The 115,343-nt window shown below is 62.8% G+C and carries 107 protein-coding genes (2 of these 107 running past the window's edge); 85 read left to right on the plus strand and 22 right to left on the minus strand.

What is annotated here, in order from left to right; genetic code table 11:
• The 5 genes from KUF59_RS12945 to KUF59_RS12965 form a co-directional block, all read left to right on the plus strand.
• Positions 1-213, plus strand: partial view of a TIGR02391 family protein gene (locus KUF59_RS12945; protein WP_258769539.1) — the 3' end only. Its footprint begins 705 nt before the window's first position; only the last 213 of its 918 coding nucleotides appear in the window; its start codon lies off the left edge, out of view; the stop codon is at positions 211-213.
• Positions 214-586: 373 nt separating this feature from the next.
• The gene (locus tag KUF59_RS12950; RefSeq protein ID WP_258769541.1) at positions 587-709 is read left to right on the plus strand and encodes a hypothetical protein; all 123 of its coding nucleotides are present in this window, start codon (positions 587-589) and stop codon (positions 707-709) included.
• A gap of 228 nt (positions 710-937) precedes the next feature.
• A complete protein-coding gene (locus KUF59_RS12955; protein WP_258769543.1) occupies positions 938-1,153 on the plus strand; it encodes a hypothetical protein in 216 nt (71 codons plus the stop codon).
• Positions 1,154-1,244: 91 nt separating this feature from the next.
• Positions 1,245-1,511 carry a hypothetical protein gene (locus KUF59_RS12960; protein WP_258769544.1) on the plus strand — a complete coding sequence of 89 codons (267 nt, stop codon included), beginning with the start codon at positions 1,245-1,247 and terminating at the stop codon, positions 1,509-1,511.
• Between the two features lie 47 nt (positions 1,512-1,558).
• Entirely contained in the window at positions 1,559-1,744 is a 186-nt protein-coding gene (locus KUF59_RS12965; protein ID WP_258769545.1) for a hypothetical protein, read from the plus strand.
• A 122-nt stretch (positions 1,745-1,866) separates the two neighbouring features.
• On the opposite strand, the gene KUF59_RS12970 is transcribed toward KUF59_RS12965, so the two are convergent.
• Both KUF59_RS12970 and KUF59_RS12975 read right to left on the minus strand, forming a co-directional pair.
• Positions 1,867-3,321 (minus strand): Arm DNA-binding domain-containing protein, encoded by a 1,455-nt coding sequence (locus KUF59_RS12970; RefSeq protein ID WP_258769546.1) that lies wholly within the window; start codon positions 3,319-3,321, stop codon positions 1,867-1,869.
• 351 nt (positions 3,322-3,672) lie between these two features.
• Positions 3,673-4,755 carry a LacI family DNA-binding transcriptional regulator gene (locus KUF59_RS12975; RefSeq protein WP_249140194.1) on the minus strand — a complete coding sequence of 361 codons (1,083 nt, stop codon included), beginning with the start codon at positions 4,753-4,755 and terminating at the stop codon, positions 3,673-3,675.
• Positions 4,756-4,918: 163 nt separating this feature from the next.
• Here KUF59_RS12975 and KUF59_RS12980 point away from each other — a divergent pair, with 163 nt between their 5' ends.
• The 8 genes from KUF59_RS12980 (at position 4,919) to KUF59_RS13015 (ending at position 13,354) form a co-directional block, all read left to right on the plus strand.
• The gene (locus tag KUF59_RS12980) at positions 4,919-6,160 is read left to right on the plus strand and encodes an ABC transporter substrate-binding protein (protein ID WP_212457055.1); all 1,242 of its coding nucleotides are present in this window, start codon (positions 4,919-4,921) and stop codon (positions 6,158-6,160) included.
• A 75-nt stretch (positions 6,161-6,235) separates the two neighbouring features.
• Positions 6,236-7,114: a carbohydrate ABC transporter permease gene (locus tag KUF59_RS12985; RefSeq protein ID WP_212457054.1), complete on the plus strand. Its 879-nt coding sequence runs from the start codon at positions 6,236-6,238 to the stop codon at positions 7,112-7,114.
• A gap of 5 nt (positions 7,115-7,119) precedes the next feature.
• On the plus strand, positions 7,120-8,004 hold the full coding sequence (locus tag KUF59_RS12990) for a carbohydrate ABC transporter permease (RefSeq protein ID WP_212457427.1): 885 nt from the start codon (positions 7,120-7,122) through the stop codon (positions 8,002-8,004).
• A gap of 6 nt (positions 8,005-8,010) precedes the next feature.
• Positions 8,011-9,096, plus strand: coding sequence for an ABC transporter ATP-binding protein (locus KUF59_RS12995; RefSeq protein ID WP_212457053.1), 1,086 nt, complete (start codon positions 8,011-8,013; stop codon positions 9,094-9,096).
• A gap of 26 nt (positions 9,097-9,122) precedes the next feature.
• Positions 9,123-9,884: a sugar phosphate isomerase/epimerase family protein gene (locus KUF59_RS13000; RefSeq protein ID WP_212457052.1), complete on the plus strand. Its 762-nt coding sequence runs from the start codon at positions 9,123-9,125 to the stop codon at positions 9,882-9,884.
• A gap of 13 nt (positions 9,885-9,897) precedes the next feature.
• A complete protein-coding gene (locus tag KUF59_RS13005) occupies positions 9,898-11,058 on the plus strand; it encodes a Gfo/Idh/MocA family protein (RefSeq protein WP_212457051.1) in 1,161 nt (386 codons plus the stop codon).
• A gap of 50 nt (positions 11,059-11,108) precedes the next feature.
• Positions 11,109-12,164 carry a sugar phosphate isomerase/epimerase family protein gene (locus tag KUF59_RS13010; RefSeq protein ID WP_212457050.1) on the plus strand — a complete coding sequence of 352 codons (1,056 nt, stop codon included), beginning with the start codon at positions 11,109-11,111 and terminating at the stop codon, positions 12,162-12,164.
• A gap of 14 nt (positions 12,165-12,178) precedes the next feature.
• Positions 12,179-13,354 (plus strand): Gfo/Idh/MocA family protein, encoded by a 1,176-nt coding sequence (locus KUF59_RS13015; protein WP_212457049.1) that lies wholly within the window; start codon positions 12,179-12,181, stop codon positions 13,352-13,354.
• A 189-nt stretch (positions 13,355-13,543) separates the two neighbouring features.
• On the opposite strand, the gene KUF59_RS13020 is transcribed toward KUF59_RS13015, so the two are convergent.
• The gene (locus tag KUF59_RS13020) at positions 13,544-14,674 is read right to left on the minus strand and encodes a Gfo/Idh/MocA family protein (RefSeq protein WP_212457048.1); all 1,131 of its coding nucleotides are present in this window, start codon (positions 14,672-14,674) and stop codon (positions 13,544-13,546) included.
• A 169-nt stretch (positions 14,675-14,843) separates the two neighbouring features.
• Between KUF59_RS13020 and iolD the strand changes: the two genes are divergently transcribed.
• From iolD to KUF59_RS13040, 4 genes are all read left to right on the plus strand, one after another.
• Positions 14,844-16,715: a 3D-(3,5/4)-trihydroxycyclohexane-1,2-dione acylhydrolase (decyclizing) gene (iolD, locus tag KUF59_RS13025; RefSeq protein WP_212457047.1), complete on the plus strand. Its 1,872-nt coding sequence runs from the start codon at positions 14,844-14,846 to the stop codon at positions 16,713-16,715.
• Between the two features lie 6 nt (positions 16,716-16,721).
• Complete coding sequence (iolE, locus tag KUF59_RS13030; protein WP_212457046.1) at positions 16,722-17,621, plus strand: myo-inosose-2 dehydratase; 900 nt, start codon at positions 16,722-16,724, stop codon at positions 17,619-17,621.
• A 25-nt stretch (positions 17,622-17,646) separates the two neighbouring features.
• On the plus strand, positions 17,647-18,621 hold the full coding sequence (locus tag KUF59_RS13035) for a Gfo/Idh/MocA family protein (protein ID WP_212457045.1): 975 nt from the start codon (positions 17,647-17,649) through the stop codon (positions 18,619-18,621).
• 77 nt (positions 18,622-18,698) lie between these two features.
• The gene (locus KUF59_RS13040; RefSeq protein WP_212457044.1) at positions 18,699-19,772 is read left to right on the plus strand and encodes a Gfo/Idh/MocA family protein; all 1,074 of its coding nucleotides are present in this window, start codon (positions 18,699-18,701) and stop codon (positions 19,770-19,772) included.
• Between the two features lie 42 nt (positions 19,773-19,814).
• Here the strand turns inward: KUF59_RS13040 and KUF59_RS13045 are convergent, their stop codons facing one another.
• Positions 19,815-20,687, minus strand: coding sequence for a MurR/RpiR family transcriptional regulator (locus tag KUF59_RS13045; RefSeq protein ID WP_212457043.1), 873 nt, complete (start codon positions 20,685-20,687; stop codon positions 19,815-19,817).
• Positions 20,688-20,989: 302 nt separating this feature from the next.
• On the opposite strand from KUF59_RS13045, the gene iolG reads away from it, so the two are divergent.
• The 5 genes from iolG (at position 20,990) to KUF59_RS13070 (ending at position 26,026) form a co-directional block, all read left to right on the plus strand.
• The gene (iolG, locus tag KUF59_RS13050) at positions 20,990-21,994 is read left to right on the plus strand and encodes an inositol 2-dehydrogenase (RefSeq protein ID WP_212457042.1); all 1,005 of its coding nucleotides are present in this window, start codon (positions 20,990-20,992) and stop codon (positions 21,992-21,994) included.
• 77 nt (positions 21,995-22,071) lie between these two features.
• Positions 22,072-22,881, plus strand: coding sequence for an SDR family oxidoreductase (locus KUF59_RS13055; protein WP_212457041.1), 810 nt, complete (start codon positions 22,072-22,074; stop codon positions 22,879-22,881).
• A 251-nt stretch (positions 22,882-23,132) separates the two neighbouring features.
• Positions 23,133-23,873, plus strand: a complete 741-nt coding sequence (locus KUF59_RS13060) for an ATP-binding cassette domain-containing protein (RefSeq protein ID WP_212457040.1) — start codon at positions 23,133-23,135, stop codon at positions 23,871-23,873.
• Entirely contained in the window at positions 23,863-24,966 is a 1,104-nt protein-coding gene (locus KUF59_RS13065; RefSeq protein WP_258769547.1) for an ABC transporter permease, read from the plus strand. The genes KUF59_RS13060 and KUF59_RS13065 overlap by 11 nt, the downstream gene beginning before the upstream one ends.
• A gap of 55 nt (positions 24,967-25,021) precedes the next feature.
• Complete coding sequence (locus tag KUF59_RS13070) at positions 25,022-26,026, plus strand: substrate-binding domain-containing protein (RefSeq protein ID WP_212457039.1); 1,005 nt, start codon at positions 25,022-25,024, stop codon at positions 26,024-26,026.
• Positions 26,027-26,631: 605 nt separating this feature from the next.
• On the opposite strand, the gene acnA is transcribed toward KUF59_RS13070, so the two are convergent.
• The 3 genes from acnA to KUF59_RS13085 all read right to left on the minus strand — a co-directional run bounded on the left by acnA (position 26,632) and on the right by KUF59_RS13085 (position 31,604).
• Positions 26,632-29,259, minus strand: coding sequence for an aconitate hydratase AcnA (gene acnA / locus KUF59_RS13075; RefSeq protein WP_258770010.1), 2,628 nt, complete (start codon positions 29,257-29,259; stop codon positions 26,632-26,634).
• An 18-nt stretch (positions 29,260-29,277) separates the two neighbouring features.
• Positions 29,278-30,597 (minus strand): MFS transporter, encoded by a 1,320-nt coding sequence (locus tag KUF59_RS13080; RefSeq protein WP_212457038.1) that lies wholly within the window; start codon positions 30,595-30,597, stop codon positions 29,278-29,280.
• Positions 30,598-30,719: 122 nt separating this feature from the next.
• On the minus strand, positions 30,720-31,604 hold the full coding sequence (locus KUF59_RS13085) for a GntR family transcriptional regulator (RefSeq protein ID WP_258769548.1): 885 nt from the start codon (positions 31,602-31,604) through the stop codon (positions 30,720-30,722).
• Positions 31,605-31,908: 304 nt separating this feature from the next.
• Here KUF59_RS13085 and KUF59_RS13090 point away from each other — a divergent pair, with 304 nt between their 5' ends.
• The 12 genes from KUF59_RS13090 to KUF59_RS13145 all read left to right on the plus strand — a co-directional run bounded on the left by KUF59_RS13090 (position 31,909) and on the right by KUF59_RS13145 (position 45,776).
• Positions 31,909-32,985 (plus strand): lactonase family protein, encoded by a 1,077-nt coding sequence (locus KUF59_RS13090; protein WP_249140158.1) that lies wholly within the window; start codon positions 31,909-31,911, stop codon positions 32,983-32,985.
• Between the two features lie 407 nt (positions 32,986-33,392).
• Positions 33,393-34,577 (plus strand): ABC transporter substrate-binding protein, encoded by a 1,185-nt coding sequence (locus KUF59_RS13095; protein ID WP_212457036.1) that lies wholly within the window; start codon positions 33,393-33,395, stop codon positions 34,575-34,577.
• A gap of 12 nt (positions 34,578-34,589) precedes the next feature.
• Positions 34,590-35,462, plus strand: a complete 873-nt coding sequence (locus KUF59_RS13100; protein ID WP_212457035.1) for a branched-chain amino acid ABC transporter permease — start codon at positions 34,590-34,592, stop codon at positions 35,460-35,462.
• A gap of 43 nt (positions 35,463-35,505) precedes the next feature.
• Positions 35,506-36,492, plus strand: coding sequence for a branched-chain amino acid ABC transporter permease (locus KUF59_RS13105; RefSeq protein WP_212457423.1), 987 nt, complete (start codon positions 35,506-35,508; stop codon positions 36,490-36,492).
• Positions 36,489-37,259, plus strand: a complete 771-nt coding sequence (locus KUF59_RS13110) for an ABC transporter ATP-binding protein (protein ID WP_212457034.1) — start codon at positions 36,489-36,491, stop codon at positions 37,257-37,259. Before KUF59_RS13105 ends, KUF59_RS13110 begins: the two co-directional genes overlap by 4 nt.
• Positions 37,252-37,992 (plus strand): branched-chain amino acid ABC transporter ATP-binding protein, encoded by a 741-nt coding sequence (locus KUF59_RS13115; protein WP_212457033.1) that lies wholly within the window; start codon positions 37,252-37,254, stop codon positions 37,990-37,992. The genes KUF59_RS13110 and KUF59_RS13115 overlap by 8 nt, the downstream gene beginning before the upstream one ends.
• Positions 37,993-38,047: 55 nt before the next feature.
• Positions 38,048-39,256: an aspartate transaminase gene (locus tag KUF59_RS13120; protein WP_212457032.1), complete on the plus strand. Its 1,209-nt coding sequence runs from the start codon at positions 38,048-38,050 to the stop codon at positions 39,254-39,256.
• A gap of 114 nt (positions 39,257-39,370) precedes the next feature.
• On the plus strand, positions 39,371-40,309 hold the full coding sequence (gene nac / locus KUF59_RS13125) for a nitrogen assimilation transcriptional regulator NAC (protein WP_212457422.1): 939 nt from the start codon (positions 39,371-39,373) through the stop codon (positions 40,307-40,309).
• A 163-nt stretch (positions 40,310-40,472) separates the two neighbouring features.
• A complete protein-coding gene (locus KUF59_RS13130) occupies positions 40,473-42,539 on the plus strand; it encodes a hydantoinase/oxoprolinase family protein (RefSeq protein ID WP_212457031.1) in 2,067 nt (688 codons plus the stop codon).
• A gap of 13 nt (positions 42,540-42,552) precedes the next feature.
• Positions 42,553-44,235: a hydantoinase B/oxoprolinase family protein gene (locus tag KUF59_RS13135; protein ID WP_212457030.1), complete on the plus strand. Its 1,683-nt coding sequence runs from the start codon at positions 42,553-42,555 to the stop codon at positions 44,233-44,235.
• Positions 44,236-44,242: 7 nt separating this feature from the next.
• Complete coding sequence (locus tag KUF59_RS13140) at positions 44,243-45,046, plus strand: SDR family NAD(P)-dependent oxidoreductase (RefSeq protein WP_212457029.1); 804 nt, start codon at positions 44,243-44,245, stop codon at positions 45,044-45,046.
• A gap of 28 nt (positions 45,047-45,074) precedes the next feature.
• Positions 45,075-45,776 carry an HpcH/HpaI aldolase family protein gene (locus tag KUF59_RS13145; protein ID WP_212457028.1) on the plus strand — a complete coding sequence of 234 codons (702 nt, stop codon included), beginning with the start codon at positions 45,075-45,077 and terminating at the stop codon, positions 45,774-45,776.
• Between the two features lie 133 nt (positions 45,777-45,909).
• Here the strand turns inward: KUF59_RS13145 and KUF59_RS13150 are convergent, their stop codons facing one another.
• A complete protein-coding gene (locus KUF59_RS13150) occupies positions 45,910-46,602 on the minus strand; it encodes an SDR family NAD(P)-dependent oxidoreductase (protein WP_212457027.1) in 693 nt (230 codons plus the stop codon).
• A 236-nt stretch (positions 46,603-46,838) separates the two neighbouring features.
• Here KUF59_RS13150 and KUF59_RS13155 point away from each other — a divergent pair, with 236 nt between their 5' ends.
• From KUF59_RS13155 to KUF59_RS13195, 9 genes are all read left to right on the plus strand, one after another.
• Positions 46,839-47,642, plus strand: a complete 804-nt coding sequence (locus KUF59_RS13155) for an SDR family oxidoreductase (protein ID WP_212457026.1) — start codon at positions 46,839-46,841, stop codon at positions 47,640-47,642.
• Complete coding sequence (locus KUF59_RS13160; protein WP_212457025.1) at positions 47,635-48,837, plus strand: pyridoxal phosphate-dependent aminotransferase; 1,203 nt, start codon at positions 47,635-47,637, stop codon at positions 48,835-48,837. Before KUF59_RS13155 ends, KUF59_RS13160 begins: the two co-directional genes overlap by 8 nt.
• 221 nt (positions 48,838-49,058) lie before the next feature.
• Positions 49,059-49,991, plus strand: coding sequence for an ABC transporter permease (locus KUF59_RS13165; protein WP_212457024.1), 933 nt, complete (start codon positions 49,059-49,061; stop codon positions 49,989-49,991).
• Positions 49,991-50,794 (plus strand): ABC transporter permease, encoded by an 804-nt coding sequence (locus KUF59_RS13170; protein ID WP_212457023.1) that lies wholly within the window; start codon positions 49,991-49,993, stop codon positions 50,792-50,794. Before KUF59_RS13165 ends, KUF59_RS13170 begins: the two co-directional genes overlap by 1 nt.
• A 28-nt stretch (positions 50,795-50,822) precedes the next feature.
• Positions 50,823-51,887 (plus strand): extracellular solute-binding protein, encoded by a 1,065-nt coding sequence (locus KUF59_RS13175; protein ID WP_249140157.1) that lies wholly within the window; start codon positions 50,823-50,825, stop codon positions 51,885-51,887.
• Positions 51,888-51,897: 10 nt separating this feature from the next.
• Complete coding sequence (locus KUF59_RS13180) at positions 51,898-52,992, plus strand: ABC transporter ATP-binding protein (protein ID WP_212457021.1); 1,095 nt, start codon at positions 51,898-51,900, stop codon at positions 52,990-52,992.
• Positions 52,993-53,127: 135 nt separating this feature from the next.
• A complete protein-coding gene (pxpB, locus tag KUF59_RS13185) occupies positions 53,128-53,829 on the plus strand; it encodes a 5-oxoprolinase subunit PxpB (protein WP_212457020.1) in 702 nt (233 codons plus the stop codon).
• Positions 53,826-54,803 (plus strand): 5-oxoprolinase subunit C family protein, encoded by a 978-nt coding sequence (locus KUF59_RS13190; protein WP_212457019.1) that lies wholly within the window; start codon positions 53,826-53,828, stop codon positions 54,801-54,803. The genes pxpB (KUF59_RS13185) and KUF59_RS13190 overlap by 4 nt, the downstream gene beginning before the upstream one ends.
• Positions 54,804-54,838: 35 nt before the next feature.
• Complete coding sequence (locus KUF59_RS13195; RefSeq protein ID WP_212457018.1) at positions 54,839-55,606, plus strand: LamB/YcsF family protein; 768 nt, start codon at positions 54,839-54,841, stop codon at positions 55,604-55,606.
• On the opposite strand, the gene KUF59_RS13200 is transcribed toward KUF59_RS13195, so the two are convergent.
• From KUF59_RS13200 to KUF59_RS13225, 6 genes are read right to left on the minus strand one after another with little or no spacing between them, the layout of a single operon-like run.
• A complete protein-coding gene (locus KUF59_RS13200) occupies positions 55,599-56,033 on the minus strand; it encodes an acetyl-CoA carboxylase biotin carboxyl carrier protein (protein WP_212457017.1) in 435 nt (144 codons plus the stop codon). The two genes, KUF59_RS13195 and KUF59_RS13200, sit on opposite strands and share 8 nt — an antisense overlap.
• The gene (locus KUF59_RS13205) at positions 56,024-57,001 is read right to left on the minus strand and encodes a 5-oxoprolinase subunit C family protein (RefSeq protein WP_212457016.1); all 978 of its coding nucleotides are present in this window, start codon (positions 56,999-57,001) and stop codon (positions 56,024-56,026) included. Before KUF59_RS13205 ends, KUF59_RS13200 begins: the two co-directional genes overlap by 10 nt.
• Positions 56,998-57,660 (minus strand): 5-oxoprolinase subunit PxpB, encoded by a 663-nt coding sequence (pxpB, locus tag KUF59_RS13210; RefSeq protein ID WP_212457015.1) that lies wholly within the window; start codon positions 57,658-57,660, stop codon positions 56,998-57,000. The genes KUF59_RS13205 and pxpB (KUF59_RS13210) overlap by 4 nt, the downstream gene beginning before the upstream one ends.
• The gene (accC, locus tag KUF59_RS13215; RefSeq protein WP_212457014.1) at positions 57,657-59,012 is read right to left on the minus strand and encodes an acetyl-CoA carboxylase biotin carboxylase subunit; all 1,356 of its coding nucleotides are present in this window, start codon (positions 59,010-59,012) and stop codon (positions 57,657-57,659) included. Before accC ends, pxpB (KUF59_RS13210) begins: the two co-directional genes overlap by 4 nt.
• Positions 59,012-59,482 (minus strand): acetyl-CoA carboxylase biotin carboxyl carrier protein, encoded by a 471-nt coding sequence (accB, locus tag KUF59_RS13220; protein ID WP_212457013.1) that lies wholly within the window; start codon positions 59,480-59,482, stop codon positions 59,012-59,014. Before accB ends, accC begins: the two co-directional genes overlap by 1 nt.
• Before the next feature lie 47 nt (positions 59,483-59,529).
• Positions 59,530-60,288, minus strand: coding sequence for an SDR family oxidoreductase (locus KUF59_RS13225; RefSeq protein ID WP_212457012.1), 759 nt, complete (start codon positions 60,286-60,288; stop codon positions 59,530-59,532).
• Between the two features lie 220 nt (positions 60,289-60,508).
• Here KUF59_RS13225 and KUF59_RS13230 point away from each other — a divergent pair, with 220 nt between their 5' ends.
• The 17 genes from KUF59_RS13230 to KUF59_RS13310 all read left to right on the plus strand — a co-directional run bounded on the left by KUF59_RS13230 (position 60,509) and on the right by KUF59_RS13310 (position 76,297).
• Positions 60,509-61,447 carry a LysR substrate-binding domain-containing protein gene (locus KUF59_RS13230; RefSeq protein ID WP_212457011.1) on the plus strand — a complete coding sequence of 313 codons (939 nt, stop codon included), beginning with the start codon at positions 60,509-60,511 and terminating at the stop codon, positions 61,445-61,447.
• 97 nt (positions 61,448-61,544) lie between these two features.
• Complete coding sequence (locus tag KUF59_RS13235; protein ID WP_212457010.1) at positions 61,545-62,216, plus strand: 4-carboxy-4-hydroxy-2-oxoadipate aldolase/oxaloacetate decarboxylase; 672 nt, start codon at positions 61,545-61,547, stop codon at positions 62,214-62,216.
• Between the two features lie 39 nt (positions 62,217-62,255).
• On the plus strand, positions 62,256-63,242 hold the full coding sequence (locus tag KUF59_RS13240) for a peptidyl-alpha-hydroxyglycine alpha-amidating lyase family protein (protein WP_258769549.1): 987 nt from the start codon (positions 62,256-62,258) through the stop codon (positions 63,240-63,242).
• A gap of 643 nt (positions 63,243-63,885) precedes the next feature.
• Positions 63,886-64,188 carry a hypothetical protein gene (locus KUF59_RS13245; RefSeq protein ID WP_309500975.1) on the plus strand — a complete coding sequence of 101 codons (303 nt, stop codon included), beginning with the start codon at positions 63,886-63,888 and terminating at the stop codon, positions 64,186-64,188.
• Positions 64,189-64,293: 105 nt separating this feature from the next.
• Positions 64,294-64,800, plus strand: a complete 507-nt coding sequence (locus KUF59_RS13250; protein WP_212461604.1) for an A24 family peptidase — start codon at positions 64,294-64,296, stop codon at positions 64,798-64,800.
• Between the two features lies 1 nt (position 64,801).
• Positions 64,802-65,761, plus strand: a complete 960-nt coding sequence (gene cpaB, locus KUF59_RS13255; RefSeq protein ID WP_212461605.1) for a Flp pilus assembly protein CpaB — start codon at positions 64,802-64,804, stop codon at positions 65,759-65,761.
• On the plus strand, positions 65,761-66,963 hold the full coding sequence (locus KUF59_RS13260) for a CpaE/TadZ family protein (RefSeq protein WP_212461606.1): 1,203 nt from the start codon (positions 65,761-65,763) through the stop codon (positions 66,961-66,963). Before cpaB ends, KUF59_RS13260 begins: the two co-directional genes overlap by 1 nt.
• Positions 66,960-68,336, plus strand: a complete 1,377-nt coding sequence (locus KUF59_RS13265; protein ID WP_212461607.1) for a TadA family conjugal transfer-associated ATPase — start codon at positions 66,960-66,962, stop codon at positions 68,334-68,336. Before KUF59_RS13260 ends, KUF59_RS13265 begins: the two co-directional genes overlap by 4 nt.
• Positions 68,333-69,265: a type II secretion system F family protein gene (locus tag KUF59_RS13270; RefSeq protein ID WP_212461608.1), complete on the plus strand. Its 933-nt coding sequence runs from the start codon at positions 68,333-68,335 to the stop codon at positions 69,263-69,265. The genes KUF59_RS13265 and KUF59_RS13270 overlap by 4 nt, the downstream gene beginning before the upstream one ends.
• Entirely contained in the window at positions 69,262-70,170 is a 909-nt protein-coding gene (locus KUF59_RS13275) for a type II secretion system F family protein (RefSeq protein ID WP_212461609.1), read from the plus strand. The genes KUF59_RS13270 and KUF59_RS13275 overlap by 4 nt, the downstream gene beginning before the upstream one ends.
• 2 nt (positions 70,171-70,172) lie before the next feature.
• A complete protein-coding gene (locus KUF59_RS13280) occupies positions 70,173-70,820 on the plus strand; it encodes a methyltransferase family protein (RefSeq protein ID WP_212461610.1) in 648 nt (215 codons plus the stop codon).
• A 24-nt stretch (positions 70,821-70,844) separates the two neighbouring features.
• On the plus strand, positions 70,845-71,363 hold the full coding sequence (locus tag KUF59_RS13285) for a hypothetical protein (RefSeq protein WP_258769551.1): 519 nt from the start codon (positions 70,845-70,847) through the stop codon (positions 71,361-71,363).
• Between the two features lie 9 nt (positions 71,364-71,372).
• On the plus strand, positions 71,373-72,710 hold the full coding sequence (locus KUF59_RS13290) for a pilus assembly protein TadG-related protein (RefSeq protein ID WP_212461612.1): 1,338 nt from the start codon (positions 71,373-71,375) through the stop codon (positions 72,708-72,710).
• The gene (locus KUF59_RS13295; protein ID WP_212461613.1) at positions 72,707-73,126 is read left to right on the plus strand and encodes a TadE/TadG family type IV pilus assembly protein; all 420 of its coding nucleotides are present in this window, start codon (positions 72,707-72,709) and stop codon (positions 73,124-73,126) included. Before KUF59_RS13290 ends, KUF59_RS13295 begins: the two co-directional genes overlap by 4 nt.
• A gap of 465 nt (positions 73,127-73,591) precedes the next feature.
• Complete coding sequence (locus tag KUF59_RS13300; protein ID WP_212461614.1) at positions 73,592-75,268, plus strand: type II and III secretion system protein family protein; 1,677 nt, start codon at positions 73,592-73,594, stop codon at positions 75,266-75,268.
• An 11-nt stretch (positions 75,269-75,279) separates the two neighbouring features.
• Entirely contained in the window at positions 75,280-75,681 is a 402-nt protein-coding gene (locus KUF59_RS13305) for a hypothetical protein (protein WP_212461615.1), read from the plus strand.
• 79 nt (positions 75,682-75,760) lie between these two features.
• Complete coding sequence (locus tag KUF59_RS13310; RefSeq protein WP_249140700.1) at positions 75,761-76,297, plus strand: tetratricopeptide repeat protein; 537 nt, start codon at positions 75,761-75,763, stop codon at positions 76,295-76,297.
• A gap of 28 nt (positions 76,298-76,325) precedes the next feature.
• On the opposite strand, the gene KUF59_RS13315 is transcribed toward KUF59_RS13310, so the two are convergent.
• Complete coding sequence (locus KUF59_RS13315) at positions 76,326-77,312, minus strand: hypothetical protein (protein WP_212461616.1); 987 nt, start codon at positions 77,310-77,312, stop codon at positions 76,326-76,328.
• Positions 77,313-78,024: 712 nt separating this feature from the next.
• Here KUF59_RS13315 and KUF59_RS13320 point away from each other — a divergent pair.
• Positions 78,025-79,038, plus strand: coding sequence for a helix-turn-helix transcriptional regulator (locus KUF59_RS13320; RefSeq protein ID WP_212461617.1), 1,014 nt, complete (start codon positions 78,025-78,027; stop codon positions 79,036-79,038).
• Positions 79,039-79,303: 265 nt separating this feature from the next.
• Positions 79,304-79,606 carry a hypothetical protein gene (locus tag KUF59_RS13325; RefSeq protein ID WP_212461618.1) on the plus strand — a complete coding sequence of 101 codons (303 nt, stop codon included), beginning with the start codon at positions 79,304-79,306 and terminating at the stop codon, positions 79,604-79,606.
• Between the two features lie 51 nt (positions 79,607-79,657).
• Here KUF59_RS13325 and KUF59_RS13330 read toward each other — a convergent pair whose 3' ends face one another.
• Positions 79,658-80,650 carry a helix-turn-helix transcriptional regulator gene (locus KUF59_RS13330; protein WP_249140701.1) on the minus strand — a complete coding sequence of 331 codons (993 nt, stop codon included), beginning with the start codon at positions 80,648-80,650 and terminating at the stop codon, positions 79,658-79,660.
• A 456-nt stretch (positions 80,651-81,106) separates the two neighbouring features.
• Here KUF59_RS13330 and KUF59_RS13335 point away from each other — a divergent pair, with 456 nt between their 5' ends.
• Positions 81,107-82,453: a globin-coupled sensor protein gene (locus tag KUF59_RS13335; RefSeq protein WP_212461620.1), complete on the plus strand. Its 1,347-nt coding sequence runs from the start codon at positions 81,107-81,109 to the stop codon at positions 82,451-82,453.
• Positions 82,454-82,502: 49 nt separating this feature from the next.
• Here the strand turns inward: KUF59_RS13335 and KUF59_RS13340 are convergent, their stop codons facing one another.
• On the minus strand, positions 82,503-83,516 hold the full coding sequence (locus tag KUF59_RS13340) for a helix-turn-helix transcriptional regulator (RefSeq protein ID WP_249140702.1): 1,014 nt from the start codon (positions 83,514-83,516) through the stop codon (positions 82,503-82,505).
• Positions 83,517-83,709: 193 nt separating this feature from the next.
• Positions 83,710-84,432, minus strand: coding sequence for a ParA family protein (locus tag KUF59_RS13345; protein WP_212461746.1), 723 nt, complete (start codon positions 84,430-84,432; stop codon positions 83,710-83,712).
• Positions 84,433-85,008: 576 nt separating this feature from the next.
• On the opposite strand from KUF59_RS13345, the gene KUF59_RS13350 reads away from it, so the two are divergent.
• The 8 genes from KUF59_RS13350 to KUF59_RS13385 all read left to right on the plus strand — a co-directional run bounded on the left by KUF59_RS13350 (position 85,009) and on the right by KUF59_RS13385 (position 93,002).
• Complete coding sequence (locus KUF59_RS13350) at positions 85,009-85,278, plus strand: STAS domain-containing protein (protein ID WP_249140703.1); 270 nt, start codon at positions 85,009-85,011, stop codon at positions 85,276-85,278.
• Positions 85,275-85,643 carry a response regulator gene (locus tag KUF59_RS13355; RefSeq protein WP_212461622.1) on the plus strand — a complete coding sequence of 123 codons (369 nt, stop codon included), beginning with the start codon at positions 85,275-85,277 and terminating at the stop codon, positions 85,641-85,643. The genes KUF59_RS13350 and KUF59_RS13355 overlap by 4 nt, the downstream gene beginning before the upstream one ends.
• Positions 85,640-87,649: a chemotaxis protein CheA gene (locus KUF59_RS13360; RefSeq protein WP_258769552.1), complete on the plus strand. Its 2,010-nt coding sequence runs from the start codon at positions 85,640-85,642 to the stop codon at positions 87,647-87,649. Before KUF59_RS13355 ends, KUF59_RS13360 begins: the two co-directional genes overlap by 4 nt.
• A complete protein-coding gene (locus KUF59_RS13365) occupies positions 87,646-88,146 on the plus strand; it encodes a chemotaxis protein CheW (protein WP_249140704.1) in 501 nt (166 codons plus the stop codon). Before KUF59_RS13360 ends, KUF59_RS13365 begins: the two co-directional genes overlap by 4 nt.
• A 2-nt stretch (positions 88,147-88,148) precedes the next feature.
• Entirely contained in the window at positions 88,149-90,275 is a 2,127-nt protein-coding gene (locus tag KUF59_RS13370; RefSeq protein ID WP_212461624.1) for a HAMP domain-containing methyl-accepting chemotaxis protein, read from the plus strand.
• Positions 90,276-90,414: 139 nt separating this feature from the next.
• On the plus strand, positions 90,415-90,882 hold the full coding sequence (locus tag KUF59_RS13375) for a chemotaxis protein CheW (protein WP_212404950.1): 468 nt from the start codon (positions 90,415-90,417) through the stop codon (positions 90,880-90,882).
• Positions 90,883-90,976: 94 nt separating this feature from the next.
• Positions 90,977-91,861 (plus strand): CheR family methyltransferase, encoded by an 885-nt coding sequence (locus KUF59_RS13380; RefSeq protein WP_212461625.1) that lies wholly within the window; start codon positions 90,977-90,979, stop codon positions 91,859-91,861.
• Positions 91,862-91,868: 7 nt separating this feature from the next.
• Entirely contained in the window at positions 91,869-93,002 is a 1,134-nt protein-coding gene (locus KUF59_RS13385) for a protein-glutamate methylesterase/protein-glutamine glutaminase (RefSeq protein ID WP_212461626.1), read from the plus strand.
• On the opposite strand, the gene KUF59_RS13390 is transcribed toward KUF59_RS13385, so the two are convergent.
• Positions 92,969-93,391 carry a hypothetical protein gene (locus KUF59_RS13390; protein ID WP_212461627.1) on the minus strand — a complete coding sequence of 141 codons (423 nt, stop codon included), beginning with the start codon at positions 93,389-93,391 and terminating at the stop codon, positions 92,969-92,971. The genes KUF59_RS13385 and KUF59_RS13390 overlap by 34 nt on opposite strands.
• Between KUF59_RS13390 and KUF59_RS13395 the strand changes: the two genes are divergently transcribed.
• From KUF59_RS13395 to KUF59_RS13405, 3 genes are all read left to right on the plus strand, one after another.
• Positions 93,359-94,798: a hypothetical protein gene (locus KUF59_RS13395; protein ID WP_212461628.1), complete on the plus strand. Its 1,440-nt coding sequence runs from the start codon at positions 93,359-93,361 to the stop codon at positions 94,796-94,798. The two genes, KUF59_RS13390 and KUF59_RS13395, sit on opposite strands and share 33 nt — an antisense overlap.
• 33 nt (positions 94,799-94,831) lie before the next feature.
• The gene (locus tag KUF59_RS13400) at positions 94,832-96,178 is read left to right on the plus strand and encodes a globin-coupled sensor protein (protein WP_212461629.1); all 1,347 of its coding nucleotides are present in this window, start codon (positions 94,832-94,834) and stop codon (positions 96,176-96,178) included.
• Between the two features lie 81 nt (positions 96,179-96,259).
• Positions 96,260-99,211 (plus strand): EAL domain-containing protein, encoded by a 2,952-nt coding sequence (locus KUF59_RS13405; protein ID WP_258769554.1) that lies wholly within the window; start codon positions 96,260-96,262, stop codon positions 99,209-99,211.
• Between the two features lie 159 nt (positions 99,212-99,370).
• Here KUF59_RS13405 and KUF59_RS13410 read toward each other — a convergent pair whose 3' ends face one another.
• From KUF59_RS13410 to KUF59_RS13420, 3 genes are read right to left on the minus strand one after another with little or no spacing between them, the layout of a single operon-like run.
• Positions 99,371-100,402: a class II aldolase/adducin family protein gene (locus KUF59_RS13410; protein WP_212461631.1), complete on the minus strand. Its 1,032-nt coding sequence runs from the start codon at positions 100,400-100,402 to the stop codon at positions 99,371-99,373.
• Between the two features lie 10 nt (positions 100,403-100,412).
• Positions 100,413-101,276: a TIGR01459 family HAD-type hydrolase gene (locus tag KUF59_RS13415; RefSeq protein ID WP_212461632.1), complete on the minus strand. Its 864-nt coding sequence runs from the start codon at positions 101,274-101,276 to the stop codon at positions 100,413-100,415.
• The gene (locus KUF59_RS13420) at positions 101,273-102,553 is read right to left on the minus strand and encodes an FGGY-family carbohydrate kinase (RefSeq protein ID WP_212461633.1); all 1,281 of its coding nucleotides are present in this window, start codon (positions 102,551-102,553) and stop codon (positions 101,273-101,275) included. Before KUF59_RS13420 ends, KUF59_RS13415 begins: the two co-directional genes overlap by 4 nt.
• 162 nt (positions 102,554-102,715) lie before the next feature.
• Here KUF59_RS13420 and KUF59_RS13425 point away from each other — a divergent pair, with 162 nt between their 5' ends.
• The 11 genes from KUF59_RS13425 to KUF59_RS13475 all read left to right on the plus strand — a co-directional run.
• Positions 102,716-103,747 (plus strand): sugar-binding transcriptional regulator, encoded by a 1,032-nt coding sequence (locus KUF59_RS13425; protein WP_212461634.1) that lies wholly within the window; start codon positions 102,716-102,718, stop codon positions 103,745-103,747.
• A 23-nt stretch (positions 103,748-103,770) separates the two neighbouring features.
• Entirely contained in the window at positions 103,771-105,210 is a 1,440-nt protein-coding gene (locus KUF59_RS13430; RefSeq protein WP_212461635.1) for an extracellular solute-binding protein, read from the plus strand.
• A 140-nt stretch (positions 105,211-105,350) separates the two neighbouring features.
• Complete coding sequence (locus KUF59_RS13435) at positions 105,351-106,277, plus strand: carbohydrate ABC transporter permease (protein ID WP_212461748.1); 927 nt, start codon at positions 105,351-105,353, stop codon at positions 106,275-106,277.
• A 16-nt stretch (positions 106,278-106,293) separates the two neighbouring features.
• Positions 106,294-107,151 carry a carbohydrate ABC transporter permease gene (locus tag KUF59_RS13440; RefSeq protein ID WP_212461636.1) on the plus strand — a complete coding sequence of 286 codons (858 nt, stop codon included), beginning with the start codon at positions 106,294-106,296 and terminating at the stop codon, positions 107,149-107,151.
• A 4-nt stretch (positions 107,152-107,155) separates the two neighbouring features.
• A complete protein-coding gene (locus KUF59_RS13445) occupies positions 107,156-108,262 on the plus strand; it encodes an ABC transporter ATP-binding protein (protein ID WP_212461637.1) in 1,107 nt (368 codons plus the stop codon).
• A gap of 22 nt (positions 108,263-108,284) precedes the next feature.
• Entirely contained in the window at positions 108,285-109,394 is a 1,110-nt protein-coding gene (locus KUF59_RS13450; protein ID WP_212461638.1) for an ABC transporter ATP-binding protein, read from the plus strand.
• A 2-nt stretch (positions 109,395-109,396) separates the two neighbouring features.
• On the plus strand, positions 109,397-110,977 hold the full coding sequence (locus KUF59_RS13455; protein ID WP_212461639.1) for an FGGY-family carbohydrate kinase: 1,581 nt from the start codon (positions 109,397-109,399) through the stop codon (positions 110,975-110,977).
• Entirely contained in the window at positions 110,970-112,010 is a 1,041-nt protein-coding gene (locus KUF59_RS13460; RefSeq protein ID WP_212461640.1) for a 2-hydroxyacid dehydrogenase, read from the plus strand. Before KUF59_RS13455 ends, KUF59_RS13460 begins: the two co-directional genes overlap by 8 nt.
• 19 nt (positions 112,011-112,029) lie before the next feature.
• A complete protein-coding gene (locus KUF59_RS13465) occupies positions 112,030-112,800 on the plus strand; it encodes a class II aldolase/adducin family protein (protein ID WP_212461641.1) in 771 nt (256 codons plus the stop codon).
• Positions 112,800-114,308, plus strand: a complete 1,509-nt coding sequence (locus KUF59_RS13470) for a glycerol-3-phosphate dehydrogenase (protein WP_212461642.1) — start codon at positions 112,800-112,802, stop codon at positions 114,306-114,308. The genes KUF59_RS13465 and KUF59_RS13470 overlap by 1 nt, the downstream gene beginning before the upstream one ends.
• Positions 114,309-114,467: 159 nt before the next feature.
• On the plus strand, positions 114,468-115,343 hold the 5' portion of the coding sequence (locus tag KUF59_RS13475) for an extracellular solute-binding protein (protein ID WP_408918095.1). 456 nt of this gene lie beyond the right edge of the window; only the first 876 of its 1,332 coding nucleotides appear in the window; its start codon is at positions 114,468-114,470; its stop codon lies beyond the right edge, outside the window.

Raw genomic sequence — 115,343 nt, forward strand, 5'->3', positions numbered from 1 at the left:
GATCTCCTGAAGTCAGCGTTTGGCCCGACTGGTCCGCTGATGCGAGCTGCCGATCAAAAGGAGAGGTCCATGATGTGCGACCTGTTCGTCAGCGCGTACCATCTCTTCCGCAGGCCGGCTGCGCAGAGCGGCATCAAGCTCGAAGATTCGCGCGAAGTTCTGAACATCATCAGCCTCGCCGATCAGCTCCTCCGGATGGTGGCTAGACTCTAGTTTGGGATCTGAAGGCGCGCGATAGGTTTACGGAAGAAGGCCCTGCATCATGCAGGGCCTTCTTCTTATGTCTGTAGCGCCGAGCTCTGATCTCCCGTCCCATGAGATCGGCGTCGAGCAGAGCCCGGTCGTCCGCGGTGGCCTTCGTCGACCATTTGTCGTGATATGCTGTCTAATCCTTCCTCATCGCGCTTTCGCCTGATCTGCGGGTCTGACAAATAGAACTGGCCAGTTACGTCGCGCGCGGCTTCCCTGCACGGAAGCGGGGCGGAGGCACCATGAAAACATCATCGCACTCATCGCCATCCTCATCGCTGCGCCCGCCGCCGCAAAGCCCTGCCGCTGGAGTGCCAACCGGCCGGCGATAGACGCCGTGACGACCAACCGCATCGATACGAACGCGCCGCAGATGCGCTGCGACATGACCGTCACGGAACGCGTCGAAGCGCAAGGCAACGTCCGCCGCGCCGGAAACTGGAATTTCAGCATCAAGTAGCCGTCAACAGGCTGTGGATTCTGTGGACGACGATCGGCCGGGATGTCCGATATATCGTTCATTTTAGGCCAATCGCGCTGCTTTGCGGATATATCGGACAATTAACCTTCTAAGGGCAGCTAAGTCGTCAGAGCGCGTGTTGATTCACGCGCGCGTGAATCCGATTGTGCTTTGCGTATCGCTCGGATTGTAGACGTTGTGTCAATACGAAGACGACAGGAGAGACAGATGGCGACGATCAGTCTGGAAAGCTGGATCAACAATGCGATGACTTACCAGCTCAACGCCTGGGGCGCCGAGCCCCACCCACACGGCCGCGACGCCTATGCCTGGGCCTGCGACTTCTACGAATACGCCTACGACCTGCCGGAGGACGCGACGCCCCACACGATGGCGCCGCTGATCTTCGAGTGGTTCGCCCGTCAGGATCTCGCCGTCGCCTAACGGCAAACACATCGGCGTCACGCCCCGGCGGCCTCGCGGCCCCCGGGCTCGGGGCCGTAGAAGCGCCATGTCGGCGCGGAGGAGGTTTAGGGTGCCGATTCTGAATAAGATCACCGAATTCGTCGACGGCGTAGAGATGACCATGGAGGAGCAGGTGTACGTCGTCCGCATCGAAAACGGCGGACAGTCCTATTGGCTCCGGAACACCGTAATGACATCGGACATCGACCGAGCCGACGGGTTCGAGACCATCGAACGCGCCGCCGCGGCCTTGCGCAACGCGGAGAAGTTCATGGCTCCGGCGATCCGCAAGAAATGCGTGATCGTTCCCTACGGCGGTGACTTCGTCGCCGCCTGACCGCACCGACATCGACCTCACCTGCGGGCGCTCGCGGCCTGTTTCGCATGGCCAACACCGCCGGCATCTCGAAGCAGCTGCTGTCGTTTATCATCGCCGGCGACCGCGAGGTGGCTGACGACGTCCACCGCCGCTTCGCCGAGGCGCTGCTGCGCGAGGCCGATCGCCAGCCCGCAGCGGCGGCGAAGATCGACCACATCGCGGGACATGGGCTCGCGGAGTTGGACAAGTAGAATGTCGCAGCGCCGCCACAATCTGGCGGCATTATCTCGATTGCCGCGTTCGCGCGGGTTGTCCTGCCGACTGCAATTTGGATGTTTTTGCTTTCCGGGTTCGCCCGGGTAAGAAGCCCCGGTCATCCCGGGGCTTTCTTCTTTTTGTGCTTGTAGCGCTCGTCCCTGATCGTTCGGCCTATCAGATCGGCGTTCAGCAGTGTACGGTCATCCTTGATTGCCTTCGCCGTCCACTCGTCGCACCACGCCGTCCAAGCCTTCATCATCGCTCGCTTGCGCGAGATCTGCGGGTCGCTGCTGTAGAACTGGCCCGTGACATCGGTTGGCTCAACGCCCTCGAGGTGATCCAGGATCAACTTGCCTTCGGCCTGGGCGAAGCCGAGATCGCGCTCGCCGTGGGTGGTGAATGCGTAGCGCCCGCCATGGGTCGAGAACGACACGCCCGGGATCGCGGAGAGCCAGTCGTTGAAAAGGCCGCTCTCGGCGTGACCTCGGTCGGCGCGCGTCGACTTGCCGGCTGGGAACAGCCAGCCTTCGCTTCCTTCGAAGTCGCTCAGCTTGTCGAGACGCGCGGCGGCAAGTGCGGCGTAGCCGACCACTGGGACGAGGTGGCTTCGATTGCCGCGCTTCGTTCCCGACTTCCTGAAGTAGGGCGGTACGTACCAGGCCTGCTCGCCCTTGACCTCGGCGTATTCCTTGAAGCGCCAGCGGCTGGCTCCTGTGACGGCTCGCCGGCGCTGCACCGTGCCGATCATCAGCTCGAGGCCGAGCCCGATGCGTTCCGGAAGGCAGCCAAGCCTGGCGACCGCCAGGGCGCGGCCGATCTCGATGGGATCCGGCGTATAGCCGTCCTCGTCGTCGGGGTCGAACGCCTCCTCGCCGAGTTCAACGCGGGTGCGCTCCGGCGCCTCGAGCTTGAGCATAACGCCGTCGGCGACGCTGGTCGCGTTCTGCCTGGTCGCCTCTGCAAGCCAATTCCACATCCGGCGGATCACGCGCACCATGCCCTCGGCCATGGCCTCCTTGCCGCGAGCGTGAACGTCGGCGATCGCGGCCGCCATCTCATTTCTTGAGATCGTGTTGACCAGCCGGCCGTCGAACCGCGATAGTTCGGGCGGCTGGAGCTTGCCGTTGTAGTCGCGGTGAGTGTCCTCGCGGCGGGTGCGCAGCGTCTCGGCCAAGAACGCCTTCTTCGCATCTTCCCAGGTCCACGACGGCTGCGGGCGTTCGCGCTCGATCCGGATCTGCGTCTCCATCGAGACGCCGGCGGCGAGGGCGGCGAGGTAAGTGGCCGGGTTGTGGCCCTGCCGTGTCATCTCCGCCACCCGGGATGCGCGCGCCCGAGCGCCGTCGATCGACAGTCCGTCGATGTCCTGGTCACCGGCGACAGCGGGGCCGAGGTCATAGCGCCGCTGATCGCCGTGCAGCCTAGCGCGCATCGACCAGCGCACGCCTGCGTCCGGCTTTACGCGGAGCTGCAGGCCGGCGATCCGACTGTCGGAGACGTCGTAGCGGCCGCCGTCGCGATGGTCCTTGAAGGCCTTCTTCAAGATCTTGGCGGTGATCAGTTCAGGCATGGGTCACGCAGTCAGCTGGGTCACAACTGGGTCACATCAACGCCTCCGACGCTCGGAGTCAATCCGAGGCCTGTGGTTGTTCAACAGGTACAATTCTCAGGTCTAACGTACTGATTACACTTGACTATCGTCTGAGGCTTTAGCTTCACATAGATCCCTTGGTAGGCAGCTGACTCTCGATATACCCTCTGACTCTTAATCAGCGGGTCCCAGGTTCGAGCCCTGGTGCGCCCACCAAGCATCTCCTTGAAATTGCGGAAGTAGCTCGGCGCTCCTTCGCGAAGAACCTGAGCGCGCCTCTGGGGGCGAACCGGGGGCAATTGAGCGCAGATCACGAGGAGAATTGCCGTCCTAGCCGGACCTCGCGCCTCGGGATGAACGGCCGCGACTCTTCCGCGGCGGGCGCGTGCTGTCGCGCAACATTAGCGTGGCTGGAAGCTTGATGTCCTTCCGCGGCCCGGCCCTGCCGTTCGTCATTAGCGTGATCAGTTCGGCCGCGGCGGTGGCTCCGAGGTCGCGACGGGGCTGGACGATGGTCGTCAAGGTCGGCTCGCAATAGTCGGCATAGGCGATGCCGTCGAAGCCAATGACGGAGAGATCGTCCGGGATCTGGAGGCCGGCGGCGCGCACGGTCTTGATCAGACCGATTGCCATTTCGTCATTGGCCGCAAACAGCGCGGTGGGACGCGCCGCGGGCTCGAGCGTCAGAAGCGCCCGGCCGGCCTCGACGCCGGTGTGGAAGGTGAAATCGCCGGGCAGTATCAAGCTCGCATCGGCCGCAATTCCCGCCTCGCGCAAGGCCTGCCGATAGCCTTCGAGACGCTGCTGCTCCAAGATGTTGGGGGTCGGCCCCGACAAATAGGCGATGCTTGTGTGGCCCAGCTCGACCAGGTGTCGCACCGCCTCGCGCGCAGTGCCGACATTGTCGATTGTGACCTGCGGGAAGTCTTCGCTGGGGATATACTCGCAAGCGGCGACTAAAGGCACGTGCGCGTCGCGCAGGTCGCGGTCCGGGCTGCGCATCACGTGGCCACACAAGAGCAGCACGCCGTCAGCCTGGCCGGCGCAGACTAGGTCGACGTAGCGCGCCTCCTTCTCCGGCGAGCCGGCCAGATTGGCAATGATGAGTCCGTAGCCGGCGGCCGACAGAGTGTCGTCGATGCCTTGTAGAACTTCAGCGAAGAACGGGTTGGCGATATCAGGCACCGCCACCAGCACGACCATGGTTTTGCGGACGCGCAGGTTCCTTGCGGAAATGTTCGGCGTGTAGCCGGTGTCGCGCACTGCGGCGAGGACGCGGGTGCGGGTCTCTTCAATCACGACCTCGGGGCGGGCCAGCGTCCGGCTGACGGTCGCAACCGAGACTCCCGCCAGTCGCGCGACGTCGGCGATTTTGGCCGCCTTCTGACGTGTCACTCTGGTTCGTTTGGCCATATCGAGGCTCGCCATCTCGGCGTCATGACGGGACTTGCAAAATCCTGAAGTTCTGCTAGCATCGGAATGTAATCGATTACATTCGGCATGTAAAGCCGCAACGAGCCCATAAGGGCCGCAAGTCGAACACACAGGCCTGCAAAGGCATATCCGGGAGGGAATGATGAAGCGCGCGCTGTTCGCATCGGTGGCGATTGTCGCCACGGCTTGGGCCTCGATACCCGTCTCCGCACAAGAGATGAAGGCCGAGGTTATCCACTGGTGGACCTCCGGCGGCGAGGCCGCCGCGGTCAAGGTGTTTGCCGATCAGTTCACCAAGGCAGGCGGAACATGGGTCGACAGCGCCGTCGCCGGTGCTGCGAATGCACGAAACGCCGCGATCACCCGCACCGTCGCCGGCAATCCGCCGACCGCCATGCAGCTCAACACCGGCAAGCAGTTCGACGAGTTGGTGGAGGGTGACCTGCTCGCCGATGTCAATGGGATCGCAACCGAAGGCAATTGGATAGGCGTGATGCCCGCCGCGATCATTGCCGCGGCGACCCGCAAGGGCAAGATGTATGCGGTGCCGATCAACATCCACGGTCAGAATTGGCTCTGGTACAACAAGGCTGTGCTCGCCTCCGTCGGCGCCGATGAGCCGAAGACCTGGAATGACGCGCTCGCCACTCTCGACAAGCTCAAGGCTGAGGGCAAGGTGATCCCGCTGGCGTTCTCGGGCCAGAAGAACTGGGAGCAAAATCTGTTCAACTCGGTCATGATCGGCGTCGGCGGTGCGCAGATGTGGACCGGCATCCTCGGCAAGCGCGACGTGTCGCTGGCGCAGAGCGCAGAGTTCAAGGCGGTCGCCGTCACCTACAAGAAGCTCAAGGACTATGTCGATGCCGGCGCGCCCGGCCGCAACTGGAATGATGCGACCAACATGGTCATCCAGGGCAAGGCCGGAATGCAGATCATGGGCGACTGGGCCAAAGGCGAGTTCGTCGCCGCCGGCAAGGTCCCCGAGAAGGATTATGGCTGCACCGTGCTGTCCAATGGCAGCGGCGGATATGTGATGGGCGGCGACGTCTTCGTATTCCCGAAGGCAAAGGACCCGGCCACCACAAAGGCGCAGATGACCCTGGCGAAGCTGATGCTGACGCCTGAGACCCAGATCCAGTTCGCGCTGAAGAAGGGCTCGATCCCGGTGCGTAGCGATGTTGATACGTCCGCACTCGACGCTTGCGCCCAGAAGGGCATGCGCTATGTCGCAGACAAGGCCCAGCAAATGCCGTCCGGCGACATGCTGGCGCCGCCCGCGCTGATCGGTGCACTACAGGATGCCATCTCGCAATATTGGAACACCAGTATGAGCGCCGATGAATTCTCCGCCAAGGTCGCTGCGGTGCTGAAGTCCGCGGAGTGATGCATCACAGAAGGCGGCTCACGAACTGTCGGCCGCCTTTCTTACCCGTCGACCTCTCCTCAATCCGGCGATGCGATGCGTCTTTCGCTGAACTCCCGACTTTCCGCGATCTCCGCGCTCTTGCCGGCGCTGCTCGTGATGCTCGTCGTCTATATCGGCGCCACCAGTTGGACCGTGTGGATGTCGCTGACCAATTCGCGGATGCTGCCGAACAACAATTTCGTCGGGCTTCGGCAATACGCGATGTTGTTCAATAACGATCGCTGGATCACCTCCGTCCACAATATCGTTATCTACGGCGTGCTGTTGGTTTCGCTCGCGCTCCTGATCGGCTTCCTGCTGGCGGTTGCGATCGACCAGAGGGTGAGGGCCGAGGACACGATCCGTTCGATCTTTCTTTACCCATATTCGATGTCCTTCGTCGTTACGGGCCTCGTCTGGCAATGGCTGCTCAATCCGACGCTGGGCATCCAGCACGTATTGCGCAGCTGGGGTTTCGAGGGCGCGACGTTCGACTGGATCGTGCGGCCGGAGACCGCGATCTATTGCCTGGTCATCGCAGGTGTCTGGCAAGCTTCCGGGCTGGTGATGGCGATCATGCTCGCCGGGTTGCGTGGCATTGACGATGAGATCTGGAAAGCGGCGCGGGTCGACGGCCTGCCGAAATGGCGGGTCTATGTCTCGATCATCATTCCAATGATGGGGGCGAGCTTCGCGACCGCCGCGGTGCTGCTGTCGACCGCTGTGGTGCGCCTCTACGACCTCTCGGTCGCGATGACCAATGGCGGGCCCGGCATCGCCTCGGAGGTGCCCGCCAAATTCGTCATGGATCATTTGTTCGAACGCGCCAATATCGGGCTTGCGACGGCGGCGGCCACCACCATGCTGATCACGGTCATCGCGGTGGTCGCGCCTTACCTCTATTGGCGCGCGCGCAGGGGAGAGGTGCGATGACCGCGATAGCGCAGCCCTTGCCCGCCGCCCGCCGGCCGAAGCGCATGACCCCGGCGCGCTGGGGCCTCTATGCCTTCATCTTCATTGCCGCGCTCTACTTTCTGCTGCCGCTCTATGTGATGGTCGTCACCTCGCTGAAGCCGATGGCGGAGATCCGGCAGGGCAATCTGTTGGCCTTGCCGGCAGCGCCCAGCATCGACGCGTGGGTCAAAGCGTGGACGTCGGCTTGTACCGGTCTGACCTGCCAGGGCATCAAGATCGGTTTTCTCAATTCGCTGCGCATCCTGGTGCCGTCGGTGGTCATCTCCATCCTGATCGGCTCGCTCACCGGCTATGCGCTGTCGCTGTGGCGTGTGCGCGGCGGCAACATCCTGTTCGGCGCGATGATGGTGGTCGCCTTCATCCCCTATCAGGTGTTCATCTATCCCTTGGTTCGCGTGTTCTCCTTCACCGGGCTCGGGCAGTCGCTCCTCACCATCGTGATCATCCACACGATCTTCGGCCTTCCCACGATGACGCTGCTGTTCCGCAACTATTTCGCGTCACTGCCGGTCGAGTTGTTCAAGGCCGCCCGCGTCGACGGCGCCGGCTTCTACCAGATCTATGCGCGCATCATGATGCCGATGGCCACCCCCATGATCGTGGTCGCGGTGATCTTGCAGACCACCGGCATCTGGAACGATTTCATCCTGGGGCTCGTCTTCGCCGGCCGCGACAATTTGCCGATGACGGTACAGCTCAACAACATCGTCAATTCGACGCAAGGCGAGCGCGCCTACAACGTCGACATGGCGGCGACGCTGCTGACCGCGCTGTTGCCGCTCGTCGTTTATTTCGGCTCCGGCCGCTGGTTCGTGCGCGGCATTGCCGCCGGCGCAGTGAAGGGCTGACGCAACATGCAGAAATCGAGCGTCGATATCAGAAGCCTGCAGATCGGCTTTGGCGGCCTGAAGGTGCTGGAGAATCTCGATCTCCATGTTGGTGAGTCCGAGTTTCTCGTGCTGCTTGGGCCATCCGGCTGCGGCAAGTCGACATTGCTCAACGCCATCGCCGGGTTGATCGACGTCAAGGGCGGAGAGATCCATATCGGCGGCCGCGATGTCACCTGGGCAGAACCGAAGGATCGCGGCATCGCGATGGTGTTCCAGAGCTACGCACTGTATCCGCGCATGAGCGTGCGCCGGAATATGTCGTTCGGGTTGACCGTCGCGGGCACGCCGCGCGACGAGATCGAGCGCCGCGTCGGAGAGGCCGCGCAAATGCTGCGGCTCAACAGCCTCCTCGATCGCCGTCCCAGTGAGCTCTCCGGCGGCCAGCGCCAGCGTGTCGCGATCGGACGGGCGCTGGTGCGTCATGCCGGCGTCTATCTGTTCGACGAGCCGCTCTCCAATCTGGACGCCCAACTGCGCGCCGAGCTCAGGGTCGAGATCAAGCGGCTGCATGCACGGCTCGGTGCCACCATGATCTACGTGACGCACGATCAGATCGAGGCGCTGACGCTCGCGGACCGGATCGCGGTGATGCAGGGTGGCGTGATCCAGCAGCTCGATACGCCGAAGAAGATCTATCGCGAACCCGTCAACCGATTCGTCGCTTCTTTCGTCGGCTCGCCCGCGATGAACTTCATTCCCGGCCGGCTCACGCGCGGCAGCGAGGCCGCCTTCATCGCCGGCGTGAACCGGCTCAGCTTGAACGGTTATGTCTTTCGCAGCCAGCCGACCGACGCGCCGGCCGTTCTCGGCATCCGGCCCGAGCATATCGAGTTGACTGCGTCCGACGATCCATCCGCCGTGTCCGCGCGCGTCGAGATGGTCGAGCCGATGGGCGCCGACACGCTGATCTGGTGCCGCCTTGCCGACGGCACCGCCTTCTCCTTCCGCCATGACGCCGACGCGCAGGTGCATGTCGGAGACACGCTCAACGTCCGGTTCCCCGCTGAAGCCCTGTCGCTGTTCGATGAGACAACCGGGCAGCGCCTCTAGATCCTCCACTCAGCAGAAAGCGAGACATGACCAAGCCGATCGACCGATTCTCCATCCAGCTCTATTCTGCTCGCTCCATCACCCCGCTCGAGGCGCAATTCGCGCTGCTGTCCAGTCTCGGCTACACGATGGTCGAGCCCTGGGGCGCACTCTTCAGCGATCCCGAGACGCTGAAGGGGCTCCTCGATGTCCACGGGATGACAGCGCCGAGCGCCCATGTCGGCCTCGACCGACTGCGAGAGGATGCGGTCGGCACGGCGAGGATGTGCAAGGGACTCGGCATCGAGACCGTCTTCGCGCCGGCCCCACCTTTGGGTGAGCGCGAGGGCGGCGAAAAGGAATGGCGCGGGATCGGGCGCGAGCTTGCGGAAATCGGCAAGGCGGTGACCGGCGCGGGGCTCAAATTCGGCTGGCACAACCATCATTGGGAATATGGCCGCACCGAAAGCGGCAAGACATATCTCGAATGCCTGTTCGAAGAGGCTCCCGATCTCGTCTGGGAGGCCGATCTCGCATGGATCGTGCGCGGTGGCGGCGATCCGGTCGCCGAGATTAAGAAACATGCGCAGCGCCTGGTCGCCTGCCATATCAAGGATCTCGCACCATCGGGACAATGCGCCGACGAGGACGGATGGGCCGATCCCGGCCACGGCGCCATGAATTGGGCGGCGCTGCGCGCGGCAATGCAGGAGGCCGGGGTCTCGCTGTTCGTCGCCGAGCACGACAAGCCGAACGACGTCGCCCGCTTCGCGCGCCGGGCGCGTGAGACCGTGGCCGCATGGACGTGACGGGGAGGGGGTCATGAGCAAGCTCGGAGTCGGCGTCGTCGGGTGCGGCAACATCTCGACGATTTATATGCACAACATGCCGAAATTCCGCGATCTCAGGCTGGTCGCCTGCGCCGATCAGCGGCCGGAGGCCGCACAAGCTCAGGCGGCGAAGTTCGAGATCGAGGCGTTGTCGATCGAGGCGCTGCTGGCGCGTCCCGACATCCAGATCATCGTCAATCTTACGACGCCGGAGGCGCATTTCGCGATCAGCCACGCCGCGTTGACCGCGAACAAGCACGTGTTCGGCGAAAAGCCGATTACGATCGAGGCCAATGACGCCGCGACGCTGGTGGCGGAGGCGACCCGTCGCGGCCTGAAGCTCGGTTGCGCGCCGGATACTTTCCTTGGTGGCGGCGGGCGGATGGCGCGCGAACTCGTGGATGCGGGGCGGATCGGCAAAGTGCTCTATGGCACTTGCTTTCTAATGTCGCATGGCATGGAGCACTGGCACCCCGATCCGACCTTCTTCTTCAAGCGAGGCGGCGGGCCGATCCTCGACATGGGGCCGTATTACCTTGCGGCCCTCATCAACCTGTTGGGGCCGGTTGCTGCGGTGCAGGGACGTGCGAGCGCCGGTTTCGCCACGCGGCTTGTTACCTCGAAGGGGCCGATGAACGGCAAGACCATTGCGGTGGAAACGCCGACGACGGTGATGTCGCTGCTGCATTTCGAGTCAGGCGCCGACATCATCTTTGCGATGAGCTGGGACGTTTGGAAGCACGGACACCCGCCGATCGAGCTTTACGGCACCGAGGGCTCGCTGCGGGTGCCGGACCCCAACTTCTTCGGCGGCGCCCTGCAATACACCGAGAAAGGTGGCGACTGGATCTCGGTCGCAGCCGACGACCGGCCGTTCGGCAAGCCCAACTGGCGCTCGCCGAATTGGGCCGATCACATGCCGAACCAGGCCAACTATCGTTGTCTGGGCGTCGCCGAACTCGCAAGTGCGGTGCTGCGCGGCACGCCACACCGCTCCTCTGGAGCGCTGGCGAGCCACGCGCTGGAGGTGAAGCACGCGATCCTCAAGGCCAGCGTCGAAGGCGGAGAGATCGCAGTGCGCTCGCGCGTCGAGCGACCGGAGCCGCTGTCCGACGGTGATGCGATGGCGTTGTGGGCCGGGGAGACGTTCTAAAGCGGGACTGCCCCGCCAGATGGGGTGTTCAGGGTAGAAGGAAGCATTCGATGAAGATGATCAAGGGACCAGCGATATTCCTCGCTCAGTTCGCTGCCGACGTGGCACCGTTCAACTCCTTCGACTCGATCTGCGGATGGGCCGCCTCGCTCGGCTACAAGGGCGTCCAGATTCCGAGCTGGGATGGGCGGCTCTTCGATCTGAAGAAGGCCTCGGAATCGCAGACCTATGCCGACGAGGTGAAGGGTATCGCAGCCCGTCACGGCCTTTCCATCACCGAGCTCTCGACCCATTTGCAGGGTCAACTCGTCGCCGTTCATCCGGCCTATGACGCGGCCTTCGACGGTTTCGCGGCACCCGAGGTTCGCGGCAATCCGAAGGCGCGCACCGAATGGGCCGTCGACCAGGTCAAGCGCGCGATCCTGGCATCCAGTCGCCTCGGGCTCACAGCGCACGCGACCTTCTCTGGCGCACTTGCGTGGCCCTACATTTATCCGTGGCCGCAACGTCCGGCCGGCCTCATCGAGGCTGCCTTCGACGAGCTCGCGAAGCGCTGGCGGCCGATCCTCGACCACGCGGACCAGCACGGCGTCGATCTCGCCTATGAGATCCACCCCGGCGAGGATCTTCACGACGGCGTCTCCTACGAGATGTTCCTCGATCGGGTGAATAACCACAAGCGCGCCAACCTGCTCTACGACCCCTCGCACTTCGTGTTGCAGCAGCTCGACTATCTCGACTACATCGACATCTACCACCAGCGCATCAAGGCCTTCCACGTCAAGGACGCCGAGTTCAATCCGACCGGTCGCCAGGGCGTCTATGGTGGGTTCCAAGGCTGGGTGGACCGTGCCGGTCGCTTCCGCTCGCTCGGCGATGGCCAGGTCGATTTCGGCGCGATCTTCTCAAAGCTCACGCAGTACGATTTCGGGAGCTGGGCGGTGCTCGAATGGGAGTGTGCGCTGAAGCATCCCGAACAGGGCGCGCGCGAAGGTGCGGAGTTCATCAAGAACCACATCATCCGCGGCACCGAAAAAGCCTTCGACGATTTCGCAGGTTCCGGTGCTGACCAGCAGGCGAACCGGAAGATGCTCGGCATCTCCTGAGCGAGGGAAGCAATATGGCTATCGAAGCAAGCAATGAAGCTGGCGGTCATCGTCGCATCCGGCTCGGCATGGTCGGTGGTGGCCAGGGAGCCTTTATCGGTGCCGTGCACCGCATCGCGGCCCGCATCGACGATCAATTCGAGCTCGTTGCCGGGGCGCTCGCGTCCGATCCGGTCCGGGCGAAGGCCTCGGCGAAGGAGCTCGGCATTGCCGACGATCGCGCCTATGGCTCCTTCGAAGAGATGGCGATGCGTGAGGCCGCGCGAGCTGATGGCATCGAGGCGGTCTCGATCGTAACGCCAAACCACATGCACAGCCCGGTCGCGAAGGCCTTCCTTGAAGCCGGCATTCACGTCATCTGCGACAAGCCGCTGACGACGACCGTGGCGGAGGCCGAAGAGCTGGTGGCGCTCGTCAAGAAGAGCGGCAAGGTATTCGTGGTGACGCACAACTACACGGGCTATCCCATGATCCGGCAGGCCCGCGCCATGATCGCGAATGGCGAGCTCGGCGAGATCCGGCTGGTCCATGCCGAATATCTCCAGGATTGGCTGACCGAGCGATTGGAGGCGAGCAGCCACAAACAGGCGGCGTGGCGCACGGATCCGGCCCGGTCCGGCGCCGGCGGCTGCATCGGCGACATCGGCACGCACGCCTATAATCTTGCCTGCTTCGTCACCGGGCTCGAGCTCGACGAATTGCTCGCGCAACTGTCGACCTTCGTCGAAGGGCGGCGGCTCGATGACGATGTCCAGATCCTGCTCAAGTGGAAAGGCGGCGCGAAGGGCACGCTCTGGGCGAGCCAGGTCGCCGTCGGCAATGAAAACGCCCTCACGCTGCGCGTTTACGGCAGCAAGGGCGGCCTAGAATGGGCGCAGGAGAATCCGAACCAGCTCTGGTTCACGCCGTACGGCCGGCCGAAGCAGCTCCTGACCCGCGGCGGCGCCGGCGTCGTGAGCGAAGCGGGTCGGGTCAGCCGCATCCCCTCCGGTCACCCCGAGGGTTACCTCGAAGGTTTCGCGACCATCTATGCCGAGGCGGCGCGCGCCATCCGCGCGGCAGAGGCCGGCCAAAAGCCCGATCCCGAGGTGATCTTCCCGACCGTTGGAGATGGCCTAGCAGGCGTGAAGTTCATCGATGCTGCCGTGAAGTCCGCAACATGCAATGGCGCCTGGGTTCGGATGACGTAATCGCCGACGCCTCCATGAGGCAGTCGGTCGATGCGGCGCTCGCTGCGATGAAAGGGCTCATCTTGGCGTCCCGGTCGGCGGAGGATTATTTCGATGCCGAAGAAAAGAGTGCACCATTGCGGCTCCGTTTCACGAAGTCGGATGGCCCGGTCTGACGCCAGCCACGGCCGAAAACACGATGAGAATTTCTCAAGGAACGTCCTTCCACGTTCCAGCGCGATTCGATGCGTGAATGGTCTCGACGAGCGTTTGAATGCGCAGGCCAGCGCGGAAGTTGAATGGCTCCGATCGACGTCCAGCGATAGCGTCCAGGTAGCCCGCGGCTTCGATCGCCTTCAGGTCGTTGAAACCAAGCTGGTGGCCTGGCGCAACGCAGAACAGGCCGTATGGCGGATGCTCGGGGCCTGCCTCGATCCGGCGGAATCCCTGACGGCCACGGTGGTCATCGGTCGAGAAGAAATACAACTCGTTGAATCGTTCCTGGCTGAAGGCGAGGGTGCCTCTGCTTCCATAGACCTCGAAGTCGTGTTGCATCTTTCGCCCTGTCGCAATCCAATTCCCCTCGATAGAGCCGGAGGCGCCGTTGGCGAAACGGAGGAAAGCTCGGCCAACATCATCGACTTCGACGGGCCTCCGGCCGCTTTTGCCATCTGGACGTTCCTTGATCATCGTGACGCAATCGCCCATGACCCGGATGATCGGTCCGGCGGCTTGACCCAACAGGAATTCGGCGGTGGCTAGTGCGTGGCTGCCAATGTCGGCCAGCGCGCCGCCGCCCGTCGGGTCATGCCGGAAGGTGAACGGCCCGGTGTTGTCGGCCATGTAGTCTTCGGCGTGGACACCGCGGTAGCCGCGTATCTCGCCGAGTTCTCCCGCCGCGATCATATCGCGTGCGAGGCCCAGCATGGGGTTGCAAAGGTAGTTGAAACCGACCTGCGTCTTGACTCCGGCCGCTTCGGCGGCCTCGGCCATTTCGCGAGCGTCTGTCGCAAGCGGCGCCAGCGGCTTTTCGCAATACACATGCTTGCCCTCGGCAATCGCAGCCAAGGCCATTTGCTTGTGGAGTGCGTTGGGCGTGGTGATGTTCACGACGTCGATACCCGGATCCGCCACGAGCGAGTGCCAGTCCGAGGTCGCGCGCGCGAAGCCTAGGGCCGAGGCTGCTTTCGCGGCTGCCTCGTCGCTAATATCCGCGATCATATGCAGTTCCAGCTCGAAGGGGAGGTCGAAGACACGCGCGGCGATGGAGTAACCGAAAGCGTGGGTCTTACCCATGAATCCGCTACCGATGAGGCCGATGCGAAGCTTCGGTTTAGTCATGTCGGAAATCCCTGTTCACGATGAGGTCCGAGTTGAGGCGACCTACGAAACAATCGAGCACGTTTCTGAATGGAAGAGGCGCTGGCAATAATTGTTGCGGAAAGATATTATTGTCAATATTCAATGCAGGTGGTTATGTTCCTCGCAAACCGTCGAAGGAGGAGATCACATGACCGGCCCGACAATCCGACTCACCATGGCCCAGGCCGTGGTGCGGTGGCTGACTCAACAATTCACCGAAATCGATGGTGTTCGCGTGCCCCTGTTCGCCGGCGTCTTCGGCATTTTTGGTCATGGGAACGTGACCTGCCTGTCCGAGGCCCTGGAGGCGGTGCAGGACCAGCTGCCGACCTGGCGCGGACAGAACGAGCAGTCGATGGCATTGGCGGCTATCGGTTTCGCGAAGGCCAAGCTTCGGCGGCAAATCATGGTAGCGACGTCGTCCATTGGCCCCGGAGCCCTGAACATGGTGACGGCGGCGGGCACAGCTCACGCAAACCGCTTGCCCGTCCTTCTCATCTCCGGCGATACGTTCACCAACCGGCTGCCGGATCCAGTTCTCCAGCAGGTCGAGCATTTTGGCGACCCGACCGTCACTGTGAATGACGCTTTCAAGGCGGTCACGCGTTACTGGGATCGGATCACTCATCCCGCGCAGATCATTTCTTCGCTGCCGCAGGCAGTGGCCGCCATGCTCGATCCGGCTGATTGCGGCCCGGCCTTTCTTGCGCTGCCACAGGACACTCAGGAGGTAGCCTTCGACTACCCCGGGGTCTTCTTCGAATCTCGAACTTGGACCATCCCGCGTCTGCGTCCCGATCGTCAGAAACTCGCGGAAGCAGCCGCGCTGCTCAAAACCGCGAAGAAGCCGCTTCTCATCTCTGGCGGCGGCGTGCGGTACTCGCTGGCGGGAAATGTCGTCGCAGATTTTGCGGTCAAGCGTGGAATTCCTATTGTGGAGACGGTCGCCGGCAAGGGCGCGGTGACCCACTATCACCCGGCCCATGCGGGGCCGATCGGAATTATCGGCTCAACCTCTGCGAATGCACTCGCAGCCGAAGCCGACGTTATCCTTGCGGTGGGTACGCGCCTTCAGGATTTCACGACAGGGTCATGGACCGCCTTCAGCCCGGACGCGCGCTTCATCTCGATCAACGCGGCCAGGTTCGATGCTGTGAAGCATCGTGCGCTGGCCGTGGTGGGCGACGCGCGGGAGACGATTGAAGAACTCGATGCGTCGCTCGGCGCGTGGCGCGTCGACCCTGCCCACATGGCGCGTGCTCAGATGCTCTTTAGGGAATGGGACGCGCTGCTCGAGTCACTGCAGGCCCCCAGCAACGCTCCGGTGCCGACCTACGCGCAGATAGTCCAGGCCGTGAATGCATCCGCCGGCGAGAGAGATACCTTGATTTCAGCCGCTGGCGGGCTGCCCGGCGAAGTGGCAAAGGGCTGGCGCGTCAAGGCGCCGAACACCTTTGACCTTGAGTTCGGCTTCTCTTGCATGGGCTACGAGGTCGCGGCCGGTTGGGGCCATGCGATGGCCAATTCCGGGCCCGGCGGACTCGGCGGCACGCCGATCGTGATGGTCGGCGACGGCACCTATTTGATGATGAACTCGGACATCTATTCGACAGTTCTGAGTGGTCACAAGATGATTGTTGTGGTCTGCGACAATGGCGGGTTCGCGGTGATCAACCGGTTGCAACAATTCAAAGGCGTGCCGGGATTCAATAATTTGTTGACCGATTGTCGAGTTCAGAATCGCGACAGTCCTCTTCACGTTGATTTTGCCAAGCACGCCGAGTCCATGGGGGCGGCTGCACGACTTTGCGAGAGCCTTGCCGATTTTGTTGCCGCGCTCGAATGGGCCAAAGGCAACGACCGCACCACCGTGCTTTCGATCGCCTCGGACGCTTTTTCGTGGGTTCCTGGCGATGCGGATTGGGACGTAGGCGTGCCCCAAGTATCGTCGCGCGAGACGGTTCGAAGCGCGCGCAAACAGCAAGACGCGATCCGCGCGAAGCAGCGCATCGGAGTGTGAGAAGTCATGAAAGCGAAACTTGGAATTGCTCCCATTGCCTGGTGGAACGACGATCTCGCCGAGCTGTCCGATGACGTGAGCCTGGAAGAATGCTTACGGCAGGCGAGTGTCGCGGGTTTCACGGGAATGGAGACCGGACGGCGTTTCCCCATGAACATGAAGGAGCTCGGGCCGATACTCGCCCGGTTCGGCATCTCCGTGTGCGGCGGCTGGTTCTCTGGCCTTCTGCTCGACGGTGACATCGAACGGGAAAAGGACCGCGTTCGCGCCCAGATGGATTTTTTCATTGCGGCGAAGGCGCCTTGCATCGTCTACGGCGAAACTGCGCGCTCGATCCAGGGCATTCGCTCCGCGCCGCTCGATACCAAACCCAGGCTTTCGGACGAGGAGATGAAGGGCTATGGACGCAAGATGACCGTTTTCGCCGAGTGGTGTGCCGAGCAGGGAATGCCGATCGCTTACCATCACCACATGGCTGCGGCGATCGAGACCGAAGCTGAACTCGACCTCCTCATGGCGAATTCTGGTGAGGCGTTAGCGCTGTTGTTCGATGCTGGCCACATGGCTTTTGCCGGCGGTAACGTCTTGCACGTCATCGACAAACATCATTCCCGCATCAGTCATGTGCATACCAAAGACGTCCGCAGCAGCGTCATCGACAAGCTCGACCGGAAACGGGAGAGCTTCCTCGACGCGGTGGTGAAAGGGGCGTTCACCGTGCCGGGCGACGGCTCGCTCGACTTTGCCACGATCATCGCCCGCCTTGCGTCTTACGGCTACGAGGGATGGTTCGTCGTCGAAGCTGAGCAGGATCCTAAGGTCAGTCCGCCGTTGGAAATGGCCAAGAAAGGCCACGCGGAACTGATGCGCTTGATGGCATCTTCCGGATACGAAGTCGTGCAATGAGCCGTATCGATCGGGAGGGAGTGAAATGAGCATCGGGATCGGAGTCATCGGGACGGGTGTCATGGGCGCCGAGCATGCTCGGATACTCCGACACGAGACTCCCGGTGCTCATCTTGCCGGGATTTGTGACGCCGACGCGACTCGGGCGCAGGCAGTTGCCTCTGGAGCAACCGTCTTTTCGGATCCTCAATCGTTGATCGCGTCGGATCAGATCGACGCAATCGTGATTGCATCGCCCGACGCCACACATGCGGCGTTAACACTAGCCTGTATCGAGGCGGGGAAGCCTGTTCTCTGCGAAAAGCCTTTGGCGTCGTCAGCAGCGGATGCCTTGGACGTGGTGCAGGCGGAAGTCGCTTTGGGTCGCAGGCTCATCCAGGTCGGATACATGCGTCGGTTTGACCCCGGCTATCAGCAGATCAAGCGCGTCAAAGACGCCGGTGAATTGGGTGGCCCGGTGTTGTTGCACAACGTGCATCGAAATGTGCGCGCGCCGGAGTGGTTCAACGGTTCGATGGCCATCACGAATTCGTTCGTCCACGAGATCGACATCAGCCGTTGGCTTTTGGGGTCGGAGATGGTTTCGGTGCACGTGGAGGCAGGCCCCGGCGGTGAACCCCTCATGATCACGATGAAGACCGACAAGAACGAGATTGTTTCGACCGAGGTCTTCGTGAATGCCAGCTACGGCTATCACGTCTATGTCGAACTGGTCGGCCGGCAGGGCACGATCTCGCTGGCTCCTGCATCGCTGACGCTGGTGAACAGAGACAGAGCCGGCGGTCATTCGTATCCGGACAATTGGGTGCCGAGGTTCGAGGAGGCGTATCGCAGGCAGATGGCTGATTGGGTCAGCGCTGTGAAGACCGGAGCGTCGGTTGGAGCGAGCGCATGGGACGGCTATGTCGCCTCGGCCATCGCAGAGCAAGTCGCTGGGGCTCTCGCCGGAAATGGTGTGACAACCCTGAAATATGGACCGCGCCCCTCGCTGTATGACTGACAGATAGCAAGCGAACGAGGCTGGAAGGAATTCGACCAGCCGCTCACGCGATCCAAATGAGAATCCCGGGAGAGGAAATGATGATCAAGTATGCAGTTGTCGGCGCAGGCTGGATTTCGCAACAGGCCTTCTTGCCGGGCGTTGGACAGTCCGCAAACTCGAAGGTCACCGCGATCGTGACCGGTGATCGAGACAAGGCCGCGCGGTTGGCGGAGTTCCATGGTGTTGGCCAGATCGTCGGTTATGACGGATACGATGCCCTTTTGAGAGGCTCCGACGTCGACGCGGTGTATATTGCTCTGCCCAACCACCTGCATGCGGACTACGCTGTTCGGGCGGCGCGCGCCGGCAAGCACGTCTTGGTCGAGAAGCCGCTGGCAACCAACGAGCAAGACGCGCTCGTCATGATCGCCGCTGCGCGTGAAGCCGGCGTGTTTCTGATGACCGCCTACCGGCTCCACAACGAACCCGGAACTGTTGCGGTCCTTGAACACATTCGCAATGACGCAATCGGCCGGCCGCTCTTCTTTCAATCGGTGTTCAGTTTCCAGGCGCCGCCAGAGAACCACAGACTGAAAGCTGCGAGTTGGGGCGGACCGCTCCAGGACGTAGGGGTTTACTGCGTCAATGCGGCTCGTCACATCTTTGCTGAAGAGCCGATCGAGGCCATGGCGATGGCGCATCGACCGAACGACGATCCGCGTTTTCGTGAGGTGGAAGCGTCCGTTGCAGCTTTGCTGCGTTTCCCTTCGGGCGGTTTGGCGCAATTCGTCGCCAGCTTCGGGGCGGCCGCCGCCGACAATTATCGGGTCGTCGGGACGGCCGGCGAGCTCGAACTCGATCCCGGCTTCAGGTTCGAGGCTGCAACAAAACTACGTCTGCGCCGCGACGGCGAGGTCCGCGAAACGCAGTTTCCGCAAATCGACCATTTTGGCGCGCAGGTGGAATATTTTTCAGATTGCATCAAGACTGGAACGCCGCCCGAGGCTGATGGCGAGGAGGGGTTGGCCGACTTGCGCGCACTGGTCGCAATTGAAACGGCGGCCTTGACCGGACAACCGCAAACCATCACATCCCGTCCACGTGCCCGCCATCCGACGCCCGATATGGTGCGAGTTACCCCGGTGACCGATCGACGACTGGTTTTATGAGAGCGTGACGAGGTACCTTAGCGTAAGCCAGTTCGAGTCACTCTACTTACCGGTAACGGTTGGAATCCGCGGATTGACGTCGTTTTTCTGTAGTCTCGCTGCCAGCGCCACGGTCAAAGCCTGTGCAAGGCACATCGGAGCGGCGAGTGAACGCGAGAACGTGTATTCATGCTCTGGAACAGCGAATAGAACGCGGGCGCTCTTAGCCAGCGGCGACAGCGTGCTATCCGACATCGCAATGATGGGAACGCCATTGCGCCCGGCTTCCTCCACAACGTTGACGACCTCGTTTGCGTAGAATCGGAACGACACCGCAACGAGTACGTCCTTCTTGCGGATCGTACGCGCGATGTGCGTAGCAAGTCCGCCGCCCGCGTCGAGCAACACGCAACGTTTGCCCAGCATGGTCAATATGTAGCGAAGGAATTCAACTACGGGCGCTGAACGCAGTTGCCCGATCAGAAAAACCGAGTCGGCTCTCTCAAGGAGGTTCACCGCTTCCGAGAGAGCCTTTGGGGAAATCTCCGTGAGCATGTCCTGAAGGGAGGCAATGTCACGGACGACCAGGTCGCGCAGAAAGCCAACTTCGCTACGATCGGTACGAGCGCCCAACTCGATTTCCAGAGCTTTAATCCGCGCCTCGAAACCCGGGGCGGCGGTTGACAAGCGCCGTTGAAACAACGCCTGAAGCTCCTTGAAACCTTCGTAGCCAAGTGATTGGGCGAAGCGCACGAAGCTCGAGGCATGGATGCCGCAGCGGTCGGCGATGGAGTTCACCGACAGGACCGCGACATCATTCGGGTTCTGGGTCAGATAAACGGCTATCTTTTGATAGGACTTGCTCATGTCATCGTAGCGATCGTGGATGACACGGATCAATTCCTCATAGTCTTCCGGCGTCTTCACGTCCTGCATCTAAGGTGCTCTCGTCATTGGTTTCATCGTGTGCGGATGCTGACAACTTCACTCTCGTTCGGAAGGTTGTCCTCTCTAAAAGTCAGCAGTGCCAAGGCGTCGGCATTGGTCGAGCATCCAGAAACACAGCCTGGCCGTTGACCGGACGGGCCAAGGACCCAAAGGGACTCGCGCGCCCTCGCATCACCATCCCTGGCGGCGGGGCACAATCATCGATAGTACCGGCGAACAATTATTGACACTTTTGCATATTTGCAATAACTCTTGCAAGCAAATAGAACATTCGTCGGCGGGTGGAAACGGTGGCGATCAAATTCGCATTGCTCGGGTGCGGGCGTATTGGCGTATTGCACGCCCGGAATCTTGCCAAGGCGGACGGAGCGCGCCTGGAGACGGTATTCGATCCAAATACAGCTGCCGCTGAAGCGGTCGCAAGAGCGTATAGCTGCGGAGTATCCGCAAGCGTGGAAGATGCGATCGGTAAGGCCGACGCGGTTCTCATTGCGACATCGACTGCCACCCATTCCGATCTAATCGAGCTCACGGCAAAGGCCGGCAAGGCGATTTTGTGTGAGAAGCCGATCGATCTCAGCCTCGATCGGGTGCGAGCATGCCGCAAGGCCATTGAAGGCTGCAACGTACCAATTCAGATTGGCTTCAATCGCCGCTTCGACCCCGGGCACCGAGCTGCGCGCGACGCCTGTGCCGCCGGCAAGATCGGAAAACTTGAGCAGGTGGTTATCACGTCGCGTGATCCAGGAATGCCGCCGCGAGGTTACACTGCGGTCTCGGGCGGTATCTTTCGAGACATGACGATTCACGATTTTGACGTGGCGCGCTTCATGTTGAACGACGAGCCGACCGAGGTCTTCGCGACCGGCAGCGCGCTTGTCGATCCCTCTATTGGACCGGATTTCGGCGACTTCGACTCCATCATGGTGATCATGCGCACTGCTGACGGAAAGCTGTGCCACATCAACAACTCTCGACGGGCTGCCTTTGGCTATGACCAGCGGATCGAGCTCCTTGGCAGCGATGGGATGGTCATCTCCAATAACAAGAAGGCGCACGAGCTGAAGTTTTACGGCTCGACCACGACTGAAGGGGCTGAGCCCTACCTCAACTTCTTTATCGAGCGTTATGCGGAGGCCTACGAAACCGAGATCGCGGCCTTCATTGCGGCCGTTCGCGACGCTGCGCCGACCCAGGCAACTTTCGACGACGGATACCGCGCGCTCATGCTCGCGGAGGCGGCGGTCGAGTCCGCCAGGACCGGCAAGATGGTCGAAGTCCACGATATCGTGTGACATTGAAGGTGCCTATGGCGTCGAGCAGCAGTAGCGACACGCCAAGCAGCGCTCGGACCGACTCTTGGAGAACCTAAATGACTTCGATGCATGGAAAGATCGCGATTGTCACGGGCGGGACCCAGGGGCTCGGTGCCGCCATCGCCAAACTCTTCGCCGAGCGCGGCGCGAAGGGCATCGTCACGTGCGGTCGAGACGAGACGAAGGGGCGAGCAAAGGCCGATGCAATTGCCACAGCCACGGGCGCAGCAGTGGTATTTGTGCGCGCTGATCTGACGAAGACCGAGGATTGCGCCAGAGTCGTGGCTGAGGCGGACAGGGCCTTCGGGCGCGTCGACGCCTTGGTGAACGCCGCGGGTGACACGAGCCGCGGCACGATCATCGACACAAGCCCAGAATTGTTCGACAAGATCTTCGCCGTCAACACGCGTGCCCCGTTCTTTCTGATGCAGGACGCGATCAAGCTGATGCGCCGCGACAAGGTGCAGGGCACGATCGTCAACGTCTCTTCAATGTCGGCGATGGGTGGCCAGTCCTTCATTGCCGCCTATTGCGCATCGAAGGGCGCGCTCGACACGCTGACGCGAAATACTGCCCATGCGCTGCTGCGCAACCGCATCCGTGTGAACGGTCTCAACATTGGTTGGATGGCCTCGGAAGGCGAGCTCAACACGCAGCAGGTCTATCATGGCCGGTCCGCGAGTTGGCTCGAAGAAGCCGCCGCGCGGCAGCCCTTCGGGCGATTGCTCGATCCCATCGAGGTGGCGCGCGCCGTTGCGTTCCTGTCCTGCGATGAGTCTGGAATGATGACGGGGGCCACCATCAACTTCGATCAAAGCATCTGGGGCGCCTATGATACGTCACCGCACCCGGAAGCGCCGCTCTGAGACGGTTCGAGGCCAAAGGCTTTTCTCTGTGACAAGCGAGCGACGGCATGGACGGCATCGCGCCAGGCAAGCTGGACGTGGTCTCCTATACTCCCGATCACGTTCTGGCCAAGCCGCGACGAGCGTCCATGCAAGAGCCCCCGCCAGTATGTGAAATAGGTGTTGCAGGATTATAGGTTATGCAATATTAGTTGCAAAAAAGAAACGATGTGAAGCGGCCGGATAGAGCCGCCACCGCATGGAGGGAACGCGTGGCTTTGCTTGATGTGCGAAGCATCTCGAAGAGCTTTGGTGCTATTCGGGCGCTGTCCGATGTCAGCTTTTCGGTTGATGCGGGGGAAGTGGTCGGGCTGATGGGCGACAACGGCGCCGGCAAGTCGACCATGGTGAAGCTGATTGCCGGAAACTTCCCGCCGACCGAGGGCGCTATCGTCGTCGATGGCAAGGCATGCCATTTCCACAGGCCGATCGAGGCCCGGGCGGAGGGCATCGAGGTTGTGTATCAGGAGCTCGCGCTCGCCGACAACCTCACCGCCGCGGAGAACGTCTTCCTCGGACGCGAAATCAAGAAGGGGTTCTGGCCGTTCCGCATTCTCGACAAGCAGTCGATGATCGGGCGTGCCGGCGAGCTCTTTGCCGAGCTCAAATCGGAGACGCGTCCCCGGGACCTCGTGAAGAAGATGTCGGGAGGACAGCGCCAGGCTGTTGCGATTGCCCGGGCCCGGCTGTCCAATGCCAAGCTCGTCCTGATGGACGAGCCGACCGCAGCGATTTCTGTGCGACAGGTCGCCGAGGTGCTCGAGCTCATCCGCCGGCTGAAGTCTCGTGGAGTATCGGTGATGCTGATCAGCCACCGCATGCCTGACGTCTTTACCGTCTGCGATCGTATCATTGTGCTCCGGCGTGGCTCAAAAGTGGCCGACAAGGAGACCGCGATGACCTCGCCGGAGCAGATCACCGGCCTGATTACGGGGGCGATCCGTGAAGCCTAGTTCCGCCAAAGCGATCGAAGAAACACACGCCGCAATCAGCGACGTCGTCAGCATTCGCGAGCAGACCACCTTCCAGCGACTGATGACCAATCAGGCAATCTGGGTGGCCGTCGCACTCCTTGCTCTGGTGGTGTTCATGACCTGGCTGGAACCGAGCTTCGGTACCGCCGATAACGTGACAAACATCACGCGCAACTTCGCTCCGCTCGCGATCATGAGTCTCGGCATGACCGTGGTGATCATCACGGGGGGCATCGATCTGTCCGTCGGCTCGGTCATGGGGCTCGTTGCCATTGTCACCGGGATCCTGCTGACCTGGAATTATCCCTGGTACGTTGCCTTCGCAGCCGGGCTCCTGTCGGGACTGGCATGCGGAGCCTTCAACGGCTTCTTCGTTGCTTACATTGGCATGCCGTCTTTCGTCGTGACGCTCGGCATGCTGTCGATCGCGCGCTCGCTGGCCGTCGTGATCTCCGGCAACCAGATGCTGTACAAGTTTGGTCCGGACGCACCCATCGTCAGGGCAATTGGCCAGGCGAAATGGCCGCTGCGTGCGCCGGCCGGGTGGGCGCCATCCTGGATTCCGGAGTTCTCTTCCCACTTTTGGGTGATGGTGATCCTTGCCCTCATTCTCGGTGCCATCTTCATGTTCACCGCCTGGGCGCGCCACCTCTATGCGATCGGCTCCAATGAAAGCGCCGCGCGTCTAACCGGCGTGCCGGTCGACTGGATCAAGTTCCAAGCCTATGTGTTCTCGTCTTTCACGGCCTCCATCGCCTCGCTGCTGCTCCTCGGCTACAGCGGCTCGGCCATCAACGCGATGGGGACCGGCTACGAGCTCCGTGTGATCGCCGGCACCGTCATCGGTGGCGCCAACCTGATGGGCGGCTATGGAACCGCCTTCGGTGCCGTGATTGGCTCAGCCTTCCTCGAGGTGATCCGCAACGCCCTCCTGATGGCTGGCATCGACTCGAACTGGCAAGGCGCATTCGTTGGCATGTTCATCGTCATTGCCGTGCTGCTCGGCATGCAGACGAGTGGGACGTCGCTTCTTGCTACGATCCGCGAGTGGGTCGTCTGGAAGCGTAGGTAGGAATCCGATGGCAGTAAGGTCGGAGACTTGGAGTCAACAAAAAGGGAGGAGAAACGTGCATAAACATCTATTGATGGCCGCCGTGGCGTTTTCAGCGCTCATGGGAGGACAGGCCTTCGCGCAGCAGAAGTTTACCTTTGCGCTCGTTCCCAAGAACATGAACAATCCGTTCTTCGACCAGGCGCGGGACGGCTGCAAGAAGGCGGAAGCGGAGTCCAAGGGCGCCTTCCAGTGCATGTATATCGGCCCCGGCGAGCACGGAGGCGGCGAGGAGCAGGTGCAGATCGTGCAGGACCTCGTGGCCAAGAAGGTGGACGGCATCGCCGTGGCACCGGCCAACGCGGCAGCGATGGCCGTTGCGCTGCAGGCCGCCAAGGGCGCCGGCATTCCCGTGTTGACCTGGGACTCCGACGTTCTCCCCGAGAACAAGGAGCTGCGTCTTGCCTATATTGGCACCCACAACTACGAGATCGGCGTCAACATCGCCAAGATCGTGCAGACCATCAAGCCGAAGGGCGGCACGATCTGTATCCAGTCCGGTGGCGCAGCTGCAGCCAACCACAACGAGCGCATGAAGGGTATCCGTGATACGCTCTCCGGCAAGGAGTCCGCCCAATCGCCCGGGGAGCGGCTGACTGGACAGAATGGCTGGAAGGAGATCGACGGCTGCCCGCTCTACACCAACGACGATTTCCCTCTGTCGGTGCAGCAATTCCAGGACATCATGGCAAAGAACCCGAGCCTGGACGCGTTCACGCCGACGGGCGGTTTCCCGCAATTCGTGCCAGACGCTAACCGCGCTGCGGTCGCGCCCTTCAAGGACAAGATCGGCAAGAAGGACTTGGCGTTGGTGGTTGCCGATACGCTGCCGGTTCAGATCGATCAGATGAAGGAGGGGCTGTCGCTCGGCCAGGTCGGGCAGCGACCGTTCGAGATGGGCTACAAGACCATGTTCGCTTTGAAGGACGTCAAGGAAGGCAAGGCTCCGCCTAAAGATCCGACCTATACCGGCCTCGACGTCTGCACATCCAAGAACGTCGATAGCTGCATCGCGAAGTAGTTCGTGCGTGACGGCAGCGGGCTAGGCGACTAGCCCGCCCCGGCGGCAGCGTCCGGCTGATCTCCCGCCTTGGGCACCATGGACTTCGATCGTCGAACTGCCGACCTGAGCAGGATCGTCGAGATGCAGCGTAATCAAGTCCGAAAAGATTATGAGGCTCCTCAAGACCCGGGGGCGTCGGATCGGAGCTTGTCCGGATCGTGGTGGTAGGCCGCGATGTTGCCCCGCGGTGTGACAGCTCGGCTCCCACAGCGTGCTGACGCCCCTTTCCCGCAGGGTCGCCGGCTACCGCGTGGTGGGCATTGCCCTTCAGCTGGAAGGCAATGTGATGAACTCAGCGCGCGGCGCGCCGAGCTTGATCTGATTGTGTCTATCTGCCTCTAGTTGGCTCAAATTGGCCAATGATGGACTGGACGGACTGACGTGCAGTGAGAAAGCGTCAATCCAAAACGCACGACGCTTAAAGCAGATCCTCGTAAGAGTTCTCAAAGACTTGGGTCCGGGGGCTGATCGTTGGTGAGCCAAAACATCCGGGTCGCAGCGCCGAGTTGCTTCCCGTTACCAATCGTACGATTTTTGCGCGCTGATGGACGATTTCCTGCGATTCACACGCTAGCTGATTCAGCCTTCTGCAGAATAAGCGGCAGAAGCCCGCCAATGCGAAGGGTTTCGCATTCCAGATTCGTCTCGATCGCGGCTGCCGCGACAAAGCTGTCAAGCTGAGTACCGTCCCTCAGGATCCTGACTGTCACCGGAGCCCGCGGCGCGATGGCCTCGAGGCCGGCGTCGATCTCCAGGCTGTCGCCCGGCCTCAGTCCGAGATCCTGCGGCCGATGATCGGTCGGCAGGCGCAGCGGCAGGATGCCCATTCCAATCAGGTTGGAGCGGTGGATGCGCTCGAAGCTCAGCGCGAGCACGGCGCGGACGCCGAGAAGGGCCACACCCTTGGCCGCCCAGTCGCGCGAGGACCCCATGCCGTAGCGCTCGCCCGCAATAACAACGACTGAGCGATCCTCTTCGGCGTAACGCTCGGCGGTCGCGCGCAGCGACATGCGGTCGCCGGAGTCAGCGTGAATCGTGGTGCCGGGCGGCAGATCAGCGCCGAGCAGATTGCGAACGCTCTTGTTGGTGAAGAGGCCCCGCAGCATCACCTCCCAATTGCCCCGCCGCGACGCGAAAACGTTGAGGTCATGTCGATCTTCGCCGTGCGCGATGAGATAGGCGGCCGCCTCACTTGCGGGCGGGACCGCGCCGGCGGGCGAGATGTGATCGGTGGTGATGTCGTCGCCGAGGACGAGAAGAGGCACGGCCGCATAGGAGCCCAGCCGCGTACCGTTGCTGAAGCCCGCAAACGGTGGCCGCCGAATATAGGTGGAGCCCTTTTCCCACGGGAATAGCGCAGAGTCAGGTGCTTCGAAGCCCGCCCAATCGGCGCTCGCTTCCGCGGCGTCATAGGCCTCAGCGTAGTCGCCGGCGTCTCGCGCCTGCGCGAGTGCTGCATCGATTTCGGCTCCGGTCGGCCAGATGTCCCTGAGACGGACGTCGTGGCCTGACGCGCTGCGTGCAATCGGGTCGCGCAGAATGTTGCGACATACATCGCCGGCGAGAGCGAAGGCGACGACGAGCGGAGGCGATGCCAGGAAGGCCAGCTCGATTTGCGAATGCACACGGCCTGGAAAATTGCGATTGCCGGACAGAATCGCGACCGGCGCGATCGTGCGGTCCGCAAGCGCATGCGTCATGGCCGGCGCCAGCGGCCCGGAGTTGCCGATGCACGTCGTGCAGCCATAGCCGACAATGCCGAAGCCGAGCGCTTCGAAGTCCGCGAGGAGGCCGGCCCGCCGCAGATAACGCTCGGCCGTGGGCGAGCCCGGCGCCAGCGATGTTTTCACCCAGGCCGGAGGTGTCGATCCGAGCAGCCGAGCCTTGCGGGCGAGAAGGCCGGCGGCGACCAGAAGCCTCGGGTCCGACGTGTTGGTGCAACTCGTGATCGCTGCAATCGCGACAGCCCCGTCAGCCGGCCGACCTGCAACGGTGATGTCGCGGACTGCCGCTGCGGCGTCGCCGCCGCCAAGCGCCGGTCCCAGCGCTTCGATGGTTTTGCCGGCCGCAATTCGATCCTGCGGCCGCCGCGGACCGGCGAGGCTGACCTCGACGGCGTCGAGATCGACATCGATCGTTTCGGTGTAGCGCGGATTGGCCTCGGGATCGAACCAGAGCCCCTGGCGGCGCGCATAGGCTTCGACCAGCGCGATCTGCTCGCACGAGCGTCCGGTCTGCGCGAGATAGTCGAGCGTCCGACCGTCGATTGGAAAGAAGCCGGAATTGGCGCCGAACTCCGGAGTCATGTTGGCAACCACGGCGCGATCGCCGGCCGAAAGCGAGGAGACGCCCGGTCCGAAGAACTCCACAAAGCGGTCGGCGAGATCGATCTTTCGCAGGCATTCGGTAACCGTCAGCGCAAGGTCGGTTGCCAGGACGCCTTCACGCAGGCGCCCCGTGAGGCGCACGCCGACTACATCGGGGACCCGCATCATCACCGGCATGCCGAACATCACGCTTTCAGCTTCGAGTCCGCCGACCCCCCAGGCGAGCACGCCGATCCCGTTGATCATCGGGGTGTGGCTGTCGGTGCCGATCAATGTATCCGGGGCAGCCCACAACTCGCCATCACGACTGGCGGTCGTCACGACGCTGGCGAGGCGCTCCAGGTTGAGCGTGTGCATGATGCCGGTGCCGGGCGGATGCACACGGACGCCCTTGAGTGCATGGCTCGCCCACTTCATGAAGCGATAGCGCTCGCCATTGCGCTTGAGCTCATGCGCCATGTTCAGCTTCATGGCGTCCGGGCGGGCGAACACGTCGACGCCGATGGAATGGTCGGTAGAGACGTCGACTGGCAGCACCGGATTGAGGCGATTGGGGTCACCGCCCGCTTCCGCGAGCGAGGCGCGCAAGCCGGCGATATCGACCAGCGCCGGTCCGCAGGTCGTGTCGTGCATCAGAACGCGTGACGGCTGAAAGGCGATTTCGCGGTCACTGCGGCCACAGTCAAGCCAGTCGAGCAGTGCGGAGACCGCCGTGTCCTTGTCATCGCGCGAATTGCGCAGGACGTTTTCGAGCAGAATGCGCAGGATCACGGGCAGGCGAGGGAGATCGCTGCCTGCCGCCGCAACGATGTCTGCGATACGCCAGGTCTTGTCCCCGACGGTCAGCGTGGCGAAACCGGTAATGGCTGGATATTCTGTCACTCAGGCGTGCTGCTCGGCCGGCTGGGTTCGTGTTGCGGCTGAGTTCTCCATTCTCGTGAACCAGGTCATCAGGAACGAGACGAACAGCAATCCGCTCAGGAACAGCAGGCCGCCATAGGTGCTCCCGGTTGCGTCCTTGATTGCGCCGATGGCGTAGGGGCCGGCGAAGCCGCCGAGATTGCCGATCGAGTTGATGGCCGCAATCGACACCGCGGCCGTGGAACGGGAGAGAAACAGGCCGGGCAGCGACCAGAACGGTGACTTGAAGGCGTAGATGCCGGCGAGCGAGAGCGAGATCAACGTCATCGCGACCGCGGGCTGTGCGACGAGGCCGGTGAGCGCAAGCGCTGCCGCACCCCAGAGCAGGGGAATTGCCGAGTGCTTTTGCCGCTCGCCGGTGCGGTCCGAATTGCGCGACCACAAGACCATCACCACCGTCGCGAAGGCGTACGGCAGCATGGCGACAAGGCCGACCTCGAAATTCGTGAGCGAGGCGGACAGGCCTTTGATGATCTGCGGCATCCACAGGCCGATGCCGAGGTTACCGACCTGGTAGATGAAGTAGATCACCGACAGGAACAGCACCTTCGGATTGGTGATCGCCGCGACGATTCCGAGATGCTCCACATTGCTCCGCGCGGTGTGATCCTTGCGCAGCTCCTCCGTCAGCCAGTCGCGCTCTTCGGGAGCAAGCCATTTGGCCTGTTCGGGGCGGTCGGTCATGATGAAGTAGTTGAGGATGCCGGCGATGACGGCGGGGCCGCCTTCGAGCAGCAGCATCCAGCGCCAGCCGCTGAGACCGAAGCCGGAGACGTGATCCATGATCCACGTGCTCAAGGGCGCGCCGATCAGGTACGACACCGGAATGGCTGCGGTGAACAGCGCCACGGTTGTCGCCTGCTCCTTGGCGCGGAACCAATAGGTCAGATAGATGATGATGCCGGGAAAGAAGCCGGCTTCGGCGACGCCGAGCAGGAAGCGCAGCATATAGAGCTGCATCGCGCTCTGCACGAAGGCGCTGGCGGTCGCGACGATGCCCCAGCTGATCAGGATCCGCGAAATCCAGATGCGTGCGCCGTATTTGTTGAGCGCGACGTTGCTCGGCACCTCGAACAGGAAATAGCCGATGAAGAAGATGCCGGCGGCGAAGCCGAAGGCCTCGCTCGTCAGCGCGAGCTCCTTGTTCATCTGCAGCGCCGCGTAACCGATATTGGCGCGGTCGAGATAGGAAATGACGTAGAGGACAAAGCAATAGGGCACGATGCGCCAGAACACTTTGCGCGTCGTGGTTTGCTCTGTTGTCGATGTGGTGGCGGACATGGCGGCGTTCCCTTGAGGGGATTTTGATATGACGCCGGCCTCCCCTGCAGGCGGGCACCTTGCAGGGGCATATATGCATTTTATAGAATAAAAAGCAATGCTGGGATTCTGGATTTTGATTTCTAGACCTTGGGGACCTTGATCAGGCCCGCCCCCTCGATGTGGACACGGAGAAAGTCGGAGGCCTCCTGTCTCAAGCCTTTTTCCAGCAAGGTCAGGATGTTGATGTGCTCTCGGCACTGGATGGGGAGCCGACTGCGATCCACGGTGATGCGGTACTCGACCAGCCGGCGCAGCCGGTTCACCCGCTTGACGGCATCGAGAAAGAACGGGTTGTGCGCGCAGCCCACTAGCATCTCGTGGAACTCTGCGTTGGCCGCGAAGATTTCCGAACGCGAGGCGCGCTTGTAGCCGCCCTCGAGCAACCATTGCTGCTGCTCGCGGGCCGCTGCAAACGCGGCGCGGTCGATCTCGAAGCTCGGCAGGAGCAGCGCCTGCGGCTCCAGCGCGACGCGGAGCTGATAACCCTGCCGATAGCTCTCCTGCGATGTCAGGAGCGGACCGAATTCCCAGCCATTGCCGGGCAACCGCTCGATCCATCCTTCATCGGCAATGTCGTTGAGAATCTTCAAGAGGCGCGTGCGCGACAGACCATAGCGCCGCATCAGCTCATTCTCGCTGACGCGGTCCGGCAGCTTGCCCTCCAGCCGATCCTCAGCGATCGCGAAATACCATCGATCCTCGCGCTCCGACGCGTCGCTCTCCGCCTCGTCCGGTTCGGGAAGGTCACTGGCACCCTTCACCAGGAAGAAGCCGCGGTTGGGCTCAGAGCGAACGATCTTCATCTCTTCGAGGATCTGCAGCGCGCCGTTGATTGGCGCGCGTGAAACCTTGAGCGCATCGGCCAGCGTCTGGCTGGGCAGGTGCTGGTCGGGCTTGAGATTGTTGTCGCGGATGTAGTCTAGAATCCGCGATGTCATCTGGGTCGCGAGGCTAGGGCGGGGCATGCGGCGACTCGGGTTCTCCTGCCTGAACAGCTTTCGCTCACAGGCACGGTCGGCACAAGCGGCCGTTCCAGACGGGATTGCGTTCTCACCGAAATTGTGTTTTAGAAAATAAAAATCAATATCGGGAGGAGCCGTGAAGCCCCCAGAGCTTGCGCCCTGTTGCGCATCCGACGTCACCGCCGATCCCCAGATGACCCGTCGCGCCATCGCGCATCTCGCCGTGGCCGGCGTTCTCTCGAGTGCCTTGCCCGCCCGTGCCTCACAGGCTCAAGTCAAGACAGGCTCCCCATCGGAGGACCGCCCCATGCCCGCCAGTTCCAGCTCATTCGTTTATGTCGGTGCGCGCACCACCAGGGAGCGAAATGCGCGCGGCGATGGGCTCAACGTCTACCGGATGGACAACGCGACGGGGCGGTGGGCGCATCTCCAGCTCCTCGGCGATCTCGTCAATCCCTCGTTCCTGGCCTTTGATCGAAGCCAGCGCTTTCTCTACACGGTGCATGGCGATCTCAGCGATATCACGGCCATGGCGATCGACCCGGCCGCCGGCACGCTGCGCGTGATTAACCGGCAGAGCACCGAAGGCAAGAACCCGGTCCACCTTGCGGTCGATCCAACCAACCGTTTCGTGGTGGTCGCCAACCACATCACCTCGACACTCGCGCTCCTGCCGCGCCATGATGACGGCTCGCTCGGCGCCGTGATCGATCTCGTCAAGCTCGAGGGCAAGAACGGCCCGCACCGGGTAGAGCAGCCCTTCGCCAAGCCGCACCAGGTCGAGTTCGATCCGTCCGGGCGCTTCATCGTCGTGCCGGACAAGGGGCTGGACCTCGTCTTCACCTATCGGATCGATGCCGAGAAGGGAAAGCTGGTGCAGGCCGGCAAGCCGGCGCAGGCGCGCGAAGGCGCTGGCCCCCGCCATGTGGCGTTCCATCCGGCACGCCAGCTCGCCTACGTCGTCAATGAGCTGGATTCCACGGTGACGGCCTATCGCTTCGATCCGGCCGATGGTGCGCTCCAGCCGTTCCAGGTGCTCTCGGTCGTCCCGGATGCGTTCACGGGTAACAGCCGCGCGGCCGAGATTGCCGTCTCAGCGGACGGACGCTTCGTCTACGCCTCCAACCGCGGCAATGACGGCATCGCCACCTTCGCAATAGATCCCGCGACCGGCAGACTGTCTCCCGCAACCTGGACGCCGAGCGGCGGCAAGACCCCGCGCTTCTTCGCACTCGGCCCGTCTGATGCATTCCTGTTCGCGGCCAATGAAGACAGCGATACCGTGATCGCCTTCAGGCGCGACGCCGCCAATGGCGGCCTCAGCGCAACAAGCGAGGTCGTGCGTGTCGGAAGCCCGGTCTGCATCCTGTTCAGGATGGCGTGAACGCCGGTCTGTAAATCAAGGCGGACCACCGATCAGGTGTCGGGCCGCCTAACGGTCAGTCCGAAAGGACGGACAGTCCGCAAAACGGATATGGCCCTACATCCGGTGCACCATCGCAAAGCGTGCGGTCGCCGTGACTCGTGGCGGCCGAGAACCATCAGACGATCAGGTGTGGGACAATCAGAAGTGAGCCGTTACCAGGACGAAGCTCCGTCCGGTTGCGAAGTCGAAGTTGCGTGCCCGCCATAAAAATTCGCTATGGCGGCAGAGGACAGTCGTGCTTCCCCTGTCATCAAACCTAAATCATTTTTTTCCCGCCGGCCGCAGCAAAAAAATTCCAAGGGCAAGCCCACGAAAGCGGCGCAGTTGATAGACGCATAATCCTGTAGCAGCAACGGAGCGGGGAAATGACAATCGAATTGAGCCGGCGCGGATTTTGTATCGGAACGGCCCTGATTGGACTTCAGACCGTCTCCTCCAGTGCTTTCGCCCGAAGCGAGGACGGCACCGTCAAGCTCGGCCTTGTCGCGCCGATGAGCGGACCGAATGCCCGCTACGGCGCCTTCTCGCTGCGCGGCGCCCAGATGGCGGCAAAGGAGATCAACGGTGCCGGCGGCATCGGGGGGCGCAAGATCAACATTCTGGCGGGTGACAGCCAGGGGACGCCGGTCGAGGGCGTCTCGGCGACCCGGCGGCTGATCGACCAGGACCAGGTCGACTTCATCATCGGCGACGTCTCGAGCTCGGTGACGCTGGCGATGCAGCCAGTTGCCGAGGATGCCGGCGTGCTGCTCCTCAATGCCGCCTCGTCGAACCCGAAGATCACCTACAAGGCGGGTGTCGGCGGTTTCAAATGGACCTACCGCAACTATCCGACCGATGAGAACCGCGCCCTGATCGTGCTGCAATACGCCGCCGAGAAGAAGGGCTTTACCAAGTACGCCGTGCTCTCGGTCGACAGCGACTACGGGCGCGCGGCCATTGAGTTTACCAAGAAGTACCTGCCGCGTTTCAAGAGCCAGATCCTGACGGAAGACTACTACAAGGAGGGCGAGGTGGATTTCCGCAGCGTGCTGTCCAAGATCCGCGATTCCGGCGCCCAGGCCATCATCATGTACGGCAACGCCGATTCCACGCCCATCGTCGGGCGCCAGATGATGGAGGTCGGGATCGCCGGCAAGATCCCGCTGATCGGAAACGCCGAGTTCAACACCGAGAAGACCATCAAGGCTGCGCCGAAAGCGCTCGAGGGCGCCATCGAGGCGGCGGCCTGGCTTCCGGCCTACGAGTCCGAGAAGAGCAAGGCCTTCGTCGACAAGTTTACCGCCGAGTACCGTGAAGCGCCCAACAATCACGCCTATGTGCACTGGGAAACGACGCATCTTCTGGCCAAGGCGATCGACCAGGCCCAGAGCATCGACCGCGAGAAGGTCCGTGCCGCGCTGTCCAAGATCCATTATGCGAGCGCGGTCGGCGAGGTGACCTTCGACGACCACAATCAGGCGCGCCTGCCGATGATCCTCCTCGAGATCGAGAACGGCAAGCCTGCCATCAAGGGAGCCTATTCGGCCGAGATCGATTATCCCAAATAGGGCGCCACTCACATGTTCTACACGATCATCGAGCAGGTCGTTAACGGCATCGTATCCGGATCGGTCTATGCGATCGTTGCCGTCGGCATGACGATGATTTTTGGTGTGCTGCGCGCCATCAACTTCGCCCACGGCGAATATTACATGCTCGGCACATTCGGGGCCTGGTTCGCCATCGAGTATTTCGACCTGCCTTATCCGGTCGCGATCGTGATCGGCGTGGTGGCGACGGCTGTCATTGCCGTCGTCGTCGGCAATTTCGTGATGCAGCGGATCGTCGGGGCGCCGGCCGAGGCCGGCGTGCTCGCGACCCTCGGCGTCGCACTGATCCTGCAGAACACGGTCATCCTGGTGTTCGGCGGCAGCTACAAGTTCTTCTCCGGCGGCTATATCGAGCCCGTGACGCTGTTCGGCTTCACGCTGGCCGAGCAGCGCATCCTGATCATCATCGTCGGCCTCATCGTGTTCGTCGGCCTCGAGCTGATGGTCACCTACAGCCGGATGGGCAAGGCGATGCGCGCGGTGTCGCAGAACATCGAGTGCTGCGCGGTGGTCGGCATCGATGTCCGCCATATTGCACTCTGGACCTTCATCCTCGGCGCGGGTCTCGCAGCGCTTTCGGGCGTGCTGACCGCGCCCGTGAATGTCAGCGTCTATGGCGGCATGGGCGAGCTCATCACCTTCAAGACGCTGCCGATCATCATCATGGGCGGGCTCGGCAACGTCCGCGGCACGTTCGTCGCGGCGATGATCCTTGGCATCGCGGAGAGCCTGGTCGCCACCTATGTCGGCCTGCAATTCCGCGACACCGTCGGCTTTGCGACCCTGATGCTGGTGTTGATGTGGCGTCCGCACGGGCTGTTCTCCGCGCAGGCCCGCTTCTGATTGCCATGGATGTGACATGACTGAGATCGTCCGAGACCAGACCATGACAACGGCGGAAAGCTCAGCTGCGCCGACGGGCCGGGATCTCCGCATTCCCTTCGGCCTCATGCTCATCGCGCTGGCTTGCGTCGCACCGCTATTCCTCGGCAATTACCCGCTGCACGCGATCATCATCGCGCTGATCTTCCTGCTGCCGGCCCATGGTCTCAACCTGCTGCTGGGATACACCGGGCTGTTGTCGCTGGCGCAGGCGGCGTTCTTCGGCATCGGCGCGTATACGTCTGCCTTGCTGGCGGTGCATTTCGGTACGCCATTCTATGTGAATTTCCTCGCAGCTGGCCTCGTGACCGGCGCGATCGCGGCGCCGCTCGGAATTCCTGCGCTGCGGCTACGCGCGACATCGTTCGTGATGTGCACGCTCGGTTTCGTCATCATCGGCCAGGCCATTGCCAAGAACTGGATCAGCCTGACGCGCGGCGACATGGGGCTGGCGGCAATTCCCAAGCCTTACTTCGCACTGGGGCCGGCCTCGTTCACGGTATCGGGAACCGTCGGCTTCTATTATTTGGTGCTCGTCATCGCTGCGCTGGCGACTCTGGCCGTCTACCTGATCGTGCGGTCGCCGGCCGGCCGCAACATGATTGCCATTCGCGAGAACGAGACGCTTGCTGAATCCGTGGGTATCCCGACCTGGTATTACAAGCTGGTCGTGTTCATGATCAGCGCTGCCTTTGCCGGGCTCGGCGGCAGCCTCTATGCGCATTACCTGACCGTCGTCAGCCCGCTGACCTTCCAGATGTACTACTCGACGACGATGCTGATCATCGTGCTCGGCGGCGGGGCGGGGACCATCTCGGGCGTCATCTTCGGCAGCTTGTTGTTTGTCGGCCTCACCGAAGCCCTGCGCGTAGCCCCAGAGCTGCGCATGATCGCCTACGGGTTCTTCCTGCTCGGGTTGGTGTTTTGGTTCCCGAGCGGATTCGCACCGCTGATCGGCCGCTTCTGGTCATTCTTGGAGAAGCGCAAATGAGCGGGCTGCCGATCCTCGATATCTCTGGCCTCTGCAAATCGTACGGCGCCGTGCGTGCGGTCGACGGTGTCGACCTGCATGTCGACCGCGGCGAAATCTGCGGCCTCATCGGTCCCAACGGTTCGGGCAAGTCCACCTTCTTCGACTGCGTGACCGGGCTCGCGAGGCCAAGCGCGGGCGCGGTGAAGCTCGATGGGCAGGACATCACCGGCTGGTCGCTGAACGATATCGCGCGGGAGGGGCGCATGCTGCGCTCGTTCCAGAAGACAGTGGTGTTCTCCGCGCTCGACATCGAGGAGAACCTCGTCATCGCCGGCCAGATGTTCACCTTTCCCGGCATTTTGTCGACTTTCGGGATCGGCGCCGCCGCCCGCAATCGCGTCGCGGCGCTGCGGGAACGAGCACGCGAGCTGATCAAGATTGCAGGTCTCTGGGACGTGCGTTTCCAGCCAGCCGGAAAACTCTCCGGCGGACAGCAGAAGCTGATCCAGTTTGCCTCGATGCTGATGCCCGAGCCAAAGCTCATCCTGCTCGACGAGCCGATGGCCGGCATCAACCCGAAGCTGATCGAGCGTGTGGTCGACAGCATCCGTCTCGCCAATACCTCCTTTGGCGTCAGCTTCCTGATCATCGAGCATAACATCGACGTGGTCACGAGCCTGTGCAAGCGCGTGGTCGTACTCGACCAGGGCCGCAAGCTCGCCGAAGGAACACCGGACGAGATCGTCCAGAACCAGGCAGTGCGGGAGGCCTATCTCGGTGGCTGAACCCTCTCTCTCGATCAAGGGCTTGCGCGCCGGCTACGGCTCGCTCGATATCCTCAACGGCGTGGATCTCGACGTGCCGCAGGGGCAGTTCGTCGCGTTGATGGGGCCGAACGGCGCCGGCAAGTCGACGCTGCTCAAGACGCTCTACGGCATGACGACCGTCAAGGGCGGGGCCATCGGCTGGCAGGGCAAGGATATCACCGCCTACAAGTCGCGCGCGATTCTGGCCGAGGGCATCTCCTACGTGCCGCAGGGACGCTGCAACTTTCCGGTCATGACGGTCGACGAGAACCTCCAGATGGCCGCCTACACGCTTCGCGACAGCAGGGTGAAGGCGGAGCGCGATTATGTCTATGACCTGTTTCCGATCCTGAAGACGCGCCGCAGCACGCTCGCCGGTAACATGTCGGGCGGCGAGCAGCAGCTGCTCGAAGTCGCGATGGCCGTGTTGCAGCGGCCAAAGATCCTGCTGGTCGACGAGCCGTCGGTCGGTCTGTCGCCGACCGCGATCGGCATCGTCTTCGACGAGCTGTTGCGCATCAACGCCGCCGGCCAGACCATTTTGCTCGTCGAGCAGAACACCAAGAAGGCGATGGCAGTGGCGCAGCGCGCCGTCATTCTTCGACTCGGCAAGGTAATCTGGGACGGTCGTCCCGCCGATATCACCCACGACGAGCTCGGCGAGCTCTTCCTCACCGGCCGCATGCGCGGCGAGACCGACGTCGAACATTGATTTACGCGCTCGCTCGGCGGGCGCGGACACATTCGCAACGCAAAGGACGACCACAGTGACGATCTTCGTGCCGGCCGCGCGCGTCTCGCGCATCAAGATATCTCCGACCACAGCGGCGTCTGCGCGCGTGCGTGAGCTGAAGGCCGCCGGCCGCGACATCGTCGATATGGCGATCGGCGAACCTGACTTCGACACGCCCGATCACGTCAAGGCGGCGGCGCACGAGGCGATCGACCGCGGCGAGACGAAATACACCGCCGTCAATGGCACCGTCGCGCTGCGCAAGGCTGTTATCGCCGACTACAGGCGGCGCCTCGGTCTTGAATATGCCGACAACGAGATCTGCGTCGGCGGCGGCGCCAAGCAGATCCTGTTCCTCGCGCTGATGGCGAGCGTGGAGGAGGGGGCGGAGGTCATCATTCCCGCACCCTATTGGGTCTCCTATCCCGACATGGTCATCGCTAATGACGGCAAGCCCGTTATCGTCCGCTGCTCGGAAAATCAGGGCTTCAAGCTGACGGCGGAAGCGCTGGAGGCCGCGATCACGCCGAAGACGCGTTGGCTGATCCTCAATGCGCCCTCGAACCCGACCGGCGCGGCCTATTCCCGCGCGGACCTCAAGGCGATCGGTGATGTGCTGCTGCGCCATCCCAACGTCCTCGTGCTCTCGGACGATATCTACGACCAGATCTGGTATCGTGACGAGGCCGCGACGACACTTGCCGCCGCAGTGCCCGCGCTCAGGGATCGCATCCTGCTCACCAATGGCGTATCAAAAACCTATGCCATGACCGGCTGGCGGATCGGTTATGCCGCGGGTCCCGCGCCGCTGGTCGCCGCCATCAACAAGCTGCAATCGCAGATGTCATCCTGTCCGTCGTCGATCAGCCAGGCGGCCGCTGCCCATGCACTGGCGAGCGACCAGTCGTTTGTTCGCGACAGCGTCAAGCTCTACAAGGAGCGCCGCGACTATGCCTGCGCCCGGCTGAATGCGATTCCCGGCCTCTCGTGCCTGGTGCCGGATGGTGCGTTCTACCTCTATCCCGGATGTGCTGGCGTGATCGGCAAGACGACCCCGGGCGGCAAGGTCATCGAGAACGATCTCGATTTCGTGCTCTATCTGCTGGACGACGTCGGTGTCGCCGCCGTTCAGGGGGCGGCCTATGGGCTCTCGCCTTATTTCCGGCTGTCGATTGCGACCTCGATGGAGGCGATCAAGGACGCCTGCGACCGCATCGAGAAGGCCTGCAGGGCGCTGCGCTGACGAAACCGATTGAAATCAAGGGGCTAGATAAAGGATAGTGTCGATCCAGACCGTGCTTTCATGAACGGCCGCCCGGGCGTTGCCCGCTCGGTTCAGGACCAGCGTTCGACACAGATGAGCGTCGATTTCAGGAAGCTGAAGAGCTTCGTCAAGGTGGTCGATGCCGGCAGCGTTTCGCGCGCCGCCGGCCTCTTGCGCACGGCGCAGCCGGCGCTGTCGCAGCAGATCGCAGCGCTCGAGAGTCACTTCAAGCACAAGCTGCTGCTGCGCAGCAATCACGGCATCGTCCCGACCGAAGCGGGCCTGATCCTCTACCGCCACGCGCAATTGCTGCTGAAACAGATCGAGCAGGCGCAGATCGACATCGATCAATCGACCAAGGCGCTGGCCGGGCGGGTGTCGATCGGGCTTGCGACCTATTCAGCATCGAGCACGCTGTCGCTGCCGATCCTGAAGGAAATGTCGACGCTGCATCCGCAGATCATCGTCCATATCAACGACAGCTTTGGCCATGTGCTGAGCGAGCTGATCATGACCGGCAAGATGGACATGGCCATGATCTATGGCTCAGGTCCAATCAAGGGCGTCAAGCTCCAGCCGCTGTTTCGCGAGGAGCTGTATCTGGTGTCACGCGCGGAACCGGCGGCGAAGAAGCCGACGGACGAACCGCTGCCGCTGTCGGCGCTGGCCGACGTCAAGCTGCTGCTGCCGAGCCAGGGACATTTCCTGCGGCGCTTGATCGACGAATCGCTGGCGCGGGCCCGGGTGACGCCGAACGTTGCGTCAGAGATCGAATCCGTCTCCGCGCTCGGCGCGGCCGTGACCGAGGGCCTCGGCTCGACCATCCTGCCGGCCTCGGTCGCCGCGACCGCGTCAAGCTTTGGCGGTGTCGAAGTGCGGCGGCTGGTGCGTCCTGCGATCGAGGCGACCGTCTCCTTGTGCGTCTCCGACCATCTTCCGCTGTCGGAGCCCGCGCTCGCCACGCGCTCGGTGCTCCTGACCGTGGTCGAGAAGCTGATGCGCAGCCATCCGCAGGGCATCAAAGCGGTCTAAGCAACACTGCTGGACGTCAAAGCCTGCGCCCCGGCGCGCGCGGTGGCTGCATCGCGCCGGCTTCGTCAGGCCATAAACAAAACCTATGGCGGCAGACTGGAGTTGTGGTGGTCCCCTGTAACCGCATTTCCTACGCTCGAAGACAATCGCTTCGAGGAAACAGATGGCCAAGCTCGCATTCGATACCGGGGGAACTTTCACCGATTTCGCGCTGCTCGACGACAAGGGCGAGCTGCATCTTCACAAGGTGCTGAGCACGCCAACCAATCCGGCCGAAGCCGTGGTTCGCGGCGTGTCCGAACTGCTCGAACAGTTCGGCGACGTCGTCGATCTCGACGGGCTGCAGGTGCTGGGTGCCACCACCGTCGTCACCAATGCGGTGCTGGAGCGCAAGGGCGTCAAGACCGGGTTCGTTTCGACCGCCGGCTTCCAGGACATGCTGCGCATCCGCAACGAAGGACGTTACGACCTCTACGATCTGAACCTGAAATATCCGGATCCGCTGGTGACGCGCGCCAACAGCTTTGGCGCGGTCGAGCGCATCGCTGCCGACGGCGAGGTCATCACGGCGCTGGAGGAGGACACGGTCCGCGAGATCGCCGGGCGGTTGCGCGAAGAGGGCATCAAGTCCGTCGCCGTCTGTCTGCTGCACGCCTACAAATATCCGACCCACGAGCAGCGCATCGCGGCGCTGCTTCGGGAAGAGAACCCCGACATCTTCGTCTCGCTATCCTCGGAGGTCTGCCCGGAGGTGCGTGAGTTCGACCGCGCCTCAACCACGGTCGTCAACGCCTATACGCGGCCGCAGATGTCGGGACACGTCGCCCATCTCGAACGCGAATTCGCCGCCAGGGGCATCGAGCGCCAGGTGCTCTGGATGACCTCGTCGGGCGGCCTCGTGCCGAGCAGCCGCGCCGCGGAATTGCCCGTGCGCCTGATCGAATCCGGTCCGGCTGCGGGCGCGGTCGCCGCTGCCGAATTCGGCCGCATCGCCGGCGAGGGCAGCGTGCTGTCCTTCGACATGGGCGGCACCACCGCAAAACTGTGCCTGATCCCGAATGGCGAGCCGACCGTCGGCACCGATCTCGAAGTCGCGCACTATCATCGCTTCCGCAAGGGCTCCGGCTTTCCGTTAAAAATCCAGTCGATCCGCATGATCGAGATCGGCGCCGGCGGCGGCTCGATCGCGGCGAAGAACCCGCTCGGCTTGCTCGACGTCGGGCCGCGTTCGGCAGGCGCGATGCCCGGGCCGGCCGCCTACCAGCGTGGCGGCACCGAACCCACCGTCACCGACGCCGATATCCTGCTCGGCTATATGGGCACGGAATCCTTCGTCGGCGGCTCGTTCAAGGTGTCGAAGGATGCCGCGCTCACGGCCATGACGAAGCTCGCAGCTTCCCTCGACGTCAGCGTGCCCCGGTGCGCCTGGGGTATCCACGATCTCGTCAACGAATCCATGAGCAAGGCGGCGGCGGTGCATGCGACCGACCTCGGCGTCGATCCGCGGAGCCTGCCGATGGTCGCGTTCGGCGGCGCCGGTCCCGTGCATGCCTATGGCATCGCGCGCAAGCTCGGCATCAAGCGCATCATCTGCCCGACGGGCGCCGGCGTCACCTCGGCGATCGGCCTACTGATCGCACCCGTCGCCGTCGACCTCTCCGCGAGCTTTCCGATGCAGGTCGACAATTGGGACTCTGCCGCGATGGATCGGCTGCTCGGCGATCTCGCGGCCCAGGGGGCCGAGGTCGTCCGTGCCGCAGGCGTCGCGCCGGAGACGATCAGCAACACTTATACCGTCGACATGCGTCACGTCGGCCAGGGCCACGAGATCACGGTCGCGCTGCCGGATCGTAAGCTCCCGCCAAAGCAGTTCCACGAGGAGTTGCTCGGCAACTTCTACAAGCTCTACCGCGAGCTGTTCGGCCGCACCGTAGCGGGCTCATCGGTCGAGGTGATCACTTGGCGCCTGCGCTCCAGCGGTCAGAAGGATCAGGTGACCCGCCCGCACACACGACACGCCGCCGAGGCCAGAAAGGGCACGCGCTCCGTCTATTTCAACGAGCGCGGCGGCTTCGTCGAAACGCCAGTCTATGATCACTACAAGCTGCCGGTCGGCGAGGAGATCAAGGGACCGGCGATCGTCGAGCAGCGCGAGTCGACCGCAGTCGTCGGACCGAGCGGCACGGCTCACGTCGACACCAATGGCAATCTCATGATCAACCTCGCCTGAGGACGATGAATTCATGTCCGTGAACGCTGCCGATTTCAATGATCCCATCAATCTCCAGGTGATGTGGAATCGCCTGATCTTCATCGCCGACCAGGCCGACATCGTGCTCGGCCGCACCGCGTTCTCGCCAATCGTGCGCGAGAACCACGACTATGTAACCGTGTTGCTCGACAGCCGCGGCCGCGCGCTTGCGCAATGCACCTGGTCGATCCCGGTGTTCATCACCTCACTGCCGGTCGCCGCGCAAAAATACTTTCTACCCAAATTCCCGGTCGAGACCTTGGAAGAAGGCGACGTGCTCGCCACCAACGATCCGGAGATCGGCACCGGGCACCTGCCTGACGTGACGATGATCACGCCGATCTTCAAGAAGGGCAAGGTCGTGGCCTATGCCGGCTCGATCGCCCATCTGCCCGACATCGGCGGCGCTCCCTTGCATTCCGAGGCCAGCGACATCTTTGAGGAAGGCATCCGCTTCCCGATCGTGAAGCTGCACAAGGCCGGCGTTCCCAACCAGGACGTGCTCGACATTATCGCCGCCTCAGTCCGCCTGCCGACCGAAGTGATGGGCGATCTCGAATCCATGGTTGCGGCCAACAATGTGATGGGCCGCGAGTTGCTGAAGTTCCTTGACGAGTACGATCTCGACGGCATCGACGAGCTCGCCGATGCGATCCATACACGCTCCGAAGCGCAGACCCGGCGCGCGATCCGGCAATGGCCGAACGGGACCTATGCCGCCGAGGTTTTGCTCGACGGCTACGACACTGACGTGACGCTGAAGGCCTCCGTCATCGTTGGCGACGATTCCATCCACGTCGACTATGCCGGGACGTCCGACCAGGTGCTTCACTCCATCAACTGCCGGACCAACTACCGCTACGCCCATTCGGTCTACGCGCTGAAATGCCTGCTCGACCCGGACACGCCGAACAATGAGGGGTGCATCACCCCGATCACCGATGAGGCGCCGCTCGGCTCGATCCTCAATCCGCAGCAATGGACAGCGGGCAATTCGCGCAATCTGATCGGGCACGTGATCCCGTCGTTGATCTTCAAGGCGCTGGAAGGCGTGGTCCCGGACAAGGTGATGGGTGACAGCGGCGGTGCGCCGATCTGGGCCGCCAACTGCGTCGGCCGGCGCGACGATGGCACGCAGTATGGCTCAGTGCAGAATTTTCACGGCGGGCAGGGCGCCCGCGCCGAATTCGACGGTCTCGACACGCTGAGCTTCCCGTCCAATTGCAGGGTCACCGCGATCGAGATGTTCGAGATTGCCGTGCCTGCGCTCACCGAATGCAAGGAGCTCATTCCGGACTCCGGCGGCGCCGGCAAGAGCCGGGGCGGCCTTGGCCAGCGCGTCGTGCTGCGCAATCTCGGGCGCAATCCGATGAACATCTATCTGGCGTCCGAGCGTGTGCGTCACCCCTGCTTCGGTGTCGTCAATGGCAAGTCCGGTAGCGCTGGCAAGGTCTACAAGAACGGTGAGCCGCAATTTCCCAAGGGCAAGGTCGTCCTGAAGACGGGCGATCGGCTGGAGGTCGAGACGCCCGGCGGCGGCGGATGGGGACGTACATCCGAGCGTGCGGCAGCCTCGATCGAACTCGACCTTGCGGAAGGGTTGATTACGCCGGCGGCTGCGAGGCAGATTTACGGCTATCAGCGCTCAAGCCTGGCGGCGACCGCCGCCGAATAGGAGCACCATGGGTCTGCTCGATGGAAAGATCGCGCTCGTCACCGGCGCCGGTACGGGGATCGGGCGTGAGACCGCGATCCTGCTCGCGAGGGAAGGCGCAACCGTCGTTCTGACGGGACGCCGGATCGGTCCGCTGCGCGACGTCGTAACTGTCATCGAGAAGGCAGGTGGCAAGGCCGTCGCCCACGTGCTGGATGTAGCGTCGCGCGAGGCGATCCTGGAGACGGTCGCCTGGGTGAAGAGCAATGTCGGATCGATCGAAATCCTCGTCAACAACGCCGGCAGTGCCAGCAAGGTGCTCAACGCGCGCTTCATCAGCGAGGCCGAATGGAACGCCACGGTGAACGTCAATCTCACCGCGGTGTTCAGTCTGACCCAGGCGGTGCTGGAGGACATGATTGCGAAAAAGGAAGGCACGGTGATCACCGTGTCGTCGCTCGCCGTCGTCAATCCGAACCTGCTTGGTGGTGCCGCCTACGGGGCGGCCAAGGCCGGCGTGAAGAATTTCATGACCTTCCTGCACAACACCTATCGCAATCAGGGCATCCGCGCGACGACCATCCTGCCCGGCGAGACCGATACCCCGATCATGGACAATCGCGCGCGGCCGCCGCTCGAAGGTGAGCGCGCCGTGATGCTCAATCCGCACGACGTCGCGCGCGCGGTGCTGCTCTGCGCAAGCCTGCAAAAGGGCGCGATGATCCCCGAACTGCACATCTGCCCGACCTTCATGCGCGACACCTCCGCCGACATCGAGACGGCCCGCTGGGTCGGCGCGCCCGCGGGCCTTGCCGACAAGCCCAAGACCTGAGAGCAAGAGCTAGAGAAGAGGATTTTTCATGAACGGAGCCAAGTTGCGCGAGCGCCTTGCCAGGGGCGAGGCGGTCACCATGTTCACGCCGCACCACGCCTCATCGGGCCTCGCGGTCCGCCTGGTCGAGCTCGGTGCGGATGCCATCTTTGTCGATTGCGAGCACGGCACCTGGAGTTTTGACGACGTGCGCGTGACAGCCCAGGCCATCCGCGGCGCGGGCGGTGCGGCAATCGTCCGCCCGCATTCGCATGAGCGACCGATCCTGATCCGCTATCTCAATGCCGGCGCCGACGGGTTGATGGTGCCGATGGTCGATACCGCCGACCAGGCGCGCGCCATCGTGGACGCGGTGCGCTATGCGTGCCCGGCCGATCACGAGAAGCGGCTCGTTATCGCCATGATCGAAACGCCCAAGGCGATTGACGGCATCGAGGCCCTGCTTGCTGTTGAAGGCATTGACGTGTTCTTCATCGGGCCCGGCGACCTGTCTCAGAACATGGGCTATCCGCCGGCCCCGCCGTTCGGACAGCCGCGGCCGCAGGCCGTGATGGAGCGGGTTGCCTATGCCGTGAAGAAGATTCGCGCGGCCGGCAAGGTTGCCGGAACGCTCGTGACGTCGGACGAACTGGCGTCCCTGCTCGAACAAGGCGTTCGATATTTCTACATCCACTCCGATCCGTTCCTTCGCGTCGGTCTGGCCGGCGTCAAGAAGTTGCTCGCCCGCTGAGTGCGGACGATATGTCCGTGCTGCGAGATTGTCCCCATGGCATTCGTATTGTTCCGGTGCGGAGCGGCGGTTGCCGAGTCGTCGTCCGATTCGGTCTCTGCCGTCATCTTTAGTCGTTCCGCCCGAGCTTGGACTAGAGCATCGGCTCGAACTGGCAGTGCACGAGCATTTCGGAAACTGAAGCATTGTTCGGCAGCATGAGCGCGGTCTCTGCCAGACGCGCGATGTCGTCCGGCTGGCTCATCTCATGGCGAGGAATCTCGTCGTCATTCAGCGTCATGTCGGTAGCAACATAGCCCGGGCAGATCACCGTCGCCCGAATGCCGGCCGCGCGTCCTTCCCGGCGAATGCCGTGCGTGAGTGCGACCACGGCGAACTTGGTCATGGCGTAGCCGACGTTGCTCCCCACGCGCTTTCCGGAGAGGGACCCCAGGTTGATGACCCGCCCGTGACCGCAGACGGCCAGATGAGGTAGGGTGGCTCTGACGAGGCGCAGAGGGCCCTTGACGTTCACGCGCCACATTTCATCCAGTTCGCTCTCGCCCTCGTCGGAGACACGGACCTTCGGATTGATGCCGGCAGCGTTGACGATGGCGTCGATGCCGCCCCACCGTGCGACTGTAGCGTTGACCCACGAGATCGGGCTCTTGGCATCTTCGGCGTCATAGCGGTGCGTCATGAGTCTTTCGCTCTCCTCGAGGCGGCTCGGATCGCGAAGTCCTGCCGACACGCGGAAGCCTGACGACAGGAGCCGGTCGACGACGGCGCGTCCGATGCCGCGCGAAGCCCCCGAGACCATGACGATCCGATTGCCGACCTCCAACATCCGAGTCCGTCTCCTATGGGTGAGCCAAGAGCATCGCGAAATGTAAGGGGACGCGACTGAAGGCGAGTAAGAGAAATTCGCTCTGCCGGCATTGTGCGTGCTTATGGCTCGCGAACAGACGACTCCGGCCGGGATATTGGATGTCCTTATGAGGGCAGAACAAATCCGCTCTATGCGTGCGTCCACCTGTGCACGTAGCTTTCCGCCGCTCCGCTTGACCGCAAGAGAGCCCGCGGATGGGATTTTCGGACTATCGAACGGCGTTGGTGACGGGCGCATCCTCGGGTATCGGGGCTGCGACGGTTCGGCGCCTCCGCGCCGAGGGGCTCGAGGTTCACGCGCTGGCGCGCGACGTTCGCCGGCTAGCAAGCCTGTCGGCCGAGACCGGATGCCACGCATGTGCCGTCGATGTGAACGATCTCGACGCCTTGATGCGACTTGCGAGCTCGGCCGAGTTCGACGTTCTCATCAACAATGCAGGCCAGTCGCGGCGCGGCAATATCCTGGATACTGCGCCTGATGATGTCGATACGCTGGTCGACGTCAACCTGCGCGCGGTCCTGCACCTGACGCGGCTGATCGCGCCAGGCATGGCGAGGCGCAATTGCGGTCACGTGGTCAATGTCTCGTCGATCGCCGGCCATTATGCCTTCGGTGAGAATGCGACGACATTCAACTCATCCGTGGCCTATCACGCAACGAAGGCGGGCATTCACTCGCTGTCGCAGCAGTTACGTGTCGATCTCTACGGGACCCGCGTTCGCGTCACCGAAGTATCGCCCGGACGCGTGGCGACGAGCATCTTTCAGAACCAGAACGCCGCCGACAATCCGGATGCCCGCTTCGTTGGGGCGTTCGAGACGCTCCAGCCCGAAGACATCGCGGATGCCATCGCGTTCGCGGTGGGGGCGCCGGCGCGGACGAACGTCGCGATGATCGAGGTCGTACCCACGTTTCAGGTCGTCGGCGAACTGCGATTCGCGAGGCGATTCGAGGCCGCGCGATTGAAAGAAATGAGAAGTGGAGCTGACAATGCCTGACCTCGCAAACCGCCTCAAGACCGTGAAGGTGTCGGCCTCGGCGGCGATGACGGACAAGGCGCGCGAGCTCCGTGACGCGGGCGTCAAGATCGTCGGCCTGTCGTCCGGGGAGCCCGACTTTCCGACGCCGCCGCATGCGATCGATGCCGCGCATCGGGCGGCTCTTGCCGGCGACACCAAATATCCGGCGCAGCCTGGGACCGTCGCGCTCAGGACCGCGGTCCAGCGCAAGTTCAAGCGCGAGAACAATCTCGACTACGCCCTCGACGAGATCCTGATCGCCAATGGCGGCAAGCAAATCATCTTCAACGCGCTGTTTGCCACCTGCAATCCCGGCGACGAGGTGGTCATTCCAGCGCCCGGCTGGATCACCTACGCGGACATCGTGCTCCTTGCCGAGGCGACGCCTATTGCCGTGCCGTGCCCGGAGAACAACCAGTTCAAGCTCCGCCCGGCGGACCTGGAAGCGGCGATCACGCCCAGAACGAAGTGGCTGATCCTGAATTTTCCCAACAATCCGACCGGCGCGGCATGCACGCGCGAGGAGATGCGCGCGATCGCCGACGTCATGCTGAAATATCCCGACGTCTGGATCCTCACCGACGACATCTATGAACACCTCACCTATGACGGGTTCGAGTTCTGCACCATCGCGGAGGTTGAGCCGAGGCTGAAGAATCGCGTCGTGACCGTCAATGGCGCGTCCAAGGCGTACGCCATGACGGGCTGGCGGGTCGGCTATTGCGGTGGCCCAAAGGACCTGATCGCCGCCATGAACAATGTCCACGGTCAGGCGACCGGCGGAATCTGTACCCTGAGCCAGGCGGCGGCCGTCGCGGTCCTGGACGGCCCGCAAGAGTTCCTGAAGGAACGCGCGGACATCTATCGCGATCGGCGCGATCTGGTGGTCAAGCTCCTCAATCAGATCCCCGGCATCACTTGTCACAAGCCCCAGGGGGCATTCTACGTGTTTCCGAACATCGCCGGTTGCATCGGTAAGACCACAAAAGCCGGGCGGCGGCTGGAGACCGATGCCGACTTCATTTCGGCGCTGCTGGAAGAGCAGCATGTCGCCGCCGTGCCCGGCGGCGCCTACGGCATGAGCCCGTACTTTCGCATTTCCTACGCGACCGATACCGAATCGCTGAGGGAAGGCTGCCGGCGCATCGCGAGCTTCTGCGAAAGCCTGCGCTGACGGGCATCGAGATGTCAGGGGAGGGCTTGGCCCTGGCGGAGGACGATAGATGCAGCCAGCGGCGTTCGTCGATCAAGATCGGAGCAGTATGCCGAACCCATTGTCATAACCGTTCGTAATGCCCCTAAACGAAGATGTTCTTGGTCCTGTAGGATGCCGACGCATAAGCTTCGTGGAAAGAGGGGTAGGCCTTGGTATCGCGCAGTCGAGGACGGCCAGCGATGACCACCAGCGAGGATGCGGTGGCGGTTTTGGGTGCCCAGGCTCCACCGGCGGCCCGGTGGGGATCGCGCTGGCGTCTGGCTTTGCCGGTCGGGCTCCTGGCCGTCCCGATGCTGGCATTCCTCGCGTACTTCTTCTTTTATCCAGCGATCCAGCTGTTGCTTTCGAGTATCCAGACGCAGGACAGTCGCGGTATCATCGGGCGCCCGTTCACGCTTGCGCACTACACACGTCTGATCAACGTCGAGCTTTACGCGCGCGTGCTTTGGACGACGCTGCGGATCAGCATCATCACCTCGGTGCTCGCGACGGTACTCGCCTATCCGGTCGCGCTGGTGATGGTCAAGAGCCGTCCGATGATCACGCGGATCATTACGCTGATCGTCATTGCGCCCTTGATCGTCAGTGTGGTCGTGCGCGGATATGGATGGCAGCTGATCCTTCAGAATGGTCCGAAGGGGATGTTGAACTGGATCCTCATGACGCTGCATGTCGTCGACGCGCCCTTGTCGGTTCTGTACACCGAAGCGGCCGTCGTCATTGGGTCGCTGCACGTGTTCTTCCCGATGATGGTTCTGCCGCTGGCGTCAGCGCTCGGCAAGATCGATCCCAACCTCGAAGACGCGGCCCGAATGCTCGGCGCGCCATGGTGGAGGGTGTTCCTCCGGGTGACGCTCCCATTGAGCATGCCCGGCTTCGTGGCGGGCTTTACCCTGGTATTTTCGCTCACCGCCGGCTCCTTCGTCATTCCCGCGATCCTGGGCGGCGCCTCGGCGGTCATGCTCGGTAACCTGATCGAGCAGCAGATCTTCGTCGTCTACGACTGGCCGTTTGGCGCCGCGATTGCCGTCGTTCTCGTCGGCCTCGTCCTCGCCATCAATGGCGTCTCGATGTGGCTGCTGGAAGGTCGGCGTCTCAGGAGGCCCGAGTGATGGACGAGCGATTTTCCGGCTTCGGCGCCTTCATCCTCTCCACGATCACCGCCGGCATGATGGTGTTCATCCTGGCGCCGCTTCTCCTCGTCATGGCCGTGTCGGTCTCCGATTCCTATTTCGTGACGTTTCCTCCGCAAGGGTTCACGCTGAAATGGTATGCCAAGGTTCTCCAGGACCGCGACTTCCTCGAGGCGATGAGACTGAGCATCCTGCTTGCGCTCGGCACGACGGCGGGATCGCTGCTGCTCGGCGTGCCCGCCGCCTTTGCGCTGGTACGCGGCAACTTCTTCGGTCTGGCGGCGATCAAGGGGTTCTTGCTCTCGCCACTGATCTTCCCGGCACTGATAACAGGTCTGGCGCTGCTTCAGGTCCTGACCAAGCTTGGTTCCCAGGATGCGCGGCTCAATCTCCTGATCGGGCACGTGGTCGTGACATCGCCCTATGTCATCCGCACGGTCGTCACCAGCCTTCAGCTCGTGGACGAGAATCTGGAGGATGCCGCGCGCACGCTCGGGGCGAACCGGCTCACGACCTTCTGGCGTGTGACGCTGCCGCAGATCGCCTCCGGCGTCGCCGCCGGCGGCCTGTTCGCCTTCATGGTGTCGTTTGACAATTACCCGGTCACGATGTGGCTGGCGAACTCGGAATACTCGCCCGTGCCGCTCGTCCTGATGCGGCAACTGGTCAACGTCTTTGACCCTTCCGTGCCTGCGATGTCGACCATCATCATCCTCATGGCGATGGTTGGCGTCCTGTTGCTGGAGAAGCTGGTGGGCCTTCGCCGCGCGTTGGCCGCCTGATGTGCATTGGTAGATGGAGATTGAAATCATGAACCTGACACGTAGGACTCTCATTAAAGCCGGTGCATCCGCGGTTGCCTTCCCGACGATCATCAGCCGTTCGTGGGCGCAGGACGCCAAGCAACTGCATGTCGGCGTCTACAACTCGGCGCTCGGCAAACTGGTCCAGAAGGAGGTCATTCCCAAGTTCGAGGCCGAGTTCAAATGCCGCGTCTTCACGATCGAAGGCGCGACGCTCTCCAACATCGCCGCGCTGCGCGCGACCCGCGATACGCCGCGCTTCAGCATGATGATGATGGATGACGTCGGCATCCCCCAGGCCAAGCAGGAAGGGCTGATCGACAAGCTCGACGCGGCCAAAATTCCCAATCTCGCGAAGGTCTATCCGCGCTATCTCTTCGAGGACGGCTATGGCGTCGGCTTCTCGATCTCCAGCGCGGCCATGTTCATCAATCCGCAGGTGACGAAGCCGCTCGAGAGCTATGAGCAGATCTTCGAGGCAAAATATCGCAAGCAGATCCTGCTGAATACGCCCAAGAACACCCAGAGCGTGCTGATGCTCATCGTGGCGACGGCGCTCACGACGGGCAAGCCACTGAAGGAGGCGCAATACCTCGTCGATAGCGGCTGGGACAAGCTCGCTGCGCTCAAGCCCAACGTCCTGACGATTTACGACAGCGAGGCGCAGGTGCTGCAGGTGGCCCAGGGCCAGGCGACGATCGGCGGCATCGAATATTCCAAGGCGATCTATCCGCACACGGCCAAGGGCATGCCGATCGACATGACCTTCCCCAAGGAAGGCGCGTTCACCGGCATCAACAGCATGACTCTGGTCAAGAATGCGCCCGAGCCCGAGCTCGCGTGTGCCCTGATCAACCGCATTCTGGAGCCATCGGTCGCCAAGATGCTGTCCGAGCAGACGCTCAGCGCGCCCTCGGTCGGCGGCATCGACTTCAAGCCGGAAACGGCCAAGTTCCTTGCCTATCCGGACACCAAGGCGACCGATCTCGGGCTGTTCACGCCGGACTGGAAGTTCATCGTTCCGCGCCGCGGGCCGTGGCTGGAGCGTTATAATCAGGTGTTCACAAGCTGAGCAGGCTGCCATGAAGTCTTCCGAAGTCAGGCTCGATCGCCTCAGCAAGAACTACACCCGCATGGTCGCGGTCGACGAGGTGTCGCTCGCGATCGAGCCGGGTCACATGGTCGCGCTGCTCGGTCCGAGCGGATGCGGCAAGACGACATGCCTCCGCATGATCGCGGGGCTGATCCGTCCGACATCCGGCGATGTCTTCGTGAACGACAAGAGGATGACCGACGTTCCGGTACATCGGCGCAACGTCGGGATGCTGTTCCAGAACTACGCGCTGTTTCCTCATCTGACCGTCGAGGAGAACATCGCATTTGGCCTCGAGATGCGCGGGATAGCCAAGGCGGATGCGGCAAGGAAGGTGAGCGAAGCCCTCAATCTCGTCCAGTTGTCCAGCTTCGGAAAGCGCTATCCGTCGCAGCTCTCGGGCGGCCAGCAACAGCGCGTCGCACTGGGGCGGGCCCTGGTGATCGAGCCGGCGATGCTGCTGCTCGACGAGCCGCTGGGAGCGCTGGACAAGGGACTCCGCGAAAGCATGCAGGTCGAGCTGCGCGCCCTTCAGCGCAGGCTCGGCCTGACCACCATCATGGTGACCCACGATCAGGACGAAGCCCTGACCATGGCGGACAAGATCGTGGTGATGCGCGATGGCAAGCTCGAGCAGGTCGGCTCGGCCACTGAGATCTACCAGCGGCCGGCCTCGAAGTTCGTTGCGCAGTTCATCGGTGCCTCAAATCTGTTCGAGGGCCCCGTCGAGCAGCGCAACGGCAGCGGAGCGGTCATTCGTGTCTCGCCCGAGTTGAGCCTTCAGGTTGACCGGATACCGCCGTCGGCGAACGACGTGATGGTCTCGATCAGGCCCGAGGCGATCGTGGTCGAGAGGGCCGGGCAGAATCCGGCGGCCCAACGCGCGAACAGCGTGATGGCGCGCGTCGACCAGGCGATCTATCGCGGATTCGTCAGCCACTACTACCTCAAGACGCCGAGTGGCGGACAGATCATCGTGTTCGAGCAAAATCAATCGCAGCACGCGGGACTTCGATACGCGGTGGGCGAGGAGGTCATCGCGCGGTGGGAGTCTCCCAGCAATCACGTTATCGCTCGTCATTGAAATGCGAGCCGCGTAACTCATGGGAAGCGATCGACATCGCTTATACCCGCAGATGAACATCGTCTTGGATCGAGCTCGGCTGTTTGGCTAGCTTTGGGCGGCGGCCGCGTCGTGACCTGCACGTCGAATTGCGAGATGTCCTTGTCGATCAATCACCCCGCTGCACCCTTTGTCGGCGCGATAGAGAAAAGCCCGAAGATCAGCCTGATCGGCACGCTGGCGATGCTGATCGAGGCGCCGGGCGACTTTGATCTGGTTCAGCAGGGACGCGTCTGGGCTCTGGCCGATGTGCTGTCGTCCTGGCCGAATGTCGAGGAAGCTGTCATTGGCGTCACCAATGTGATGCTGGTCTTCGAGCAGCCGCCCGACGATATCGGAGTGGTCAGCGCTTCGATCGTCGAGTTGTGGCATCGCCTGCCGAGCCGCAAGGCGGACGGCAAGATGATCGAGATTCCCGTCGTCTACGGTGGCGAGCACGGGTTCGATTTGCCTGCGGTCGCTACGCGCGTGGGATTGTCCGAACGCGACGTGATCAGGATTCACAGCGACGGCGAATATACGGTCTGCGCGGTCGCGAGCTCGCCGGGGTTCGGCTACCTCCATGGTCTCGATCCGCGCATCTACATGCCCCGAAAGTCCGTACCCTCGCTGAACATGATTGCGGGATCGGTCACCATTGGCGGGATGCAGACCGGTGTCGCGGTCCTGACCAGTCCGAACGGGTGGAATGCGATCGGCTGGGCCTCGGTTACGTCGTTCGATCCGCAACGAGCACAGCCGTCTCTCATGCTGCCGGGTGACCGTGTCAGGTTCAGGATCGATCGGATCGAGCTGTGATCGAGATCCTGACCAGCCACGCGTTCAATACCGTTCAGGATCATGGCCGACGTGGCGCGCGTCACCTCGGTGTGAGCATGTCCGGTGCCATGGATCCCGTCGCGCTCGAAGCCGGCAATGCGCTGCTCGCGAACGATCGCGATGCCGCCGGCATCGAAATCCAGACGTTTCCCTTCCGCCTGCGCTTTTTGTCCGACACCGCGTTCGCGCTCACAGGCGCCGATCACGAGTCGACACTGGCGGGATCATCCGTTCGGCCGTGGTGGTGCACACGGGCGAAGGCGGGCGACATTCTCGCGATCGAGACTCCCCGGCGCGGTGCGCGCGTCTACGCGACGTTCGGCGGCGGCATCGATGTTCCGCGCGTGCTTGGCTCGCGCAGTACGCATCTGCGCGCCGGCTTCGGTGGGTTCGATGGACGTACCTTGCAGGCGGGCGATGTCGTGCCGATCGGGAGCACGCAGGGCAAGAGCGACGGGCGCTTCGACTTCGGCGTCGCGCCGCCGGATGTCGCGATCGCGGGCGCTGCTTCAGCGGAAGACCGTGTGCTGCGGATACGCGTGATGCGGGCCGGCGAGTATGATCTGTTTTCGGAGGCGATGCAGACAACGTTCTGGTCCACCACATGGAAGATCAGTGCCCGGAGCGATCGGGGCGGCTACCGCCTCACCGGCGGCAACCTGACATTGGACGCACCGGTCGAGATGCGCTCGCATGGCGTCGTGGCCGGCGTCGTGCAGGTGCCGCCGGCCGGCGAGCCGATCATCCAGATGAGCGATGCCAATACGGCAGGCGGTTATCCGAAGATGGCCGCCGTGATCGAGGCCGATCTCTGGCGCCTCGGTCAGGCGCCGCCGGGGTCATTCATCGCCTTCAGCGAGGTGAGCTACCAGGCCGCGGTCGCGGCCATGGCTCCCGTCAACGACTATCTCGCGAAGTTGCGAGCGACCGCGGACCTCTATCGAGCGCTTTGAGTGGACGTGAACAAGAACAAGAGCAGGGTGCGAACATGAAAATCGGCATCAATTCAGACATGGGCGAAGGTTTTGGCAATTATCGCATCTGCGATGACGAGGCGCTGATGAGTATCATCTCGTCCGCCAACGTGGCGTGCGGCTTCCATGCCGGTGATCCCATCATCATGGATCGTATGGTCCGCTTGGCGAAGCAGAAGGGAGTCGAGGTCGGCGCCCATCCGGGCCTGCCCGATCTGCTCGGATTTGGCCGCCGCGTGATCCAGATGGATGCCGCCGAACTCGAGAAGCACATGGTCTATCAGATCGGCGCCTTGCAGGCGATCGCGGCCAATGCCGGCCACCGCGTGACCCATGTCAGCTTCCATGCCGCGATGGGCAATATGGTGAATGCGGATCCCGACATGGCCGACGTCGTCGCCCGCGCCATTGCGACCATCAATCGCGATTTCATTGTTTTCTCGCAGCCCGACGCCGAGATCGTGCGCGCCGCGCGCAAGGTCGGCCTGCGCGTCCTGACGCTGTTCCTGGCCGATCGTGCCTATGACGAGAACGCCCATCTGGTGTCCCGTAAGCTTCCGAACTCCGTCATTACCTCTTCGGAGGCCGTGGCCGAGCGGGTCAAGCGCTTTCTGGACAGCGGAACGGTGAAGACCATCGAGGGCAAATCGATCAAGGTCGAGGCACGCTCCATCCTGATCCACAGCGACACGCCTGGATCGGTCAATCTCGCCGGCACGGTGCGCCGCGTGATCGAGCAGGGCGGCGGCGAAGTCACGCCCGCAACCGTTTTGCTCAATTGATCGGGCTGCTCTCGGCCTGCGGGCGGATGCGCACAATCGGTGTGCCGTAGCCGACGGTGGCGCCGGTCTCCGCGATCACGGCATCGACGGTGCCGGCAGCCGGCGCAACGATGGGTGCATACAATAATCCAATCTGGACCAGGCCGACGATCGCGCCGGCCTCGACGCGCTGGCCGGGCGCGACGAACGGCTGGTCCCGCCAGGGATGAGCCGCAAGGAAATGTCCTGCAACATCGGCTTTCGCAACGACGGCGTGATCTCTGGGAGGGGCGGTCGCGGCGGCAAGCGTTGCAGATGCAGCCATTCGGGCGCCCCTGTCCACGACGAGCTTCAGGGACAGTCCCGGCTCCTCGATCTCGATCGCGTCGACGCCGGACCTTTCGAGGATCTGCGCCAGACGCGTGATATCGGTCATCTCTATCGGCATGTTCGGATCTCCTCGACAAGACGCACGTTGGTCCTTAGCCGATCGAGATAGGCCGACATCTCGTCCTCGGCTGCAAGCGCATCGGCGTAGGCGGTTTGCTCGAACCGCAGCTTTCCGCCGAGCCGCGCCTGCCCGACGCGCCACAGGTCGGCCCGGATCACGGTCGCGATCTTCGGATAGCCGCCGGACGTCTGCGCGTCGCGCATCTGGATGATGGGCTGTCCATTCGGCGGGATCTGGATGACGCCGGGGACGATGCCGTGCGAGCGCTTCTCGATCGGCGCCTTCGGCTTCACGGCGGGGCCTTGCAGGCGGTAGCCATAGCGGTTGCTTTGCGGCGTGATCTTCCACCTGCTGGACCAGAACAGCGCCTGCGTGGCGGCATCGAACCCGTCATATTCGCCGGCGATTACGACCCTCACGATGGTCTCGTCCGCGGTAGCGTTCGACCGCGCCAGGGTGATCTCGGCCGGTTCGACTCCGAGTTCGCCGATGGTCGCGGTAGACGCGGCGCAGGGCAGGATGTCGCCGGGCTGGAGCGGCCGTCCGTGCAAGCCGCCGAATTCGCCGCGAAACTGCGTGCTGCGCGAGCCCAGCACCATGGGCACGTCGATGCCGCCGCCGACGGTCAGATAGCTTCGTGCGCCGTGGGACATCGCCCTGATGTTCAAGATATCTCCCGCGCGGGCGTGCAACCGCCACCATGGCGGGATTGCGCGTCCTGCGATCTCGGCCTCGATACCGGCGCCGGTGAGCGCAAAGGCCATGTCGCGACCGAACCGGAGGCGGAACGGCATCATCGGGATTTCGACGCCGGCGGCGTTCTCGTTGTTGCCGAGAACGATGTTGCCGGCGCGCAGGGCGACGTCGTCCATCGCACCCGACGTGCCGACCCCGGAGCGATACTGGTCGAAGCGGCCGAGATCCTGGACGCTGGCGGGACCTGTGACTGACAGGATCTCGATCACCGGATCACCCGTTCGATCTCGAAACGGATCGTATCGCCCGGCGCGAGCGCGGCCGGCGTGGGCCAGGACGGGTCGAAGAACGTCCAGCTCGTATGTCCGATGGCGTGCCAGCCGCTGGGGCCGGGCGAGGCGGAGACGCCGGTCTGCGATCCGCCGATCGACACTGAGCCGCCCGCGGAGCGCTGCAACGGCGTCTGGCGCCGCGGCATGGTGATGCGCGGGTCCATGCCGCCGAGGTAGCAGTAGCCGGGATGGCTCCCGAGCGCGAACACGGTGTAGAGCGGCGCGGCGTGGATCGACACCACGTCGTCGACGGACAGGCCGCAATGATCGGCGACCGACTGAAGCGACGATCCAATCTCGCCGCCGTAGGTGACGGGCAGCCTGATTTCGCGGCCACCGATCGCAAGGCTTTCCGCCTCGTCCCAGCCGTCGTTGAGGGCGGCGACCAGGGTGTCCAGCTCGCGGGGAGGCGTCTCGAAGGTCAGCATCAAATTGGTGATGCCGGGGATGGCCTCGCGAATATCAGGCCATTTCGATGCGGTGGCCGCCAACGCCCAGATGCGCCGCTGATGCGGCAGGTCGAACGCGCCTGGCGCCTCGAACAGGAGGGCTGATGTCCCGAGCAGGCTGATCCGCGGCCGGTCCGGCGCCGTCATTGCGCGGCCACCCCCGCATTCATCCAGTGTTCGAGATGATGGATGTCGTAGCCGCCGCGGCAGAACGTCGGATCTGCCAGGATCGCCTGATGCAGCGGCACATTGGTTCGGACGCCTTCGGCACGCAATTCGGACAAGGCAACGCGTGCGCGGGCCAGAGCCTCGTCGCGGGTGCCGCCATAGGCGATGAGCTTGCCGATCAGTGAGTCATAGTGACGGGGAATGTTCGCGCCGGCAGTGATATGCGAATCGACGCGGATGCCGATACCACCCGGCAGGTCCCAGCGCGTCACGGTGCCGGGAGAGGGCGCGAAGCTGGTGGGGTCTTCGGCGTTGATGCGGAACTCGACCGCATGGCCGACACGCGCAATGTCGCCTTGCGCGATCCCCAGCGCATCGCCCCGGGCGATGCAAATCTGTTCCTTGACGATGTCGATCCCCGTCGTCATCTCGGTGACGGGATGCTCCACCTGGACGCGCGTGTTCATCTCGATGAAGAAGAATTGCCCGTCCTCGTAGAGGAATTCGAAGGTGCCGGCGCCGCGATAGCCGATCCGCCGGCAGGCTTCGACGCAGCTTGCGCCCACCCGCTCGATCAGCGCGCGGTCGATGCCGGGCGCGGGAGCTTCCTCGACGACCTTCTGGTTCCTGCGCTGGAGCGAGCAGTCGCGGTCGCCGAGCCAGAGATGATTGTCGTGCTGATCGCACAGCACCTGAATCTCGATATGGCGGGGCTTTTCGAGGAATTTCTCGATGTAGACCGCAGCGTTCCTGAAGGCCTTGCTCGCTTCCGCGCGGGTCAGCGCAAGCGCCTCGTCCAGTGCGCCTTCGTTGCGCACGATCCGCATGCCGCGCCCGCCGCCGCCACCGGCGGCCTTGATGATAACAGGATATCCGATGTCTCGCGCGATCGTGCGCACTTCCGCCGGATCATCCGGCAGGGCGCTGTCCGGCCCGGGCACGCAGGGCACGCCTGCCATCCGCATCGCGCGTTTGGCCGCGACCTTGTCGCCCATGGTCCGGATACACTCCGCGGGAGGGCCGATGAAGGTGAGACCGGCGCCTGCGACCCGTTCGGCGAACTCTGCACTCTCCGAGAGAAACCCGTAACCCGGGTGGATCGCCTGGGCGCCGCTGACCTCGGCCGCGAGCAGGATCGCCGCCACGTTGAGATAGGTGCTGCTCGCCGGCGCCGGCCCGATGCAGAGCGCCTGATCGGCAAGCGCGACATAGCGCGCCTCGTTATCCGCCTCCGAGTGAATGACGACCGTCTTGAGACCCATGGCCCGACAGGCGCGCTGGATGCGAAGCGCGATCTCGCCGCGGTTGGCGATCAGGACCTTGTCGAACATCAGGATGATCCCGCAGGACCGATCCGGAACAGGGCTTGCCCCGCTTCGATCTCGTCACCGTTCTCCGCGAGGACTGCAAGCACGACACCCGGCACCTCGGCGGCGATATCGATGAAGGTCTTCATCGCCTCGATGATGCATATCTTCTGCCCGGCCTCGATCCTCGCGCCGACCTCGACCAGCGGCGGCTCGTCCGGCGCCGCAGACCGGTAGAAAACGCCATGCATCGGCGCGGGCACGACAACGTCCGCGGTGGCCGAGGCGGTCGCTTCGTGAGCGGGCCTCTCCTGGCGATCGGGGGCGGGGGCCTGCGTGCTGTCCCTGCTTGAAGGCTGTGCCGGGACCGGGGGCGCTGCCGCAGACGCACGCTTGAGGATGCGAATGCGGGTTCCGTCCTGCGTGAGATCCAGCTCCGCGATGGAAGAGCGCGCAACCAGATCCACGAGTTGTTCGATCTTGGGGAGGTCCACGGTCACGCTCCGCGTTGACGGCCTGTCGGATTCGGGGCGCTCATGCGTCACTCTGCCGGCGGCCGGCTCTTCTGTGCGAAATTGAGCCCGCCGACGACTTGCTGGGTCGGCAGGACTTCGAGGAAGGCGACATTCATGCGCGCCGGCGATCCAACCGCGAATGCGATCGAATTGGCGATGTCCTCGGGCTGGAGTGAATCATAGTCGTCGAAGAAGCGGCGCTTGGCTTCGGCCAGATCACCCAGCAGCCGTCCGAACACCTCCGTCTCGACCCGGGCCGGCGATATCTCGGTGACGCGAACCCTGGTTCCGTAGAGGTCAACGCGCAATTGCTGCGACAACGAATGAATGCCCGCTTTGGTGGCATGATACACGGTGTTTCCGCCGCCAAACGCGTAGTGGCCGGCGATGGAGGAGATGTTGACGACATGGCCAAGGTCGCGGCGCGCCATGCCCGGCACGATCAGCCGCGTCAGATGCAGCACCGCGCGCAGATTGACGTCGATGAGCGCATCGACATCCTCCGGCGTCGTGTCCAGGATATTGCCGCGCCGGGACTGGCCGGCATTGTTGACCAGGACGTCGAACTCGGCCGACTTCGCCAGGGCCGCGAGCGCGTCGAGGTCGCTGATATCCACAGCGCAGGCGTGGCATCCGGTCTCCGCGGATAAAGCGCTCAGGCGAGCGGCGTCGCGTGCCACGGCGTAAACTTGGAGCCCTTCCGCGCTCAGGCGGCGAACCGTCGCAGCCCCGATCCCCGAGGACGCGCCCGTCACCAGCGCCGTTCGATAGTCCGAAAATCCCATCCAAAGGGCTCCTCTGCTACCGTCCGACCTCCAAGGGCGTCGGCTGCGATGCGAGCGGCGGACGTGTTCATAGCTACCTATAGGCCCTCCGGGTTCCAGATGGTAAGAACGTTTCCTTCTGATCCCATAGCTTCAGCCTATCGCTGTTGGATTGCTCTCTGCCTGGATATCCGGAGGCTCCGTATTGGACACCAAACGTTTGGAGGCTTTCATCAAGGTCGTGGATCTCGGCAGCATGACGAGCGCGGCGAAGGTGCTGAATGTCGCGCAGCCGGCCCTGAGCCAGCACATTGCGAGCCTGGAGGCTGATTTCAAATGCAAGCTGCTCGACCGCAGCGCCCGCGGGGTCAAGCCCACCGAGGCCGGACGAATCCTCTATCGCTATGCCAAGTCGATCCAGCGGCAGATCGAGGAGGCCAGGCGCACCATTCTGGACAACAAGCCGGAGTTGACCGGCAACGTCACGATCGGCCTGGCCCCACTCAGCTCAGCGGCATTGCTCGCGACGCCGCTGCTGATGCAGGTCCGTGAACGCTTTCCCGGCATCGTGCCGCACATTTACGACAGCTCCGGGATCATGCTCAGCGAAATGATGCTGAAGGGGAGCATGGATATGGCTGTCCTCTACGGCGAGCGCCCGGTGACCGGTCTCGATTACAAGCCGCTGATGCGCGAATACTTTTACCTTGTCGCACCCCGCAGCATGTATCCGGAGCAGATGCCTCCGGAGGAAGTTTCGGCGGCGGAGGTCGCGCAATTCGACCTGCTTCTCCCATATCGGGAATCCTTCCTGCGACAGACGGTCGAGCGGGTCTGCGCGGAGGTGGGGCTCCGCCCGCGCATCGTCGCCGAGATCCATTCCCAATCGACCCTCTCTTCGGCGATTGCAGCCGGAGTGGGGGCGGCCGTGCTGCCCATGTCGATCGCAAAGGAGTTGCCGAACCTCGACGAGCTCTGCATTCGGCGGATCGATGCGCCGTCGGCCTCGCAGCAGATGTCGCTATGCATTTCCGATAACGCTGCCTTGTCCGACGCCGCATTCGCTGTTTACAAGATATTGCTCGAGATCATCGTCAAGACCTGGGGGCAGTTCGATTGTCCCCCCGGTTCGGCCGCCATCGCTGCGTCGCCGCTGAATGTCCCGAAGGACGAGCCATAACGAAACACGATGTGGCAATCCTAAAATCTGAAATTCTCCGATGTGAGACGGTCGACTATCTCAGGTGAAGCGCAGATTGCGGACCCTTGGAGGGACCATGGTTCACGTTGTCAGAACATTCGATCGGCCTGGTGCAGACCTCGTCGAGCGCATCAAGCAGTTTCCTCCATCCACTCTTCACGAGGCTCAGGGGCGATCGGGTGCGCTGACCTCCCGCATCAAGCCGATCTATTCCGGGATGCGCGCCTGCGGGCCGGCGCTGACGGTGAGTTGCCATCCGGCCGACAACATGATGTTGATCACGGCGATTTCGCTGGCCAAGCCGGGCGACGTGCTCGTGGTGAGCGCGGGCGATCATCCCGAGCAGGGCGGCTTCGGCGAGGTGCTGGCGACGGCCTGCGTTGCCAAGGGCATCGTCGGCCTGGTCACCGATGCCGGCGTTCGCGACGGTCTGGCGGTGCGCGACACCGGCTTCAACGTCTTCTCCTACGGCCTGTGCATGAAGGGCACCGTCAAGGAGACCCTCGGCTACATCAATCAGCCGATCGTCATCGGCGGAATTGCCGTCCGCCCCGGCGATATCGTGAGTGCCGACGACGATGGAGTCGTCATCGTGCCGAAGGAGAACATCGCCGACGTCTGCGTCAAGTCGGCGGCGCGCGAGGAGAAGGAAGCCGGCGTGATGAAGGCGCTCAAGGCCGGCGGCGACATCCTCGAACTCTCCGGCATCGGCAAGGTGCTGGAGTCCAAGGGCTGCACCTTCGCCTGAGCGGTCGCGCGCCGCAAGCGGGCAATGACGGGAGATCAGGTGTCAGCCATTCTCGGCTCGGGGGAGCATCGCTACCGCGTCGTCGACAACTGGGCGAAGCTGCCGGATGGTTTGCAGCTCACCGATGTTGCCTCCGTCGCGGTCGACAGCCGCGACCGCATCTACGTCTTCAACCGCGGCGCCCATCCGATGGTGGTGCTCGACCGCGACGGCAATTTTCTGCGCAGCTGGGGCGAGGGCCTGTTCTCGCGCGCGCACGGCCTTTCCATCGACGCCGACGACAATCTCTACTGTACCGACGACGGCGACCACACCGTGCGCAAATGCACCACCGACGGCAAGGTACTGCTGACGATCGGCATCCCCGAGAAGCCCGCGCCGTTCATGAGCGGCGATCCCTTCCACCGCTGCACCCACACCGCGCTGTCGCCGAAAGGCGAGATCTACGTCTCCGACGGTTATGGCAATGCGCGCGTGCACAAGTTCACGCCCGACGGCAAGCTGATCACGAGCTGGGGCGAGCCCGGCACCGACCCCGGCCAGTTCAACATCGTGCACAACATCGCGACTGACGCCGACGGCTATGTCTATGTCGCCGACCGCGAGAACCACCGCGTGCAGGTGTTCGACGGCAACGGCAGATACGAGACGCAGTGGAACAACCTGCACCGGCCCTGCGCGCTCTGCTGTTGCGGCGGGGCTAAGAACCCGACCTTCGTGATCGGCGAACTCGGCCCCGCCATGGCTGTCAACCGCAAGGTGCCCAATCTTGGCCCGCGGCTGTCGATCGTTGACGCGACGGGCAAGCGCATCGCGCGGCTCGGCGGCGAGGATGGCCCGGGACTAGCGAGCGGCAAATTCCTCGCGCCGCATGGCGTCGCCCTGGATTCGCGGGGCGACATGTATATCGGCGAGGTCGGCGTCACCGACTGGAAGACGAACTTCCCGGACGAGGACATGCCGGCCGTGGTCCGCACAACACGTTGCTTGCAGAAGCTGGAGCGCGTGAAGGACGTTCCCTGCTAGTGGCGAACCTCGAGGGACGGCCGAGTGATGCTCAACGGTGCGCCAATAGACCCGCGGTAAACACTCGTGGAATGACCGTACGACGGATCCCCCTTTGTCGCCGGATCAGCCCTAGGTGCGATGGGCAGGTGATTGATTGTTCTCAACCCGTGGCTGACTCTTAATCAGCGGGTCCAATGTTCGAGCCCTGGTGCGCCCACCAAGCTTTTCAATAGCTTGGATCCCACTCGCGACTGCCATTCCGACAAGCGGACAGCAGCTATTTCGACGAACCAGCTGCTCTCGTTGGCTCCTCGCTACGCTTCCTGGTGCCGGAGATCCTCTCGCTTTCGGGCGCCTGTACAGGGCTGGCCTAGCGCGCCGAATTTAACATCGGCGCTAATCAATAGGGGACTCTTCCGAGTATTCAAATTACATCCGCCCGGATACCCCGTATTATTCCGGTAGGCCTCTCGGCTCTCTGCCTTGGTTTACGGTTAATTCGATGATGGAGTCGGCTATCACTCTTATATTGCAAGGTTTTTACCTTCCGCTTGTGGAGCCCGCACGGTTTGTCGGATCGAAATTAAACATCCGGAACGGGTTAATTTGAAAACAATTATATATTAAATATTGACTAGGGTTGATATTTAATAAAGAGTTTATGAGGTGGCAGGTCGGTCGTCGTCCGCAGCCGCTGAAAGTTGCCAAGGTGTCTTGCAAATTCATCTTGAAAGAAGGGGTTTCTCCTATGTTGAAGTATTATATCGAGAGCAAGGAAGCGTTTAAGCGTTTGCGCGCCGACCAGGATGGCGTGGTGTCGTTCGAGTACATCATCGTCGCGGTTTGTATCGTTGGCGCAGTGGGTGCTGTGTTCGGTGGTGGCGCTGGTGGTCAGATCGGAGCGGCGCTGACGACCGGGATCACCGCTATCACTACCGCTTTCGCGACCGCCATCGCTGGTTGATACGACCATCTGACGCCAGAGGGGGGGCATCGGAATGTGTCCCCCTCTCGAATGATCTCTCTCTATTTTTAGTGTGCCTTCCACCTCTTTGAGGCATGCATTTTCATGAGCTGGGTTTCTTACATAATTTCAATATTGGAAATCCTGTTGTTGCTGTACGTCGCAACGCTCGATGTCGCGACCCGCTTGATCCGAAATGACGTCTGTCTGGTGCTGGCGCTCCTCGGGATCGCTGGTCAATTTGCAGGCCCGATGCAGCTTGTCGAATCTCTGATTGTCACGACGATCCTGTTCTTGCTGCTGTTCACGATTTACCAGCGCGGATGGATTGGCGGCGGCGACGTCAAGTTGCTGGTTGCTTTGTCGATTGGTCTGTCGCCGACAGGCGTGATTCAATTGTTGACGGTAACGTCGTTGGCCGGCGGCGTTCTTGCCCTGGTGCATCTGATGATGCGCGTCCTGCCGTATCCGAAGCTGGCGCCAGTCGGCTCGTCGCTCGCACGCCGCGTCTACGCGATCGAGCGGTGGCGCCACGTGCGACACGCTCCCCTACCTTACGGCGTGGCCATAGCGTGCGGTGGCATCTGGGCCATCTTGAGCAAAGGATTTTGACATGTCATCCGCGTTGCGTCTCTCAATCATCCTGGTGCTGTTGCTCGCAACCACTGCGCTCGGGCTGATCGCCTACAACATGAACCTCCCTAAACAGGCCCCGGTAGAGGTCGCTGCGGAGAAGGCGCCTCCGGTGCCGCCTACTGTCGGGTATTTTGTTGCGGCACGTCCGCTATCGAAAGGTACCTTGGCCCGGGAAGAAGATTTTGCAGTACGCTCGGTACCGCCTGAACGTCTTCCAGCAGGGGCGATCCTTGAAACGCCCGACTCGAAGATCGGACTTCCCGGCTCTCTGGTCCGCAAGTTCGTCGAGGCTGGCAGTCCGATCACCTTGCAGGACGTATTGCGACCGCGAGATCGGGGTTTCCTGGCCAGCGTCCTGGCACCGGATAGCCGTGCAATCAGCATCAAAGTGGACGAAGAGTCTGGCGTCGCGGGGCTGATCAGGCCGGGCGATCACGTTGATGTCTTATTGACCCAGGTGTTCGAGAAGGCGGATCCCGCGCGTCGGGCCCTAAGCGAAACAGTTCTGGGAAATGTTCGAGTCATTGCGATTGACCAGGAGATTGTGCAAGGCGGGCGAACCATAAGCTCGGTGGCCGGCAAGCAAGCGCAAACCGTGTCGTTGGAGCTTGCGCCAGACCAGGTCAAGAAGATCACGGTCGCAAAGCAGATGGGAACGCTCTCCCTGGCCGTACGGGCAGCAGTCGATCAGTGGGATACGGCAGACGCTGGCGCCATGTCCAGCTGCGACGTATCGCCGGAAATTGCTCGCCAGAATGCAATTGCCGGCCGGACTGCAGCGGTCGTCGTTCATGCCGGCGGCCAGGTCAAGCAATACTCGGTCAAGAAACAAGACATGGGTGATGGGGACACCATGGTCAACTGCGATGGGTCGGAAGTTTCCCGCCGGGGTGCGACGATGGTGGTTCAGGCAGGTAAGGTGCTGGAGAAACGTTGATGAGCGTTAACATTGCAGTCGTCAATTCGCCTGAAGAAGCGACATCTGTCGTAGCGCGCAATCGGATCGTCTGTTTTGTAGATGACGAGCTCAGTGCTGCCGCTCTGCGCAAGGGCCTCGAGGGCAGCAACATATCGATCAAGCGTGGCACGATCCGTCATGCCATACGGATGCTCGAAACCGACACCGACTTACTCGCGTTGGTGACAGACATCAGCGGTATCGATGATCCCTTCACCGAACTGGAAAGGCTGGCCGGCGTTTGCCCACCCGATGTCCGGGTGGCTCTGATCGGTGAGAGCAGGGAGATCACCTTCTATCGCGCGCTTATGGAGCTCGGCTTGACCGAGTACCTGCCGAGGCCGATCACGCGGGACATGGTGCTGGACCAGTTGCGCCCGAAGCTGCTTGGCGAGCTGGCACCGGGTCCGACCGACCGTGGCGGGCATGTGATCTCGATCTGTGGTGCGCAGGGCGGCGCCGGCGCGACCAGTATCGCCATCAATCTCGCGCTGCAGCTGGCCGAAACCACCAAGGCCAAGGTCGCGCTGCTCGACCTTCATCTGCAAGGGGGCGAAACAGCTGTCATGTTGGGTGTTCAGCCTGGACCAGGGCTGCGCATCGCTTTGGAGAACCCGATGCGGGCGGACACGTTGTTCCTTGAGCGCGCGGCAATCGAGGTCAACGAGCGGGTTTGCCTGATTTCTGCCGATGAGGAGCTGGATGCGCAGCTCGACATCACCGAAGCGGGCGTGAGGCACGTGCTGGGTCTATTGCGTCAGCGGTTCAACTACATCGTTGTCGATGTACCGGTACCGTTTCCGCCATCCATCCATCCAGTGATCACTCTTTCTCGTCACGTGCTGGTGCTGCTGGAAGCCGAGGTAACCGGACTTCGCAATGCCCATGCACTGCGCACTGCCGTCACCAACATCGCCGGCAAGGATCGGGTCTTTACCTTGCTCAACCGTGCCAACCGTGCCGGGGGTCTTCCCAGGGCTGCGATTGTCAAGGCTTTGGGCGCAGAACCAGACATGGTGGTACCCGATCTCGGCAAGGGGATGACCCAGGCGGTCAATCTCGGGATTCCAGCGCTGAAGCACGTATCAGGACTGCGACGTCACCTCGCACCGATCGTACGGGAGATCACGGGGCTCGGCGCCGAGCGGAAGGGAAGGCTGAGGAGGCTGCTCGGATTATGAAGACCTTTGGTCGGCGCGACGACGATACGCCAGCTAATTTGCCGGCAATGACGCCATTGCCTGCGTCGACGCCGAGCTTGCCTGCATCTGCGCCCAGGCACGAACCTTCGCCTCACCGGCCCCTGATGCCAGCCTCGCTCCGCGAGCGAGTCATCGAGCAGATTGAGCCGTCAGTTGCCGCGACTGTTTCGCGCGACGTCCTTCGGCGGCAGATCGAGGAAATCATCCATGGAATCGCCAACGAGGAACGGCTCGAACTGTCAGGTCGCGAGCAGCTTCAGCTGGCGGACGAGATTGCGGACGACATGACCGGCTACGGCCCGCTGCGTCCGCTTCTGCTCGATCAATCGATCAACGATATCATGGTGAACGGTCCGAGTAATATCTACGTGGAGCGAAACGGCAGGCTGGAACGAATTGCGGTCCGATTCCGCGACAATGATCATATCGCCTCCGTCGCTCAGAAGATTGCCGCGCAGGTTGGTCGGCGCGTCGACGAATCCAGTCCGATGGTGGATTGTCGCCTGCTGGATGGCAGCCGCGTCAACATCATCCTCCCGCCGCTAGCGATTCATAGTCCGTGCATCTCCATCCGAAAATTTCCAAGCCGCCGTTTGGATATCGCCGGATTGATCGAGAACGGCTCAATGACCGCGGCCATCGGACAATTGCTGGAGATCGCCGCCCGGTGTCGGCTCAATGTTCTGGTCTCCGGCGGTACCGGATCCGGCAAGACGACGCTCTTGAATGCGATGAGTCAGTTCATCGATCAAAGCGAACGCATTGTCACGATCGAGGATGCGGCAGAGTTGCAGCTTCAGCAGCCGCACGTGATCAGCCTGGAGACCCGGCCGCCCAGTCTCGAAGGCACAGGGCAGGTGACACAACGCGATCTGCTGGTGAATGCCCTGCGCATGCGTCCTGACCGGATCGTCGTGGGCGAGGTACGCAGCGCAGAAGCATTCGACATGCTGCAGGCGATGAACACCGGCCATGATGGTTCGATCTCCACGGTCCACGCGAATAGTACCCGGGATGCCCTGACTCGCATCGAAAACATGGTGCAGATGGGGCAGGTCAATCTACCGTCGCGCGCCATTCGAGCTCAGATCGTCGCTGCGCTGGATCTCATCGTGCAGGTCGAACGCATGCGGGACGGACAGCGCCGTATCGTTCAGATCAGCGAGGTTGTGGGCCTGGAGGGAGAGGTGATCACCACCAATGACATCGCCGCCTTTGAGTACCAGGATGAGGATGTGCATGGGCGGATAACGGGCACCTACAGGTCCAACCTTGCAGCCCCGAAATTCAAAAGCCGTCTTGTCTATTACGGGCTGGATGGAGCTTGGGCCGAGGCCATGAGGCAAGTATGATGCCGGAGTCCGTGATCATCACTGTTCTGGCGCTCGCGATGTGTGCGGCAGCCGTTTCGTTGTGGCTCGACGCTCGGGAAAGACGCATCGATCGCCAGCTGGCGGTTGCTCTACCAGCCTCGCACCCCGCTAACCTGCCGTCCATTCGCCGCTCGGAGACCGGGTCCCGGTCTCTGTTTCTCCATCGCCTGGCCAATTACAATTCCGAGATACCTTACACCTGGCATCCGGCCTATGTGCTGCTTGCCAGTGCCTTCGCAGCAGCAGCGATCCTCTACGCGAATCGCCTGCTCGGATATTCCGTTCTCTACGGGTGTATTGCCGCAGCAATCGCAGCCACCATCGTGATGCGAGGGCTGTTTGGATGGCAGCAACGTCGCGTCGCCCTTCAGCTTTTTCGACAGCTGCCGGATGCGATCCAGCTGGTGACGAGTACGGTTCGAACGGGTCTTCCTGTGCATGAAGCGTTTCGCGCCCTCGCGCGGGACATGCCGCAACCAACGGCTGGGCAGTTTGCCATCGTGTGCAGCGAAGTGAATCTGGGGAGACCTGCAGAGGAAGCTGTCGAAGCTGTGTATCGGCGAACGCAAGTGTCAGAGTATGCGATGTTTGCGGTGACGCTTGCAGTCCAGTTGAAGTCAGGTGGCAGCTTGGCCGAAACCTTACAGAACCTGGGAGACACTGTGAGGCAGCGTGTTGCGCTAGCTGCTCGCGCCAAGGCGCTGGCAGGAGAGGTGATCTTTTCCTCACGAGCGCTAACAATCTCCCCCTTGGTTGGAGGTGGGGTCCTATACGCGTCCAATCCGCAAACAGTTGATCTGTTGTTCACTGATCCGGTTGGAAACAAGCTGCTGGCTTACGCAGTAGTCTCAGTGCTTGTCGGAGCCTTGGTGATAAGTTGGATGGTCAGACGGGAAACATCACTATGACTTTTGGCCTCAGTCTGGTGGCTCTCGCATTGGCAGCTGGGACTGCGACCTGCCTGTTGATCATTCGCGAAATACACATTCGTACATTGGACGCGCGGGTGGCAAACGCCGTGATGGGCGTTGCTGGCGGGTCAGCACCCTTCCAGGACGTGACCAGTTGGTTTTCATGGCTCGGCATGCGGTATCGCCGCTTCTACGCTGAGGAAAATCTGGATCAACTACGAACGATCCTTCAATCGTCAGGTTTCAATCATCGTCGAGCGCTGCCGACCTGGATCGGTGTCAAGGCCGTCAGCATGTTCCTATGCCCAATCATCGCCGGGGGCGTCGCTTGGCTTTTCGGGAAAGTACTGACGGATGTGCTGGTCTTCACCCTCCTTGGCGTGATGATCGGAATTTTGGGGCCGCGATTGATACTGGCGGTGATGAAGCGGCGGTTTGATGCTGCCATCCGGCTGGGCACGCCGGATATGATCGACTTGCTGGTCGTGTGCAGCGAAGCGGGAATGGGCCTGGAGAGCGGGCTTGCACGTGTCGCGCAAGAAATGAGCGAGACCAATCCTTCTATCGCCCGGGTCTTGCACTGTCTTCTTGACGATCTCCGGATACTGCCAAATCGCAGCGACGCATTCGAAAAATTGGGAGCTACATCAGATGGGCTTCGCCGGTTCGGCACCATGGTCGCGCAAAGCCTGCAATACGGAACGCCGGTGGGTCAGGCTCTGCGGAGTATCGCTGTCGACCTCCGGCGAGAACGTATTACCAAGCTTGAAGAAAGAGCGCACAAGTTAGGCGCCAAGCTGACCATTCCGATGGTGTTGTTCCTGCTTCCAGCCATGTTCGTCATTTTGGGTGGAAGTCCCATTCTGCACCTCGTGCGTTCGTTTGCCAGCTTCGGTAAGTAGCCATGAGCACGGTTGCCCTGTCGAAAGCCTCCTCTTACGATCGGATGATGCAGCTGTTCGGCGGCATGTGGTTCATGCTGCTGGCACTTGGCGTCGCCATCAAGATTGGATCATCGGCTAATGATCCCTGGCCGTCGCTCTTGTCGAGTTTTTGCCTTGCTGTCTTCTACGTGCTCCTGGCGCTGTTGATCATCACGCGGTCCCCGGCAAAGGCGCAAGCGGAAGGTCTCCTCCCGAGAATAGCGGCGTTCGTCGGCACCTATATGCCGTGGACGATCGCCTTCTTCGGCAAAACCGACCAGGCGCTACCAAACCTGGCATCCACCGCTTGCGTGTTGATCGGCATGGTCATGATGCTGGTCACCATCCGACACCTCGGCAGGTCATTCAGTCTGGTGCCACAGGCGCGCAATGTGGTGCAGACGGGTCCGTACCGGTGGATCAAGCACCCACTCTACCTCGCGGAAGAAATCGCGGTGTTGGGCGTCGTGCTGAGAAACCCGACGCCGCTGACAGCGGTCTTGCTCGTCCTGCATATCGGCGTCCAAGTGTGCCGAATTCTTTACGAGGAAGACCTGCTTCGGCGCAATTGCCCTGAGTATTCCAGCTACGAAGAATCGCGTTGGAGAGTGATCCCTTACGTTTGGTGAGCGACTATGCGTGGCCGAATTGTCATGGACATGGTTCAAATCGCTACTGCGCGGACTCGGCGATCGGAAGTGGTAAGTATCGGTCGAGGTAGGCGCGCGCGTGCCGGGAATTCTTTCATCGCGGATCAGCGCGGCGCCGTCGCGTTCGAGACGATGATCGTTTACATTTTTTTGGTATCGTTCCTGCTTGTGCCGCTCGCCGACGTCGCCGCCGCGGGCTTCCAGTTTATCTCCGCGTGGAGCGCGTTGCGCTCCTTCGGGCAGTATGTGCAATACTATAATCCACTCGGCCCTGACGGCACGGTGACCTGGAGGCCAGGCCTACAGACGACAGTCGCCGGTCATACGATCGGCAACCTGCAGGTCAAATGCGGAGACGCAGGCGCTACCTGCTCGCCGGGCAATATTGCTTCTCCCAAGTACATTACGTTTTCGACAACCATCACTTTAACACCGATTGGGGCGCGCGCGCCTTTTTGGAGGTCGGTGCTGTGTCCCACCACTTGTACGTACACGCTGCGTTACTCAGAACGCTTCCAGTAGGGTGTTTCCATGCGTGATCTGCTCCGTTCCCAACGAGGCGCTGCCGCATTAGCAACAGCCATCGCCCTCGTGCCGCTGATCGGAGTGGTCGCACTCGGGGCCGAAGCCGGATCGTGGTACGTCACCCACAAGAACGCGCAAAACGCCGCCGACTCGGCGGCCTATTCGGGTGCCTTGCGGCTTTCATGCACGATCGCTGGCGCGACGTGTGACACGCAATCGGTGGATTATCGCGGCAAGGAATTCGCGGCACAGAACGGGTTTTGCAACTCAAATCCGCGGGATAGCACGGCTTATCCCGACACCACGTGTCCGTCCAGCCTTCCGACCAGAGTCTCGCGGGCCGTGCAGATCGACATCGGGGACTACAATGCGGGCACCTTCACAACGCCACCTGCAGGCAGCGGCAATGCCGTTCGTGCCAGGGTCAGCCAGCAACAACCGGCCTACTTGTCGGCAGTGCTGGGTTTTTTGACCATCAACATCCCAACCCAAGCCATTGCGCTGGTCCAGCAGCCCAACAAGGTGTGCGCCTTGGCGCTTGGACCTGACTCAGGCGCACTCAAGCTTGCTGGTAGCCTCAGCAACAACGGAACTGGCTGCGCGCTGATGTCGGACACCAGTGTTCAACTTGCCAGTTCTCCATCTTTCACGGGTACGGGATGGGCAGTTTATGGTGCAACTGGCTGTTCTCCAACCGGTACCTGCTCTAGTCTCACCGTGCCGCATAACTATTTCATGCCGTACGCGAACAATCCGCTCAGCAAGCTGGACACAAAATCGTTCAACAGCAGGACTGGCAATACAAACCCATCATGTCCTGTTCAGGCGGATGGGTGGAGGCATTGCACGCCGAATAGCTCGGGGAGCGGCGCTTACAGTGGTTTAACGGTGCAGAACGGCGACAAGTACGTTTTGGACCCGGGAACGTATTTCTTCTACAAAGCGACGATAAAGGTCACCGGCGGGCAGTTGAAAGGCACAGGCGTAACCCTCGTGTTGCTCGGAGACTCGCAGCTTACCATCAACGGGGGAACAGTTGATCTCTCCGCACCTGCCACGAACAGTTTCTCTTCTGATCTCAATGGCGTCCTGATTGATGATCAGGCTCCGAGCAAGACCAGCAACAAGGTCACCATAAACGGCAGTGGTCTGGTCAGCCTGGGCGGGGCCATGTACTTCCCCCACGTCGACGTGAACTGGAACGGAACAACTGCCAGCACGAATACGACCTGCTCGCAAGTGATCGCGAAAACGCTCGACATGAGCGGTGGCGCCTACCTGAGCACGGAGGGGTGTGATCCGGCCACCATCGTCTACACCCAAATTGTCGCTTTGGTGCAATGATGAGAAAGCTCGACAATCGCGGTGTCGCGGCGTTTGAATTCATCCTCGTGTTCGTGCCGCTTTTCACATTGATGTTCGTCATCATCGATCTCGGACGCTATGCGATCACGATGCAGTCCTTGCGGAAGCTCGCGAGCGCCGGCGCCCGAGCGGTCATGATCCAATGCTACACGCCTTACGTGGTTCAAAGCCCGCCGCAGTCGCCGGCCGGCTGCACCGGGGATCCCCTGTCCACGACGGCTAAGCAGAACGCGGCGCCGTTCCTGTATTTCGGCCATCTCACGCCGACGCTAACCGTGGGGGCCAGCGGCAACAGTTTGATCGTTACAGCGTCTCAAGCGAACTTCACCATGCTGATGCCGATATGGGGCACGGCCCTCAATGCGCCGAGCGCGTCCACCACCATTCCCTTCTAGTGGGAGTCGCCTGATTGCACCTGGATGCCGGAAAGCGGGGGGCGCCTTGCGCGGTCAGAGTTTCCGAAAATCGATAGACCTTGTCAGGTGGGTGCAAGACGCACTCCGGGGACGGTCACCTGCAGGAACGTTCCACGTCGGCAGAACTGGAGAGTTCCATGTCGGCAAATAAAGTGGTGCTTGCTGGCAACATCGGAAAGTTTTCTCTGGTGTCGCGGCGGTGCGGTAAGTGTCTCGCCTTGCAAGGCGATGGGATCAGGGATGATGATCTTGGTCCTACACACGCGGCGATGGAATCGTCTGCTGCGAGCCGAAGCCGGAGTTATGCACGCTGACGTGCATTACTGAGGTAACGGAATTGTAGTGGGGCAGCCTGTACGCTCTACGATGTGGCAGGCCAAGGAGAGTTGATAGGCGACGCGGACGTACTTTGCGGGGATGGTCGCGCGGCGAAGGGGAAGCAAGATGGGTGGCGGTCGCGTTTGGGGTTGGACGGGACGGAATCTTCTCTCGTCAAGCGTGTTAGCTCTTGGCGCCGGGCTGGCGTTGCTTCAGTCCGTTGATTGGGCGAGCGCTGCCGATCGGCGGTCAGGTGGCGGCGTCTTCGTCAGCGAAATGAACGATGTCCAGCGGGTCAAGGTCGTCGTCAACAAGTCACGCACCTTCAGAGTCGACTCGCCTTTTGCGACGATCGTCGCCGGCTCCCCTGACATCGTGGACGTGAAGTCGCTCAGCGATCACCTGATCTACGTCCAGGGCAAGCAGACCGGCACCACAAACGTCATACTATTTGACTCTTCGATGAAGCAGATCGGGATCCTCGACGTCGAGGTCGTGATCGATACCGGCAATCTGCAGCAGAACATCCGGAACAGCACGGGCGGGCAGGGTATCCGCGTGTCGGCTTCCGAGGGGCAGGTGGTGCTTAGCGGAACCGCGGCCGACGCGGTGACTGCCGAGCGCGCCATGGCGATCGCCACCAGCACGGTTGCGAAAGGGGGCGTCGTCGTCAACGCCATGAGTGTCGCGGCGCCGCAACAGGTGATGCTCGAGGTGCGCTTTCTCGAGGTGAGTCGGGAGGCCGGCCGCAACCTGGGCGTCAACCTTTATGCGGCGAATGCCAATGGCACTAACGTGGGCAATACCGGTCTTGGTTCAACTACGGCCGTCGGGCGGGCACCCATCGGCGGCGTCAATAGTATCACTAGGGCACCCACCACCGGCAACACTAGCACCCTTAGTAACAGCAGCACTTCTGTTGGCGCCAATCCTGCTGGCAGCCTTCCGATACTTGGAACATTGGGTACGCTTCTTGGCACTGCGGGCGGCGTAGCTCCGGCACCGTTCGGAAGCTTGTTGACCAGCATTATTAGGACCAGTGGCGGCGGCTCGGTAGACCTGCTGATCTCTGCATTGGAAACCAAAGGATTGGCTCGCAGGTTGGCGGAGCCAAACTTGACCGCGCTTTCCGGCGATCCCGCCCGCTTCCTGGCCGGCGGTGAGTTTCCAGTACCGATACCAACCCAGACGACGAACGGTTTTCCCACCATCACGATCGACTACAAGAAGTTCGGTGTGGAGCTCGCCTTCGTCCCCACCGTTCTCTCGCGCGGCGTGATCAACCTTCGGGTCGAGCCGTCGGTCAGCGAGCTTGATTTCGCCAATGCGGTGACGATCCAGGGGACCACCATTCCAGCGCTCACCCGCCGCGATGCGCGCACGACGGTAGAACTGCGTGACGGTCAGAGTTTTGCAGTCGCCGGCCTACTGCAGACCCGCAATCGCCAGGAGGTTTCGCAATTGCCCTGGATCGGCTCGGTGCCCGTGCTTGGAACCTTGTTCAGCAGCAAGTCGTACCAGCAGGAGGAAACCGATCTCGTGATCATCGTGACGCCGCGCCTGGTCGCGCCGGCGGCGCCCGGTCAGCAACTCGCTTCGCCGCTCGATTCACGCCTGCCGGCCAACGACGTCGATTTCTTCCTCAATGGCCAGATGGAAGTCCGCAAGCGTTACGATGACTACGTCAATTCCGGTGGTGAGGTGAAGGGCCCGTACGGGCACATCATCGCTCCCGAGGTCAGGGCGCGCGTTCCGGCACCGGCCGCCGCGGCCGAGCAGCCGGTCGTAAAGACCCTCAACTAGAGGAGCGAGAGATGGCCATAAGGAATCTGGTTCTGTTCGCGCCCATTCTGCTCGGGGGATGTTACGGCCTTGCCGGTCATGACGAGATGGACCGCTACGTCCAGCGTTCCGATACGATCACGATGAGCGCCGGCAACGCCAAAGAGGTCAACGCCGCGACCCACACAATCCATCCCTGGCCGCGATACGTCGGCGATCGCAGGATCGCATACGACGCTCGGCGCGTGGGTGCCGCGGTCACACGCTATGGCAAAACGCAACAGCCGGTGGATCAGCTTCCCGACATAGGCGATCCGACGAGGCAAATGGGCGTGCGGACGACGCCGACGCAGAACGTCAACATAGAAGGATTGGGAGCTGGTTCGACTGCCGGTGTATCGGTGCCGGTCGGCGGACCAGCAGCTGGCAGGTAAAGGGGCGAAGGGGCCTTAGCTTGAGTAATTTAGCAATGATATTTCCATGAGGCCGCTGAGTCGGGTGGGGACAGTGCTTATGCGGCGCATCATCTTAATGCTGACCTGTTGCGTGTTGGGGACAGGCCTCGCGGCGTGTGACTACACAACGCGGGAGGCCGCCATCGTGGCCCCCGTGGATCCGCCCGGCGGCGACCCCGTGCAGGAGCCGACCGACGTCAAATACTACCCTTCGGACGAACCCGTGCGGCTGGGGCTGGAGCATTTCAACCGCGGCAGTTACGGGCTCGCCCAGCGCTATTTCAAGGACGCCGTCGAGAAGTCGCCCAAGGACGTGACGGCTTGGATTGGGCTTGCTGCGAGCTATGATCGGATACGTCGTTTCGACCTGGCTGACCAGGCGTATGCGCAGGCAATCCGGCTGGGCGGCGAAACCGTTCAAGTCCTGAATGATCAGGGATATTCGTACATGCTGCGCGGCAATCTGAGTGCGGCGCGACGAAAATTTGAGAAGGCCTATACGCTCGATCCAGGCAACCCGGTTATCGCCAATAACCTCGAGCTTCTCAACGGTAGTCGCAGGTTCATCGAAAGGCCGCCGAATAATCAGCCATGAACGGCATCGAGGATGCCAGCATTCAGGTCTAGTTCGGCCCAAGCACAGCGTCAGCCCGACGGCTGTCCTTTTTGACGATGATGATCGCACCGTTGCGGATTGCAAATCTGGCTCCGATCAATTTGGGCACCTTCTCTGTGACAGGTGAAGGAAGGGGGATGGTTGGGCCAGTGATGGGGTCCCCCACGTTCATGGGCGCACTTGCCGGACCCGCAGACTGAGCTGGCTTGATGTAGTCTCGTATGAGCCGGATCTCGTCGGGCGAGAGATTCAGGGGGGCTTCTTGCGCCAGAATGTCTGCGGACTTGGCCCGCTCGGTGTTGGCTCTTTCCTCGAGCTGTCTGGCCCTCTCAGCCTGATCGATGCGCGTCGATCGTTCCTTCAGCGAAAGCACCTCACGCTGCAAGTAAGCGATCTCTGATTTCATGGACCTGAACTGCATCACCACGGCAGCGGCCCCGGCGCAGACGGCGAGCAGCATGACGCTTAGGATCGCAATGACGGCGCCGATGGTGTTTCGGCTTCGCTTTTCCATTTTCTTGTCCGGAGGATCGTATTCCAGATGCTTGCGCCAGAGCGCACCGAATCGCCGGAACTTGACAGCGATTGTCGCGAACATACTGCTTTTCGTGGAGCGGATGTCTGGCCGCACTTCAGCAGCAGATCCGAAGCCATGCAACAGGGAGGACGGAGCAAGAGATGTCGCGCGAACAACAGCCGAACTTTGATCATCCGTCGAGCTTCTATCGTCACTGATATGAGGTGAGACCTGTCTCAACTCATTCAGCGTATTCAATACCGATCGTCCGGCCTCGGTGATCCGCAAGCCATCACCATCGGGAGTCACAAGTCCCGCTTCGAGAAGGTCGATATCCTCGAGAGCTTCTTCGTCTGGCAGCGGCTCGCCTTGAAAGCGTATGACGTTCGCTTCAAGATCTCGTTCAATGTCCTCAAGGCTCGCACGTCCCAGCGGGCGCGCGACGAGTAGAGCCAGAACTGCGAGGTTGGACTTCACGGAGCTCACGGGTCCCGCGGCGGCTGCTGCGTCAGATCCATGCCGCCGAAATCAAACTCGCCTCGAGATTGCTACCGCGATTAGCGGTCAGCTGGGGACTTGAGTCAAGCGGTCCCCCGGTCCTCAGGATCCTGAGGCCGGCCCCTCCGGTCGTCGCGAATCCGATCGCGCACACACGATATCACTCCCTTTCGCACGAACTGCGGACGGCAACCCCTCCGGTCAAGGGCGTAAAGCGGCTCTCGCTCAGGACTCGCGATTGATGAGAGATCGTCGCTTTGGCTGGTGGGGAAAGGCAGTCGTGCTCCAGCGACTTGCACCTCCGACATTCTAGGAGTTCGCCCGAGAGGGCTGGGAGCCGGCCACTTCAACAAAAAGGGAAAATCCACCCCGTGCAGCAGGCTCGATCGACCGCGCGGCGCGTTCAGCAGGGCCGTTGTCACTGTAGGCGTGAACGGGCTCCCGAATGGCGAAACCCGCCACCCTGCTTCACCGTGGGGCCCGTCGCAACCTCCGGGTTAGCCCGGAGTTGACCGGTCTTGTCGGCCATCCCATGGTCGATGAGAACTTAATCCTATCGCCGGCGCGGCCGCTCGTCAGCCCGGAGCTTTGACAATCGCTTCATCGGAGAGGCGAGCGTCTGTTTGGCGACTGGATTTCCCCCCATTCCATGTATCTCGCAGACCGCCCGCTCGTCGGGAAGGAGCCTTCGATGTTTGCCGAGCTCGACAGCGGCAAGGACAGTCACGAGAGTTTGCTGAGCACCTTCAAGGTGTTCGTGCCCGACGTGAGGATCGAGCTGAATGGCCCACGCAGGGCGAATCAGTGGCGGGGCCAGTTCGCCATGGCCAATCGGCTCTCCTGGTGGCAACTGGAAACGGAGACCGAGTGGACCTGCTGGCCGGAGCGCGAGGAGGAGAGGTTTTGTCTCGTGTTCCCTGCCTCTGGCGGGTTTGGCGCGCGGATCCGAGGCAAGTCCTTGCAGGCCGATTCCAGCAGCGCCCTGGTGCTCGGCGTCAAGGACATTTCGAAGACGTGGGCGCATGCCACCGACGATCGGCATGGCCGCATGTCGTTGAAGCTCAAGGTGGCGGACGTCAGGAGGACCCTCACCAGCATCTTCGAGGACGCCACGCTGGAGAACATCGAGCTCAATCCGCTGCTGGACCTCGACAGTCCCGCGGGGCAGACCCTTTGGTCGCTGGTCCAGGCCATCGCGGCGGCGATGAAGGATGAGTCGATCAGGTCGGCGAAGGCGACCGCGCTGCTCCGCGAGGCCATACCTCGTTTGGTCTTCAAGAATTTTCCGCACCGCTTCATAGAGCGCCTCGCCCGTCACGGAGCGGACGCCTCGCCGCGCCAGATCAGGGCCGCCGTCGATTTCATGCGTGCGCATATGCATGAGCCGCTCACGCTCGCGGAGATCGCGGAAGCGGTCGGAATCAGCGAGCGTTCGCTGCAGCACGGCTTCAGGACGTTTCGGGGAACGACGCCGGTGGCGCATTTGCGCGATCTGCGCCTCCAGCAGGCGCATGCCGAGCTATCGCTGGCCGAGAACACGCTGCCGGTGAGCGAGGTGGCGCTGAAATGGGGCTTCACGCATATGGGGCGCTTTGCGGCCAAGTATCAGGCCGCGTACGGCCAGTCACCTTCCGAGACCCGCAAGCGCGCGGGAAGCGCACATCTGAAAGTAACTGAGCGGGAAATCCAGTCTCCTTCTTCCTGAACATGTCGGCGTGCGTCTCGGATGGGCATCGCGGCCGAAACCATCGCACGCTATCCAGTTCGCGAAGGATCTGTCCGTATCCTGCAAGCAGCGCTTCGCGGGCAATGTTTGATTATCCTTTGCGGTTCTAACTCTTGGTGCGGCACCATTGTGCGATCGCGGCGATCAGCGATCTGACATGCGCGCGAGGGGGGCAATCGTGGGAACTGTCGTCAGATTTGAGAGGCAAACGGATGCGCTAGCGAAGCTGCGACAGCCGGACCTCGTGCTTGATATTCGGGCGAGGCTTGCGATCGATGCGGACCGAATCGAACAGGCGGCGTCCGCCTGCGAGATCGTCGTCGGTTGCATCGAAAGCCTGCAGCGCAGTCTTGCGACCCTCGATGGCTTGCAGCGCTCGCTTCTCGCGTGCGAAGACGGTCAGCCGATCGAATTGCACACGACGGCGGTCAAGTCGCAGCTCTCCTCGCAGCTCGAGAGCGTTGCGAGCATCTTGCGTACGCTGGGTGACGCCTCTGAGGAGGTTTCCCGGGTCGGCGCCGCCATGGAGCGTCAGGCGCTGACGTGATCCCCGCGCCGCATGCATCGTGGAACGATGGATTGATCTCGTATTGTGAAGCTAATAGATGCCAAGGGCACGCCTGACGGTTTCGGACGGAGAGACGCCAAAAGCCGCACGATATTGCGCCGCAAAACGACCCATATGCGTGAAGCCCCATTTCAGTGCGACTTCATGGATCGGAAGGCGGTTTTCGGGACGCGCCAATTCCGTATGAACGGCTTCGAGCCTGATCTGTCGCAGATACATTGCAGGCGTTGTATCGCGATATCTGCGAAACCCGAGCTGGAGGTATCTGTCGCTGATTCCGACGGCCTCCGCGATGTCGATCATCGTCAGCGAGCGATGCAGATTGGCGCGCATGTATTCGATGGCACGATGAATGTGCCTAGGCGTAACATCGGCCGGACCTCGATCCAATTTGTCGATGAAACGATGCGGCACATTCTCGAAGACCAACCGCAGGGCAGCTTCCGTGAGCAGGGCCATCGCCTTCGGCGAACGCACCAGCAATTGCTGCTCATGCATGCCCGAGACGACCGTGCGCGACAGTTGAAGGAGAGTTCGTCCCGTGTTGGTCGACAGATCGATCGTTGGGGTCAAGTCCAGCTTCGTCAATGCCGCGTGGCCGAACATCGCCTTGAGCACGCCGGCGACGAGATTGGCATCGAACCGCAGCATGACGTTCGCATAGCTTCCGTCCATCGCCTTCATCTGATGACGCCGCAACATCGATAGCGGCGCAAGAGCGATGGTCGCGGGCGTTCGCCGCGCGCTTCGCGTGCCGACAGTCATGTCGGCAGAACCGGCGGTGAGAAATGCCATCACCAGGTCGTCGTCGAGCGATTCCGACGAATAGGACCAGTCAGCGGAATATCGCGTCCTCCAGACACTGACGCCTTGTCCTGCCGAGATATCAGATCGCCAGCGAAACGCTGCATCGGAATTTGGCGGCGAGACTTTGATCGAGAACAAGTGCGCGCCGAACGAGGCGAGCAGGTTCTCAAAGCCTGCTCCGGACAGGACGGGCGCCTCTTCGAATGTCCCTTGCAATATAGGTTCCGCCATACCCCGTTTCGGCAATATAATTCCATCGCGCGGCGGGACCTTCGTTTCAACCGGCTTGCGAAGGCAAACCGGTGGGATCCTATCCAGTTTGCGCAAAAGCTGTCCGGATCGCGCAGGTTGCAGGATCCAATGTCCGGGTCATGGACCGAGCGGAGACGAGCGGTAGATCTCGCTCTGGTGTGGATGTTACGGTCTGTCGCTGCACGGGCGGGCCGACAAGGCACGCGATCGTGCCACGTGTTTCGCGAGCTCGCCGAAGAGGCGTTCGACATCCAATTTCCGAACGATCAGTCCGTATCGCGCAGACAAGCCGCCATAGTTAAGATTTGATTTGTTCTCGCCGCGTCTACTTCCCCGGCGCTTGTTCGCGCAGATGTATCCGTGTTCGCGGCTGTCTGCGCCTTGTCGGCGCGAGGACGTCGAATACTTCGTGGGGGAGCTATGACCAACGACACGACCGACCGCGACGATCGCGAGAACCGCCTTCGCTTCTTGCGCATCGACCAGAAGACCGGGGCGGCGCTACGCGAATTCTGGCCGGTGGTCGAAAAAGCTCTGCCTGTCATCCTCGAGGGGTTCTACAAACATCTTGCGGGCAACCCGGCATTGGCGAAGCTGGTCGGCAATCAGATGAAACGCCTGCAAGGCGCCCAATCCGCGCACTGGGCGCGCATGTTCGACGGTCATTTCGACGGTGCCTACGTGCAGGGTGTTCGAACGATCGGCCTGGTGCACAGCAAGATCGGGTTGGAGCCGCGCTGGTACATCGGGGGCTACGCTTTCGTGTTGTCGCACCTCACGGACCTCGCGATCGCCACCTATCGGTGGAACAGGGCCCGTTTGGGGGACGTCATCACTGCCGTGAATAGTGCCGTGATGCTCGATATGGACTTTGCGATTTCGGTCTATCAGGAGGCCCTGCTGGACGAGCGGGCCAAGCGCCAGAGGACGGTCGATGGCTTGATCGTCGACTTCGAACGGCAGGTGACCGTCGCACTGGAAGCGCTGTCGACGTCTTCGATCGCGTTGAACGACACCGCTGGTACCATGGCGCGGACCGCGGAGGCGACGACGCAGCGGGCGAGCAACGTGGCAGCAGCCTCGGAGCTGGCTTCGACCAACGTGCAGTCCGTTGCCTCGGCCAGCGAAGAGATGGCCTCCTCCGTGACCGAAATCGGCCGGCAGGCCCACGAGTCGACGCGGATTTCGACAGAGGCCGTCGAACTCTCGCGGAGTGCCGATCAGCGTATTCACTCGCTGTCCGAGGCCGCGTCGAAGATCGGCACCGTCGTCGAACTCATCAACACGATCGCCGGTCAAACCAACCTGTTGGCGCTGAATGCGACGATCGAGGCGGCCCGTGCCGGCGAGGCCGGAAGGGGCTTTGCCGTGGTGGCGTCCGAGGTCAAGACATTGGCGGAGCAAACCTCGAAAGCCACGAGCGAAATCGGGCAACAGGTCGCCGGGATACAGACGGCAACGCAAGAAGCTGTCACGACGATTCGCGAGGTCAGCCATATCATTCACCGCATTTCTGAGATTGCTGCTGCAATCGCCGGCGCCGTGGAGGAGCAGGGCATGGCAACGCAGGAGATCACGCGGAATGCGCAACAGGCGGCCAGAGGCACGGGCGACGTTTCCTCGAACATCGCCGGTGTGAGCCATGCCGCGGACGAGGCGGTGGCCGCATCGAGCCAGGTGCAGCTCGCTTCCTCCCAACTCGCCAAGCAGGGCGAAGAGCTGGGCACCGAGGTGCAGCGCTTCCTCAGGGGTATCCGTGCGGCGTGATCGCGCCGGGTTCCGCCCGCCTCGCTTCCAGTCGAGTTCACCCGCCTCGCTAGGGCTGCGGACGGAGGATGTGGGGTGCGCCGGCGCGCCTGGCTGTTTCCGAGGGGGTAACGCCGAAGGTCCGGCGATACTGGGCTGCGAAGCGTCCCATGTGAGCAAATCCCCACTTCAGGGCGACTTCGCTGACCGGCAATGTATTCCCGGGCGAAGACAACTCGCTGTGGACCGCGTCAAGCCTGACGCGCCGCAGATAGTACGCCGGCGACGTCTCGTAGTGCTTGCGGAAGCCGAGCTCCAGAGAGCGGCTGCTGATGCCGACCGCGGCCGCGATGTCGCCCATCGTCAGCGGCAGGTGAAGATTGGCCCGCATGTAGTCGATCGCCCGCTTGATCTGTTGTGGCGCAGTAGCGCCGCCTTGCTGCTGGAGCTTTGCAGAGAGACGGTGTGGCACCTCTTCAAGGATCAATCGGAGAGCGGCCTCCGTCAGCAACGCCATGGCCTTGGGTGAGCGCAGGAGCACTTGTTCGTCGCGCATGCCGTTCGCCAGTGCAGAGGCAATCGACTGCAACGTCTGTCCCAGGTGGGTCGAAAGATCGATAGCGGGCGTGAGATTGAGGCTCGTTAGTGGCGCCCCCTCGAACATGTCGACCAGCAGCCGGGCGACGGTGCCTGCCTCGAAGCGCATCGTCACACCGGTGAGACTTCCGTCGCGCACGAATACGGCCTGCCGCCTCAGGGTCGGCTGCGCGTAAACGGCCAGGCGCGATGAGGTCTGCTCAACCGTCCGCGAGCCGATCGCCAGCTCAGAGCCTCCGGTGCCGAGAAAGCACAGATTGAGGTTCTCCGTATCGTTGTCCGAACCGTAGGCCCAGCCGCTCGAATACGCCGCGCGGACCACGCTCACCCCCGGTCCCACTGCGAAGTCTGACTGCCACCGAAATCCAGCGCGAGGATTCGGCGGGGTAATCTTCAGTGGCAGCAGACGCGATCGGTAGTAGGCGAGGAGATCTTCGAAATTCGAGCCTTGGACGACAGGAGTTTCGCGAAGTGGATCCTTTGGCAAGTCGTGACTCGTCGAAAAAGGTATCCCGGCGCGGAGATGCAAACACGAGCCTGATCGAAGGTTCAAGCCCTACAAAGGTTATCCCGTCATATCGTCTCACGATATCCGTTTTCCGAATGACATGTCCACATCCCGCACTGCGGCGCGCGTTCTGCGTGCCGCAGTGCGGTGCGCCGCGAAGCTCCGTCCGAGGTCAGAGGATGAACGCGGGCTGTTCTGCTCGGATCGGCAGATGCAGTCCTGCAAAGGGGGAGGTCGCAACCACACCGGCCGACGCGTCGACGCCCAGCCGGGCCTCGATCCAATTCCACAGGCGACGGATCTCTTCGGTTGATTTGCTCGTCGGCGCGTATTCGCTGACCGCGAGCCCGGCGCTCAATGCATCCTGATGATCGTTGCGCATGACGATGAAAGGTCGCGCGAGCACCTCAATGAGGTCTATCGCTGCTTCGTCGGCAAGCGTCTCAGCGGCGTCGTCGATGCGGCGGCCGCGGCTTGGCACCTGGTTGAGCACGAATGCAAACGGCTTGCTCCAGGCCCGAACAAGACTGAGCGTCGATGCCGTCGCTTCGATGTCGGCCGTGGTCGGTCGCGCCGGGATCAGGCACAGGTCGGCGTGGCGAATCGCCGCGGTCCTTGCCGAGCTGACGCCGCCGGCCGCATCGATGATGGTCAGCGTCACGCCGCTATCCCTGAGCGCACGCAGGCGCGGCTCGATGTCCTGGACGGTATCGATGGTCTCGACAATTGGCTCCGCATCGACGCGGCGCTTGCGCCAGTTCGAGAGCGTTCCCTGCGGGTCGGCGTCGATCAGCCGAACGTTGTGTCCGGCCTTCTTCGCGGCCAACGCAAGGCTGATGGCGAGCGTGCTCTTGCCGCTGCCTCCTTTTTGGGTCGCCAGTACGATCGTGTGCATGGAGTGAAGTGCCATATGTGTCTTCCATTGATTGGAGAAGCGGGACGCAAGGAAAACGCAACTGCACTGAAGGCTGCTTCGTCGAAACGGCGAGCCCATTCCGTCATATCTGCAGATTCCGGGTTAACAGTTCACTGAGTAAGCGCGGCTCCGGTCGCCAAACTCACCCGCGAGCTATCCGGATTGCGAACACAGCATCCGGATCGCGCATTCAGCGCGAAGCATGTCACGCGTGCGAGGGGATCGCGGAGCGAGAGCGGCCCTGAGTCGCGGATGGAGAAGGCGAGGATCGCGCGAATGCGAGCGCAAGCAGCCCCGCAAAAACACGGCCTCCGCATCCGCTTCCCGCAAATCCTATCCGGATCGCGCAAGTGGGGCGCGACAGGTAAGATTTGATTTAACTCCCCCACCTCTAGTTGGCGAACACGTCGGAATCGCAAGCAGTGTGTTCGCGATCGTTTCGCGGCGCGAGGGGGGACCGAAGGCTTCATGAATATCTCGGCTGGGGGTTCGGAAGGCCGTGTGCGGTTGCAGGGGAGTCTCACCCTGCGCGACGCAAAGCAGGTGCAAGGATTGTTGCTGGACGCCATCAGCGCGTCCCGCGAAGTCGAAATCGATGTCAGCGATGTCAGCAGCATCGATGTCAGCATCATTCAGTTGATCGTGAGCGCGCGCAAGAGCGCCGAGCAACGCGGGCGCAAGCTGGCGCTTGCGACGGAATCGAACGGCGCATTCAGGGCAACGCTGGCAAAGGCGGGATTTCTCGGTGACGACGGCGCCTGCCGTCACGTCGACGAAGAATTTTGGACCGGCGGCGGGTTGCAGAAAACGGGGATTGGAGCATGAGTAAGAGCGTTCTGGTGGTCGACGATTCCGCCTCGATTCGGCAGATGGTGACGTTGACGTTGTCGGGAGCGGGTTACGCCACGCTCGAAGCCGTCGACGGCGAGGACGGCTACGCCAAGGCGACGGCCAATCCGATTCGCGCGGTGGTGACCGACCTCAACATGCCGCGGATGAACGGCATCGAGTTCATCCGCAAGTTTCGCGCGCATCCGTCCAGCACCGGCGTGCCGATCATCTTTCTCACGACGGAATCGGACGAGGACATGAAGCGGCAGGCGAAGGAAGCCGGCGCGACCGCCTGGATGGTGAAGCCGTTCAAGCAGGACCAGCTCCTGGCCGTCATCAAGAAGGTCGCCGGCGCATGACCGCGATGGATCCTCGGGACGTCTTCCATCAGGAAGCGCGCGAGCTTCTCGATCAGCTCGAGGAGGCGCTGCTCGATCTCGGCAACTCCTCCGACGATCGCGATCTCGTCGACTGCGCATTTCGGGCGCTGCACACCATCAAGGGCTCGGGCGCCATGTTCGGCTTCGACGAGGTGGCAGGCTTCGTCCACGAGTTCGAGACCGCGTTCGACCGCGTGCGCAAGGGCTCCGTGGCCATCAGCCCGCCGCTGGTCCAGGTGGCGCTCGCCGCGAAGGATCACATCGCGCGGTTGATCGCCGAGCCCGGCCGACACGTCGCAGACGGCGAGGCGGTCCTGAAGAGGCTGCGCGCAATCGTTTCGAACGACGAGGGCAGCGATCCCGGCGATACCTTCCCGCTCGCGGGTGGCCGGGTGGCCGCAGCCGATCCGTCACTGGTCCAGACCCCCGTTCAGACCTGGCGGGTCAAGTTTCGTCTGGCTGAGAACGCGCTCGTGCTCGGTGCCAACCCGCTTCTGCTGCTCGATGAGCTGCGCGAGCTCGGGCCCTGCGAGGTGCGCGTCAAGACCGATGCGGTTCCTCCGCTGGAGTCGACCGATCCGGAGGTCTGCTACCTCGACTGGGAGGTCGTGGTCACCACGAATCGCGATCGCCAGGCCATTGACGACGTATTCATCTTCATTGCCGACGGCATGGAGCTGTCGATCGAAACGGTGGCGGCGGATGCGGCGGATGCGCCGGCCGCAGACAAGGCTGCGACCGCCAAGGTCATCGAGATCGACAAGCCTCGCGACTCCGGTGGCGCGGGCGCAAAGGGCGGCACCTCGGTGCGCGTTGCCGCGGAGCGGCTCGATGAGCTGATGGACCGCGTGGGCGAGCTCGTCATCGCCCAGGCAAGGCTCTCTCAACTTGCCGTCGCCTCTGACGACGCCAATCTGAAGTCGGTTGCGGAGGAGATGGAACGTCTCGCCTCGGGCCTGCGCGACACCACCATGGGAATCCGCATGGTGCCGATCGGCTCGCTGTTCGGCCGCTTCCGTCGCCTCGTCCACGATCTCTCGCGCGACCTCGACAAGGAGGTCGACTTCGTGACCGCCGGCGAGGAGACCGAGCTCGACAAGACGGTGATCGAGCGGCTTGCGGACCCCCTGGTCCACCTGATCCGCAATTCGATCGACCACGGGCTGGAGGTTCCCAGCCGCCGGATCGCCGCGGGCAAGGCCGCGCGCGGGCAGGTTCGCCTGTCCGCGGTGCACACCGGCTCGGAGGTGGCGATCTCGATCGTCGATGACGGTGCCGGTCTCAACGCGGACCGGATCCGCGCCAAGGCCGAAGAGGCCGGGCTGATCGCACCCGATGCGAAGATTGCCGACCACGATCTGTTCCAGATGGTCTTCCATCCCGGGTTTTCGACCGCGAAGGAGATCACGGCGCTGTCCGGCCGAGGCGTCGGCATGGACGTCGTCAAGCGCACCATCGAGGGCTTGCGCGGCCGGATCGATCTTGGTTCGAGACCGGGTGGCGGGACGACGGTGACGCTCCGACTGCCGCTTACGCTTGCCATCATCGAGGGCATGCTGGTGCGGGTCGGCCGGGGCCGCTACTCGATCCCGCTGTCGGCGGTGGAAGAATGCGTGGAGCTGCCGAGAGACGCGGAAGCTGCCAACAGCGGCCGCAACTTCCTCAACATCCGTGGCCATCTGGTTCCGTTCCTTCGCCTGCGCGAATTGTTCAAGACCAAGGCCGCGATCGAGCCGCATCAGAAGGTGGTGATCGTGTCGGCCGGCGAATCCCGGGTGGGGCTGGTGGTCGACCAGGTCATCGGCAATAGCCAGACCGTGATCAAGTCGCTGTCCAAGCTTCACGCCGATGTCGAAACCTTCTCAGGCGCGACCATCCTCGGAGACGGTACGGTGGCCTTGATTCTCGACGTTGCCCATCTCGTGAACTTCGGCCAGGAGTTCGAGAACCGCCTGCGCGATGAACGGATCGGGAGGGCGGCATGAACATAGGTATCCAGTCCAATCATGCCGATCGCGCGATGACGGCGTTGACACTGCGGCTGCAGGACGAGGTGTTCGCGATCGACGCCGAGAGCGTGCGCGAGATCCTCGATGTGGTGCCGATCTCGGAGGTGCCGAACGCCAAGGCGTTCGTCGGCGGGTTGATCAACGTGCGCGGGCGCATCGTTCCGCTCGCTGATCTGCGTCTGTTGTTCGGCATGGACCGTCCGCCGCCGGACGTGAACACCAGAATCGTCGTGATCGAGGTCGATCTCGACGGCGAGCCGACGATCGTCGCGATTCTTGCCGACCGGGTGCTCGACGTGACCGAGATCGAAGCTGCCACGATCGAGGAGGCGCCGAAGATCGGCATGCGGTGGCGGCCCGAATATGTCCGCGGCATCGGAAAGCGCGGCGACGAGTTCATCATCATCCCCGAGATGGGGAGAATTTTCGCTACGGGGGACGCTGGGACGTCCGTTTCTCAGGAAGGGGTTTGACTATGAGGCTTACACTTAAGGCGAAGCTGGGTGTGACGTTTGCGACAATCGTCGTTCTCTCCGGCGTCAGCATGTTCGTGGCGATTCAGAATCTGAACAGCCTGGACATCGAGCTGAACAAGATCATTGAGGGAAATGTTCAGCGCATTGAAATCGCCAATGACATGAGCGGCGCCGTGTACCGCATTGCGCGCGACGAAAAAAACCACATCCTTGCCACCGACGATGCCAGGATGAAGAAGCTCTCGGAGTCGATGAAGGCTGACGGCGAAACCGTGCGCCAGGACATCCAGAAGCTTCGCTCACTATCGTCTGAGGAAGGTAAGCGCAAGGTCGATACCGTTGCGGCCGCGTGGGACGTGTTCTGGGCGCGGCACACTGAGATCGAAAAATTCTCCGAGATGAATTCGGGCTCGGTGGCCTTCGACCGGGTCGTGAAGGCCGGGAAGAGTTCCGAAGTTGCGCAGAACTCGCTGAAAGCCGTGCTTGACAAGATGGCTGCGACCGCCAGCGCAAGCGGTGACGCAAAAGACTTTCAGGCCTTCGCGATCATGAAGGACGTCGAGATTGCCACGTTGCAGGTATCCCGCGCCATTCGCAACGTCGTTCTCGCCATGAGCGATCCGACGATGCAGCAGGACATCGAGAAGCAACTTGACGCCCGGATCACTGCGCTCCAGCGCCTGATCGATCAGGCATCGAACGTCGTCCCGGCGAGCGAGCAGGCGGCGTTCAAGTCCTACAAGGAGAACATCACGACGTGGCTGGCCCAGGTCGATGGCGCCCGCAAGGCCGCGCTGGAAAACGGTGTCTTTAAGGCGACGACGCTGGCCGATGGCCCTGGAGCCGAGGCTCTCCGCAGCATGCGGGAAGCGATCAACAAGGTCCTTGATCTCAACAAGGAGCAGATGCAGCAGGCCGCAAAGGGCGCCGACGATCTCTACTCGTTCAGCCGCAACCTGCTGATCGGATTGCTGGTCGGCATGACGATCATTGCGATCGCGGCCGCGACTTGGATCGTGCTCAACATCAGCCGCGCCATCGCCAGTGCGCTCCATCTGGCCAGGGCGGTTGCTGACGGCGACCTCAATGCGACCGCCTCGGTCAAGTCGAACGACGAGATCAAGGACCTGATCGACGCCCTCAACGCCATGGTGTCGAAGCTGAAGGAGGTCGTCTCCGAGGTGATGACGGCGACGCGCAACGTCACGTCCGGCAGCCAGGAGATGTCCGCGGCCGCCGAACAGCTCTCGCAGGGAGCGACCGAGCAGGCCTCATCGACCGAGGAAGCATCCTCGTCGATGGAGGAGATGGCCGCGAACATCAAGCAAAATGCAGACAACGCGGTTCAGACCGAGCAGACCGCCCGTCAATCGGCTGAAGATGCAAACGCCAGCGGCGAGGCGGTCGGCAGAGCGGTGACCGCGATGCAGACGATTGCCGAGAAGATCCTGATCGTTCAGGAGATCGCGCGGCAAACCGACCTGCTCGCCCTCAACGCGGCGGTCGAAGCTGCCCGTGCCGGCGAACATGGCCGTGGCTTCGCTGTGGTGGCCTCGGAGGTGCGCAAGCTCGCCGAGCGCAGCCAGACGGCGGCGGCCGAAATCTCGACCCTGTCGACGGACACCGTGAAGGCCGCCGAACAGGCGGGCGAGATGCTCAAGAGGCTGGTGCCGGACATCCAGAAGACCGCAGGCCTCGTTGCGGAAATCTCTTCTGCGACCAACGAGCAGAACGCCGGCGCGAGCCAGATCAACACGGCGATCCAGCAGCTCGACAAGGTGACGCAGCAGAACACCTCGGCCGCGGAAGAAATGTCCTCGACCGCCGAGGAACTCGCCGGCCAGGCCGAGCAGCTGCAGGCGACCATCAGCTACTTCCGCCTCGACGAACAGGCTGCGCGCTCCGAAGCGCCGGTGGTGCAGCGCCGGTCTGCTCCGGCCGCGGCGAACGTTGCCCAGAAGGCGCCTGCGAGGAACACGGTTGCCGGCATGCAAGAGCGGGTGGCAAATGCTGCGCCGGGTATCGTCAAGCGCAAGAGCAGGACGAGCGACAGCGGCTTCTCGCTCGACATGGGCGGCGGCGCCGACGAGCTCGATGCGGAATTCAAGCGATCAGGCGCGGCGTGACCTGAACTTCGAAGCAAGACTGACGCGGACGGCTCGTCCGCGCCAGTCTCCCACTTCCGGATGAATGCAACGGTGCCGGCTGTCCGCGCATGGCACGGGCCGGTCGGCCTCGGCCGGGCGGCCTGAATGGAGGAATGTGATGGCAGAAAGTGCACAATACGTCACGCTTGGCGTTGGCGACGAACGCTTCGCCTTGCCGGTGGAGCGGGTGCGGGAGATCCTTCAGATGCAGCCGATTGCACGGATGCCCAACGCTCCGGCGTGCTTTCTCGGCATGATCGACGTGCGCGGCCAGGGGGTGCCGGTGGTCGATCTTCGATTGAAGCTAGGCCTCGAGAGGGGCGAGGATACCGAGACCACGCGCATCATCGTCCTGCAGGTCACCGTCGGAGGGCGCGAGCTCACGCTTGGACTCAAGACGGACCGGGTCTTCGAGGTCACGGAACTCGACGGAAATCATCTCGAGCCGCCGCCGGAGATCGGGACGAGCTGGAGCTCCAATTGCATTACCGGAATCGGGCGGCGCAACGGTGCGTTCGTGACTGTGTTTGATCTGGGCAGCCTGCTCGCCGCTTCCGACGTTGCCGTCATGGAGCGGGCAGCCTGAGTGCCGCAGCCCGTCGATATGTTGGTGAGAGACAAGCATGTGTGGGCTGCCGGATGGCCGTCCGAATGCGTAAGAAGTGTGAATTCGGTTGCCAATGTCACAAGTCCTTCGTCGTATTGAGCCCGCGTATGAGCCGTCCCCGGCGGATCGCCTGACGGACAGGGAGTTCGCGCAAATCGCTCGTCTGGTTACCGACCACGTCGGAATCAAGTTGCCGCCCGCAAAGCGGATGATGGTCGAGGGACGGCTGCGCCGGCGCATGCGACTTCTCGGCCACAACAGCCTCTCAGCCTACTGTGCGTATCTGTTCGATCAGGGGGGGCTCAGGGAGGAGTTCCCTTACCTCATCGATGCGGTGACCACGAACAAGACCGACTTCTTCCGCGAAGCGGAGCACTTTTCATGTCTCGAGCACGAGATCATGCCGAAGCTGCTGAAGCTGCGCAGGCCCGGCGAGCGGCCGACAATCAAGCTCTGGAGCGCGGCGAGCTCGACGGGAGCTGAAGCCTATACGATGGCGATGGTCATGGCCGATATCGCCGAGCGGAGCAATGGACTCAATTACGAGATTCTGGGCACGGACATTTCGACCGAGGTGCTCGTCCAGGCGAAACTCGCGATCTATCCGAAGGACATGATTGCACCGGTGCCCCCGTCGATGCGCGATCGCTACGTCATGTTTGGCAGCGCATCGTCGCGCCAGGGAGAGGTTCGCATCGTGCCCGAACTGCGGCGCAAGGTGCGGTTCGCCCGTCTCAACCTGATGGACGAGCGCTACCCGTTCGATTGCGAAATGGATGTGATTTTCGTGCGCAACGTCCTCATCTATTTCGACAAGCCTACGCAGGAAGCGGTCGCGGGCCGTCTGGCCAGCCACCTGCGACCCGGCGGCTTCCTGATCTTCGGTCACTCGGAATCGGTGATCGGCTCGAGCCTGCCGCTGCGCCAGTGTGCGCCTGCGGTGTTCCAGCGCGTCTGAGGCGACCATGGGCAGCACGCAGACCAACACAACAGATCGCTCTTTCGCAAAACGAAAAATTCGCGTCCTGGTCGTCGACGATTCCGCCTCCGTCCGGAAGGCGCTCTGTGACATCATCGCGAGCGACGCCGATCTGGAAGTCATGGCGACGGCGTCGGATCCCTATATTGCCGCCGAACGCATCCGGCAGGAGATTCCCGATGTCATCCTGCTGGACATCGAGATGCCGCGGATGGATGGGCTGACGTTCATGCGCAAGATCATGGCGCAGCGGCCGATACCGGTGGTGATCTGCTCTTCGCTGACCGAGGAAGGCTCGGAGACGACCATCAAGGCCCTCGAGGCCGGAGCGGTGGACGTCGTGTCGAAGCCGCGAATGAATACTGCGGAGTTCCTGCAGGAATCGCGCATGCGAATCTGCGATGTGCTCCGCGCTGCGGCACATTCGCGTCTGTCGTCTCGGGCTCGAGCCGTGGTGCCCGTTCGGGTCGAGGCCAGGCACACGGCCGACGTCATCCTTCCTCCCGTCATCCCGGGGCGCGCGACGGCGCCGCTGACCGACCCGATTATCTGTATCGGCGCGTCGACCGGAGGCACCGAAGCCCTGCGTGACATCCTCGTTGCCCTTCCGGCGGCGACGCCGGGAATCGTCATCGTGCAGCACATGCCGGAAAAGTTCACGGCAGCGTTCGCCAGGCGGTTGGACTCGTTGTGTGCGATGTCGATCAGGGAAGCTGCCGAAGGGGATGCCGTCCTGCCGGGTACGGTGCTGATCGCACCGGGCAACCATCACATGTTGCTGGAGCGCGCCGGTCGCCAATATCGTGTGGCGATCAAGGACGGGCCTCCGGTGTCGCGCCACCGACCGTCCGTCGATGTGTTATTCCGCTCCGCGGCCCAGGCGGCCGGCTCGAACGCCGTCGGCGTCATCCTCACCGGCATGGGAGACGATGGGGCTCGTGGATTGCTCGAGATGAAAGCGGCCGGCGCGAGGACGATCGCGCAGGACGAAGAAAGCTGCATTGTGTTCGGGATGCCGAAGGAGGCGATCCAGCGCGGTGCCGCCAACAAGGTCCTTCCGCTTGATCGCATCGCTCACGAGATGGTTCACGAAGCGCGCCGCGGAAGGGGAGCGGCGTGATGAATCAGGTTGTGCTTGCCGTTTCCGACCGCGGCAACGCTGCTGATCAGCGCGGACAGAAGGCGTCGCGCCCGCCGGTTCGTCGCGCTGCGCTGCGCTATCAGGACCTCTTGCTCAGGGGCGCCGCCAACGAGCTCGCCCGGCCTCGCCAGGCGATCGAGCAATCGTTTCTGCAGATGGGCGATGGCCTCGGCAATTGCGTCAAGCTGCTCGAGCTCCTTTCCGCCGCTCATGAAGCGTTGCCGGTCGAGCTCTCGAGCGCCGAATTCTCGGCGGCTGCACAGACGCTGGTCGAGATTCGCGACCATGTGAACGCGATCGCGAGGTCGCATGCCGATGAAAAGGATCACGTCGGCTTGCTTGCCGAGATGACGGGTCGGGTCGAGCAACCAATGTCTGACCTCCGGGCGACGGTCCGTGCCATCGGACAGATCTCAACCAATGCCCGGATCGTGGCGGCCGGGTTCGGCGCGAGCAACCAGGACGTTACCGCTTTCACGTCGGACATGGCTTCCCTCGCGCAGAAGGTCAACGAAGCCGTCGACGCCTTTTCGCTCGGCTACGAACGGCTCTCGAAGCGGCTAGCCGCCGCGCGGCTCACGAACAGCGCATTCGTGGCCCGTCACGGCAACACGATTGCTCAGATATCGCAAACCCTCGACTCCGGGCTGGAGACCATTGCGGTCTTCCGGAGGCAGGTGGATTCCATTGCGGGCGAACGCGCAGCGACGACGAGCCAGATCCGCGCCCGGATCGGGAAGGCGATTTTTGCCTTGCAGATCGGGGATATCACCCGGCAGCGGATCGAGCATGTGGAGAAGGCTTGCGAGTTGCTCCAGGACCGATCGCACGTTCAGGCGACGCAGGAGGCTATGGCCGCGATTGGCCGTCTGCAACTCATGCAGCTCGACCAGACCATCGGCCGCTTCGAGGAGGAGGTCTCCGATCTCACCGAAAACATCAATGGTCTGTCGAAGAATGCGGTAGCAGTTCTGAATGAAGGAAGCGATGAGGCCCAGACTCTGCTGTCGGCCGGCAGCGGATCACTGTCGAGAATGGCGGCCGAGCTGCGCCATATATGCTCTCTGCTCAGCGAGTTCGAGCGCGCGCGCGTGGAGCAAGAGCGAATCGTCGCCGACGTCACGCGCTCCGTAGCGGAAATGGTCGGACACCTGCAATCGATACGGGCGATCGAGCAGCAGATTCGAATGCTGAGCTTCAACGCCACGATCCAGTGCTGCAGCGTGGACGACGGCGAGGAGGGGCGCGGCCTTGGTGCGGTTGCCCAGCAATTGCGTGAGCTCTCCAATCAGACCGTCGCGGCGGCCAGCGCGATCATGGCAGGCCTGAAGGGCGCGGATGACCAGACGCGGGTCCTCATGGACGAGCGAAACGCGCTGGATTCGCAGCAGATCGACGCCGTAAGAGAGGGTGCTGCGACTGCGATCGCCGTGTTCGAGCGTGTCGCGAGTCGATTGCGCGCGAGCACGGAAAGGATCAAGACCGTCGGGCGGCGAGCCGTATGGTTGCTCGGAATGACGTCGCGGCGCGTTTCGGACCGGCAGCGCATCAGCAACGGCTGGCGTCTCGCCCACTCCAAGCTCGAGCAGTTCATGACATCCGCTGCCGACAGCCCAAATCCGGATGCGGTCGATCAGTGGCTCAGGGACGAATTGCGATCGGTCTACACGATGGAAGACGAGCGGAGAACTTACGACGAGTTCTTCTCGATCGAGCCGAACGAGCCGGCTTCCGCCGATGCGGAATCCGAGGATCTGGACGACATGTTCTTGTAGTGGCGCTCCGGCGAGAATGAACGGGAAACGAGAATGATACAGAATGAGACCAGGCAACGGCTCGCATTCAGTCAGATCGATGAGCGGGCCCTGGCGGACCTGCGGCAGTCGAAGGACCTGATCCTGCGGCATCTGCGGGCGCAGCTCGACATATGCTACGATCATTACGCCGGCTTCGAGCGGACCTCCCATCTGGTCAAGAGCCGCGATCAAATCACGGATACCAAGGCGATGTACGCCGAGCACTGGGACCTCATGCTCGACGGGACGTTCGATGAGGCCTACGAAGCCTCGGCCACCCGGATCGGCGAGTTGATCTATGCGAGGGTCGGCTTCGAACTGTGCTGGTATATCGCCGGCTACGGCCTGGTGCTCTCGGAGACATTGCAAGCCCTGGCTGACGGCCCGTCGGGAGTATTCGACCGGCGTGCCAGGCAGAAGAAGGCGGATCTCCAGAGGGCAATCGTCAAGGCCGTGACGTTCGACATGAGCATGGTCATTTCCGGCTACATGGAGGCACGCCGACGCGGGCGCGGCGAGGCGTTGCAGCGACTGGCCGACGATTTCGACGAGGCAATCGGCGGGACTGCGACCATCGTGTCATCATCGGCGAGTGAGCTGGAAGCGTCGGCCTCATCGCTGACGGCGACGGCCGGCGACACCCAGCGTCGGTCGGGAGAGGTGGCTTCAACGTTCGAACATGTCTCGGAGAGCGTCCAGGCGGTTGCTGCAGCGGCCGAGCAGCTGGCGAGCTCCGTGGAGGAGATCGGACGACAAGTGCATGCGGCGAGCAAGATTGCGACCGCGGCTGTCGATCACGCATCGAAGACCGATGCGCGTATCAACGAACTGTCCCAGGCGGCAGAGCGGGTTGGCGACGTGGTCAGGCTGATCACCTCGATCGCCGAGCGCACCAACCTGCTGGCGCTCAATGCAACGATCGAGGCTGCGAAAGCAGGCGAGGCCGGACGAGGCTTCGCCATCGTCGCCTCCGAGGTGAAGGCGCTGGCGGCTCAGACGTCGAAGGCGACAGAGGAGGTCGGCGTACAGATCGTTGCAATGCAGGCCGCGACCAATGATTCGATTGCGGCGCTCAAGGAGATTGGTGCGACGATCGGCAACATCTCGGAGATTTCGACGGCGATCGCGGCTGCGGTCGAGGAGCAGGGGGCGGCGACCCGGGAAATATCGCGCAACGTGCATCAGGCTGCGCAGGGTACCCAGGAGGTGGCCGCAAACTTTGTCGATGTCAACAACGGTGCAGCCGAGGTCGAGGCCGCGACCGCCCAGTTGCTGTCATCCGCGCAGGCGCTCGCGGGAGAAGGTGGCCATCTGGAGGGTGAGGTGCAGGGCTTCCTGTCGAGGATACGTGCGGCGTAACAACGTGGAATCGCGGATTGCGACGGAGCGGGTAGGCCATTAGCGCGTCGGCTCGATTGCCTGTGCTGGAGGGAGGGGGCATTGGAAGGGAAGGCCATCTCGCGGATGTTCGCCGCGCTGAGCGCCACGAACGAAGCCATCCTGCGCGCTCGGTCTGAGGACGAACTCCATCAGCGCGTATGCGATGCCGCGGTTCTCGGCGGCAAGTTGCTCGGCGCGGCGACGTTCGTCGCGAAGAGTGACGGCCTGTTGCATTGCGTCGCGCTCGCAGGCGCGGATTTCCTGGCTCATTTTCCCAAGGCGGTCGATCCTGCCCAGGCGCAGCAAGGACTTTGCGTCATTGCCTTCCGGACGGGCCGCACGATTGCGACCAACGACTACATGAACGACCGCCGGATGCGGCTCTATCGCGACGCCGCTTTCCGGCTCGGAGTACGGTCGGCTGTCGCGATTCCCATCAGGCGGGCAGGCCAGGTCTGCGGCGCCCTGTGTTTCTTCCTCCGCCAGACCGGCGGGCTCTCTCGTCACGTCGTAGGCGTGCTGGAACGGATGGCCGAGAATGTTTCGTTCGGCCTGGACCGCTTTGGGCAGGTCGAGCAGAGCGAGCAACTCGCCAAGCAGAACAGGCGGCTGTTCTCCGCGATGAACAACATCGTCTCTCAGGGGGTGGCGCTGCTGGACGAGCGCGGGCGCCTGGTGATGTACAACGAGCGTTGCAGGCAGATCTTTGGTCTGCCACCCGAACTGACGACGCCGGGGACGTCGCTGCGTCGCATTGCCGAATTCATCAAGGCGGAAGGCTCCACTCTTGACGAACCGGCCGGCTATCTCCAGGCCGCACGCGAGCAGATTGCCGTGAAGGGCCGCTACGAATGCGTCGTCCGGATGACTGACGGTCGCTCGATTCGCGTCCTCAGCGAGCAACTCAGGGATGGTGGCTACATCTCGCTTCACGAGGACATCACCGAAAGCCTGCGTCAACAAGCGTCATTCAGGCTGTTGTTCGACAACAATCCCGTCCCCATGGGGGTGTTCGAATACGGCACGTGGAAGTTCATTGCGGTGAACGACGCGGCTGTCGACCTATATGGTTACACAAGAGAGGAGTTTCTCGAACGGGCCGTCACGGACTTCGCTGTGGTTGCCGACCCCGATGCCTATCTCAAGATGCTCGAGGCACTGCCCTTGGCTGAACGGGATGGGGTGATCGTCAAGCATCGACGAGCGGACGGCCGGGTGCTCAACGTCAAGATCTTTTCCCACGCACTAACTTACGACGGCCGGCCTGCACGTCTTGCGGCCTCCATCGACGTTACGGACCAATTGCGTGCAGAACGAGAGATCCGACGTGCGAGAGGTTTTCTCGATGCCGTTATCGAAAATATTCCGATGCCGGTCGTCGTCAAGGCACCAAAGCAGGCAGACGCCCAGGTAGGTGACTGGGCCTATACTCTGCTGAACGGTGCAGCCGAGAAACTCTTCGGCGTTACGCGGGAGAAGTGGATCGGCAGGACGCCGGCAGAGGTGCAGAGCGCAGCGAGCGTGAGCATCATAAGCAAGCTGGATCAAGAGGCCCTGACGTCTGGTGCTGCGGTTACGTCAGAAGTTTCGAGCGCCAAGCTGAGGGGATCGATGCGAACGGTGAAGTCCTATAGCACGGCTATCCGGGACGATCGCGGACGTGCCGAATACCTCGTGGCCGTGTTCGAGGACGTCACCGAGCAGCGGCGGGCTTCCGAGCGCATCGCCTACTTCGCCCATCACGACAGTCTGACCGGCCTGCCGAACCGTGTGGCCTTCGACGAATTCTTCCCGCGTGCCCTCGACGCCTCAAATGGCTGCGGGGGCGAGCTGGTCGTGATGTGTCTCGATCTGGACGGCTTCAAGGATATCAATGATCAATATGGTCATGCCGCCGGCGACGAAGTCCTCAGAGGGATAACCGGGCGCCTGCGTGCTGCCGCCGAGGAAGGCGCATTCCTGGCGCGCGTCGGCGGGGACGAGTTCGTTCTCCTCTGGCAGAACGTCGGAGGCGCGGGGAAGGCGGGTGAACTGGCGCAGCGGCTGATTGCAGCCTCCAAGACCGAGTTTGACGTTGAAGGCATGAAACTTCGGGTCGGCCTCAGTATTGGAATTGCCGTCTCTCCGATGCACGGAGCGGACTGCAAGACGCTCCTCGCCAACGCGGATATTGCCCTCTACCAGGCAAAGAATGAGCAGCGCGGGACCATCCGACACTTCAGTAAGGCGATGGACAGCCAGGTGCGAGAGGAACGGGCGCTGAGAGCGGACCTGCAGCGCGCGCTGGAGAAGGGCGAACTCCACCTGCATTATCAGCCTCAGGTCGACATGGACCGCGAGGTCATCGGATATGAAGCGTTGCTGCGCTGGCGTTCGGCCGCGCGCGGGGACGTTTCGCCCATGACCTTCGTCCCGCTGGCGGAAGAGACCGGGCTCATTGTTCCGATCGGCGAATGGGTATTGCGAGAAGCATGTGGTGAGGCCGCCTCATGGTCTGGAAGAACCAAGGTGGCGGTCAACATTTCTCCACGGCAGATCAAGGGCGGCGATCTTCCGGGGCTGGTGCAGCGCGTCTTGGTGGACAGCGGCCTGCCCGCATCCCGCCTCGAACTCGAGATCACCGAAAGCGTGTTCATCGATGATTTCACGCGCGCATTGTCGACCTTGATGAGGTTGAAGGCGCTTGGGGTCGACATTGCATTGGACGATTTCGGTACGGGATACTCCTCGCTGTCCTACCTTCACGCCTTCCCCTTCGACCGGATCAAGGTCGATCGCTCCTTCGTCGCGGATCTCGGAACCAATGAGCGGTCCGATGCGATCATGCGCGCCATCGTCACCATGGCCAAAAGCCTCGGGATCCCGGTCCTGGCCGAGGGAGTGGAGACTGAGCAGCAGTGGTCATGGCTGTCCGAGCTGGGATGCGACGCGGTGCAGGGTTATCTGATCGGACGCCCGCAACCTCCGCATGCCATTTCACGCGGCGTCACGCGAGTGCAGGCGCAGAACTGAAGGGTCCGAGCAGTGCTCGGAATGAGCGGCGGTGGGCGCTGCGGCTCCACAGCGTGAGCTGAATCGGCGGGGCCGCCGACAATTCAGAGAGCGCTCCGCGCAGCGGCAATGACTTCTGTTGTCTCAACGCTTCTCGCCGATCGCCCGGTCTCGTTCGAATCAGCGACTTGCGGTCAGTTGCTGGCGATATCGCTCGGCATCCCAACTCACCAGCGCGTGCTCATTTTCATGGGTGAGATAGCGGACCTGCGCTGTGCGAGGCAGACGGCAGGTCACCAGGGTAAGACAGCTCAGCATCGCCTCGGCGCCGTCGCTTGCATCCTTGCGAACGACGCAACCGAGGCCTGGAATGAGCAGCGCGGCCGGATGCGGCAGCCCATCCGCCCGCACTTGCGATGCCGGGGCGCGAAGATCCTCGCCTTGTTCCAGGACGGGTAAGCCCGGACCGAGGAAGACCACATGGTCCGGATAGAGCGAGCCGCTGATCGCAATTGCGCGGCTGTAAGGGTCGATAGCGACGCTGTGGCATTGCGGGTCCTTTGGCAGGCGATACGCCGTGCCCGCGCAGATCGAGCGGAGCGCCTCCTCGTCGGCGGGGATGGCACTGCGCGGCGTGAGCGCCAAGCGCCTCTCGACCTCGTCCACCAGCGCCTCTGCCGCGGCGCAGGTCGCGGCGCCGACCACCAGCCCGTGATTGCCGAGGACCAGCACATCTACCTTGTCCTTCGCCAGTGTGTCGTTCACGACCTTGGCCAGCGGCAGCCCCGGATGGTGATAGTCGATCCAGCGCCAGGCTAATCCCTCCAGTCGCTTCGCAAATTCCTCCCGCGCATCGGTCCGCACCGCCCATGCTATCGTGTTGACCGAATGCACGTGCAGCACGACCATGTGCGGCATCAGCGCGTGCAGCGAGGTCTCGATCGAGGCGCGCAAGGCCGTGCCGGCGTTGGGGGCGAGGGGTACCCGTTCGTCGCCTTGCGCGAGCGCCGCGCGTGCCGCGCCGAGCGGTACCGGCACGAAGATGTCCTTGTGCTCGGCATCCGCAAGCCAGGTGCCGGAGGCCTTTACCCACAGCAGGTCATCCTGCTTGATAGAGGAGTTGCCACCCGCGCCCTGGACCAGAAGGATGTTGCGGCCGACGCGCGCCGACATGCGGCGAAGCTCGTGGAGCAGGGCAGGTTGCTGTTGCATCGCGCGCCTCTCACCAGGCCAGATGGTCCATCGTCCAGTGCGGCATCGGTACATCCGCGCCGGGCGACTTTCGTACCGATTCACCCGGGCCGGTCCGTGTCTGATCCCGGTGCACGCCGGACCTGAGCAAAAGTGTCAGCATGCCCGAGCGGCGGGCGCCGGCAATGTCATGGTCGAGGCTGTCGCCGATCATCAGCACGCGCGCCGGGTCCGGCTGTCCCAGCCGTTCGAGTGCCGCTGCAAAGATCGGCGCGTGCGGCTTGCCGACATAGGCCACACGACCGCCCAGCGTCTCGTAGAAGCGGGCCAACGCACCGGGCGCAGGGATCAATCCGGAGGCGCCGAACATCGCGAGGTCGGGATTTGCGCACAGCATCGGCAGTCCGCGCGCCGAGGCGTCCGTCAGGCGGGCGCGCCAGTGGTCTGGCTCTGCGACCGCATCGTCGAGACCCGCGAGGAGGATGAAGTCGGCCGTCCCGACATCGGTCACGACAGCGAGGTCGAGCCCGTCGACGATCGCATGGTCGCCGCCGCGTGCGATCAGCAGGCAGGTGTGGCCGAGCGCGGCAAACGGCTTCTGCGCGCGCGCTTTCAGGCCACGCCAGGTGACCTCACCCGAGGTCAGGATGCCGTCATAGGCCTGCGGCGGAAGGCCGAGCGCGGTAAGCCGCGCCGCATTGCTGCTGGCGCGCTTGCCGGAGTTCGACAGCACAATGACGCGCTTGCCGGCCTGGCGCAGCCGCGCGACGCAGTCGCGCGCCAGCGGAAAGATCGCCTGTCCCTCGTGCAGCGTGCCCCATTGATCGAGCAGCACATGATCGAAGCCGCCGGCGATCGCGCCGAGACCTTCGATGTCGATTGTCTCGACCGTCATGGCGGACCGCCTCGCAAGGCCAATAGCGCCGCGCCGTAGCTTGCCTCCGTCTCTTCGGCGACGGTCACGGAAACGCCGAGCGCACGCCGCCTGATCTCGGTCCAGGCCGCGTTCTTCGCGCCGCCACCGATACTGACGACGCGCCGCAACTTGGGCGCCCCGAGCTGGGCGAGGCGCTGATAGGCGAGCGCTTCGACCCCCGCGATGCCTTCGAGGAGGCCCTGGAAGAAGCGATGGTCCTCCGCCGGACGTGGCGTGATCCTCGCCGGCAATGCCGGATCGGCAATCGGAAAGCGCTCGCCGGGCTTGGGCAGGGGATAGTAATCGAGCCCGGTCGGTGTCTGCGGCTTGAGTTGCGGCGTCAGCCGTTCCATCTCGGCGGCCGTGAAATGGGCGAGCAGGGCTCCGCCGCCGGAATTGGAAGCGCCGCCCGCGAGCCAACGCTCGCCGAGCCGGTGCGAATAGACGCCCTGGTCGGCGGCGAAGATCGGCGCTGTCGCGAGCAGCTTCACGACCAGCGTGGTCCCGAGCGAGGTGACGGCATCGCCGGGCGTATCGGCGCGCGTCGCGATGAAGGCGGCGACACCGTCGGTGGTGCCGGCCGCGATGCGCGCTGCCGGCGACAGGCCGAGCGTGGATGCGATCTCGGGAGCGATATCCGCAAAGGGTGTTCCCGGCACCAGCACCGTCGGCAGCAGCTCGCGGGACACGCCGAGCTCGTCGAGCCAGGCCGGCCAGGTGCGTGTCACCGGGTCGTAGCCGAGCTTCAAGACGTTGTTCTCGTCGCTGATGCCGTGATGTCCGGCCAGCCGGCCGGCGATCCAGTCGGCCTGATGCACGGCAAAGCGCGCTTGGCTGGCCTCGCCGCGACCGGACAGATACAGCAGCTTCGCCAACGCGCTGCTCGCACCGTGCGCGCCGCTGTCCGCCGGCGCCACCGCCGCAATGCGGGCAGCCTCGGTCGCCGCGCGCGCGTCATTGTACATCAGCCCCGGCGTGCAGGGCCGGCCCGCGGCATCAATCATCAGCAGGGTGCCGGACGTGCCGTCGACGCAGACGCGCTCGACCGCCTCCAGATCGAGGCCGTGGCCGAGCTTGCGGACCGCATCCGCCGTCGCATCCCACCAGAGTTCCGGATCCTGATCGATGGCGTTGCCGTCTTGCCGGGGCGGGGGAAGGGGCGCCGATTCCATTCCGAGCATGCTGCCGCGCGCATCGACGGCGCAGGCGCGAACGCCGCCGGTTCCAACGTCGATACCGAGGAACACGCCTGCCAATTCGACCTCCACAGCGTCATGGCGACTGCACTGACCTAACAGGACCAGAGGAACACAGTCGCCGCTCGATTGCAGCGCAGCACGTTTGGGGGATTGACGTTCCAACCCGCCTCTGCAATTTTTTGCAAGACGTGAAGAAAATTGCAAGCGGGCTTTTCCGACGTGGCGACATCCTCCGACAGGCTGCCGATGGTTGATGGTGAGGCCTCGCTCGCAACGCGGGCGGCGTGGCTTTATTTCGCCGCCGGGCTGACCCAGTCCGAGGTCGCCGACCGCCTCAACATCCAGAGCACCAAGGCGCATCGGCTGATCGCGCGCGCGAGCCGCGAGGGCATGATCCGCGTCTTCGTCGAAGGGCCGGTGGCCGAATGCGTCGCGCTGGAGAACACGTTGATCCAGCGCTACGGCCTCGCTTTCTGCCGCGTCGCACCCGATCTCGGCGAGGGCGACCTGCCGCTAAAGGCCCTCGCGCTCGAGGGCGCGAGCTTCCTGCGGCAGATCCTTGAACGCGGCGAGCACAAGATCATCGGCGTCGGTCACGGCCGCACGCTCGCGGCCGTGGTCGAGCAGTTGCCGCAGACGCCGGCGCGCGAGGCGCAATTCGTCTCGCTGCTCGGCGGACTGACGCGGAAATTCGCCGCCAATCCGTTCGACGTCATTCATCGGCTGGCGGAGCGTACCGGCGCCGAGGCTTATCTCCTGCCGGTGCCGGTGTTTGCCAACTCGGTCGCCGACCGCGCCGTGCTGATGCAGCAATACGGCATCGCGGACGTGTTTGCGCTCGCGCGCAAGGCCTCGCTCCTGTTCGTCGGCATCGGGCAGATCCATGCCGAGGGGTTTTTGGTCTCGAGCGGCATGATCAGGCCGGACGAGGTCGTGGAATTGAAGCGTGCCGGCGCCTGCGCCGACCTGCTCGGACATTTTTTCAATGCCGACGGTGAACTGCTCGACATCGACCTGTCTGCGCGCGCCACCTCAATGGAGGCGGCAGACCTCAGAAAACATCGCATCGTCGCCATCGGCGGCGGGCTGGCCAAGGTGACGGCGCTGCGCGCAGTGCTGCGCAGCCGTCTCCTGCACGGCCTCATCATCGACGAGGCGACCGCTCAGGCCCTCGCAACGGACAAGCCGGAGGCAACATCCGGCAAAGACAAGAATACCAAGACCAAGAACACGGGTCGGAAGGGAAAGTAAACGCGCATAACGGGAGGTAACTCATGTACGATCGCGAGAAGAATCTGTTCGACTCCTACGCCGCCAAACGCATCAGTCGGCGTGATCTACTGGACGGCGCCGCCAAGCTCGGCATCGCCGGCGTCGCCGCCAACTCCGCCTATGTCTCCGCGATGTCGCGGGCCATGGCGGCGGACTTCAACTGGAAGGCCTATAGCGGCAAGACCGTCAAGCTGCTCTTGAACAAGCATCCTTACGTCGATGCGATGATCGGCGATATCGAGGCCTTCAAGACGCTCACCGGGATGAACGTCGCCTACGATATCTTCCCCGAGGACGTCTATTTCGACAAGGTCACGGCGGCGCTGTCCTCGAAATCGGACCAGTACGACGCCTTCATGACCGGCGCCTACATGACTTGGACCTATGGTCCGGCCGGCTGGATCGAGGATCTCAACACCTACATCAAGGATCCCGCCAAGACCAATCCGGCCTTTGCCTGGGACGACGTGCTGCCCGGCCTTCGTTCCTCGACGGCGTGGGACGGCGTTGCCGGCTCCGAGCTCGGCTCGGGCAAAGCCAAGCAATGGTGCATCCCGTGGGGCTATGAGCTCAACAACATCGCCTACAATCGCAACATCTTCGACAAGGTCGGCGTCAAGCCGCCGAAGAATCTCGACGAGATGCTCGATGTTGCCGCGAAGATCACCAAGGACGCCGGCGGGCCTTACGGCGTCGGCGTTCGCGGCTCGCGCTCCTGGGCCACGATCCATCCAGGCTTCCTCTCGGCCTACGCGAATTTCGGCCAGAAGGATTTTGTGATGGAAGGCGGCAAGCTGAAGGCCGCCATGAACACCAAGGCCTCGAAGGACTTCCACGAGAAATGGGTCAAGATGATCCAGACCTCGGGCCCGAAGAACTGGTCGACCTACACCTGGTACCAGGTCGGCACGGACCTTGGCGCCGGCGCCTCCGGCATGATCTTCGACGCCGATATTCTCGGCTACTTCATGAACGGCGGCGAGAACAAGGAGAGGGGAAACCTCGGCTACGCGCCGTTTGCGGCGAATCCGGCCGCCAAGGCGCCGACGCCGAACGTCTGGATCTGGTCGCTCGCAATGTCGAGCTTCTCCAAGCAGAAGGATGCGGCCTGGCTATTCATGCAATGGGCGGCGTCGACCGAGCACGATTTGTTCGGGGCCCGCAAGATGGACTTCGTCAATCCGGTCCGCGCCTCGGTGTGGAAGGACTCAGAGTTCCGCGACCGCATCGCAAAGTCCTATCCTGGTTATCTCGAGCAGCACGATGTCTCGGCTCCCGGCGCAAAAATCTACTTCACGGCCCAGCCCTTGTTCTTCGACCTGACCACGGAATGGGCCGCCTCCCTGCAGAAGATGGTAGCCAAGGAGGTCAGCGTCGACGAGGGGCTCGACAAGCTCGCCGACAGCATCAACCGTCAGCTCAAGCAGGCAGGCCTTGGGTGATAGGTCTTGGGTGATTTGTGGTTGAACTGCCTTGCGTGGCGCCGATTCCTCCGCGCCACGCCAACCCGCCGGTTCGGAACGCCTACCCGATCCGGGCCGGCGGTGTTGAAGCCAACGCGTGATCCCGTATCATCATGAGCATGGTCCAGCTGTCCCAGACAAATGTGCTTCCGCGCCGCACCACGAGGCTGCGCGGGCGCATGCTGCCTTACCTGCTGAGCCTGCCGGCTCTGCTCGTCTGCATTGCCATCCTCGTCCCCTTCGTGACCGCGGCGGTCTATTCGCTCCAGCGCTACCGGCTGAACCTGCCGTATTTGCGCGGCTTCATCGGGGTCGATAATTACATCGACTTCCTCTCCGACCCCGCCTTCTGGAATACGCTTCGCATCTCGCTCACCTATACCGCGCTGACGGTGGTTCTCGAACTGCTGCTCGGCCTCGGCATCGCCTTGCTGCTGCGGCGACCCACCCGCTTTCACAATGCCGTGTCGATCGCTCTGCTACTGCCGCTGATGACCGCACCTGCGATCGCCGCGCTGATGTGGAAGCTCATGACCAACCCGAGCTTCGGCATCCTGTCCTATCTCGTGAGCCTGGTCGGCGTGCATGACTTCAAATGGGCATCCGATCCGTCGAGCGCGCTGTTCACGGTGGTGCTGGTCGACATGTGGGTCTACACGCCCTTCATCATGATCCTGCTCCTCGCAGGCCTGCGCTCGCTGCCGCGGCAGCCGTTCGAGGCGGCGGCACTCGATGGCGTGCCGGCAAGCTTCGTGTTCTTCCGCATCACGCTGCCGATGCTTGCGCCCTACATCATTACGGCCTCGCTGTTCCGGCTGCTGGATTCAATCCAGCAGTTCGACATCATCTACGCGATGACGCAGGGCGGCCCGGGTGACCGGCTGATGGTGTTCCAGGTCCAGGCCTATCTCGAATTTTTCCAGTACACCAATGTCGGCCGTTCGGCGGCGTTGCTGATGATCCTGTGGCTGATCACCAATATCCTGTCGAACATCTTCATCAAGAACTGGCTGCGGCTGCGGGCGCGCGCCCACGGCCACGCCTGAGGGAGGAGAGATGGAGATGGATCACTCCAGTCTCGCAGGGCGCATCTTCCGCGGTGTCGCGCTAGCGCTCGTGCTCGTCTTCTTCATGTTTCCGATCGTCTGGATCTTCCTGATGTCGTTCCAGACCAACGAGCAGATTTTGCGGATCCCGCCGCACATCCTGTTCGAGCCGACGCTCGCCAACTACCAGGCCCTGATCTCGGGGCAGCTCCGCACCACGGCCGGCAATCTTGAGATTTCCTTCATACGCAACCTCATGAACAGCTTTGCGCTGTCGAGCGCGGCCGTGGTCCTCGCCTTGCTGCTCGGTGTGCCCGCGGCCTACGCCTTTGCGCGGTTCAAGTTCCGGCTCGGCGAGACCATCGCATTCACGCTGCTCTCGTTCCGTTTCGCCCCGCCGCTGCTGGTACTGCTGCCGCTGTCGCTCTACTACCAGCAGCTCGGTCTCAACGACACCTATTTCGGCATCGTCTGGGTCTATCAGCTCATTGCGCTGCCGCTGATCCTGTGGATCGTGCGCGGCTATTTCGAGGACATCAGCCCCGACATCGAGCATGCCTACCGGCTTGCGGGGCATTCCTGGCGCGAGGCATTCACGCGCATCGCCGTGCCGCTCGCCGGCCCCGGCATCGCGGCGGCCGGTCTGCTCTCCTTCATCTTCTGCTGGAACAATTTTGTGTTCGCGCTGATCCTGGCCTCGGCCGACAAGCAGCCGGTCACCGTGGGCGCGCTGGCCTTCGTCACGGCGTCCGGCATCCAGTACGGCCAGATCGCGGCCGCGATCGTGCTCTCGGTCACGCCGACCCTGCTGCTCGCGCTCTATGCGCAGCGCTATCTGGTCGAAGGTCTGTCGCTCGGTGCGGTGAAAGGCTGACGGCATGGCGCGTCTTGAACTCAACGCCGTCGGCAAGTCATTCGGTCCGGTGCGTTGCGCCGAGGATCTGTCGCTGGCGGTCGAGCCCGGCGAGATCGTGGCGGTGTTCGGGCCGTCCGGCAGCGGCAAGACCGTGCTCCTGCGCATGATCGCGGGCATGTTCGAGCCCGACGAGGGAGACATTCTGGTCGGCGGCCAATCGATCGTGGGCGCTCCGCCGGAACGGCGCGGGATCGGCATGGCCTTCCAGAACTTTGCGCTGTTTCCGCATATGAGCGCGCAGGACAACATCGCGAGCGGCCTGCGCGCCAAGGCTGCTGCGGGCGAGGTGGTCTCGCGGGTCAAGTCGATCAGCCGGCTCCTGAAGATCGAGCACGTGCTCGGTCACATGCCCCGCGAATTGTCGAACGGGCAGAAGCAGCGCACCGCGCTCGCGCGTGCGCTGATCGGCAATCCGGAGGTGCTGCTGCTCGACGATCCCTTGCGCAACGTCGATGCCAAGCTTCGCTACGAGATGCGGCTGGAATTGCCCAGCCTGTTGCGGCGGAGCTCGGCTGCGGTGCTCTATGTCACCCAGGACTACCGCGAGGCGATGGCGATCGCCGACAGGATCGCGGTCCTGATCGACGGCCGTCTGGTGCAGATCGCGCGCCCCGAGGAGATCTATGCAAGGCCGGCATCGGTTGCCGTCGCACGCCTGTTCGGCGATCCCAGCATCAATCTCGCCGAGGTCGAGCCGGTCGCCGCGCAAGGATCTCTCAGTGCGCAGATTGCGGGGACGCCCGTTCGCCTCGATGCCGCCGATCGCCAGGTTGCGGATCATGGTCCGTGCTGGCTTGGCGTTCGTCCGGACGATCTCGTGATCAGCCGCCAGGCCGGCGACAACGCGATCCCTGCGCGCGTTGTCGCGATCACGCCGATGCATGAAAAGGCCGTGCTGCTCCTGCGATTCTCGGATGGGTCCGAATGGCTGGCGGCGTTGCCGCAGAACTCGCCGATGGCGAGCGCGGAGGACGGCGTTTTCGTTCGCTTCGCGCCGGAAGCCGCACTCCTCTTCGACCGCGCGACGGGCCTGCGCGTCGGCCTGCCGCATCGGCGGCAGGCGGCCTGAAACGAGGGGGATGACTTTAGGCATGCTCGAGATCAGGAATGTGGACAAGGTCTACCAGAGCCGCGGCAAGCCGCCGGTCCATGCGGTGCGCGCGCTCGACATGGAGGTCGGGAAGGGCGAGATCGTCGCGCTGTTGGGCTCGTCCGGCTGCGGCAAGACCTCGACCCTGCGGATGATCGCGGGCTTCGAGAGCGTCACCTCGGGGGCAATTACCCTGGGGCAGCGGCGGATCGACGAGTTGCCGCCGGCGCGGCGCAAGGTGGCGATGGCTTTCGAAGGCTATTCGCTCTACCCGCCGCTCACCGTTCGCGAGAACATCGCTTTTGCCTTGAAGGCGCAGCAGCTCTCCCATGGCGAGGTCTCGCGCCGGGTCGATGCGATCGCGCGCCTGGTCGAGATCGAGGACATTCTCGACAGCTATCCGCGCTCGATCTCCGGCGGGCAGCAGCAGCGCGTTTCGCTGGCGCGGGCCCTGGTGCGCGACGCCGATCTCTATCTGCTCGACGAGCCGATGGGTCAGCTCGAGCCGCAGCTTCGCGCGGTGCTGCGCGGGCGGATCAAGGGACTGCTCGCCGAGCGCGGGATGACGGCGATCTTCGTCACTCACGACCAGACCGAGGCGAGCGCGCTCGCCGATCGCATCGCGGTCATGGAAGACGGTGTGCTTCAGCAATTCGCGAGCGAAAGGGAATTGAAGGAGCATCCCGCCAATCTGTTCGTCGCGAGCTTCATCGGCGAGCCGCCGATGAACCTGCTCGAGACCGAGGTCATCAGCGCCGACGGCGGCCTCCGCCTGTCGGTCGGCCCGGAGGTGACGTTCCAGATCGAGGGGCGAACGCTGGGCCAGGCCGCGCGGCAGATGCTCGAGCAGACCGCGCGCATCCGCGTCGGCATCCGGCCACAGAAGATTACCGTCGGCAGCGGCGGCGTGCGCGTGCGTGTCGTCTCGAACCAGTGGCTGGGAGACCAGTCGCATGTCGCGGGCGAATATGATGGTCGTCTCCTCATCGCGGTGACGCCGAACAAGATCGCAGCGCGGCCGGGGGATATCATTCCCTTTGCGCTCGAGGCGCGGCATCTCCATTTGTTTGGCGCCGACGGCACCTGCGTCAGCCACGCGGAGGCGGCCTGATCATGCGCACCTCACCGAGCCGCGACGTCATTATCGGCATTGATGCAGGTACCTCCCTGATCAAGACGGTCGCGTTCACCCGCGACGGCCGCCAGCTCGGCGAGTTCTCGCTGCCCAACAGCTACACGACGTCAGCCGGCGGCCATGTCGAGCAAGACATGGCGCGGACCTGGAACGACACGGTCGCCGCGCTGCGCGGCCTGGTGGCTGCTAGCCCTGACCTTGTGTCACGGCTCGCGGCCATCGCAGTGACCGGGCAGGGCGACGGCACCTGGCTGATCGACGACGACGGCCGTCCCGTCGCGCCGGCGCTGCTCTGGCTCGACTCGCGCGCCGCAGGCCTCGTCGAGGACGTTCGCGGCAGCGAGCGCAACGCAGCGCTCTACCGGCGGACCGGCTCGGGCCTCAATGCCTGCCAGCAGGGGCCCCAACTGGCCTGGCTGCAGGCACACGCGCCGGAAAGCCTGTCGCGCGCCCGCACCGCCTTCCACTGCAAGGACTGGCTCTACTTCCTGCTCACCGGCCAGCGTGCGACCGATCCGTCGGAGGCCACCTTCTCCTGCGGCGATTTCCGCAAGCGCCGGTTCGATGTGGAAACCGCGCGCCTGATCGGCATCGTCGATTGTGCACGCCTGTTTCCCGACGTCGTCGACGGCGTTACGACCACGCATCCGCTCGATGCCGGCGCGGCGCTGGAGACGGGCCTGCCGCAGGGCGTTCCGGTTTCGCTTGGCTATGTCGATGTGATCTGCAACGCTCTGGGCGCGGGCCTCTACGATCCCGCGCCGGACGTCGGCTGCACCATCATCGGCTCGACCGGCATGCATATGCGGCTCGCGTCAAACGCCGATGCTGTGATCCTCAATGCCGAGGCGACCGGCTACACCATGCCGTTTCCGGTCCCCGGCCACTATGCCCAAATGCAATCCAACATGGCGGCGACGCTGAACATCGACTGGCTCCTGGATCTCGCGCGCGACCTGCTCGCCGCCGAGGGCGTTGCGCGTTCGCGCGCCGACCTGATCAAGAGGCTTGATGCGCGGGTGCTCGAGGCGCGGCCCGGCGAGCTCCTGTTCCATCCCTTCATCTCCGATGCCGGCGAGCGCGGCCCGTTCGTCGCGCACGAGGCCTGTGCGCAATTTCTGGGCCTGCGCACCCGCCACGGTTATTGGGACCTGATGCGGGCCGTGATGGAGGGCCTCGCCTTTGCCGCGCGCGATTGCTATGCCGCCATGGGAACGTTGCCGCGCGACGTGCGCATCACCGGGGGCGCCGCGCGCAGTCGGGCGCTGGGCGCGATCCTTGGCGCCGCGCTCGAATGCAATGTTCGCGTCTGCAGCCGCGGCGAGGCGGGCGCTGCGGGCGCCGCGATGATCGCGGCAGTGGCGACCGGCCTCTATCCCGACATGACGGCCTGCACGGAGGAGTGGGTGAGACCGTATCTTAACGCGCCGCAGACACCCGATGTGGCGCTCGCTGCGCATTATGCGCGGATGTTCCCGGCTTACCTGGACGCCAGGCTTGCGGCGCGGCCGGTCTGGAAGCAGCTTGCGGCCGTGCGTGCGGGAGCCGGTCATGTCTAAAGCCATCGCTATCGTCGGTGACCGTTTCATGCTGCCGAGCGTCTTTGCCGAACGGATCACGACGGCCTGCGGCAACGGGGTCGACATCCGTATCCTGGAGCAGCCTTGGCCCGACGAGCCGATGGAGCACGGTTATGCGGGCTCGAAGCTCGACGGATTGAAGGAGTTCATGGGCGACCCCGACGATGTCGTGGACTTCATCGGGGACGCTTCGCTCCTTGTCACGCATCTCGCGCCGATCTCGCGATCGATGCTGCAGCGTCTGCCGAACCTCAAATTCATCGCGGTGTCGCGCGGCGGCCCGGTCAACATCGACATGCAGGCCGCGCGCGATCACGACGTGCTCGTGGTCAACACGCCCGGTCGCAACGCCAGCGCGGTGGCCGAGTTCACCATCGGCGCCATTCTCGCCGAGACGCGCCTGATCCGCAGCGGACATGAATCCCTGCGCGCCGGCGAATGGCGCGGCGATCTCTATCGCGCCGACCGCACCGGGCGCGAGCTCGGCGAGATGACGGTCGGCATCGTCGGCTATGGTGCCATCGGCACCCGTGTCGTGAAGTTGCTCAAGGCATTCGGCTGCAGGATCCTGGTGACCGATCCTTACGTCCAGCTCAGTGCACAGGATCGCAACGACGGCGTCGAGCATGTCGGCTTGAGCGAGCTTCTTTCGCGCGCCGACGTGATCAGCCTGCATGCGCGCGTGACCGCCGAGACCACCGGCTTCATCGATCGCGCGGCGCTCGCCAAGGTCAAGCCGGGCGCCGTCTTCATCAATACCGCGCGCGGGCCCTTGGTCGACTACAAGGCGCTCTACGAGGCGCTGTCGGCCGGCCGGCTCGCCGGCGCGATGCTCGACACCTTTGCGGTGGAACCGGTGCCGCCCGATTGGCCGCTGCTGCAACTGCCCAACGTCACCCTGACGCCGCACATTGCGGGGGCCTCGTTGCGCACCGTCACCATTGCCGCCGACCAGGCGGCCGAGGAGGTTCGCCGCTATCTTGCCGGCGAGCCGCCGCTCAATCCGTGCTGAAGACGAAAGGTATTTTGCCATGACTCGCGAGGAGCGACAGTTGCGCGAGGCGATCATCGCCAAATGTCGGTGGATGAACGCATCGGGGCTCAATCAGGGGACGTCGGGCAACATCTCCGCCCGCTACAAGGATCGGATGCTGATCACGCCGTCGGCGACGCCCTATGACGCGATGAAACCGGAGATGATAGCCGCGATGCCGCTCGAAGGCGAGCACGGCTCCTGGGAGGGGCCGCTGCAGCCCTCCACCGAATGGCGCTTTCATCTCGACATCATGCGGGGCCGGCTGGATGTCGGCAGCGTCGTTCACACCCATTCGACCTTCGCCACCGTGCTCGCGATCGCGCGCAAGCCGATCCCGGCCTGTCACTACATGATGGCGGCGTTCGGCGGCCATGACATCCGCTGCGCCGGCTATGCGCGTTACGGCACGGCCGAGTTGTCGGAGCTCGCGCTCGAAGCACTCGAGGGCCGCAATGGCTGCCTGCTCGCCAATCACGGCATGATCGCCGTCGGCGCCAATCTCGACAAGGCGATGTGGCTGGCGGTCGAGCTCGAGACCATCGCGCGGCAATATTATCTCTCGCTTTCCTTGGGATCGCCGCACATTCTCAGCGAAGCGGAGATCGCCGACACTGCGAAGGGTTTCTCGACCTATGGTCTCCAGCAGCCCAAATCCAAAGCTCCTTCGAAATCCAAGGCTGCTTCGAAGGCGAAGCCGGGCAGGGCACGCGCACCTGCAAAGGCGGCAGCGCGACGACGGATCGAGAAGAAGCGCAGCAGGATGTGATGACGGAGACTGCGCCGGTCACGGGCAGGGATCACGGGCTTGTCGACATCGCCATCATCGGCGGTGGCATCAACGGAGCCGGCATCGCGCGCGATGCGGCGGGGCGCGGCCTCAAGGTCCTGTTGTGCGAGAAGGGCGACTTTGCCGAAGGCACTTCGTCGCGCTCCGGCAAGCTCGTTCACGGCGGATTGCGCTATCTCGAATATTACGAGTTTCGCCTGGTGCGCGAGGCCCTGACCGAGCGGGAGGTCCTGCTCGCGTCCGCGCCGCACATCATCTGGCCGATGCGTTTCGTGCTGCCCCATTCGCCCGAGCAGCGGCCGGCCTGGCTGGTTCGCACCGGGCTGTTTCTCTACGATCATCTCGGCGGTCGCAAGCGGCTGCCGTCGAGCCGTGGTCTCGATCTCGCGCATGCGCCGGAGGGCGCACCACTGCGCACAGAGTTTCGCCGCGGCTTTGAATATTCGGATTGTTGGGTCGACGACGCGCGGCTCGTGATTCTCAATCTGGTTGATGCCGCGCGCAACGGCGCGATCATCCTGCCCCGCACCCGCGCTATGAACGCGCGCCGGGAAGCGGGCGCATGGCGCCTGGAGATGCAGGGACATGATGGCGGCACGCAGATCGTCCGGGCGCGGGCGCTGGTCAATGCCGCAGGTCCCTGGGTCCAGGACGTCGTCCAGGGTGTCGCCGGGTTGAATTCCTCGCACAACGTGCGGCTGGTCAAGGGAAGTCACCTGGTGGTGCCAAAATTCTGGAGCGGGGCGCAGGCCTATCTGCTCCAGAACGCGGACCGTCGCGTTATCTTCGTCAATCCTTACGAGAGGGATCTGGCGCTGATCGGCACGACGGACATTCCCTATGATGGCCGCGCGGAGGACGTCGCGATCGACGAGGGCGAGATCGCCTACCTGCTCGGCGTCCTGCGCCGCTACTTTCGCGCCCCGCCGGACGAGCGGGAGATCGTCCATGCATTTTCGGGCGTCCGGCCGCTCTACGACGACAATACCGAGAACCCGTCGGCGGTGACGCGCGACTATGTTTTCGAGGTTCACGGCGCGGAGGGCGTGCCACCGCTGCTCTCGATCTTCGGCGGCAAGATCACGACCTACCGCCGGCTCTCAGAACACGCGCTGCAACGTCTTGGGTCATGGTTTCCGAAGATGTCGCCTGGCTGGACGGCGGGACAGAAGCTGCCGGGTGGCGACATCGGTAGTGACTTCGATGCCTTCGTCGTCGAGCTGGCGCGCGAATATCCCGACCTTCCACGCAAGCTGATCCATCATTATGCGCGCCTGTATGGCACGCGGGCGCGCGAACTGCTGGGTCCGGCCCGCGTCTCGGCCGATCTCGGCCGGCATTTCGGCGGAGACTTTTACGAACGTGAGGCCGCGTTTCTGCGCGAGACGGAGTGGGCCAGGGAGCCCGCGGACTTCCTGGATCGGCGTACCAAACATGGCTTGCACCTGACGGCGGCGCAACGGGCCGCCTTTGCCTGCTTCATCTAGGCCGTCGCCGCGATAGCACGTCGCGCGGATGCGTGGCCGATGGCGCGCGGCCCCTCGCACGGGAAGCCATCGGAACCTCTTTCATCATCTCGACACATATGTCATTATAGAAATACAAATGTATAAGCCGGGCCTCCTGCCCGGCAAGGGAGGCTGCCCATGGGTAGGAAAGTCGCATTCATTGCGGCCATGTTCGGCGCGTTGGCATTGGCTGGTTCGGCACAGGCGCGGGTCGAGGTGCAGTGGTGGCACGCCATGAGCGGCGTCCTGGGCGACCGGCTCAATGAGCTTGTCGAGAAGTTCAACACATCGCAGGACAAGTACACGGTCGTCGCGGTCGCCAAGGGCAACTATGATGAGGTGACCAACGGGGTGATCGCCGCCTACCGCGCGAAGCGGCCGCCGGAAATGGTGCAGATTGCCGAGCGCGGCTACATGACGATGCTGCTCTCGGGGGCGGTTATTCCCGTGCAGGACCTGATCGAGCAGAAGGGTTACAAGGTCGACTTCTCGGATTTCATCAAGCCGGTGGCCAGCTTCTGGAGCTACAAGGGGCGGATGTCGGCAATGCCGTTCAACTCGTCGACGCCGATCTTCTGGTACAACAAGGATCACTTCCAGAAGGCCGGCTTCGACAAGCCGGCCGACACCTGGCAGGAGCTGGAGAGCCAGCTTTACGCCATCAAGTCCAAGGGAATCAGCGAATGCGGCACGGTGCTGCCCGGCGATTTCTACTGGAGCCTTCTCGAGAATTACAGCGCCATCAACAACCAGCCCTACGGCACGCTCGCGAACGGCTTTGACGGGCTTGGTACCGAGTTCGTCTACAACAAGACGAAGGTGGTCTCACAAGTCGCGCGATTGAAGAAATGGCTCGATGACGGCGTGATGCAGATCGCGGGCCAGGGCTTCAGCCCGGAACAGTTGTTCACGTCGGGACGGTGCTCGACCTTCGTCAATTCGACCGCATCGCACGGCAATATCGAGCGCAATGCGACCATCAGCTGGAGCGCCACCTTCCTGCCGCACGAGAGC

It is taken from the genome of Bradyrhizobium arachidis (assembly GCF_024758505.1).
Classification (GTDB): Bacteria; Pseudomonadota; Alphaproteobacteria; order Rhizobiales; family Xanthobacteraceae; genus Bradyrhizobium; species Bradyrhizobium manausense_C.

Excerpts from the sequence above, each read along its gene's own strand:
- iolD (WP_212457047.1), top strand. The coding sequence starts at position 14,844 with ATGACCGGCCCGACAATCCGACTCACCATGGCCCAGGCCGTGGTGCGG.
- KUF59_RS13245 (WP_309500975.1), top strand. The coding sequence starts at position 63,886 with ATGAGGTGGCAGGTCGGTCGTCGTCCGCAGCCGCTGAAAGTTGCCAAG.
- KUF59_RS13045 (WP_212457043.1), bottom strand. The coding sequence starts at position 20,687 with ATGCAGGACGTGAAGACGCCGGAAGACTATGAGGAATTGATCCGTGTC.
- KUF59_RS13265 (WP_212461607.1), top strand. The coding sequence starts at position 66,960 with ATGAAGACCTTTGGTCGGCGCGACGACGATACGCCAGCTAATTTGCCG.
- KUF59_RS13360 (WP_258769552.1), top strand. The coding sequence starts at position 85,640 with ATGACCGCGATGGATCCTCGGGACGTCTTCCATCAGGAAGCGCGCGAG.
- KUF59_RS13415 (WP_212461632.1), bottom strand. The coding sequence starts at position 101,276 with ATGACGGTCGAGACAATCGACATCGAAGGTCTCGGCGCGATCGCCGGC.
- KUF59_RS13175 (WP_249140157.1), top strand. The coding sequence starts at position 50,823 with ATGAACCTGACACGTAGGACTCTCATTAAAGCCGGTGCATCCGCGGTT.
- KUF59_RS13180 (WP_212457021.1), top strand. The coding sequence starts at position 51,898 with ATGAAGTCTTCCGAAGTCAGGCTCGATCGCCTCAGCAAGAACTACACC.
- KUF59_RS13410 (WP_212461631.1), bottom strand. The coding sequence starts at position 100,402 with ATGCAACAGCAACCTGCCCTGCTCCACGAGCTTCGCCGCATGTCGGCG.
- KUF59_RS12965 (WP_258769545.1), top strand. The coding sequence starts at position 1,559 with ATGGCCAACACCGCCGGCATCTCGAAGCAGCTGCTGTCGTTTATCATC.
- KUF59_RS13460 (WP_212461640.1), top strand. The coding sequence starts at position 110,970 with ATGTCTAAAGCCATCGCTATCGTCGGTGACCGTTTCATGCTGCCGAGC.
- KUF59_RS12995 (WP_212457053.1), top strand. The coding sequence starts at position 8,011 with ATGCAGAAATCGAGCGTCGATATCAGAAGCCTGCAGATCGGCTTTGGC.
- KUF59_RS13055 (WP_212457041.1), top strand. The coding sequence starts at position 22,072 with ATGACTTCGATGCATGGAAAGATCGCGATTGTCACGGGCGGGACCCAG.
- cpaB (WP_212461605.1), top strand. The coding sequence starts at position 64,802 with ATGTCATCCGCGTTGCGTCTCTCAATCATCCTGGTGCTGTTGCTCGCA.
- KUF59_RS13305 (WP_212461615.1), top strand. The coding sequence starts at position 75,280 with ATGGCCATAAGGAATCTGGTTCTGTTCGCGCCCATTCTGCTCGGGGGA.
- KUF59_RS13375 (WP_212404950.1), top strand. The coding sequence starts at position 90,415 with ATGGCAGAAAGTGCACAATACGTCACGCTTGGCGTTGGCGACGAACGC.
- KUF59_RS13300 (WP_212461614.1), top strand. The coding sequence starts at position 73,592 with ATGGGTGGCGGTCGCGTTTGGGGTTGGACGGGACGGAATCTTCTCTCG.
- KUF59_RS13200 (WP_212457017.1), bottom strand. The coding sequence starts at position 56,033 with ATGCCGATAGAGATGACCGATATCACGCGTCTGGCGCAGATCCTCGAA.
- nac (WP_212457422.1), top strand. The coding sequence starts at position 39,371 with ATGAGCGTCGATTTCAGGAAGCTGAAGAGCTTCGTCAAGGTGGTCGAT.
- KUF59_RS13040 (WP_212457044.1), top strand. The coding sequence starts at position 18,699 with ATGATGATCAAGTATGCAGTTGTCGGCGCAGGCTGGATTTCGCAACAG.
- KUF59_RS13385 (WP_212461626.1), top strand. The coding sequence starts at position 91,869 with ATGGGCAGCACGCAGACCAACACAACAGATCGCTCTTTCGCAAAACGA.
- KUF59_RS12955 (WP_258769543.1), top strand. The coding sequence starts at position 938 with ATGGCGACGATCAGTCTGGAAAGCTGGATCAACAATGCGATGACTTAC.
- KUF59_RS13080 (WP_212457038.1), bottom strand. The coding sequence starts at position 30,597 with ATGTCCGCCACCACATCGACAACAGAGCAAACCACGACGCGCAAAGTG.
- KUF59_RS13430 (WP_212461635.1), top strand. The coding sequence starts at position 103,771 with ATGTACGATCGCGAGAAGAATCTGTTCGACTCCTACGCCGCCAAACGC.
- KUF59_RS13440 (WP_212461636.1), top strand. The coding sequence starts at position 106,294 with ATGGATCACTCCAGTCTCGCAGGGCGCATCTTCCGCGGTGTCGCGCTA.
- KUF59_RS13165 (WP_212457024.1), top strand. The coding sequence starts at position 49,059 with ATGACCACCAGCGAGGATGCGGTGGCGGTTTTGGGTGCCCAGGCTCCA.
- KUF59_RS13105 (WP_212457423.1), top strand. The coding sequence starts at position 35,506 with ATGACAACGGCGGAAAGCTCAGCTGCGCCGACGGGCCGGGATCTCCGC.
- KUF59_RS13445 (WP_212461637.1), top strand. The coding sequence starts at position 107,156 with ATGGCGCGTCTTGAACTCAACGCCGTCGGCAAGTCATTCGGTCCGGTG.
- KUF59_RS13280 (WP_212461610.1), top strand. The coding sequence starts at position 70,173 with ATGAGCACGGTTGCCCTGTCGAAAGCCTCCTCTTACGATCGGATGATG.
- KUF59_RS13455 (WP_212461639.1), top strand. The coding sequence starts at position 109,397 with ATGCGCACCTCACCGAGCCGCGACGTCATTATCGGCATTGATGCAGGT.
- KUF59_RS13285 (WP_258769551.1), top strand. The coding sequence starts at position 70,845 with ATGGACATGGTTCAAATCGCTACTGCGCGGACTCGGCGATCGGAAGTG.
- KUF59_RS13345 (WP_212461746.1), bottom strand. The coding sequence starts at position 84,432 with ATGCACACGATCGTACTGGCGACCCAAAAAGGAGGCAGCGGCAAGAGC.
- KUF59_RS13435 (WP_212461748.1), top strand. The coding sequence starts at position 105,351 with ATGGTCCAGCTGTCCCAGACAAATGTGCTTCCGCGCCGCACCACGAGG.
- KUF59_RS13145 (WP_212457028.1), top strand. The coding sequence starts at position 45,075 with ATGAACGGAGCCAAGTTGCGCGAGCGCCTTGCCAGGGGCGAGGCGGTC.
- KUF59_RS13335 (WP_212461620.1), top strand. The coding sequence starts at position 81,107 with ATGACCAACGACACGACCGACCGCGACGATCGCGAGAACCGCCTTCGC.
- KUF59_RS13235 (WP_212457010.1), top strand. The coding sequence starts at position 61,545 with ATGGTTCACGTTGTCAGAACATTCGATCGGCCTGGTGCAGACCTCGTC.
- KUF59_RS13130 (WP_212457031.1), top strand. The coding sequence starts at position 40,473 with ATGGCCAAGCTCGCATTCGATACCGGGGGAACTTTCACCGATTTCGCG.
- KUF59_RS13310 (WP_249140700.1), top strand. The coding sequence starts at position 75,761 with ATGCGGCGCATCATCTTAATGCTGACCTGTTGCGTGTTGGGGACAGGC.
- KUF59_RS13370 (WP_212461624.1), top strand. The coding sequence starts at position 88,149 with ATGAGGCTTACACTTAAGGCGAAGCTGGGTGTGACGTTTGCGACAATC.
- KUF59_RS12970 (WP_258769546.1), bottom strand. The coding sequence starts at position 3,321 with ATGCCTGAACTGATCACCGCCAAGATCTTGAAGAAGGCCTTCAAGGAC.
- KUF59_RS13135 (WP_212457030.1), top strand. The coding sequence starts at position 42,553 with ATGTCCGTGAACGCTGCCGATTTCAATGATCCCATCAATCTCCAGGTG.
- KUF59_RS13015 (WP_212457049.1), top strand. The coding sequence starts at position 12,179 with ATGGCTATCGAAGCAAGCAATGAAGCTGGCGGTCATCGTCGCATCCGG.
- KUF59_RS13470 (WP_212461642.1), top strand. The coding sequence starts at position 112,800 with ATGACGGAGACTGCGCCGGTCACGGGCAGGGATCACGGGCTTGTCGAC.
- KUF59_RS12985 (WP_212457054.1), top strand. The coding sequence starts at position 6,236 with ATGCGTCTTTCGCTGAACTCCCGACTTTCCGCGATCTCCGCGCTCTTG.
- KUF59_RS13100 (WP_212457035.1), top strand. The coding sequence starts at position 34,590 with ATGTTCTACACGATCATCGAGCAGGTCGTTAACGGCATCGTATCCGGA.
- KUF59_RS13365 (WP_249140704.1), top strand. The coding sequence starts at position 87,646 with ATGAACATAGGTATCCAGTCCAATCATGCCGATCGCGCGATGACGGCG.
- KUF59_RS13400 (WP_212461629.1), top strand. The coding sequence starts at position 94,832 with ATGATACAGAATGAGACCAGGCAACGGCTCGCATTCAGTCAGATCGAT.
- KUF59_RS13195 (WP_212457018.1), top strand. The coding sequence starts at position 54,839 with ATGAAAATCGGCATCAATTCAGACATGGGCGAAGGTTTTGGCAATTAT.
- accC (WP_212457014.1), bottom strand. The coding sequence starts at position 59,012 with ATGTTCGACAAGGTCCTGATCGCCAACCGCGGCGAGATCGCGCTTCGC.
- pxpB (WP_212457015.1), bottom strand. The coding sequence starts at position 57,660 with ATGACGGCGCCGGACCGGCCGCGGATCAGCCTGCTCGGGACATCAGCC.
- KUF59_RS13085 (WP_258769548.1), bottom strand. The coding sequence starts at position 31,604 with ATGCCCCGCCCTAGCCTCGCGACCCAGATGACATCGCGGATTCTAGAC.
- iolE (WP_212457046.1), top strand. The coding sequence starts at position 16,722 with ATGAAAGCGAAACTTGGAATTGCTCCCATTGCCTGGTGGAACGACGAT.
- KUF59_RS13355 (WP_212461622.1), top strand. The coding sequence starts at position 85,275 with ATGAGTAAGAGCGTTCTGGTGGTCGACGATTCCGCCTCGATTCGGCAG.
- KUF59_RS13225 (WP_212457012.1), bottom strand. The coding sequence starts at position 60,288 with ATGGGATTTTCGGACTATCGAACGGCGCTGGTGACGGGCGCGTCCTCG.
- KUF59_RS13260 (WP_212461606.1), top strand. The coding sequence starts at position 65,761 with ATGAGCGTTAACATTGCAGTCGTCAATTCGCCTGAAGAAGCGACATCT.
- KUF59_RS13270 (WP_212461608.1), top strand. The coding sequence starts at position 68,333 with ATGATGCCGGAGTCCGTGATCATCACTGTTCTGGCGCTCGCGATGTGT.
- KUF59_RS13290 (WP_212461612.1), top strand. The coding sequence starts at position 71,373 with ATGCGTGATCTGCTCCGTTCCCAACGAGGCGCTGCCGCATTAGCAACA.
- KUF59_RS13010 (WP_212457050.1), top strand. The coding sequence starts at position 11,109 with ATGAAGATGATCAAGGGACCAGCGATATTCCTCGCTCAGTTCGCTGCC.
- KUF59_RS13095 (WP_212457036.1), top strand. The coding sequence starts at position 33,393 with ATGACAATCGAATTGAGCCGGCGCGGATTTTGTATCGGAACGGCCCTG.
- KUF59_RS13465 (WP_212461641.1), top strand. The coding sequence starts at position 112,030 with ATGACTCGCGAGGAGCGACAGTTGCGCGAGGCGATCATCGCCAAATGT.
- KUF59_RS13320 (WP_212461617.1), top strand. The coding sequence starts at position 78,025 with ATGTTTGCCGAGCTCGACAGCGGCAAGGACAGTCACGAGAGTTTGCTG.
- KUF59_RS13160 (WP_212457025.1), top strand. The coding sequence starts at position 47,635 with ATGCCTGACCTCGCAAACCGCCTCAAGACCGTGAAGGTGTCGGCCTCG.
- KUF59_RS13170 (WP_212457023.1), top strand. The coding sequence starts at position 49,991 with ATGGACGAGCGATTTTCCGGCTTCGGCGCCTTCATCCTCTCCACGATC.
- KUF59_RS13295 (WP_212461613.1), top strand. The coding sequence starts at position 72,707 with ATGATGAGAAAGCTCGACAATCGCGGTGTCGCGGCGTTTGAATTCATC.
- KUF59_RS12975 (WP_249140194.1), bottom strand. The coding sequence starts at position 4,755 with ATGGCCAAACGAACCAGAGTGACACGTCAGAAGGCGGCCAAAATCGCC.
- KUF59_RS13090 (WP_249140158.1), top strand. The coding sequence starts at position 31,909 with ATGCCCGCCAGTTCCAGCTCATTCGTTTATGTCGGTGCGCGCACCACC.
- KUF59_RS13005 (WP_212457051.1), top strand. The coding sequence starts at position 9,898 with ATGAGCAAGCTCGGAGTCGGCGTCGTCGGGTGCGGCAACATCTCGACG.
- pxpB (WP_212457020.1), top strand. The coding sequence starts at position 53,128 with ATGTCCTTGTCGATCAATCACCCCGCTGCACCCTTTGTCGGCGCGATA.
- KUF59_RS13450 (WP_212461638.1), top strand. The coding sequence starts at position 108,285 with ATGCTCGAGATCAGGAATGTGGACAAGGTCTACCAGAGCCGCGGCAAG.
- KUF59_RS13250 (WP_212461604.1), top strand. The coding sequence starts at position 64,294 with ATGAGCTGGGTTTCTTACATAATTTCAATATTGGAAATCCTGTTGTTG.
- KUF59_RS13380 (WP_212461625.1), top strand. The coding sequence starts at position 90,977 with ATGTCACAAGTCCTTCGTCGTATTGAGCCCGCGTATGAGCCGTCCCCG.
- KUF59_RS13150 (WP_212457027.1), bottom strand. The coding sequence starts at position 46,602 with ATGTTGGAGGTCGGCAATCGGATCGTCATGGTCTCGGGGGCTTCGCGC.
- KUF59_RS13020 (WP_212457048.1), bottom strand. The coding sequence starts at position 14,674 with ATGACTAAACCGAAGCTTCGCATCGGCCTCATCGGTAGCGGATTCATG.
- KUF59_RS13035 (WP_212457045.1), top strand. The coding sequence starts at position 17,647 with ATGAGCATCGGGATCGGAGTCATCGGGACGGGTGTCATGGGCGCCGAG.
- KUF59_RS12980 (WP_212457055.1), top strand. The coding sequence starts at position 4,919 with ATGAAGCGCGCGCTGTTCGCATCGGTGGCGATTGTCGCCACGGCTTGG.
- KUF59_RS13140 (WP_212457029.1), top strand. The coding sequence starts at position 44,243 with ATGGGTCTGCTCGATGGAAAGATCGCGCTCGTCACCGGCGCCGGTACG.
- KUF59_RS13000 (WP_212457052.1), top strand. The coding sequence starts at position 9,123 with ATGACCAAGCCGATCGACCGATTCTCCATCCAGCTCTATTCTGCTCGC.
- KUF59_RS13110 (WP_212457034.1), top strand. The coding sequence starts at position 36,489 with ATGAGCGGGCTGCCGATCCTCGATATCTCTGGCCTCTGCAAATCGTAC.
- KUF59_RS13275 (WP_212461609.1), top strand. The coding sequence starts at position 69,262 with ATGACTTTTGGCCTCAGTCTGGTGGCTCTCGCATTGGCAGCTGGGACT.
- KUF59_RS13155 (WP_212457026.1), top strand. The coding sequence starts at position 46,839 with ATGGGATTTTCGGACTATCGAACGGCGTTGGTGACGGGCGCATCCTCG.